This is a genomic window from Paenibacillus sp. EKM301P, assembly GCF_011800295.1.
In the GTDB taxonomy this organism is placed as follows: domain Bacteria; phylum Bacillota; class Bacilli; order Paenibacillales; family Paenibacillaceae; genus Paenibacillus; species Paenibacillus polymyxa.
The window spans coordinates 461,372-576,714 of the sequence record NZ_JAALFM010000003.1 but is presented as its reverse complement, the minus strand read 5'-3'; the positions used below and the strand labels follow the sequence as shown (position 1 = coordinate 576,714).

115 protein-coding genes and 2 riboswitches (1 of these 117 cut by a window edge) are annotated in these 115,343 nt (G+C 45.6%); of the genes, 61 read left to right on the top strand and 54 right to left on the bottom strand.

Features of this window, described 5'->3' with window-relative positions:
• The first annotated feature begins 145 nt into the window (after positions 1-145).
• The 3 genes from HFD99_RS10830 (at position 146) to HFD99_RS10820 (ending at position 2,213) form a co-directional block, all read left to right on the top strand.
• Positions 146-1,102 carry an endo-1,4-beta-xylanase gene (locus HFD99_RS10830; protein WP_013373834.1) on the top strand — a complete coding sequence of 319 codons (957 nt, stop codon included), beginning with the start codon at positions 146-148 and terminating at the stop codon, positions 1,100-1,102.
• Between the two features lie 188 nt (positions 1,103-1,290).
• The gene (locus tag HFD99_RS10825; RefSeq protein ID WP_123797840.1) at positions 1,291-1,842 is read left to right on the top strand and encodes a TetR/AcrR family transcriptional regulator; all 552 of its coding nucleotides are present in this window, start codon (positions 1,291-1,293) and stop codon (positions 1,840-1,842) included.
• Positions 1,842-2,213 carry a DMT family transporter gene (locus tag HFD99_RS10820; protein ID WP_016822518.1) on the top strand — a complete coding sequence of 124 codons (372 nt, stop codon included), beginning with the start codon at positions 1,842-1,844 and terminating at the stop codon, positions 2,211-2,213. The genes HFD99_RS10825 and HFD99_RS10820 overlap by 1 nt, the downstream gene beginning before the upstream one ends.
• 108 nt (positions 2,214-2,321) lie before the next feature.
• Here the strand turns inward: HFD99_RS10820 and HFD99_RS10815 are convergent, their stop codons facing one another.
• Genes HFD99_RS10815 through HFD99_RS10805 form a run of 3 tightly spaced genes read right to left on the bottom strand, consistent with a single transcriptional unit; the run spans position 2,322 to position 5,957 of the window.
• The gene (locus tag HFD99_RS10815; protein ID WP_025366221.1) at positions 2,322-3,668 is read right to left on the bottom strand and encodes a GntP family permease; all 1,347 of its coding nucleotides are present in this window, start codon (positions 3,666-3,668) and stop codon (positions 2,322-2,324) included.
• A gap of 26 nt (positions 3,669-3,694) precedes the next feature.
• The gene (gene gntK / locus HFD99_RS10810) at positions 3,695-5,233 is read right to left on the bottom strand and encodes a gluconokinase (protein WP_123797839.1); all 1,539 of its coding nucleotides are present in this window, start codon (positions 5,231-5,233) and stop codon (positions 3,695-3,697) included.
• The gene (locus HFD99_RS10805) at positions 5,226-5,957 is read right to left on the bottom strand and encodes a GntR family transcriptional regulator (protein ID WP_103042633.1); all 732 of its coding nucleotides are present in this window, start codon (positions 5,955-5,957) and stop codon (positions 5,226-5,228) included. The genes gntK and HFD99_RS10805 overlap by 8 nt, the downstream gene beginning before the upstream one ends.
• Positions 5,958-6,171: 214 nt before the next feature.
• On the opposite strand from HFD99_RS10805, the gene HFD99_RS10800 reads away from it, so the two are divergent.
• Entirely contained in the window at positions 6,172-7,467 is a 1,296-nt protein-coding gene (locus HFD99_RS10800; RefSeq protein ID WP_016822522.1) for a GntP family permease, read from the top strand.
• Between the two features lie 21 nt (positions 7,468-7,488).
• Positions 7,489-8,631: a glycerate kinase family protein gene (locus HFD99_RS10795; RefSeq protein WP_039276484.1), complete on the top strand. Its 1,143-nt coding sequence runs from the start codon at positions 7,489-7,491 to the stop codon at positions 8,629-8,631.
• A 175-nt stretch (positions 8,632-8,806) separates the two neighbouring features.
• Here the strand turns inward: HFD99_RS10795 and HFD99_RS10790 are convergent, their stop codons facing one another.
• Entirely contained in the window at positions 8,807-9,802 is a 996-nt protein-coding gene (locus HFD99_RS10790) for a CdaR family transcriptional regulator (RefSeq protein ID WP_016822524.1), read from the bottom strand.
• Between the two features lie 277 nt (positions 9,803-10,079).
• A complete protein-coding gene (locus HFD99_RS10785) occupies positions 10,080-11,198 on the bottom strand; it encodes an RDD family protein (RefSeq protein ID WP_123797838.1) in 1,119 nt (372 codons plus the stop codon).
• A 247-nt stretch (positions 11,199-11,445) separates the two neighbouring features.
• Here HFD99_RS10785 and HFD99_RS10780 point away from each other — a divergent pair, with 247 nt between their 5' ends.
• Positions 11,446-12,003, top strand: coding sequence for a GNAT family N-acetyltransferase (locus HFD99_RS10780; RefSeq protein ID WP_044786774.1), 558 nt, complete (start codon positions 11,446-11,448; stop codon positions 12,001-12,003).
• On the opposite strand, the gene HFD99_RS10775 is transcribed toward HFD99_RS10780, so the two are convergent.
• Positions 11,984-12,868: a GNAT family N-acetyltransferase gene (locus tag HFD99_RS10775; RefSeq protein ID WP_123797837.1), complete on the bottom strand. Its 885-nt coding sequence runs from the start codon at positions 12,866-12,868 to the stop codon at positions 11,984-11,986. The two genes, HFD99_RS10780 and HFD99_RS10775, sit on opposite strands and share 20 nt — an antisense overlap.
• A gap of 161 nt (positions 12,869-13,029) precedes the next feature.
• On the opposite strand from HFD99_RS10775, the gene HFD99_RS10770 reads away from it, so the two are divergent.
• The gene (locus tag HFD99_RS10770; RefSeq protein ID WP_045244766.1) at positions 13,030-14,982 is read left to right on the top strand and encodes a BglG family transcription antiterminator; all 1,953 of its coding nucleotides are present in this window, start codon (positions 13,030-13,032) and stop codon (positions 14,980-14,982) included.
• Between the two features lie 168 nt (positions 14,983-15,150).
• Entirely contained in the window at positions 15,151-17,148 is a 1,998-nt protein-coding gene (locus tag HFD99_RS10765) for a PTS fructose transporter subunit IIABC (RefSeq protein WP_123797836.1), read from the top strand.
• 139 nt (positions 17,149-17,287) lie between these two features.
• Here the strand turns inward: HFD99_RS10765 and HFD99_RS10760 are convergent, their stop codons facing one another.
• Entirely contained in the window at positions 17,288-17,629 is a 342-nt protein-coding gene (locus HFD99_RS10760) for a DUF3243 domain-containing protein (protein WP_013373818.1), read from the bottom strand.
• A gap of 115 nt (positions 17,630-17,744) precedes the next feature.
• A complete protein-coding gene (locus HFD99_RS10755) occupies positions 17,745-18,659 on the bottom strand; it encodes a phosphatidate cytidylyltransferase (protein WP_123797835.1) in 915 nt (304 codons plus the stop codon).
• Between the two features lie 97 nt (positions 18,660-18,756).
• On the opposite strand from HFD99_RS10755, the gene HFD99_RS10750 reads away from it, so the two are divergent.
• Positions 18,757-19,299 carry a hypothetical protein gene (locus HFD99_RS10750; protein WP_016822532.1) on the top strand — a complete coding sequence of 181 codons (543 nt, stop codon included), beginning with the start codon at positions 18,757-18,759 and terminating at the stop codon, positions 19,297-19,299.
• A gap of 14 nt (positions 19,300-19,313) precedes the next feature.
• On the opposite strand, the gene HFD99_RS10745 is transcribed toward HFD99_RS10750, so the two are convergent.
• Complete coding sequence (locus HFD99_RS10745; RefSeq protein ID WP_123797834.1) at positions 19,314-20,207, bottom strand: diacylglycerol/lipid kinase family protein; 894 nt, start codon at positions 20,205-20,207, stop codon at positions 19,314-19,316.
• A gap of 148 nt (positions 20,208-20,355) precedes the next feature.
• Between HFD99_RS10745 and HFD99_RS10740 the strand changes: the two genes are divergently transcribed.
• Together HFD99_RS10740 and HFD99_RS10735 are read left to right on the top strand one after the other, a co-directional pair.
• Positions 20,356-21,222: an SDR family oxidoreductase gene (locus tag HFD99_RS10740; RefSeq protein ID WP_090889139.1), complete on the top strand. Its 867-nt coding sequence runs from the start codon at positions 20,356-20,358 to the stop codon at positions 21,220-21,222.
• A gap of 155 nt (positions 21,223-21,377) precedes the next feature.
• The gene (locus HFD99_RS10735) at positions 21,378-21,719 is read left to right on the top strand and encodes a zinc ribbon domain-containing protein YjdM (protein WP_025366208.1); all 342 of its coding nucleotides are present in this window, start codon (positions 21,378-21,380) and stop codon (positions 21,717-21,719) included.
• 120 nt (positions 21,720-21,839) lie between these two features.
• On the opposite strand, the gene HFD99_RS10730 is transcribed toward HFD99_RS10735, so the two are convergent.
• The gene (locus tag HFD99_RS10730) at positions 21,840-22,595 is read right to left on the bottom strand and encodes an AIM24 family protein (RefSeq protein ID WP_016822536.1); all 756 of its coding nucleotides are present in this window, start codon (positions 22,593-22,595) and stop codon (positions 21,840-21,842) included.
• Between the two features lie 250 nt (positions 22,596-22,845).
• On the opposite strand from HFD99_RS10730, the gene HFD99_RS10725 reads away from it, so the two are divergent.
• Positions 22,846-23,898, top strand: a complete 1,053-nt coding sequence (locus HFD99_RS10725; protein ID WP_090889133.1) for an LLM class flavin-dependent oxidoreductase — start codon at positions 22,846-22,848, stop codon at positions 23,896-23,898.
• A gap of 108 nt (positions 23,899-24,006) precedes the next feature.
• Here HFD99_RS10725 and HFD99_RS10720 read toward each other — a convergent pair whose 3' ends face one another.
• From HFD99_RS10720 to HFD99_RS10710, 3 genes are all read right to left on the bottom strand, one after another.
• Entirely contained in the window at positions 24,007-24,516 is a 510-nt protein-coding gene (locus tag HFD99_RS10720; protein WP_016822538.1) for a DUF1036 domain-containing protein, read from the bottom strand.
• 81 nt (positions 24,517-24,597) lie between these two features.
• Positions 24,598-26,106 carry an aminotransferase class V-fold PLP-dependent enzyme gene (locus HFD99_RS10715; protein ID WP_123797833.1) on the bottom strand — a complete coding sequence of 503 codons (1,509 nt, stop codon included), beginning with the start codon at positions 26,104-26,106 and terminating at the stop codon, positions 24,598-24,600.
• A gap of 135 nt (positions 26,107-26,241) precedes the next feature.
• On the bottom strand, positions 26,242-26,718 hold the full coding sequence (locus HFD99_RS10710; RefSeq protein WP_016822540.1) for a DsrE/DsrF/DrsH-like family protein: 477 nt from the start codon (positions 26,716-26,718) through the stop codon (positions 26,242-26,244).
• 199 nt (positions 26,719-26,917) lie between these two features.
• Here HFD99_RS10710 and HFD99_RS10705 point away from each other — a divergent pair, with 199 nt between their 5' ends.
• The 3 genes from HFD99_RS10705 (at position 26,918) to HFD99_RS10695 (ending at position 29,855) form a co-directional block, all read left to right on the top strand.
• Entirely contained in the window at positions 26,918-27,655 is a 738-nt protein-coding gene (locus tag HFD99_RS10705) for a hypothetical protein (protein WP_123797832.1), read from the top strand.
• A 99-nt stretch (positions 27,656-27,754) separates the two neighbouring features.
• Positions 27,755-28,717 (top strand): radical SAM protein, encoded by a 963-nt coding sequence (locus HFD99_RS10700; RefSeq protein WP_123797831.1) that lies wholly within the window; start codon positions 27,755-27,757, stop codon positions 28,715-28,717.
• A gap of 163 nt (positions 28,718-28,880) precedes the next feature.
• Positions 28,881-29,855 carry an aldo/keto reductase family protein gene (locus tag HFD99_RS10695; RefSeq protein WP_123797830.1) on the top strand — a complete coding sequence of 325 codons (975 nt, stop codon included), beginning with the start codon at positions 28,881-28,883 and terminating at the stop codon, positions 29,853-29,855.
• An 84-nt stretch (positions 29,856-29,939) separates the two neighbouring features.
• On the opposite strand, the gene HFD99_RS10690 is transcribed toward HFD99_RS10695, so the two are convergent.
• The 5 genes from HFD99_RS10690 to HFD99_RS10670 all read right to left on the bottom strand — a co-directional run bounded on the left by HFD99_RS10690 (position 29,940) and on the right by HFD99_RS10670 (position 35,010).
• On the bottom strand, positions 29,940-30,323 hold the full coding sequence (locus tag HFD99_RS10690) for a hypothetical protein (protein ID WP_225164824.1): 384 nt from the start codon (positions 30,321-30,323) through the stop codon (positions 29,940-29,942).
• Between the two features lie 200 nt (positions 30,324-30,523).
• Positions 30,524-32,464, bottom strand: coding sequence for an ABC transporter permease (locus HFD99_RS10685; RefSeq protein WP_123797828.1), 1,941 nt, complete (start codon positions 32,462-32,464; stop codon positions 30,524-30,526).
• Positions 32,454-33,215 carry an ABC transporter ATP-binding protein gene (locus HFD99_RS10680; RefSeq protein WP_025366200.1) on the bottom strand — a complete coding sequence of 254 codons (762 nt, stop codon included), beginning with the start codon at positions 33,213-33,215 and terminating at the stop codon, positions 32,454-32,456. The genes HFD99_RS10685 and HFD99_RS10680 overlap by 11 nt, the downstream gene beginning before the upstream one ends.
• 102 nt (positions 33,216-33,317) lie before the next feature.
• Positions 33,318-34,322 carry a sensor histidine kinase gene (locus HFD99_RS10675; protein ID WP_123797827.1) on the bottom strand — a complete coding sequence of 335 codons (1,005 nt, stop codon included), beginning with the start codon at positions 34,320-34,322 and terminating at the stop codon, positions 33,318-33,320.
• The gene (locus tag HFD99_RS10670; protein ID WP_044786679.1) at positions 34,315-35,010 is read right to left on the bottom strand and encodes a response regulator transcription factor; all 696 of its coding nucleotides are present in this window, start codon (positions 35,008-35,010) and stop codon (positions 34,315-34,317) included. The genes HFD99_RS10675 and HFD99_RS10670 overlap by 8 nt, the downstream gene beginning before the upstream one ends.
• A 164-nt stretch (positions 35,011-35,174) precedes the next feature.
• Here HFD99_RS10670 and HFD99_RS10665 point away from each other — a divergent pair, with 164 nt between their 5' ends.
• A complete protein-coding gene (locus HFD99_RS10665; protein WP_019689016.1) occupies positions 35,175-35,804 on the top strand; it encodes a YfbR-like 5'-deoxynucleotidase in 630 nt (209 codons plus the stop codon).
• A gap of 153 nt (positions 35,805-35,957) precedes the next feature.
• Here HFD99_RS10665 and HFD99_RS10660 read toward each other — a convergent pair whose 3' ends face one another.
• On the bottom strand, positions 35,958-36,836 hold the full coding sequence (locus HFD99_RS10660) for an RCC1 domain-containing protein (protein WP_225164922.1): 879 nt from the start codon (positions 36,834-36,836) through the stop codon (positions 35,958-35,960).
• A 224-nt stretch (positions 36,837-37,060) separates the two neighbouring features.
• Here HFD99_RS10660 and HFD99_RS10655 point away from each other — a divergent pair, with 224 nt between their 5' ends.
• Together HFD99_RS10655 and HFD99_RS10650 are read left to right on the top strand one after the other, a co-directional pair.
• Positions 37,061-37,735 (top strand): hypothetical protein, encoded by a 675-nt coding sequence (locus HFD99_RS10655; protein ID WP_123797826.1) that lies wholly within the window; start codon positions 37,061-37,063, stop codon positions 37,733-37,735.
• Positions 37,736-37,935: 200 nt separating this feature from the next.
• Positions 37,936-38,445 carry a hypothetical protein gene (locus HFD99_RS10650; RefSeq protein ID WP_123797825.1) on the top strand — a complete coding sequence of 170 codons (510 nt, stop codon included), beginning with the start codon at positions 37,936-37,938 and terminating at the stop codon, positions 38,443-38,445.
• 803 nt (positions 38,446-39,248) lie between these two features.
• Here HFD99_RS10650 and HFD99_RS10645 read toward each other — a convergent pair.
• Positions 39,249-39,632 (bottom strand): phosphodiester glycosidase family protein, encoded by a 384-nt coding sequence (locus HFD99_RS10645; protein WP_025366195.1) that lies wholly within the window; start codon positions 39,630-39,632, stop codon positions 39,249-39,251.
• Positions 39,633-39,843: 211 nt separating this feature from the next.
• Between HFD99_RS10645 and HFD99_RS10640 the strand changes: the two genes are divergently transcribed.
• Positions 39,844-40,830 (top strand): aldo/keto reductase, encoded by a 987-nt coding sequence (locus HFD99_RS10640; RefSeq protein ID WP_123797824.1) that lies wholly within the window; start codon positions 39,844-39,846, stop codon positions 40,828-40,830.
• A gap of 115 nt (positions 40,831-40,945) precedes the next feature.
• On the opposite strand, the gene HFD99_RS10635 is transcribed toward HFD99_RS10640, so the two are convergent.
• The 6 genes from HFD99_RS10635 to HFD99_RS10610 form a co-directional block, all read right to left on the bottom strand.
• On the bottom strand, positions 40,946-41,245 hold the full coding sequence (locus HFD99_RS10635; protein WP_016822558.1) for a spore coat protein: 300 nt from the start codon (positions 41,243-41,245) through the stop codon (positions 40,946-40,948).
• Positions 41,242-41,454, bottom strand: a complete 213-nt coding sequence (locus HFD99_RS10630) for a hypothetical protein (protein ID WP_016822559.1) — start codon at positions 41,452-41,454, stop codon at positions 41,242-41,244. Before HFD99_RS10630 ends, HFD99_RS10635 begins: the two co-directional genes overlap by 4 nt.
• Before the next feature lie 29 nt (positions 41,455-41,483).
• Positions 41,484-42,620, bottom strand: coding sequence for a zinc-dependent alcohol dehydrogenase (locus HFD99_RS10625; protein WP_123797823.1), 1,137 nt, complete (start codon positions 42,618-42,620; stop codon positions 41,484-41,486).
• A complete protein-coding gene (locus tag HFD99_RS10620; protein ID WP_045244822.1) occupies positions 42,617-42,997 on the bottom strand; it encodes a spore coat protein in 381 nt (126 codons plus the stop codon). The genes HFD99_RS10625 and HFD99_RS10620 overlap by 4 nt, the downstream gene beginning before the upstream one ends.
• A 40-nt stretch (positions 42,998-43,037) precedes the next feature.
• Positions 43,038-43,289, bottom strand: a complete 252-nt coding sequence (locus HFD99_RS10615; protein WP_016822564.1) for a hypothetical protein — start codon at positions 43,287-43,289, stop codon at positions 43,038-43,040.
• Between the two features lie 73 nt (positions 43,290-43,362).
• A complete protein-coding gene (locus HFD99_RS10610; RefSeq protein WP_123797822.1) occupies positions 43,363-44,901 on the bottom strand; it encodes an FAD-dependent oxidoreductase in 1,539 nt (512 codons plus the stop codon).
• 157 nt (positions 44,902-45,058) lie between these two features.
• On the opposite strand from HFD99_RS10610, the gene HFD99_RS10605 reads away from it, so the two are divergent.
• A complete protein-coding gene (locus HFD99_RS10605; RefSeq protein WP_123797821.1) occupies positions 45,059-45,727 on the top strand; it encodes a hypothetical protein in 669 nt (222 codons plus the stop codon).
• 209 nt (positions 45,728-45,936) lie between these two features.
• Here HFD99_RS10605 and HFD99_RS10600 read toward each other — a convergent pair whose 3' ends face one another.
• The 3 genes from HFD99_RS10600 to HFD99_RS10590 all read right to left on the bottom strand — a co-directional run bounded on the left by HFD99_RS10600 (position 45,937) and on the right by HFD99_RS10590 (position 47,572).
• Entirely contained in the window at positions 45,937-46,230 is a 294-nt protein-coding gene (locus HFD99_RS10600; protein WP_016822569.1) for a DUF1330 domain-containing protein, read from the bottom strand.
• 145 nt (positions 46,231-46,375) lie between these two features.
• Entirely contained in the window at positions 46,376-46,750 is a 375-nt protein-coding gene (locus HFD99_RS10595) for a winged helix-turn-helix transcriptional regulator (protein WP_085980133.1), read from the bottom strand.
• A 198-nt stretch (positions 46,751-46,948) separates the two neighbouring features.
• Positions 46,949-47,572: an acetate uptake transporter gene (locus HFD99_RS10590; RefSeq protein ID WP_016822572.1), complete on the bottom strand. Its 624-nt coding sequence runs from the start codon at positions 47,570-47,572 to the stop codon at positions 46,949-46,951.
• Positions 47,573-47,788: 216 nt separating this feature from the next.
• Between HFD99_RS10590 and HFD99_RS10585 the strand changes: the two genes are divergently transcribed.
• The 3 genes from HFD99_RS10585 to HFD99_RS10575 all read left to right on the top strand — a co-directional run bounded on the left by HFD99_RS10585 (position 47,789) and on the right by HFD99_RS10575 (position 49,785).
• Positions 47,789-48,145: a nucleotide excision repair endonuclease gene (locus HFD99_RS10585; RefSeq protein ID WP_123797820.1), complete on the top strand. Its 357-nt coding sequence runs from the start codon at positions 47,789-47,791 to the stop codon at positions 48,143-48,145.
• A 109-nt stretch (positions 48,146-48,254) separates the two neighbouring features.
• Complete coding sequence (locus HFD99_RS10580; protein WP_123797819.1) at positions 48,255-49,199, top strand: helix-turn-helix transcriptional regulator; 945 nt, start codon at positions 48,255-48,257, stop codon at positions 49,197-49,199.
• A 64-nt stretch (positions 49,200-49,263) separates the two neighbouring features.
• Positions 49,264-49,785: a DinB family protein gene (locus HFD99_RS10575; RefSeq protein WP_123797818.1), complete on the top strand. Its 522-nt coding sequence runs from the start codon at positions 49,264-49,266 to the stop codon at positions 49,783-49,785.
• Here the strand turns inward: HFD99_RS10575 and HFD99_RS10570 are convergent.
• The 4 genes from HFD99_RS10570 to HFD99_RS10555 form a co-directional block, all read right to left on the bottom strand.
• Positions 49,718-50,254 carry a Crp/Fnr family transcriptional regulator gene (locus HFD99_RS10570; protein WP_017426072.1) on the bottom strand — a complete coding sequence of 179 codons (537 nt, stop codon included), beginning with the start codon at positions 50,252-50,254 and terminating at the stop codon, positions 49,718-49,720. The two genes, HFD99_RS10575 and HFD99_RS10570, sit on opposite strands and share 68 nt — an antisense overlap.
• A gap of 36 nt (positions 50,255-50,290) precedes the next feature.
• Positions 50,291-51,031: an SDR family oxidoreductase gene (locus HFD99_RS10565; protein ID WP_123797817.1), complete on the bottom strand. Its 741-nt coding sequence runs from the start codon at positions 51,029-51,031 to the stop codon at positions 50,291-50,293.
• 27 nt (positions 51,032-51,058) lie between these two features.
• Positions 51,059-51,637: a TetR/AcrR family transcriptional regulator gene (locus HFD99_RS10560; RefSeq protein WP_123797816.1), complete on the bottom strand. Its 579-nt coding sequence runs from the start codon at positions 51,635-51,637 to the stop codon at positions 51,059-51,061.
• Between the two features lie 133 nt (positions 51,638-51,770).
• Positions 51,771-52,316 carry a glutathione peroxidase gene (locus HFD99_RS10555; RefSeq protein ID WP_123797815.1) on the bottom strand — a complete coding sequence of 182 codons (546 nt, stop codon included), beginning with the start codon at positions 52,314-52,316 and terminating at the stop codon, positions 51,771-51,773.
• 285 nt (positions 52,317-52,601) lie between these two features.
• Between HFD99_RS10555 and HFD99_RS10550 the strand changes: the two genes are divergently transcribed.
• Positions 52,602-53,333 (top strand): YheC/YheD family protein, encoded by a 732-nt coding sequence (locus tag HFD99_RS10550; protein WP_025366187.1) that lies wholly within the window; start codon positions 52,602-52,604, stop codon positions 53,331-53,333.
• A 148-nt stretch (positions 53,334-53,481) separates the two neighbouring features.
• On the opposite strand, the gene HFD99_RS10545 is transcribed toward HFD99_RS10550, so the two are convergent.
• Positions 53,482-54,222 (bottom strand): SDR family NAD(P)-dependent oxidoreductase, encoded by a 741-nt coding sequence (locus HFD99_RS10545; protein WP_019689009.1) that lies wholly within the window; start codon positions 54,220-54,222, stop codon positions 53,482-53,484.
• A 157-nt stretch (positions 54,223-54,379) separates the two neighbouring features.
• On the opposite strand from HFD99_RS10545, the gene HFD99_RS10540 reads away from it, so the two are divergent.
• A complete protein-coding gene (locus HFD99_RS10540) occupies positions 54,380-55,267 on the top strand; it encodes a LysR family transcriptional regulator (RefSeq protein WP_123797814.1) in 888 nt (295 codons plus the stop codon).
• A gap of 45 nt (positions 55,268-55,312) precedes the next feature.
• Here HFD99_RS10540 and HFD99_RS10535 read toward each other — a convergent pair whose 3' ends face one another.
• Both HFD99_RS10535 and HFD99_RS25935 read right to left on the bottom strand, forming a co-directional pair.
• Positions 55,313-56,182 (bottom strand): AraC family transcriptional regulator, encoded by an 870-nt coding sequence (locus HFD99_RS10535; RefSeq protein ID WP_090889109.1) that lies wholly within the window; start codon positions 56,180-56,182, stop codon positions 55,313-55,315.
• Complete coding sequence (locus tag HFD99_RS25935) at positions 56,127-56,261, bottom strand: hypothetical protein (RefSeq protein WP_256620833.1); 135 nt, start codon at positions 56,259-56,261, stop codon at positions 56,127-56,129. The genes HFD99_RS10535 and HFD99_RS25935 overlap by 56 nt, the downstream gene beginning before the upstream one ends.
• Before the next feature lie 170 nt (positions 56,262-56,431).
• On the opposite strand from HFD99_RS25935, the gene rlmN reads away from it, so the two are divergent.
• The 3 genes from rlmN to HFD99_RS10520 all read left to right on the top strand — a co-directional run bounded on the left by rlmN (position 56,432) and on the right by HFD99_RS10520 (position 59,284).
• Positions 56,432-57,529: a 23S rRNA (adenine(2503)-C(2))-methyltransferase RlmN gene (rlmN, locus tag HFD99_RS10530; protein ID WP_016822584.1), complete on the top strand. Its 1,098-nt coding sequence runs from the start codon at positions 56,432-56,434 to the stop codon at positions 57,527-57,529.
• 140 nt (positions 57,530-57,669) lie between these two features.
• The gene (locus HFD99_RS10525; protein WP_016822585.1) at positions 57,670-58,371 is read left to right on the top strand and encodes a dihydroorotate dehydrogenase electron transfer subunit; all 702 of its coding nucleotides are present in this window, start codon (positions 57,670-57,672) and stop codon (positions 58,369-58,371) included.
• Complete coding sequence (locus HFD99_RS10520; protein ID WP_017426080.1) at positions 58,352-59,284, top strand: dihydroorotate dehydrogenase; 933 nt, start codon at positions 58,352-58,354, stop codon at positions 59,282-59,284. Before HFD99_RS10525 ends, HFD99_RS10520 begins: the two co-directional genes overlap by 20 nt.
• A gap of 101 nt (positions 59,285-59,385) precedes the next feature.
• Here HFD99_RS10520 and HFD99_RS10515 read toward each other — a convergent pair whose 3' ends face one another.
• Positions 59,386-59,568 carry a hypothetical protein gene (locus HFD99_RS10515; protein ID WP_019689006.1) on the bottom strand — a complete coding sequence of 61 codons (183 nt, stop codon included), beginning with the start codon at positions 59,566-59,568 and terminating at the stop codon, positions 59,386-59,388.
• A gap of 249 nt (positions 59,569-59,817) precedes the next feature.
• Between HFD99_RS10515 and HFD99_RS10510 the strand changes: the two genes are divergently transcribed.
• Positions 59,818-61,443 (top strand): ATP-binding protein, encoded by a 1,626-nt coding sequence (locus HFD99_RS10510; RefSeq protein WP_225164823.1) that lies wholly within the window; start codon positions 59,818-59,820, stop codon positions 61,441-61,443.
• On the top strand, positions 61,440-62,177 hold the full coding sequence (locus HFD99_RS10505) for a response regulator (RefSeq protein WP_123797813.1): 738 nt from the start codon (positions 61,440-61,442) through the stop codon (positions 62,175-62,177). Before HFD99_RS10510 ends, HFD99_RS10505 begins: the two co-directional genes overlap by 4 nt.
• Positions 62,178-62,228: 51 nt before the next feature.
• Here the strand turns inward: HFD99_RS10505 and HFD99_RS10500 are convergent, their stop codons facing one another.
• Positions 62,229-63,248, bottom strand: a complete 1,020-nt coding sequence (locus HFD99_RS10500; RefSeq protein WP_123797812.1) for a 2-hydroxyacid dehydrogenase — start codon at positions 63,246-63,248, stop codon at positions 62,229-62,231.
• A gap of 17 nt (positions 63,249-63,265) precedes the next feature.
• A complete protein-coding gene (locus HFD99_RS10495) occupies positions 63,266-64,321 on the bottom strand; it encodes an AEC family transporter (protein ID WP_123797811.1) in 1,056 nt (351 codons plus the stop codon).
• Positions 64,322-64,612: 291 nt separating this feature from the next.
• Between HFD99_RS10495 and mmuM the strand changes: the two genes are divergently transcribed.
• On the top strand, positions 64,613-65,560 hold the full coding sequence (gene mmuM / locus HFD99_RS10490) for a homocysteine S-methyltransferase (protein ID WP_123797810.1): 948 nt from the start codon (positions 64,613-64,615) through the stop codon (positions 65,558-65,560).
• Positions 65,561-65,759: 199 nt separating this feature from the next.
• On the opposite strand, the gene HFD99_RS10485 is transcribed toward mmuM, so the two are convergent.
• The 5 genes from HFD99_RS10485 to rhaB form a co-directional block, all read right to left on the bottom strand.
• Positions 65,760-68,042, bottom strand: a complete 2,283-nt coding sequence (locus HFD99_RS10485) for a GDYXXLXY domain-containing protein (RefSeq protein ID WP_185094050.1) — start codon at positions 68,040-68,042, stop codon at positions 65,760-65,762.
• 143 nt (positions 68,043-68,185) lie between these two features.
• Positions 68,186-69,082: an AraC family transcriptional regulator gene (locus HFD99_RS10480; RefSeq protein WP_123797808.1), complete on the bottom strand. Its 897-nt coding sequence runs from the start codon at positions 69,080-69,082 to the stop codon at positions 68,186-68,188.
• Positions 69,083-69,264: 182 nt separating this feature from the next.
• On the bottom strand, positions 69,265-70,110 hold the full coding sequence (rhaD, locus tag HFD99_RS10475; RefSeq protein ID WP_123797807.1) for a rhamnulose-1-phosphate aldolase: 846 nt from the start codon (positions 70,108-70,110) through the stop codon (positions 69,265-69,267).
• A gap of 51 nt (positions 70,111-70,161) precedes the next feature.
• A complete protein-coding gene (gene rhaA / locus HFD99_RS10470) occupies positions 70,162-71,418 on the bottom strand; it encodes an L-rhamnose isomerase (protein ID WP_123797806.1) in 1,257 nt (418 codons plus the stop codon).
• A gap of 12 nt (positions 71,419-71,430) precedes the next feature.
• Positions 71,431-72,912: a rhamnulokinase gene (gene rhaB / locus HFD99_RS10465; RefSeq protein WP_123797805.1), complete on the bottom strand. Its 1,482-nt coding sequence runs from the start codon at positions 72,910-72,912 to the stop codon at positions 71,431-71,433.
• Positions 72,913-73,240: 328 nt separating this feature from the next.
• Positions 73,241-73,344: riboswitch (purine riboswitch) on the top strand.
• A gap of 156 nt (positions 73,345-73,500) precedes the next feature.
• Here rhaB and HFD99_RS10460 point away from each other — a divergent pair.
• The 16 genes from HFD99_RS10460 to HFD99_RS10390 all read left to right on the top strand — a co-directional run bounded on the left by HFD99_RS10460 (position 73,501) and on the right by HFD99_RS10390 (position 89,583).
• Positions 73,501-74,118 carry a xanthine phosphoribosyltransferase gene (locus HFD99_RS10460; protein ID WP_016822598.1) on the top strand — a complete coding sequence of 206 codons (618 nt, stop codon included), beginning with the start codon at positions 73,501-73,503 and terminating at the stop codon, positions 74,116-74,118.
• Positions 74,112-75,419 carry a nucleobase:cation symporter-2 family protein gene (locus HFD99_RS10455; RefSeq protein WP_016822599.1) on the top strand — a complete coding sequence of 436 codons (1,308 nt, stop codon included), beginning with the start codon at positions 74,112-74,114 and terminating at the stop codon, positions 75,417-75,419. The genes HFD99_RS10460 and HFD99_RS10455 overlap by 7 nt, the downstream gene beginning before the upstream one ends.
• A 440-nt stretch (positions 75,420-75,859) precedes the next feature.
• Positions 75,860-75,991, top strand: a complete 132-nt coding sequence (locus tag HFD99_RS25930; protein ID WP_016822600.1) for a hypothetical protein — start codon at positions 75,860-75,862, stop codon at positions 75,989-75,991.
• Positions 75,992-76,373: 382 nt separating this feature from the next.
• A riboswitch (cobalamin riboswitch) is annotated at positions 76,374-76,578 on the top strand.
• 216 nt (positions 76,579-76,794) lie between these two features.
• Complete coding sequence (locus HFD99_RS10450) at positions 76,795-78,378, top strand: ABC transporter substrate-binding protein (RefSeq protein ID WP_123797804.1); 1,584 nt, start codon at positions 76,795-76,797, stop codon at positions 78,376-78,378.
• Between the two features lie 15 nt (positions 78,379-78,393).
• On the top strand, positions 78,394-79,323 hold the full coding sequence (nikB, locus tag HFD99_RS10445; protein ID WP_025366176.1) for a nickel ABC transporter permease: 930 nt from the start codon (positions 78,394-78,396) through the stop codon (positions 79,321-79,323).
• 14 nt (positions 79,324-79,337) lie between these two features.
• Positions 79,338-80,153 carry a nickel transporter permease gene (gene nikC, locus HFD99_RS10440; protein WP_031462489.1) on the top strand — a complete coding sequence of 272 codons (816 nt, stop codon included), beginning with the start codon at positions 79,338-79,340 and terminating at the stop codon, positions 80,151-80,153.
• Entirely contained in the window at positions 80,153-81,070 is a 918-nt protein-coding gene (locus HFD99_RS10435; protein ID WP_031462488.1) for an ATP-binding cassette domain-containing protein, read from the top strand. The genes nikC (HFD99_RS10440) and HFD99_RS10435 overlap by 1 nt, the downstream gene beginning before the upstream one ends.
• The gene (locus HFD99_RS10430) at positions 81,067-81,843 is read left to right on the top strand and encodes an ABC transporter ATP-binding protein (protein WP_123797803.1); all 777 of its coding nucleotides are present in this window, start codon (positions 81,067-81,069) and stop codon (positions 81,841-81,843) included. Before HFD99_RS10435 ends, HFD99_RS10430 begins: the two co-directional genes overlap by 4 nt.
• A 142-nt stretch (positions 81,844-81,985) precedes the next feature.
• Positions 81,986-83,611 carry a nickel ABC transporter substrate-binding protein gene (nikA, locus tag HFD99_RS10425; RefSeq protein ID WP_016822606.1) on the top strand — a complete coding sequence of 542 codons (1,626 nt, stop codon included), beginning with the start codon at positions 81,986-81,988 and terminating at the stop codon, positions 83,609-83,611.
• Between the two features lie 45 nt (positions 83,612-83,656).
• Entirely contained in the window at positions 83,657-84,601 is a 945-nt protein-coding gene (gene nikB, locus HFD99_RS10420) for a nickel ABC transporter permease subunit NikB (RefSeq protein ID WP_123797802.1), read from the top strand.
• Positions 84,601-85,431 carry a nickel ABC transporter permease subunit NikC gene (gene nikC / locus HFD99_RS10415; RefSeq protein ID WP_039269211.1) on the top strand — a complete coding sequence of 277 codons (831 nt, stop codon included), beginning with the start codon at positions 84,601-84,603 and terminating at the stop codon, positions 85,429-85,431. Before nikB (HFD99_RS10420) ends, nikC (HFD99_RS10415) begins: the two co-directional genes overlap by 1 nt.
• Before the next feature lie 19 nt (positions 85,432-85,450).
• Positions 85,451-86,272 carry an ABC transporter ATP-binding protein gene (locus HFD99_RS10410; RefSeq protein WP_016822609.1) on the top strand — a complete coding sequence of 274 codons (822 nt, stop codon included), beginning with the start codon at positions 85,451-85,453 and terminating at the stop codon, positions 86,270-86,272.
• A 41-nt stretch (positions 86,273-86,313) separates the two neighbouring features.
• The gene (nikE, locus tag HFD99_RS10405; RefSeq protein ID WP_016822610.1) at positions 86,314-87,123 is read left to right on the top strand and encodes a nickel import ATP-binding protein NikE; all 810 of its coding nucleotides are present in this window, start codon (positions 86,314-86,316) and stop codon (positions 87,121-87,123) included.
• A 140-nt stretch (positions 87,124-87,263) separates the two neighbouring features.
• Positions 87,264-88,073 (top strand): transporter substrate-binding domain-containing protein, encoded by an 810-nt coding sequence (locus tag HFD99_RS10400; protein WP_016822611.1) that lies wholly within the window; start codon positions 87,264-87,266, stop codon positions 88,071-88,073.
• A 30-nt stretch (positions 88,074-88,103) separates the two neighbouring features.
• On the top strand, positions 88,104-88,820 hold the full coding sequence (locus HFD99_RS10395) for an amino acid ABC transporter permease (protein WP_016822612.1): 717 nt from the start codon (positions 88,104-88,106) through the stop codon (positions 88,818-88,820).
• 4 nt (positions 88,821-88,824) lie between these two features.
• Positions 88,825-89,583: an amino acid ABC transporter ATP-binding protein gene (locus HFD99_RS10390; RefSeq protein WP_016822613.1), complete on the top strand. Its 759-nt coding sequence runs from the start codon at positions 88,825-88,827 to the stop codon at positions 89,581-89,583.
• Between the two features lie 195 nt (positions 89,584-89,778).
• On the opposite strand, the gene HFD99_RS10385 is transcribed toward HFD99_RS10390, so the two are convergent.
• The 4 genes from HFD99_RS10385 to HFD99_RS10370 form a co-directional block, all read right to left on the bottom strand.
• Complete coding sequence (locus HFD99_RS10385; protein ID WP_025366174.1) at positions 89,779-90,762, bottom strand: FecCD family ABC transporter permease; 984 nt, start codon at positions 90,760-90,762, stop codon at positions 89,779-89,781.
• Positions 90,759-91,781 carry a FecCD family ABC transporter permease gene (locus tag HFD99_RS10380; protein ID WP_039276462.1) on the bottom strand — a complete coding sequence of 341 codons (1,023 nt, stop codon included), beginning with the start codon at positions 91,779-91,781 and terminating at the stop codon, positions 90,759-90,761. The genes HFD99_RS10385 and HFD99_RS10380 overlap by 4 nt, the downstream gene beginning before the upstream one ends.
• A 1-nt stretch (position 91,782) precedes the next feature.
• Positions 91,783-92,760: an ABC transporter substrate-binding protein gene (locus tag HFD99_RS10375; protein ID WP_123797801.1), complete on the bottom strand. Its 978-nt coding sequence runs from the start codon at positions 92,758-92,760 to the stop codon at positions 91,783-91,785.
• A 99-nt stretch (positions 92,761-92,859) separates the two neighbouring features.
• A complete protein-coding gene (locus HFD99_RS10370) occupies positions 92,860-93,657 on the bottom strand; it encodes a helix-turn-helix domain-containing protein (protein WP_016822617.1) in 798 nt (265 codons plus the stop codon).
• A gap of 114 nt (positions 93,658-93,771) precedes the next feature.
• On the opposite strand from HFD99_RS10370, the gene HFD99_RS10365 reads away from it, so the two are divergent.
• Positions 93,772-94,785, top strand: coding sequence for an asparaginase (locus HFD99_RS10365; RefSeq protein WP_016822618.1), 1,014 nt, complete (start codon positions 93,772-93,774; stop codon positions 94,783-94,785).
• A gap of 38 nt (positions 94,786-94,823) precedes the next feature.
• Here HFD99_RS10365 and HFD99_RS10360 read toward each other — a convergent pair whose 3' ends face one another.
• The gene (locus HFD99_RS10360; protein ID WP_016822619.1) at positions 94,824-95,771 is read right to left on the bottom strand and encodes a Gfo/Idh/MocA family protein; all 948 of its coding nucleotides are present in this window, start codon (positions 95,769-95,771) and stop codon (positions 94,824-94,826) included.
• A gap of 111 nt (positions 95,772-95,882) precedes the next feature.
• On the opposite strand from HFD99_RS10360, the gene HFD99_RS10355 reads away from it, so the two are divergent.
• On the top strand, positions 95,883-96,842 hold the full coding sequence (locus HFD99_RS10355) for a helix-turn-helix transcriptional regulator (protein WP_029514460.1): 960 nt from the start codon (positions 95,883-95,885) through the stop codon (positions 96,840-96,842).
• Between the two features lie 42 nt (positions 96,843-96,884).
• Here the strand turns inward: HFD99_RS10355 and HFD99_RS10350 are convergent, their stop codons facing one another.
• Positions 96,885-97,130 (bottom strand): DUF6953 family protein, encoded by a 246-nt coding sequence (locus HFD99_RS10350; RefSeq protein ID WP_013373729.1) that lies wholly within the window; start codon positions 97,128-97,130, stop codon positions 96,885-96,887.
• Between the two features lie 211 nt (positions 97,131-97,341).
• Here HFD99_RS10350 and HFD99_RS10345 point away from each other — a divergent pair, with 211 nt between their 5' ends.
• A complete protein-coding gene (locus HFD99_RS10345) occupies positions 97,342-98,742 on the top strand; it encodes a helix-turn-helix domain-containing protein (RefSeq protein ID WP_016822621.1) in 1,401 nt (466 codons plus the stop codon).
• 210 nt (positions 98,743-98,952) lie between these two features.
• Here HFD99_RS10345 and HFD99_RS10340 read toward each other — a convergent pair whose 3' ends face one another.
• Positions 98,953-100,695 carry an ABC transporter substrate-binding protein gene (locus HFD99_RS10340; RefSeq protein ID WP_016822622.1) on the bottom strand — a complete coding sequence of 581 codons (1,743 nt, stop codon included), beginning with the start codon at positions 100,693-100,695 and terminating at the stop codon, positions 98,953-98,955.
• A gap of 147 nt (positions 100,696-100,842) precedes the next feature.
• Here HFD99_RS10340 and HFD99_RS10335 point away from each other — a divergent pair, with 147 nt between their 5' ends.
• The 4 genes from HFD99_RS10335 to HFD99_RS10320 all read left to right on the top strand — a co-directional run bounded on the left by HFD99_RS10335 (position 100,843) and on the right by HFD99_RS10320 (position 103,779).
• Positions 100,843-102,357 carry a DUF4153 domain-containing protein gene (locus HFD99_RS10335; protein ID WP_090889061.1) on the top strand — a complete coding sequence of 505 codons (1,515 nt, stop codon included), beginning with the start codon at positions 100,843-100,845 and terminating at the stop codon, positions 102,355-102,357.
• Between the two features lie 13 nt (positions 102,358-102,370).
• The gene (locus tag HFD99_RS10330) at positions 102,371-102,937 is read left to right on the top strand and encodes a hypothetical protein (RefSeq protein WP_019688980.1); all 567 of its coding nucleotides are present in this window, start codon (positions 102,371-102,373) and stop codon (positions 102,935-102,937) included.
• 9 nt (positions 102,938-102,946) lie between these two features.
• Positions 102,947-103,105 (top strand): hypothetical protein, encoded by a 159-nt coding sequence (locus HFD99_RS10325; RefSeq protein ID WP_164964380.1) that lies wholly within the window; start codon positions 102,947-102,949, stop codon positions 103,103-103,105.
• 236 nt (positions 103,106-103,341) lie between these two features.
• On the top strand, positions 103,342-103,779 hold the full coding sequence (locus HFD99_RS10320) for a hypothetical protein (protein WP_016822626.1): 438 nt from the start codon (positions 103,342-103,344) through the stop codon (positions 103,777-103,779).
• 73 nt (positions 103,780-103,852) lie between these two features.
• Here the strand turns inward: HFD99_RS10320 and HFD99_RS10315 are convergent, their stop codons facing one another.
• Positions 103,853-104,968, bottom strand: a complete 1,116-nt coding sequence (locus tag HFD99_RS10315) for a WG repeat-containing protein (protein ID WP_017426113.1) — start codon at positions 104,966-104,968, stop codon at positions 103,853-103,855.
• Between the two features lie 503 nt (positions 104,969-105,471).
• On the opposite strand from HFD99_RS10315, the gene HFD99_RS10310 reads away from it, so the two are divergent.
• From HFD99_RS10310 to HFD99_RS10290, 5 genes are all read left to right on the top strand, one after another.
• Positions 105,472-105,789 (top strand): PTS sugar transporter subunit IIB, encoded by a 318-nt coding sequence (locus tag HFD99_RS10310; protein ID WP_013312603.1) that lies wholly within the window; start codon positions 105,472-105,474, stop codon positions 105,787-105,789.
• Positions 105,782-106,114, top strand: a complete 333-nt coding sequence (locus tag HFD99_RS10305; RefSeq protein ID WP_016822628.1) for a PTS lactose/cellobiose transporter subunit IIA — start codon at positions 105,782-105,784, stop codon at positions 106,112-106,114. Before HFD99_RS10310 ends, HFD99_RS10305 begins: the two co-directional genes overlap by 8 nt.
• An 84-nt stretch (positions 106,115-106,198) precedes the next feature.
• Positions 106,199-107,527, top strand: a complete 1,329-nt coding sequence (gene celB / locus HFD99_RS10300) for a PTS cellobiose transporter subunit IIC (protein ID WP_016822629.1) — start codon at positions 106,199-106,201, stop codon at positions 107,525-107,527.
• 74 nt (positions 107,528-107,601) lie between these two features.
• Positions 107,602-109,011, top strand: coding sequence for a glycoside hydrolase family 1 protein (locus tag HFD99_RS10295; protein ID WP_031462474.1), 1,410 nt, complete (start codon positions 107,602-107,604; stop codon positions 109,009-109,011).
• Between the two features lie 212 nt (positions 109,012-109,223).
• The gene (locus HFD99_RS10290; protein ID WP_016822631.1) at positions 109,224-109,934 is read left to right on the top strand and encodes a GntR family transcriptional regulator; all 711 of its coding nucleotides are present in this window, start codon (positions 109,224-109,226) and stop codon (positions 109,932-109,934) included.
• Positions 109,935-110,032: 98 nt separating this feature from the next.
• Here HFD99_RS10290 and HFD99_RS10285 read toward each other — a convergent pair whose 3' ends face one another.
• Positions 110,033-111,574: a family 43 glycosylhydrolase gene (locus HFD99_RS10285; RefSeq protein WP_019688978.1), complete on the bottom strand. Its 1,542-nt coding sequence runs from the start codon at positions 111,572-111,574 to the stop codon at positions 110,033-110,035.
• Positions 111,575-111,980: 406 nt separating this feature from the next.
• Here HFD99_RS10285 and hmpA point away from each other — a divergent pair, with 406 nt between their 5' ends.
• Entirely contained in the window at positions 111,981-113,210 is a 1,230-nt protein-coding gene (gene hmpA, locus HFD99_RS10280) for an NO-inducible flavohemoprotein (RefSeq protein ID WP_123797800.1), read from the top strand.
• 108 nt (positions 113,211-113,318) lie between these two features.
• Here the strand turns inward: hmpA and serS are convergent, their stop codons facing one another.
• Complete coding sequence (gene serS / locus HFD99_RS10275; protein WP_019688976.1) at positions 113,319-114,608, bottom strand: serine--tRNA ligase; 1,290 nt, start codon at positions 114,606-114,608, stop codon at positions 113,319-113,321.
• Positions 114,609-115,325: 717 nt separating this feature from the next.
• On the opposite strand from serS, the gene HFD99_RS10270 reads away from it, so the two are divergent.
• Positions 115,326-115,343, top strand: the start of a protein-coding gene (locus HFD99_RS10270; RefSeq protein WP_123797799.1) for a DUF2339 domain-containing protein. The gene runs 2,535 nt beyond the window's last position; only the first 18 of its 2,553 coding nucleotides appear in the window; its start codon is at positions 115,326-115,328; its stop codon lies off the right edge, out of view.

The following is a 115,343-nucleotide window of genomic DNA, read 5'->3' as shown; positions in this document are numbered from 1 at the left end:
TCTGCAATGATGTAAGATTTTTCGGGTAAAATCTATACTTTCACATGTAGCAGAAAACGACTATTCATTCTTATAATTGGAAATGTAAGCGCTTAAATATTAAGGGATGAGTATTATCAAACTATATGTGTGAGGAGGAGATTTTATGTTAAGAACTAAAGTGGGCAAGCTGGTGAGCAGTTTGGCGTTGGCGGGTGTGTTGTTATCATCTGTTCTGGTCAACCAGGCTGATGCTGGCCTGGCAAATGGAAGCAAATTTCTGGGGAATATCATTGCGGGCAGTGTCCCTCCTAGTTACGGGACATACTGGAATCAAGTGACGCCGGAGAACTCGACTAAGTGGGAATCGGTTGAAGGCAGTCGTAACAACATGAACTGGTCGCAGGCGGATACCGCCTACAATTATGCCCGTAGCAATGGTTTCCCGTTCAAGTTCCATACGTTGGTATGGGGTGCCCAGGAGCCAGGATGGGTTAAAGGACTGTCGGCTGCTGATCAGAAAGCGGAAGTGACTCAGTGGATTAAAGCAGCAGGTCAGCGCTATCCGAATGCGGCGTTTGTAGATGTGGTGAATGAGCCGTTGCATCAGAAGCCGTCCTACCGCAATGCCATTGGTGGTGACGGGTCGACCGGATGGGATTGGGTCATATGGTCGTTTCAACAGGCTAGACAAGCTTTCCCGAATGCCAAACTGCATATAAATGATTATGGTATTATCAACGACCCTTCTTTAGCCGACCAATATGTCAATATTATTAATCAGCTCAAGAGTAGAGGCCTGATTGACGGTATTGGCATTCAATGCCACCATTTCAGTATGGACAACGTCTCAGTCAACACGATGAATACTGTACTAAATAAGCTGTCGGCGACCGGGTTGCCGATCTATGTGTCGGAACTAGATATAACTGGAGATGATAACACCCAACTTGCCAGATACAAAGAGAAGTTTCCAGTCCTTTGGCAAAACCCCTCAGTGAAGGGAGTTACGCTTTGGGGGTATATCCAAGGACAAACTTGGAAAGATGGTACACATCTGCTGAACTCTAACGGCACGGAACGCCCTGCGCTCCAATGGCTGAGACAGTATCTGAAGAGATAAGCTATAGGTGGCACTTAAAACCCAACAGATGCGGACTTTTGCCAAATGTCCGGGCTGGGTAGTTGTTTATTTAAAGAAGTCTTGGCTGAAATGTTACACGCCCAAGGCTTCTTTTTATTTAGCTTAAACGTATCTTTTACTTGAAATAAAACCGTCCGGACGGTATAGTTAAATGGGCGGTGATCAGAATGAACACAACTAAAAAAACATTAAAAAGAGAATTAATACTTAAAGCAGCTTCTATGATTGTCCAAGAAGCAGGAGTAGAAAAATTAACGTTAGAAGCGGTGGCTAAGAAGGCGGGAGTAAGTAAGGGAGGATTGCTTTACCATTTTCCGAATAAAGATGAATTGATTCTGGGAATGGTTGAGCAGCTATCGACTAGCTTTATCACTGAATTTAATGAAAGGGCAGAAAACGATACACATTCCCAAGGTAGATGGACTCGCGCTTATATGAATACGTCATTTTCCGGGGATCAGGATGCAAGTGACCTGTATACCGCTCTCTCGGCAGCACAATTTACGAACCCTCACATGCTCAAGCTGCTTCAGGATGAGTATGCGAATATCCAAAATAAAATCGAAAACGACGAATTGGACCCGGTCCGTTCTACGATCGTCCGATTAGCTATAGACGGTTTGTGGTTTGCCGAAATGTTCGGACTCGCTCTTCCCAATGAAGAATTGAAGCAAAAAATTATAGAAGAATTAAAGACATATATAAAGGAGAATGAATGATGGCTTATTTTTTCTTGGCAATCTCTATTGCTAGTGAGCTTATTGGTACTTCAATGCTAAAAGCTTCTGAAGGTTTTACGAGACTGTATCCGACTCTATTCACGATTGTCGCGTTTGTAATCTCTTTCTTCTTTATTTCACTAACCCTCAAGACACTTCCTCTTAATATGACCTATGCCATCTGGTCAGGGGTGGGGGCTGTTGCTACAACGGTGATTTCAGTATTGATCTGGAAGGAGAAAATCAACACAGGAAGTATCGTAGGGATTGCTTTAATTGTTATTGGCGTGGTGGTATTGAACCTATTTGGTGCAGGACATGGTGAGGCAAAAGGAACAACAGAAGCAACTAGTTCAATCGTTCAAAAGTGAAATAAGGTGATATCACTCCAGTTCGTAAATAGGCGGTAGTTCCTCACTTATCGACTTAGAAGATTCTAAGAATGATAAGTGGGGAATCTACCGCCCGGAAATCATGGTTTATACGAATAAACTTAGTATTAAGATGAATCCTAATCCGGCTACAGAAATGATGGTTTCAAGCAATGTCCATGTGGCAAAGGTTTCTCTCATGCTTAAACCAAAATACTCTTTAAACATCCAGAACCCGGCATCGTTAACATGGGAAGCTATTAAGCTACCCGCTCCCGTGGCAAGCACGACTAAAGCAAGATTAACGTCGGATTGTCCTAACATCGGAATCACTAAACCAGCGGTTGTTAAAGCTGCAACAGTTGCAGAACCCAGGGAAATACGTAAGATTGCAGCGATGATCCAGGCTAGCAGAATTGGTGATAATGTAGTTCCATTGAATAAATCGGCTACATAGTCACCTACGCCGCCATTAATCAGTACTTGTTTGAAGGCACCGCCTCCCCCAATGATCAAGAGCATCATTCCAATATGAGTAATAGCCGTTGTACAAGATGCCATTACATCTTTGATTGGAATTTTTCTTGCGATTCCCATGGTGTAGACGGCAACCAGTAAGGAAATCAACATGGAAGTGGATGCATCACCAATAAATCGGATCGCGGCCAGTAAACTATTATCTTCAAACCCCATTGTTTTTTGAAGCAAAGTAATAATCGTAGCAATCGACATTAAGATGACAGGAAGCATTGCCGTAAATACACTGATTCCGAATCCAGGAGTTTCCTCAGACTTAAATACTTTTTGTTCTCCTAAAGAGGCAATATTACCGGTTTTCGTAAATGAGGCAGGTACGAGTTTTTTGGCAAGCTTCGTAAATACAGGGCCAGCCAAAATAACAGTTGGAACAGCAATAATGAAGCCATAAAGCAAAACCTCACCCAGATTCGCGCCATATTCACCAGCAATCACGGTCGGTCCCGGATGTGGAGGTAAGAAACCGTGTGTTACGGATAAAGCAGCGACCATCGGAATACCGAGATATAAGATAGAAACCTTTAATTCTTTTGAAATGGCAAATACGATGGGGATTAATAATACTAACCCTACTTCAAAAAATAACGCAATCCCGATAATGAATGAAGCAGCTACGACCGCCCATTGAATATTTTTTTCACCAAATTTGTCAACGAGGGTCATGGCAATTCTTTGGGCACCACCAGAATCCGCGATCAACTTCCCTAACATCGCTCCGAGTCCAAAGATTAACGCTAAGTGACCCAATGTTCCGCCCAATCCAGCTTCAATGGTTTTAACAATTTCCTCTAATGGCATTCCAAGGGCTAAGGCTACACCGAACGATACAATGATTAAGGAAATGAAGGTGTTTAATTTGAAGCCCATGATTAAAACGAGTAATGCTAAAATTCCAATCCCTACAACGACTAATGGCATTGTAATTACCCCCTGTATTTATCCTTTTAGTGTTTAATTAAGCCTCTTTGGTAATGAGCAATCCGTGTATAATCTTCTTCCAATACTCTAGATAGGTTAATGAAAATCGGTAGCAACTTCCTATATTCCTTGGTTGCTTCTTCTTTGGGTGCATGTTTGTTGGTACTGCCAATCATTTCAGAAACCACTTCAAATGATTGGATTTTTCCAATGGCATACAAGCCTAAAATACAAGCTCCTAGACAAGAACTTTCGTAGCTTTCTGGAACGACGACTTCAGATGCGAATATATCAGACATCATTTGCCGCCAAACATCTGACCTTGCAAAGCCTCCTGTAGCTTGGATTCGGGTCACGGGACCATCCATGCATTCGGTTAAGGCCAAAAATACGGTGTATAAATTGTAAATGACTCCTTCTAAGGCTGCGCGAATCATATGTTCTTTCTTATGCGACATCGTTAAACCGAAGAATGAGCCACGTACGTCTGGATTCCATAAGGGAGCACGTTCACCAGCTAGGTAGGGATGGAATAACAATCCATCAGACCCTGGCCTTACGCGTTCAGCAATTTTGGTTAACACATCATATGGATCAATTCCTAGTCGTTTCGCTGTTTCTACTTCTGATGAGGCAAGCTCGTCACGAATCCAGCGAAGAACCATCCCGCCATTGTTTACCGGTCCGCCAATGACCCAGTGCTTTTCCGTTAAGGCATAACAAAATATTCTTCCCTTTTCATCTGTTTGCGGCTTGTCTATGATGGTTCGAATGGCACCGCTTGTCCCAATAGTGACGGCAACTTCGCCTTTTCGTATCGCATTGACACCTAGATTAGAGAGAACTCCATCGCTGGCCCCAATGACAAATGGTGTTTGTGGATCGATCCCCATCTTTTTTGCTAAATCTGAATTACAGTCGGTAAATATTTTGGTTGTGGGCACGAGCTCAGATAGTTGAGAAGGGGTTATACCCGCAATTTTTAATGCTTCTTCATCCCAATCCAGCTTTTCGAGATTCATCATGCCCATGGCTGAAGCCAGGGAATAATCAACAACATATAAATCAAAGAATTTTTTGAAAATGTATTCTTTAATTCCGATATATTTTTTAACTTTGATAGCGATTTCAGGAAGGTCATTCACAATCCAAGCTATTTTAGTTAAGGGTGACATGGGGTGAATGGGTGTTCCTGTTCGTCTGTAGACCTCTTGGCCGTTCAACTCATCCTTTATATGATGTGCCCACGCTTCACTGCGATTATCTGCCCAAGTGATACAAGGCGTAAGTGGACGGTCATCTTCACCCATTGCAATAACACTATGCATGGCACTGCTAAATGAAACAAACGATAGTTTTTTTTGTGAGTGATGTTTCATGATATTCGAAGTCGCTTGTAGGACTGCTTGAAAAATCTCCTCAGGATTTTGTTCAGCTGTCGCTATATCTGGTGTATAAAGCGGGTACCCGATATTTTCTTGTTGGATGACTTCACCTTTTTCACTAAATAAAACGGCTTTCGTACTGGTGGTTCCGATATCTATACCTAACATGTAGTTAGTCATTTTGTGGCACGACTCCTTTGGACAGCAGTTGTTGGGACATCCATAAGTCTTCTACTTTACCTTGAACATCATCAAAGTTTTCATGTAAAGACTTAATCATAAGGTCTCTATCTTTTGCCTGGATTGCTTCAATATAAAGTTCATGATTTGATACAATCCGTGTAAAGTCTTCATACTTTTCATTGAAACGCATACGCATCGACAACAGAATGAGGCTTTCCATCACGGGCTTTAGGTTATTCCAGATCATCAGAATGTATGAATGATTAACTGCACGAATAATCGTTTCATGGAACAAGACATCTTGATATGAAAACTCATCGGCATCACTATATTTGACTGCGACTTTCATCATTTCGAGTATTTTACTAAGTTCCTTTGCTAAATCATGAGTGTCCATCTTTATAAGACGTTCAAATACGAAGGATTCTATAAGTAGACGAACATCATAAATTTCTTCTATTTCTTTCTCTGATAGACCAATAACGACCGCACCCATTCTTTCGAGTCGGATGATATTTTCAGAAGCCAATATTTTTAACGCTTCACGAATGGGTGAGCGACTTACAGCAAAATCAGCAGCTAATTTATTTTCAGATAGTATGGTACCGCTTTCAATTGCGCCAGAAATGATGCGCATTCTAAGCTCGGATGTTACACGATCCCCAGCAGAGGCTTTGAGAAGCCATTTGGAGGGATATAGGAATTCACTGGACAGAACCATAAATTCACCTTCTCATTAATCAAGTATACTTGTATACAAGTATTATAATCTAAAATTTTAAATTTGCAAGCGTATTCATTAAATTGATTTTGTAAGCCTGTTCGGGCCTTTTTGTGCAAATGCACAATCAATTTCGTCTGTTCTTCAATATAATTCACACGTTGCAATCGATATAATGAAAGCGTAATCAAAAATTGCCCGGGGGGTTAGACAGATGGAAGGGTTAACGATCAGTTGGATAGGAGCTCTAGCAGGGCTGGCTATTGCAATTATTTTGATATTAAGAAAGCTGAATCCGGTTTACGCTTTATTTTTGGGAGCTATTGTAGGCGCTTTATTGGGCGGAGCCAATCTGGAGCAGACGATCAGCGTGCTAATTAGTGGTACGCAGAGCGTGATGGGGACGGTCATTCGTGTGCTCGCGGCAGGTGTATTGGCAGGCGTGATGATGGAGTCTGGGGCAGCGGAGACAATTGCACAGGCTATTGTAAAGAAGTTTGGCGGCAGTAAAGCGATCCTTGCACTAGCGTTAGCGACGATGATTATTACAGCTGTAGGCGTATTTATTCCCGTGGCAGTGCTCATTGTGGCACCTATTGCCTTGTCGGTTGGGAACAAAATGGGGATTTCCAAGCTGGCTCTTCTGCTGGCCTTGTCTGGTGGCGGAAAGGCGGGGAACATTATCTCTCCGAATCCCAATACGATTGCGGCGGCGCGCGGGTTTAATCTGGATTTAAGCCACGTTATGTTGGCGGGTGTGGTGCCCGCGATATGCGGATTAATTATGACTGTTTTGGTGGCGTCTATGTTGAAAAACAAGGGCGTGAAGGTATCCGAACAGGATATTATGGATAGTGATGTCGATACGTCGAAGTACCCAGCATTGGGACGGGCGATTGTAGCTCCGGTGGTAGCTGTTATTTTGCTGATGATTAACCCGATTGGTTCCATCTCTGGCATTGAAGCACTGTCGAACTTCAAGGTCGACGCGATGTACATTTTGCCGATCGCCGGGATTGTAGGTATGCTGGCCATGGGACAAGGGCGCAATATCCTGAAATATTCGGCTTCCGGTTTGAATAAAATGACGGCAACCGTGCTCATCTTGATCGGTGCAGGTGGGATTGCGGGTCTGATTTCTGCGTCTAATTTATCTGCTCAGGTAGTTGGCTTGATTGAAGCTTCGGGAGTTTCTGGCACATTTTTGGCACCGCTTGCAGGGATTCTGATGGCGGCCGCCACAGCATCGACTTCAACTGGCGTTATTTTGGCGACTGGCTCGTTTGGGGAAGCCATTCTGAACATGGGGACAGCCCCGTTAGCTGCTGCTGTGATGGTGCATACAGGAGCTACCGTCATTGATTCCTTGCCACAGGGCAACTATTTCCACGTTACGGCAGACAGCATGAAAATGAGCATTAAGCAACGGATGGGATTAATCCCTTATGAAGCTATTGTGGGCGGAACTATGGCGATTGTAGCAACCATATTGTATGGATTCATACTTTAATATTCACGATGGGGTGACAAAATGAGAGAGAAAACATTTGTACTGGCACCGGATTCTTTTAAAGAAAGCATGACGGCAAAGGAAGTGTGCATCGCAATGGAGAAAGGATTGCGCAAGGTCTATCCGACAGCCCATTATGTCCACGTTCCGATGGCAGACGGTGGTGAAGGAACAGTGCAGTCACTGGTGGATGCGACAGGCGGGCAGCTTCGTTACATGGAGGTGACAGGACCGCTTGGAGAACCTGTAAAAGCGGCATATGGCTTGCTGGGAGACGGCACCACTGCGGCAATCGAAATGGCATCTGCCAGCGGAATCCATCTGGTTAATAAGGACAATAAAAACCCGTTAAAGACAACAACCTATGGTACGGGTGAGTTAATACGTGAGTGTCTGAACCAGGGAATTCGAAAAATTATCATCGGCATTGGCGGAAGTGCGACGAATGATGGCGGTACAGGTATGGCGGAAGCGCTGGGGGCTAGATTTCTGGATGCGGCAGGCAATACTCTTCCACGCGGCGGCGGCAGTTTGGGCGAGCTGGACAGCATTGATATTTCATCACTGGATGACCGCTTGCAGCAGGTGCAATTGATTGTAGCCTGTGATGTGACAAATCCGTTATGTGGGGAGCATGGGGCATCTCGTGTATTCGGCCCACAAAAAGGAGCAACCCCGGAAATGGTGCAGCAACTGGATGCTAATCTTGCCCATTATGCGGATGTGGTGAAGCAGCAGCTGGGAAAGGATGTGCGCGATCTTCCAGGCGCGGGTGCAGCAGGCGGATTGGGTGCTGGTTTATTGATTTTTACTCAGGCGGCGCTGCAAAAGGGCATTGAAATCGTGATTGAATACACCGATTTAAAACAGAAGCTCGCCACGGCTGATATCGTATTGACGGGAGAAGGCGGCATTGATTTTCAGACCAAATTCGGTAAAACTCCGTATGGAGTAGCTCAGGCAGCCAAACAATCAGGCAAAAAGGTCATTGCGGTTGCAGGTTATATCGGGGAAGGGATCGACACGCTATACAAGGAAGGAATAGATGCGGTGTTTGGCATCGTGCCGGGAGCCTCGGAGCTGGGTAAGCTTCTGGCCGAAGGGCCGCAAAACGTAGAGCGCACATGCGAGAATATCGCAAGAGTGCTTCAAATCAGTGAGTAATGATCGGATTGATAGGCGAGGAACATAAAACGGCATAATATAATTACAATGGAATACGAGCGCTCGCCTGTAACCCCGGTTTTCTTTAGCCAACGGAGATTGGTGGAGAAATTCGGGAGTGACGGCGAGCGAAAATAGGATATAATCGCAGCATGATCTGGCGTGATACAGCAGTTCATTGATGCAGCGCCAATAAGCCGTGCGTAAGTTCAAAAAGCTGAAGGAGATTCCGGGGATCTTTGCCAGTTAAGGTATGGATGCGCTTCAAACGGTATTGCAGTGTATTTCGATGAATGTTTAATTCATCTGCGGTAAAGGAGACACTGCCATTATGATTAATAAAGCTTCGCAGCGTATCCAGCAAATCCACGGTATCTTCCAGCTTGCTGACCAGGTGGATTGTGTTAGTCAGGTTGGTTTGGCTTAATTTGACCAAGAATTCGACTTCTGCAAAAGAGACAATCTGCACAGGTGGACGCAGAGCTAGTACAACATTCATAGCGGACTTGGCTTGCATATAAACATCCGCAATGCTGTGCTCTTGTCTGCTGATGGCAATCAGCACATCAGGATGGCTGCGTACAAGTGGTTCCAGTAGCTTGGTCGTTGGTTCCTGATTTTGCATCAGGATGAGATAACTGTCTTCCTCCATACGAAAGGATGGATGCTGCATGAATATATTGGATAATTCGGCGAAATGAGCAGGATCGGAAGGAAGATGCTTTACATATACGGCCGAAGTTTTGAGAAGCAAATCAATGTGATATTGAGCAGCTTCTTTTTTTATTTTTTGGGTATAGGCTCCCTGATGATTTAACAGCATTTCCAGTACGGATTTTTTTCGGTTGGCCTCATGGGCCAAGTGCTCCAAGGAAATACGCTGTTCAATCAGGAGAGACACCGTAGTTTTAACAATGTTGCAAAAAGGACGAACTTCGTCAGGATTGCCTGAAATACCAATGACACCAACTAGCTCATGATGAATGACAATCGGTTCATTGGTTCCTTTTTTCTCGTAATGTCCGTCCTGCCACACTTCAATCATTTTCCCGGTTTCGAGCGCCTGAACAGCCCCTTGGTGAATGGTTCCGATTCGTTCACTCTCGCCGCTGCCAATGATGATGCCTCGTTCATTCATAATATTGATATTGTATGGAATATCCTTCATCATTTTGTCTACGATGTCTTGGGCTTGTCTTTCGGAGAGCGGAAACAGATCAGGATTCCTCCTTTATCTAGTGATGTAAGGTGTTTTACTGTATCACATTAATTGAAAGGGCTTTCAAATCGTTGTGCATCTGAACAATATAATAAAACAGGGCGCCGAACATGTCAGCCTATTTTATCATAGATATCAAGAATAGTTGTATGCGAAAAAACAGGGCTCCGAGGAGCACCTGTCTTTTGCGTCTTATTCTTTCATTATTCGTCCTGGTCCGTCACGCTGTCTAAGGTCGAACCTCACGAAAGCTATAGGTAATATCATGAATTTCTTTCTTTAAACGGCTATATTTTGATGCAGGCGTATACCCGATGATCTGGTAGAAATTATTATCAGTCTCAATAATGGCTACATGGGTGACATAATGGTTTATATCTTTCTGCCCTTTAATCGTGAACTGAGTGGCAGGATATCCTTGAATCGTGGTGTTGGATGAAGGTCCTACCGTAGAGAGATTAAACTCTTTGGTCATGTTGTTTTGAATTTTCTTTGTGTAGTACTGGCGCGTTACATTACCCAATTTCTCCTTCGAATTGGATCGTACGATAACAGACTTTTCAATGTAGGGATTGAATATCGCAATATCTGCTTTTCCTTCCCGGTCCGGGTCTGTTGACCAATCTAACGGAGCGGAGATCTGAACATGTCCATCTCTACTTACAAAACTCTGCTCCTGCTTGCTTACCGGAGCTTCACTGGACTTGTAACTGTTTGCCAGTACAAAAATAGCATTTACAAACGAGGCTCCCAAGATCACCATTGCGGTAAAAAATATGAAGAGCGACCGTCTCATTGTCTTTTTGCTAATAGGCTCCAAGTCCCGCACCTTTACCACATATGTACCTGCAGCTAAATCACCAATTCGTTGTCTAGAGGCAGTTACTAACACGCTGATACCAGCAGGTAGTGAACCCATTAGCAATGGATTGGTGTCTATTAACCTGAGCAGCGTACGAATGAGTGATTTAAGAAAACCAGGAGGTCTTCCTTCTCCGGTAACCACCTTAATACGAAAAACGAATTTGCCAAGCGTATAGCCTGTGTAACCCTCCAAGAGCAAATAGTAGCAGAAGAAAGCTATAATCAGAATGCAACGGGAGGCAATCGCTAAGGGCAACAACCATCTGTCTGTTATCTGAATGACTGAGATAAAGAAACAAATATACCCGATTATAAAAAATATAAAATCAAAAAGGGTTGCTCCCCAACGTCTAAACAAAATAGACGAACCGTAGGTTTTTGATATTTCGGCCATTCTGTTTGTTTCCCCATAGTTTTGCCCATGCCGAATGTACTTCTCTCTTGCTGCTACTTGTGAATTCTGTGGTATGTGCTGGTCTTCCAAATCGTACACCTCATTTTAATAATCCATAATTTAAAAACACACTCCTTATATAACGGTCTTTTTATCATCCATGATTAGGAAAACATTCTATAAACAAAGAAGTAATTATAAATATCCCTTTAGAGGTATTCTTTCATTTACATTATAATTGGAAGAAGAAAGTAATGATCATCGAATATTGAACTTAGCGGCATAGGTATGCAAGGAAAAGCTTGCGAAAGTGAACAACGGAGAAGGCGGTGAGAATATGAAACGTGAGTTTCCGGTTATAACAACCGAACGTCTTGTATTACGAAAAATGGTAGCGACGGACAGCAAGGATATGTTGGAATACTTTTCAGATGAGCAGGTGATGAAGTTTTACGGGCTGAGCCCATTTGAGTCTGAACAGGAGGCACTGGATGAGATCCGTTGGTATGATCGGATTTTGGAGACAGACCAGGGAATCCGCTGGGCTCTTCAAATGAAGGAAGGTAAAATCATCGGTTCTTGCGGATTTCATAACTGGGATCAACGTCATCACCGGGCAGAAATGGGCTATGAATTGTCCAGAGCCTATTGGGGTCAAGGGTTAATGTCCGAGGCACTTGCGGCTGTGATCAACTATGGGTTTCATATCCTACCGTTGAACCGCATTCAGGCACTAGTAGAGCCGGAGAATACACAATCCTTGCGTTTGCTTGAAAAAGCAGGCTTTCGGCAGGAAGGAATCCTGTCCCAGTATGAATTTACGTCCGAGAAATATGATGATCTTTGCATGTGCGCACTCGTTAAATCAGAATATATCAATCGTTCTCAGAAATGAGAGAAGTAGTTGGATCAAGGGGTATACACATTTCATATTGCTCAATAGGGTCCTTCGAGAAGCCTGTTTTTTGGATAAAGCCTTCAAGAGAGTGATTGTCGGACAGGCAGATATATACCTTCTCGACCTTTTGGGTTTCTGCCGCTTTATGAAGTAGGGTACGTCCAAGGCCTTGGTTTCGATGTTTGGGATCGACCCAAAGAAAGTTGATTTTACCTTGAGCACTCATAGCAATCATACCGACTCGGGTTTGATTCACCGCATAGATGCCGAGAAAAACTTCCTGTGTGCTGTTAGCGTAATAAGGTGTGTCACTTTGCCAATGGATGTGACAGTCGGTAAGAGTTGTACGAAAATCTGCGACATCATCAAATGTTAGTTTCTTAAACATGTACGGTGATGAGGGAGCGGGAGAGATTGATGGGACAGTACCGTTGTAGTATTTTAGCGTATAGCATACCTCATAGTCGTGCCTTTTATAGAACTGGACAGCCCGATCATTATCCGTAATGACTTCGAGCCATAGCTGCTGACAGTTCTCGGATATGGCCGTTTGTTTATGCAATTCGAGCAACCTGGTGCTAATACCCTGGCCACGGTAAGCTGGACCGATGCATAGCGTGCCGCAACGCATGGTCTTATACCCGTCAAACTGCCGTATACCGCCTAGAATCAAGCCAATTGGCTGATCTTCATCCATGGCAAGGAAAGAGTGGCTCCGTGAATTACCCTCTGGACCGAAAAAACGTGCCGCGAAATCGTCTTGTTCCATGGTCAGGCGAATGGAATAGTCTGAGAATCCGAGCGAAAATGCCTGGAAAATGTGCTCCATGCTGACTTCATTGCATCTCAAATAGGTGATCACTGTTCTTCCTCCTGAAAATCCAGTATATTGGGATTGTCTTATTATACACTCCGTATGTTGCTGTAGGGTTACAATGAGTATATCGATAAGCTAATATAAGGCTAACAAAATATAACCCGGTATGCCTGGACATTCTTTATTTTGGAAGATAGGAGATTGGAATGAACAAAAGGCAAGTAGAAATTTTTCGCAAGTTGTTAACTGAATCGAACCGACTGTGGTTAGTGCAGGATCTGGCCGATCAAACGGATTGCTCAGAAAAGACGATTCGAAACGATCTAAAAGTAATTGAAGAATATCTAGTCAAGCACTCCAATGCCAATCTGGTGAGAAGACCGGGACGTGGCATTTATTTGGAGATCAGTGAAGCGGAGCAGGCTGATTTATTTCACCGGCTGTATGCAGGCGATAGTACAGCCCAGCATGAATCGGATGAGGAGAGGGTGCTGCATCTCGCCTATCGGCTCTTGATGGATGCCAAGCCTGTAACGATACAAGATCTGGCCTCTCAGTATTATGTGAACAAGACGGTGATCCGTAGAGATATGGAAAAGATTGATGACTGGCTGCACAGCTTTGATCTTGCCTTGATTACCAAGCAGCGCGTAGGCTTGACCATTCAAGGCACTGAGAAAAACAAGCGGATCGCTTTGGCGCGGATGAATCAGCTGATTGATAGTCCTGAGTTGACGGGACAGATGATGCGCAAGCAGTTTGAGCCACACGAGATTGCCACCATCCATCATGAATTAAAAGTATTTCAAAAGCATCATGAACTCAGCTTTACGGATGAAGCCTTTGAGGGTCTCATGCTCCATATTCTCTTAATGGTCAAACGAACCAAGCTGGGACAGCCCATTTCTCTCTCCGAACAAGACATTGCCTTTTTGCAGGAGAAGGTTGAGTTTACATGGGCTACTGCGTTTTTACGGCAGCTGCAAAAGCTGTTTTCCGTACCTTTTTCCAAGGAAGAAACGGCCTATCTAACCCTGCATTTGTTGGGTGGAAAGTTTCGTTATCAGCAGGAGGATAGCAAGGGGAAACACAGCGATCTGGCAGACAGCCATCCGCTTTTGCCTAAACTGATTGAGCAGTTAGTCCGGCGGATGTCGGAGCTGAATATGATTGACTTTTCCAAGGATAAGATGTTGCTGAAAGGGTTGAAAGTCCATTTATATACGACCCTGAATCGGCTTCAATATGGGTTGACGGTGTCTAATCCTATGCTGACTGAGATCAAGAAGATGTACCCTTACATGTTCGACCGGGTTATTATTACGCTGGAAGAGGTAGGGAATTTGGTTCGGTTATCGTTCCCCGAGGAGGAAGCGGCGTATTTAACGCTACATTTTCAGGCTTCTGTGGAGCGACTTCACCAGAAAGAAAGTCATCCTCAGAGGGCCATTATCGTGTGTCACATGGGCATTGGTATGTCCCAGCTATTGCGCACAAAGGTGGAACGTAAGTTTCCGGCTGTACATGTGGAGACAACTCTTTCGAAGGCAGAAGTCCAGGACTATCTGGCAACCCGGGAGTTGGATCTGATCATTACAACCGTGGATCTTCCAGAGCTTAGTGTTCCGCATATTCTCGTCTCTCCATTGCTAGATGCCAAGGATGAGCGTCAACTGGAGCAAGTGATCAGACGAATGGATGAGCCGGAACCTAGAGTCGCAGATGAATCTGTATTTTTTAAGTACACAACACCTTTTTTAGTCTTTCCCCAGCAAGAAGTGCAGCGTCCCGAACAATTGATTTCCAAGCTGGCGCAAATACTGGAGGACAAAGGATATGTGGAAACAGGTTATGTGGACAGCGTATTGGCGCGAGAGAAAATGTCGGCTACGACGATCGGGGGAGGCATAGCCATCCCGCATGGCGGCTCAGAGTGGATAAGGCAGTCAGCCATTGTAGTCGCTACTTTAAAGAAGCCACTTACTTGGGGAACCGAGAAAGTGGAGCTTGTGTTCTTGCTTGCGGTAAAACAGGATGGGCGGGAAGAAATGCGGCAGTTATTTAAGGAGTTGTCCCTAATCAGTGAGCAGCCAGCTCTAGTTCATGCTTTATCCAAGGAGACCGATGCGATGAGACTATTAGGGAAGCTAAAGGGATAAACTAAATTAAAAGCCATGCTTTGGAGCAGGACTTATAGATAAGTCCTGTTTTTTGTCCGTATTATTCTATTTTTCCGAAAGTTCCGGTAAAAAGTTCGCCCGATAACAGCAAAAAAGGCGGTTATACTATCAATGTAAGCGGAAACACCAGAGAGAAGGGGAATGACTATGAAGATATTAGCGATTACCTCATGTCCTAATGGAATTGCACATACGTATATGGCAGCTGAGAATTTGCAAAAGGCAGCGGCCAAGCTGGGTATCGAGATGAAGGTCGAGACACAAGGCTCCATTGGGGTAGAAAATCAACTAACTGAGCAGGAGATCCGTGAAGCGGATGGCATTATTATTGCAGCGGATAAGACGGTGGTCAAAGACCGCTTCGTCGGCAAGAAACTGCTGGTCGTTGGAGTACAGGATGGGATTCGCCGTCCGGAAGAATTGATCCAGCGGGTGATGAAGGGGAATGTGCCTGTGTACCAGGCAGAGTCACGTACCTCCGAAGCTAGCTCACAGGAGAATAAACCGAAGCAAAATCCTATCTACCGCCACTTGATGAATGGTGTATCTTATATGGTACCCTTTATCGTCATTGGAGGATTGCTCATTGCCATTGCGTTGACGATTGGCGGTGAGAAGACACCAGGCGGTCTAGTTATACCGGACGGTTCATTTTGGAAGACGGTTCAGGATATCGGTTCGGCTTCATTTACCTTTATGATACCCATCCTCGCTGGGTTCATCGCGATGAGTATTGCGGATAGACCGGGGCTTGCACCGGGTATGGTTGGCGGATTCATTGCTGCGAACGGCAGTTTTTATGGAAGTGAGGCGGGAGCCGGATTTATCGGCGGAATTATCGCTGGTTTCCTGGCAGGTTATGTTGCACTGGGTATTCGGAAAATGAAGGTTGGGCGAGCGTTACAGCCGATCATGCCTATTATTATTATCCCTGTGTTGTCATCTTTAATTGTAGGATTAATCTTTGTCTTTATCATCGGTTCTCCAGTCGCACAATTGTTTGAAGCTTTAACGGGTTGGCTTGCAGGTATGCAAGGTACAAGTTCAATTTTATTGGCACTGATTTTAGGTGCGATGATCTCCTTTGATATGGGTGGTCCAGTCAATAAAGTCGCATTTTTATTTGGCTCGGCCATGATTGGTGAAGGGAATTACGAAATTATGGGACCGATCGCCGTTGCGATTTGTATTCCACCGATTGGAATGGGACTTGCAGCAATGATCAACAAGCGTAAATTTGCACCAGCAGAACGCGAGGCTGGAAAGGCGACATTCACGATGGGACTATTCGGTATTACTGAAGGAGCGATTCCCTTCGCTGCACAAGACCCATTGCGTGTTATTCCTAGTATCATGGCAGGGTCTATGGTCGGTTCAGTCATTGCGATGTTGGGAAATGTAGGAGATAAGGTAGCTCATGGTGGACCGATCGTAGCCGTCCTTGGTGCAGTGGACAATGTATTGGTGTTCTTCATTGCCGTTATTGTCGGCGCAGCTGTGTCGGTCATCCTGGTGAGTCTGCTGAAAAGAGATATTGTAACTGCAAATCCAGCTGTTGCTGGAGAAGAGACATCTGGAGATTCTGCCGCAGTAACGGAACAATCTATGATGACTACGACTGCCGCCGAGTCATCAGCTGTAGCAACTGCAAATAACGATCCAGCCGTATCTTCGCAAGCCATTCACATTGAGAAGTTGACAGATATTGTAACGATGGATCTGATTGATCTGGATCTGGAAGGAACGACACAGGATGCCGTGATTGATGAAATGATCGGAATACTTGAGAGGAATGGAGCCGTAAGTTCTGCCAGTGGTTTTAAACAGGCCATATTGGACCGAGAGAAGGAAAGCTCCACAGGCATTGGAATGAATATTGCCATCCCTCACGGTAAATCGGAAGCTGTACTGAAGCCAAGCGTGGTCTTTGGATTGAAGCGGAGCGGAGTGGACTGGAAAAGCTTGGACGGCAGTGAAGCGAAACTAATCTTCATGATTGCTGTTCCGCGTAATAGCAAGGACAATGCACATCTGAAGGTGCTGCAAATGCTGTCTCGTAAGCTGATGGACGATCATTTCAGAGAAGCACTTCTGGCGGTTACTACCAAGGAAGATGCATATGAATTGTTGTCCCAGGTACATTAATTCCATACGCTAAGCAGAACATATTGTAATCCCTAACGGAACGCGCTGCAACGATAGTAAACGCAAAAGCAGTCTATCCTCATTTAAGGATAGACTGCTCTTTTATAGTAAAATATTGTTTTTCATCAATTAAATATTTCTACGAGGATTGAGCCACGCGTACGAGCATATGAGCAAGCGCGTGCTGCTGCTCTTTGTCCCCTACCTTCCACAATTCCTGAAGAAGCTTCTCCTCGCTATTGCGTGGTTCTTCCTTGGCTGCCAGATAGCCTGCGATCTTCTCAGCTGCTTTCGCCATCACTTCTTCATTCAAGCCGATTTTTTGAGCCATTTCAATTTTGTCGCTCAAATAACTTTTGAATGAATCAAAGCTACCCAAAATGTCATCCTTTTTGCTGTCGTCTATCCGATTTAACGCGTCATCTACTTTGTTCAGTGCCACTTCGCCTTCCTTATTTACAACATGATTGTGCTCTGCCATTTCTAACGCCTCCTCAAGATTGTTTTCTAGGATAAGGACTGCTTGCGGTACAGTAGTACTTACCCCGGCTCACTAAAATGAAAACGGTGAGAAGCGGAGTGCAGGGAGACAATTGCTACATAAAGTCGAAAAAATAACGAATTACGTGAAAAAAGACGGGCGAGGTGTAGGTCAAGCTATCCACCCGGCTTAAGTAGCTTTTTTTCAAAGCATCGAACTTATCATCATCACCGATTAATAAATCTCGCTTCAGCACGGAAACCGTTAAGCTCCCGAAGAAACCGCTCAAGCTAATCAACATGCCGAGAATAATCCCAAATTTCAGATCAAACGGCGTCAGGTACGGATAGATTAGATAGGAAGCCGCTATGGTTACGGGAAAAGCGAATGCAAAGCCTTCCCAAGTTATATTGGGATTGGATGTCGGGACGATTTTCCGCTTGCCGAAATAGAGCGATGCCAGATAATGTGCGACATCATTGAGTTGTGTCAGTACCACTAGAAAAAGTACAAGTTTCGCTCCGTATTGCGGTGTAGCAAACTGAAAATATGCCAGGTGACTCAGTCCAAAAACCATCAGCATGAGTCCCCATTGAGTCGAGCTGACACTGCGCAAGAAACCAACGGTTCCTTTATTGATCAATCGAGGGAGCGGCAGCAGCAAGAACACATAGATAGGGATAAAGACAATAAACATTCCATACCACCCGATATAAATCCAATAAAACTGTACAGGAATCGCCAAGTATGCCCATAAAAATAACCTGCGGTCAGCTTTTCTAGATCTAATCATGGAGAAGTATTCTTTTAACGCAAAGAAAGTAAGCACCATCAAGGAAAGCAGTGAAACGATCGGATTGAAAAGTGTTGCCAGGCAAAAGATAAAGAACATGCCCCACCAGGTCTTGATGCGAAGCCCAATAGCTGCATAGTCTTTGTTTGGCTGTGTTTTGGCTACCACTATATAAATCAGATGGATGATTAATAAGGCTATACAAATGAGGGTTAACGTGAATAACGAACTGTCCATTGCGACTCACCAACTTATAGCAAAATAGGATTCCATGAAGGGGGTCCTATGTTATTATGAAGGAATAATTCAAACTTGATAAGGGGAAATTTCGTAAATGGTAGCTGATCAGTCCGTTTTTATCTTGCTTACGAATACGGGAACGTTTCTTACGAGAGTTATTAAAAGCTATACAAGAGCGCCATACAATCACGCCTCCATTTCCTTCGACCGAGAACTTTCGGAGTTATACAGCTTCGGGAGAAAGACCCCCAGTAACCCTCTGGATGGTGGTTTCGTGAAAGAGGATATTAAGACAGGTACATACAGCAGATTTCCGAATACAACATGTGTTATCTACGAGCTTCAAGTAACCAATCGCGAAGTCGAAAAAATGAAGAGAGTTCTACACGTTTTTATCCGAAGCCGACAAAAATATATGTATAACTTACTGGGCTTGATTGGCGTTGCACTCAAAGAACCCGTCGAGTTCAGTAATTCTTATTTTTGTTCGCAATTCGTCGCGGAAATTTTACAGCGATCCGGCATAAAAATATGGAACAAGTTGCCTGCCCTTATCACACCAGACGATTTTCGGCAAAGTGACCGATTCCATTTGATCTACGAAGGAAAATTGAGCGAGTATGAGCCTCAAGCCTGAGGATAAGCACCGTATTACTCAGACTCCTCAGGCACAATCACCTCGATATGACGCGGTAGAATACGAACCTCAATAGGCAAAGACGGTCCTTCCTCACCATCTACATTCGTACTGACCGATTCTGCGGAGCTGACACTTACATGCTTTGCGGTAAAGTAAACGACGTCTTTATGATCCTTCAAGTTGCCTAAAAATAAGGATATACTGGCTGTCACCGTATTCAATATATTGAGGTTTTTGAAAATAAAGCAGTGAAGCAGGCCATCATCAACAGCTGCCCCGGGCACCAGTTTCTCAAATCCGCCAACTGAGTTGGTTAAAGCAGCAAGAAAGAGTGGGGATTCGCCTTCCCAAGTCTTGTCATCATAGCGAACGATAAGCGGATGGGCAGGATGGTTGATCAGTTCTTTCATACCTTCTTTAATGTAGGCAAATGTGCCAAACATGGATTTATCGTCTGACGACACAGCGGATAGCGATTCGGCAAGCGAGCCAGTGGCAACAACATTTGCAAACATTCGACCGTTTAAGAGGCCCATATCTACGGCTTTCACGCGAGCAGAAGTGAGTGTACGGATCGCCAGTTCGGGATTTAGCGGAATTTGTAAGGCACGGGCAAAATCATTGACCGTCCCAAGAGGGATGACCCCCAGTTTTGGACGATGGTCTTGATCCATGAAACCATTAATGGTTTCGTGGAGCGTGCCATCTCCACCGAGGGAAACGACTAGATCATAAGTTTCCTGACAAGCAGTGACGCAAAAACGGGTGGCATCAAGTTCTCGTGCCGTCTCTTCGACTGTAACAGCGTATCCTTGCTCACGTAGAATTTCTTCTACGTTTCTGACATGTTGGAGGGACTCCTCTTTGCCGGAAGAGGGATTTACAATGACCATAGCTTTCTTCATATACATATTCCTCTCTTTGTGGAAGGTCTGGGTTACCAGGGTTACCAACCCTTACCCGTAAAGCATACCTTTAGACTCTAAATTAGACATGTATCATATTTTTAGTTACTATATAAAAGTAAATAAAAATATGAATGGAGGATTTCGTATGAAAATCGCATTAACAGGAGCAACGGGGCAGCTGGGGGCCATTGTGGTAGATACATTGCTTGCATCCGTTCCGGCACAAGATCTTATTGTTAGCGTAAGAAATCCGGAAAAAGCCGAGGGGTTACGTAATCGTGGCGTTGACGTTCGTCATGGCGATTTTGATAAGCCGGAAACGCTGGATCAGGCATTTGCTGGTGTAGACCGACTGTTGATTATATCCGCAGACGGAGATAATGATACTAGAATTCGTCAGCATAAAGCGGCTGTTGATGCTGCTGTGCGTGCGGGAGTGGGCTTCATCGCGTATACCAGTGCTGCCAATGCCGCTGACAGCACTCTATTCCTTGCACCTGTACATCGTATTACGGAGGAGTTCATACGTGAGTCGGGTATTCCTTATTCCTTCTTGCGTAATAATTGGTATCTTGAGAATGAAGCAGGCACGATCCAATCCGTACTCGCGGGAGCTCCATGGCTAACCTCGGCAGGGTCCGGTAAAGTAGGTTGGGCAACCCGTGCTGATTACGCGGAAGCGGCTGCAGCCGTGTTGTCTGGCGAAGGGCATGAGAATACCATATACGAGCTCTCCGGTAAGCCGATTACCCAAGAAGAGTTGGCAGCCATACTTGCCGAGGTCCTAGGTAAAGACGTTCCTGTACAGCAAGTGGACGATGCTGCGTATGCCGAGATTATGCTCGGTGCGGGAGTACCGGAAGGTGCCATCCCTATTGTGGTAGGCATTCAACAGGCGATTCGCGAAGGAGCCTTGGATGTCGCAAGCAACGATTTAGAGAAGCTGTTGAAGCGTCCCCTTACACCGCTTAACCAAGGGATTAGTGAACTAGTCAAGCAAATTCAAGCATAATAACCGTACTGTCAAAAACGGATGCTACCTAGGAAGGTTAGCATCTGTTTAGTTACATTCATAAGTGGAACCGCGACTGATTATCCAATATACTTGTAGGGAACTCCAAGGTAGGCTTGGAATAGAAATAATATATGAATGGAGTACATAATACCATGTCTAATTTGCCAAACTGTCCTGAGTGTAATTCAGAGTACACCTATGAGGACCGCAGTCTGTTCATTTGCCCGGAATGCGCTCATGAGTGGTCTGCCGAGTCAGAATCTGTAAGCAGTGAAGATGTAAAAGTCGTCAAAGATGCGAATGGTAACATTCTAAAGGATGGTGACTCTGTAACGGTCATTAAAGACCTTAAAGTGAAGGGAAGCTCTTCCGTCTTGAAAATCGGCACCAAAGTAAAAAATATCCGTTTGGTGGAAGGCGATCACAATATTGATTGCAAAATCGATGGTTTTGGAGCAATGAAGCTAAAATCGGAGTTTGTCAAAAAGAATTAAAGTGTACAGCAGAGAAACTATTCAGTTCCATGAGGATTAAAAAAAGGAGAAGCCGAGGCTTCTCCTTTTTTACTAGCATTTGGCATCATTGGGCTTCCAATGCTCATGCCCACATAGATGTCATAGTGGTGCTAGCCATACAGTTCCGGTTCCCCTGTATACATTAACCAGCCCTTCGCCGGAAGCGGCCGAGCCCATTTTGGTTTTTCCCGATTTTTCGACGGTGAACTGTAGGGTGTTGGACCACATAAGGGCAAAGTTGCCATCCACCTTGAGCACATCATTTTGCAATTCTATAACGACCGCTTCATCAGAAGGGATCGGCGCTTGAAGTGCCAGCACTCCTTTTCCACGGGCGCTTAAATTAAATAACCCTTCTCCGCCCAGTGCAGCAGAAGAAAGATTACTGCGTGCAACGACGGATATGTCCAGCGTGGTGTCGCAAGCTAAAAACAATCCGTCTTCGATGGCAATGTCATCATTATCCACATCAATGAGCCAAATATATTGGTAGGTAGGCTCCAGCATAATGGTCCCCGTGCCTTTATAATGCGGTTTAATAGCACCTGTCCCCGTTACAGCACCGGATACCAGGTTTCGCATTAAGCCTCCGACGCCTTTTACACCGGTAGTCATTTCCATGCTGCCTACAGTATATTGCATGGCACCTGCCCTCATCATAATCTCACTATTATTGATTTCGATCATGAGCTGCTTGCGGCGCATGTTACTTTTGCTCATATAGTAATTGTCTTTTGCAGCTGCAACCGAGGTGCAACTCAAATCTGTTATGTATTCCAGTACCGTAAATCCACCTAATTGGTCAGTGATGGCAACATTGCTGTTATCCTTTAAATTATTAATGACAAAAGCCATAATGTATGTGCCTCCTTGTTGTTTTCATGGTGTGGGGATGGAAATCTTATTTATTCCATACCATAAATTCGACAAAGAGACTGCTTTTCCTGCGTGGATCTCGGCACTTCTCTCGCCTGATTTTCAGACTTAGAAAAGGAGAGCTTGAAAAAGATGTGAAAAAGGTTCAATATAAAGATATCGGTTTTTAAAATGATTTACTTTGGAAGCAGCCGAATAAAAGTGAAACATACAATAGGGGGTAGCATAAGTGGAGATAGGTATAAGCACGTTTGTAGAAACAACACCGGATCCCCAAACCGGTGAGGTCATCAGTCACGCACAACGGATACGTGAAGTGGTCGAGGAAATTGTACTTGCTGATCAGGTAGGACTGGATGTGTACGGCGTGGGAGAGCATCATCGTAAAGATTATGCAGCATCTGCTCCGGCTGTTATACTGGCTGCTGCTGCGGCACAAACCCAACGAATTCGCCTAACTAGTGCGGTTACGGTGCTTTCATCGGATGATCCGGTGCGTGTGTTTCAGGACTTTGCTACGCTGGACGGTATTTCGAATGGACGAGCTGAGATTATGGCAGGCCGAGGTTCTTTTATAGAATCGTTCCCATTGTTTGGATATGACCTGGATAACTACGATGAGTTGTTTGATGAAAAGCTGGAGCTGTTATTGAAAATACGTGAATCCGAAAAAGTGACCTGGAAAGGCGGACATCGGTCCGCAATCAACAATTTGGGCGTGTACCCGCGTCCGGTGCAAAATCCTTTGCCTGTATGGATTGGGAGTGGAGGCAATCAGGAATCAGTGGTTCGTGCGGGCTTGCTTGGATTGCCGTTGGTGCTTGCCATTATTGGAGGCAGCCCTATGCAGTTTGCACCATTGGTGGAGTTGTACAAAAAGGCAGCTAAACATGCAGGTCATGATACATCGCTGCTTCCAGTTGCATCCCACTCGCATGGTTTTATCGCGGAGACTACCGAGCTTGCAGCGGATAAGTTTTTCCCTTCCACTCAGCAGAGCATGAATGTGCTTGGGCGTGAACGTGGTTGGGGTCCTTATACTCGTTCCAGCTTCGATGCCGCGCGCAGCTTTGAAGGAGCATTATATGTGGGCGATCCTGATACGGTAGCCAAGAAAATCATTCACCTCCGTAAACAGGTAGGCATTACACGGTTTCTATTGCATGTGCCCGTCGGCACGATGCCGCATGATGATGTCATGAGAGCTATTGAATTATTGGGAACAGAAGTAGCGCCACGGGTGCGTGAAGAGATATCCAAGTGGGAATCCGAGAACAAATAGGCGGATTGACCTCAGTATCGAGAAAGATAAAGGAGCAGACCATGTGAGGAGGTCGCTCCTTTTTTGGTTCTAAATAATCTGTACAGGTGGGGCCGATCAGATCATTGTTTATTTGGTCCGTTTTTTATGCGTGATGCGTCTTTGCAGGAGAGGCTTTCCTTGTTTTAGTCTCTTAGGTTTTGCAGGAACTCTGCGCAAGATAGGTTTCTCTTGAGTTGCTTTGGAAGGCAGCGTCATGCGGAGTGTGGTTGATGCAGGTTTTCTTTGACTGCTGCTTGTTATAAAGTCGATAGTATAGTTCAAGACGAACGGGCTAACCGCAATTCTCCGCAGTCCCACGTTTCTACAAGTGGTACAGCCTGTATCCCAGCACCAATCGAAGGCATTTTCAGGAACTTGAGTGAAGTATGAACCTCGCCATGTACGTCCAAAGTCGTCCTCGGCATAATAGAAAAACGTATTACCTCCGGCGAAGCCGCTCCATACTTGAATCGTTTGACCGGGGTTCACACGAAACCAGCCTGCTTTAGAGTAGTTAACAGGAGTACAGCTGAAGTCCGGATAGGCAAAAACTAGAAAGATAGCCGCATTGGTGCTGTTGCGAAAATTGACACCCATTGTCGCCCCTTCTTTCCTCATATAGTAATCTTACAGTGTAGCTTATGAGTATTTTGAAAGAAGGAAACGGACAAGAGTCTTTTAATTGCTAAAGTTGAACCATTTGCTGATGTCTATTTTGTGATGTTCATTCATAGATCGCCATTCGTTTGATTCCGGTTGATAGGTATAATCTTTTTGCCAGGTTATGATGTTTTCCATGATAGCCCGTATGGAAGAGACAATATAGGAGACTTCCTGATTGGTCATCATGGGATGAAGCGACAGACGCACCCAGCCCGGCTTTCGAGATAAGTCTCCCTCATGAATCAGGTCTGTCATTTGCTTAGATGCTTGCTGGTCGATGCCCAGCAAATAATGTCCATAGGGGCCTGCACATGAACAGCCGCCTCGGACCTGAATGCCAAATCGATCATTTAGTAGTTTTACAATCAGGTTATAGTGAATATGACCGACAACGAAAGAAACGATTCCCAGCCGATCTTGGCTGTTTCCTCCCAAAATATGCAGACCTGGTATGGTGCCCAAGCCTTTTAGCAATAATGAGGTCAGCTCCTTTTTACGCTCCAACATGCGGCTGTATCCCATTTGTTCCTTCAGCTGAATACAGAGCGCGGTTCGAACAGCCTGTAGAAAAGGAGGGGTCCCTCCATCCTCGCGTGCTTCAATACTATCTTTATACTCGTATCCACCCCAAGGATTGGTCCAACTCACCGTACCGCCCCCGGGTTGATCGGGAGCACAATGGAGGCACAGCCGCGAATCCATAATGAGAACGCCGCTTGTACCGGGGCCACCAAGGAATTTGTGAGGGGAAAATACAATTCCGTCCAGTTTCTCAAGGGGATCTGTAGGGTGCATGTCGATCTCCGCATAAGGTGCGCTTGCCGAAAAATCAACGAAACATACGCCGCCATGTTCATGCATTTTGCGGGATAGCTGGTGAATCGGCACTTCAAACCCTGTAACATTGGAGCAGGCGGTAAAAGCGCCAATCTTGATCGGGCGATGCTGAAATTGAAGCAGCAGTCGTTCGAGATGAGCTGGATCGACCATTCCTCCAGGACCTGGAGGAAGACACACAACGTCTCCAATGGTTTCTGCCCAGGAAATATGATTGGAATGATGCTCCATGTGTGTAACAAAAATAACGGGACGGTCTTTTTTAGCGATGGGGTAGAGGGGCTTTAATTTTTCATGTATTTTCAATCCTAATAGTCGCTGAAGCTTATTCACCGCACCTGTCATCCCGGACCCGGCGAATAGAATGATATCATGTTCATTGGCATGAATGTGGTTCTTAATGATTTGTTTTGCTTTTTCATAGGCTTGGGTCATTAGAGTACCTGTCAAATTAGACTCCGTATGCGTGTTCGCCACAAATGGACCTAATTCATGAACTATTTTCGACTCGATGGGGCCATACAGACGACCGCTGGCTGCCCAATCCGCATAAATCAGCTTTTTAAGCCCATATGGAGATTCAAAGGTCTGGTGATAACCGATTGTATTTTCGCGATACTTTTGGAAATAAGCCTCGTTAGAAGGCTGATACCTACAGTTACTACTTCCGATTCGAGCCATGAGCATACGGCGCCTCCCAAGTCGTTCTATCTTCTTAGGGTACGTAGGGAGGCTGGAATAGGTTAAAAAAAATAGGCGAATGTCATCATTTAGTCAAAATAAAAAGCCTCATCCAATAGCAGGATAAGGCATGAGGATATATTAGATAAAAAGCTGCATATCCGACTCAAGCGCATCTTTTAGATACGTTTTTGCCTCGATAATTTCCAGTTCAGGGATGAATTCTTCCGGTTTAAAACCCATAATATCCACCGATAGCTTGCAGGCATAAAATTTGACGTTTTTCTTCCGGGCTCCTTTCAGGAAATGGATCAGCTTCGGTGCCTCATTGTCTTCCAGCATTTCCGTCAGCATCAGCTTGCCCAGACCGCTAAAATTCATATGGGATAGCGGTAAAGCTTCAGGCCCCTTGGGAGTCACCAGATCCATAAGTTTCTCGTAAATGGTCTTGTCCTCAAGCGTCATTTTATCGGGATCACGAACCAATGATAATCCCCAGAATGCAAAAAACATCGTAACCTCGACATCCAGCTCCCGAGCTGTATTGGCCAAAATCAGTCCAGCCATAGCTTTATCATAATCGCCGCTGAACATAAGCAGATTCATCCTTTTGTCCACGATCTTCCGCCTCCATTACCAACAGATATATTCAGTATGGATTTGGAAAGGAGAACTATGCCCAGTTCACATATTGATCACAATTGTAGGAGATGTGTCGGATTCAAGAGCACTATTCAATATATGTTATTATTATCTATGGAAATTACATAGCACCATTGTTTATGGAATATAAGAACAAATGAGGAAGGAACGGGTTTTGAAATTTATGAGAAAAACATCGTCTATAATGTTTTTGTTTTTATTGCTGATTGTGACAGCATGTGGAACCCATCAAGAGAAGAATACGGATTCATTTTCAAAAGCCTCAATCTCCAAAAATATGTCCTCCGAGCAACCGATAAATTCTGAAGAGAAGAAGGAAGATGCAACTGATGCAGGCCAATCTATGAAAGTGGTCGTATCTAAAGAAAAAGCTATAATACGTTCAGAAGAGGGAAATTCGTTAGTTCATGCAGATTGGACGTCAGGCCAACCTGATGTGGAGTTACCCCTTCAAATGGGGGCAACTAAGGCTGAACTCGTATTAGGGATGGATCATCCTAACGGAGTGAAAACATTGGTGGTATTCCCTTCCGAGTCTACAGGTTGGCCACTCGACTTGTCTTCAACTGGAGAATCGGAAGCCTTTGACGAGTTTGGTGAATTGAAAGCAGGCTATAGGTTTCAAGCGAGCGTTTACGATTTTGATCATGATGGAACCAACGAATTAGTCATTGCAGCGGGTGACTTAGCTACGAATGCTGAGATATGGGTTTTTTCATTTACAAATGTAGAAAACATTAAAAAGATAGATCCCTTTCATCAGGAGTTAGCTGTAACAGGGCAATCCTATATTACTTTAAATGGACATGAATTAGATGTGCCTTATGGCTCTCAAGGTTTATTTGAGACTTATAAGTATATAGATAAAGAATTTCTTACTCCGGTAAAGTAAGCTCACCGTTACCAATGTCATATCTACAAACCGCTCCCATTCTGTATAATCTCAAGGGAATTCAAGACACAAGCCTGAGATCGGGAGGACAATAAGAAAGTGAGTATAGAGAATAAATATAAAGCACTTGAGCTGGAGAAGCCGGGCATTTATGAGCTAGAGGGACTGGAAGTCGGGGTCACCTCTAATTGCAACTTCAAGTGTGATTACTGCTGCGCATATCAGCGGAACGACGGACAATGCATTAGCAGTAAAGAGGTCAAAAGTATCATTGATGATATTCCAACGTTAAAACGTGTGCGACTGTCCGGGGGAGAAGTGACCTTGAAGTATGAGGACTGTCTGGATATTGTGGCTCACTGTTCGAGCAAAGGAATCGCTACCCAGCTCAATACCAATGCCAGCTTGCTCAGCCCTGAACGAATTGAGAAGCTGCGTGACGCGGGGCTTTCCAACATTCATATCTCCTTCAACTTTACGGATGCCGATAAATATGCACAGTATTATCATGTTCACCCTCGCATGTATGAGAAAATCGTTCAAAATATTCGGTTGTGTACCGAAGCCAAGTTGGAAACGGTGCTGGAAACTTTGCTATTTGCAGAGACACAGAACAATATGCCAGCAATCAGTGAAAAAGTATACGAACTCGGTGTGCGCATCCACGAAATCCAAAACAGCATTGTGATGGATCATACGAATTGGAACGCGATCTCCACCAAGGAAGCACTTGTCCGTTCCGTTCATGACCTGATCGCTCATAAAAAAGACGATACCGTGCTGTATTTCACCTGTATGGACCGTTTTGCTCAGGAGCTGGGCTTCAAGGAAGAGCCAGGTGTATATTTTTCCAACTGTGTTGATGGTAAGAAGCAGCTTCATCTTCACGGGAACGGGGATATTCTAATCTGTGAACTTTGTCATCCTGTGGTCATCGGTAATATTTATAACGGAACGTCCCTAAAGGATATTTACAAAAATAAACCGAAGCAGCTTCAGGAGTTTCTCGACAAACTGCCTTGTCCTGCATATGATGCGCTTTTTCCTGTAGGAAGCAAGTAGACATGATTTGAGATTATGAGACTACGGTATCTACCACCCTAGCAGTCAGGGTGGTAGATGTCCTTCATGTAACTCCATGAGTCCTTTATTATTTGTTTTAATGAAAGGGTTTACATGCTAAAATATATAAAAATGCGAGCTTCTTAGGAAAGAAGGAGTAGATATGAGATATAGAAATGTAGGTAATAGCGGTCTTAAAATTAGCGAAATTGGACTGGGAAGCTGGTTAACGTACGGTACAGCCGCCGAACAGGAAGCAGCTCATACCTGTATTGCCAAAGCCTTTGAACTTGGAATCAATTTCTTTGATACCGCGAACGCGTATAACCATGGAGAAGGCGAGAAGGCTATGGGAGCCGCTTTGAAGCCTTATCGAAGAGAGAGCTATGTGCTTTCGACCAAGGTATTCTTTCCTATGGATTCTGGTCCCAATGACAGAGGACTGTCACGCAAGCACATTATGGAGCAATGTGAGGCGAGTTTGAAGCGCCTCGGCACAGATTATATCGACATGTACTTCTGCCATCGTTATGATCCAGACACTCCGTTGGAAGAGACACTGCGGGCGCTTGATGATCTTCAAGCTCAAGGCAAGATCCTGTATGCTGCGGTTAGTGAATGGAGTGCTGCCCAGCTCACGGATGCCTATGGTATTGGAAAACGGCTGAATCTGCGCCCGCTGATTGCCAATCAGCCGATCTATAATATGTTCGAGCGTTATATCGAGCATGAGGTACTTCCCGTATCCGGTCAGGTAGGCATCGGCCAAATTGTATTTTCACCTCTGGCCCAAGGCGTCCTCACAGGTAAATACAAGCCGGGACAGCCTATACCGACGGGTAGCCGCGGGGCTGATGCCTCTGTCAATAATGTCATCAGCAGTTATATGAACGATACTGTTCTCAACTGCGTTCAGGAGCTGGATCAGCTGGCGAAGGACTTGGGTATCACCTTGTCACAACTCGCGCTTGCCTGGATTCTGAGAGAACCGGGGATCAGCGCTGCACTGATTGGGGCTACTAAACCGGCACAGATCGAGGAAAATGTGAAGGCAGTCGAGGTGACTTTGCAACCGGAGACCTGCGCGGAAATTGAGCAGATTCTGAAGCAAGCAGAGGGTTTTGAGCCTTTGCGCTAAGCATTCACACGAGCCTCTATTGAGGGAAGCCATCAATAACAAAGTCTCGCTCTTCCTGTCCGTAACAGAGAAGGGCGAGACTTTTTAACTGGCATCAAGCATGGCATAGATGCCTGAAACCACACTAAATGCAATTCCGCTCACTAAAACAAGGATTTGCTTCTTGCTGAGATCCAGGGGATCAAAAAAGATGGGCAACAGCCATTTTAGGGTGATAGCAGCCCATAAGCCCTCCAGTAACCCTAGTATCAACACCTTTTGCCCCCACTGAAGCTTCATTTGCGGTGTTAGCGGACCTTCAAGAAACAGGTCACCTGAAGTATGAATATTCCAAGAAACAATAACTACGAATATAAGAAGAGTTAATAGTGTTGACATAATATAGGCGACATCTTTTTTGGCCTTTTTCGTAAGTTTTGGCGATTTTTTAAACTCAGGCAAGCCAATCAGGAAAAAAACGATTCCCATAAAAATAGCCACGCCTATAAAGGAACCCAGTATAATATTCGCTATGATGCCGATGCCATTGATGATTAATAATAAAATAAGCTCCCCCCCTTGGGGTTACGATGATAGTTATTTTATTGTACACGCAGGAACAAAAATGCTCAAATATTTGGAAAAGCCCCCGGCACTTGTGCTGAGGGCATTTTTTGATTTTTTGCCAGTTATAATGCTGATTTAATGACCTTTTTATAATACAGAATGGATAGCACTCCAAAGATGGAATATAAGGCGGTGTATAGTACCATCACGATGATCATAGGCATCCAAACTTCGGTCCCAAACAAGAACCAGCCGGATTGGACGGCGAAATAGCTGTGTGATAGGCCGATCACTAACGGAATGCCGAAGTTAAAGAGTTGTTTTATTTTAATGCCTTGCAGCAGGTCACTTTGGGTGAAGCCTAACTTTCTCAATACAGTATAATTGGCCTTTTCGTCTTCGCTCTCATCCATTTGCTTAAAATAAAGGATGCAGCCTGATGTAATGAGAAAGGTGAGTCCCAAAAAGCCAACGACAAACATGATCACTCCCATATTTCTCTTCTGATTACTGCTCATTTCAAGCTGTGATGTTTGTTGATCATTAAAATTCGCAGCTGCAAAGAGGCGATCGGCTTCTTCAATCTGCGCTGAGTTTAGCATATCAATTCCAATATATAAGGATGACTTCTTTTGGATCTCTGGATTTACATCTTTCTTTAACCGCTCAAAAATGGTTTCGTCTACAATGACAGTGGGTACTCCCCCAGCTGCAAAATAGTAGGGAATCACATAATCCTTTTTTAGACCCACATATTGTTGAGGTATGACTTCTGTTTTCCCCCTCAAATCCAAGGGTCCAAAGTCTTTCAAGGACATGAATTTCTGTAACATATCATTATAGCCCGTTAAAACCGTTTGGCCTGGAGATACATCCGTATCTTCCACAGATTGGTCGCTTACGACAGGCAGTGTCATGAAATCCGCACCCTCATTTAATTGTTCCATAGGAGTCTCCATAATTTGCGCTGTCTTCACACTGACTTGAATCACTTCAATTTTCTTTTCTCGATACTGTATATCATGCTCATGAAGTAACGCTTTGAATTTCTCCGCATCCGGCACATTCGTCATGGCAAAATGGGAAGGTACATTATCCTCAGCTGCTTGATCCGCAGAATAATAGGCGATATAGCTTAAGGATAGTAAACCGATAGCAAGTGCCGATACTGTCGTAATAATGGTTAACAACAAAGCATTGGATTTCATGCGGAACATAATGGATGAGAGGGACAGCACCTCATGAATGTTTAAGTAGCCGCCTTTACTTTTTCTGATGATATTGGAAATAAAGCGGATGGACCCTTTATAAAAGAGAAATGTTCCGATGATGACAGAGCCCAAAATAAACACCATTGCCATAAATAGCTCATTTAGGGATGTAAAGTCTCCACCAAATAATCTGGAGGAAACATAGTAACCTAACGCGATGAGTGAGACGCCAATGATCCCGATAATCATCTCAAAGATCGTTATTTTCTTGATTTTCCCTTCGGTGGTTGAGGTCACTCGGAACAAAGACAAAATACTTTGTCTTTTGATAAAAGAGTAATTCATGACCATAATCAGCAAGTAGATGACAACAAAAACGATGAGTGTTTGAGTCAGTGCTTGGTTCGAGAAATATAGAGTGGCAATAGCCTCGACGCCCGTCGTCTTAAATAAAATCATGATCACTAATTTGGAAAAAGAAAATCCAACCCCAATTCCAACGAAAAGAGAACCGAAGTATAAAATTAAGTTTTCAGCACTTAGAATGCGAAAAATTTTACTTTTTGTCATTCCGATCAGTTGAAATAGGCCAATTTCTTTACTGCGTCTTTTTATAAAAATATTATTAGCATACAAAAGGAAAATGCATACAATAGCGACCAGTAAGACGGATGCTGCCCGTATAGAAGCTGCGCCTTTAACAGAGCCCTTCACTTCGTCCATGGAGGGATCGTATTGTAATGTGACAAAGGCGAAATAGAGCGCAACACTGAAAATGAGAGCAAAAACATAAAGGTAATAATTTTTCAGGTTTTTTTTCAAATTCTTTAGAATGAGCAGATTAATGTTCATATTGGACCCCGCCTAAGACTGCTTGGGTTTTCATGATATCCTGGAAGAAGCTTTGCCTTTCCTGCACGCCTTTATGAAGCTGCGTATACATTTGCCCATCCTTCATAAAAATGACTCGGCTGCAATGGCTGGCTGCAACAGGATCATGCGTGACCATAATAATAGTTGCTTTGCGCTTTTGGTTCAGCTGACCCAGCTTGTTTAATAGATCAGAAGCCGACTTCGAATCAAGCGCACCCGTAGGTTCATCGGCAAAAATAATCGTAGGCTCATGAATAAACGCTCTAGCCGCAGATGTACGCTGTTTCTGTCCACCCGAAATTTCATTGGGATACTTGTCCTTGAGCTCATAAATCCCCAGCTCTGTAGCCACCTCCTGAAATCTTCGGTTGGCCTCTTTTTTAGGCGTTTTGGTGATAGATAGGGGCAAAAGGATATTCTCCTTCACGGTGAGCGTATCCAGCAGATTATACTCTTGAAAAATAAAGCCTAAATGCTGTTTGCGGAATTCAGCCAGTTGCTTTTCTTTCATTTTCGTCATTTCGATATCATTGATCTTAATGGAACCGTGGCTTACTTTATCAATGGAGGAAAGGACATTTAGCAGAGTGGTTTTACCTGAACCGGAGGCTCCCATAATACTGACAAATTCACCTTCCTCAATAACGATATCTATTCCCTTCAAAACCTCCTGCATATTTAGCTTATTACCATAGCTTTTGTGAATCTTATGGGCTTCTAAAATATTCACTTCGATGCACTCCTTATTGTTCTTGTAGCCTTATTATAAAAATCGTGCCGATGCTTTTCCCTTGATTGGGCGAACAATACATAAAAGCATGTGACATCTCTGTCACATGCTCATCATACTTACGAAATCATTTCGTTTGGGGAAAATTAAAGTGAAGGTAGTACCCGTGTTCGGTTTGGAGTGCACATCTATATGTATGAGCAAGGACTGCGCTGCCTTTTTCGTTAAATATAACCCCATGCCTGTTGAAGTATGATCGGAATGCTGGGTCGTGGATGTAAAACCTTTCTCGAAAATACGAGGTATATCCTTCGGATCAATCCCACGCCCAAAGTCTTGAACCTCAAGCTGTATTCGATCCTTATGTTCATAGCTGTGAATGATAATATCACTGGCATCGCTATATTTGATGGCATTGGTTAAGAGCTGTCTGATGATAAAAGCTAGCCATTTGGCATCACTTAGCACTTCCATTTGCTCAAGTCGGATGTCAAAACCGATCCCTTTTTGGATGCACCATGACTGTAATGCTTTGATCTCTTTAAAAACCAGAGATTTTAAATCTACTTGCTCGACGTACAAATCGTTTTCAATAAAAGATATGCGCTTCTGATGCAACTGTTGGTCCAGCAGTAAATGAATTCGCAGCCATTCATAAGTTAGCTGAGCCTTAAGAGATTTGTCATCCAGTCGCTCAATCATCAAATGCATAGCGGTTAAAGGTGTTTTCACCTCATGAATCCATGATAACAGCTCATCCTTTTCGTGTTCCAGAGTCAATTGATTTTGCGAGATCATCTGTTGTAGTCGTTCGGTCTGATGGACAATTTTGTGTTCAATGATTCGCTCAAATGGACTTTCAGGTTCGCCCATTCCGGTTAATTGGAGAGGCCCCTCCCATTCTTCCAAGGCCCTATAGAACTTGGTTTCCTTGGGATAGCGAACGATTAAAAAAACCAGGAAAACCAACATAGATAAGAAAACGACATACAGGATCGGTATCAACGGGATGGCCGTATCCACATAAGCAATGAGAAGGATCAGCATTTGTTGGCATACAAAAAGTAGAATCCAGCTCCGCCTCTCTGTAAGGTATTTTTTAATCATAGGCAGGTGCCTCTTCTGTAGCCATGTAGCCTTGCCCCACTTTTGTTTCAATGAAACAGCCCAAATCCAGCTCGTCCAATTTTTTACGCAGGCGGTTCAAGTTGACGGTCAGGGTATTGTCGCTGACAAAACGTTCATCATCCCAGAGGCTTTTAATTAATTCCTCTCGTGCGACAATTTTATTTTTTTGTTCAATCAGCAGCTTCAAAATAAAAATCTCGTTCTTGGTTAATTCGATGGAGCCAGCCTCATTGGCTACTACATTTTTTTCATAATCGACCGTCGCTCCACGCCATGTTTTCAGGGAAACAGGTTCTGTATTGTAATTATATACACGGCGAAGTGTCGCTTGTAATTTTGCAATCAGTACATCAAAATGGAAGGGTTTTTGGATAAAATCATCCGCTCCAAGCTGCATTGACATTACTATATCCGTAGGGTGATCCCGCGATGATAAGAAGATAATCGGGACGTTAGAGTGGGATCGAATCATTCGACACCAATGAAAACCATCAAATTTCGGCAATTGAATATCAATCACGACTAGATCGGGCTTTATCGTTGTGAATTCTTGAATGACTTTACTAAAATCCCGGATGCCGTACACATCATAGGCCCATTGAGTTAACCTGTCCTTTATTTCATGGAACAAAGTTTCATCATCTTCAATCAGCAAGATTTTAAACAACGATTTCACCACTTTTACTTTTTTATATAAAGTGTATAGCAAAATTTGTTTATGTGCTATATGTGAAAGAGTCAACTTGATATTGCGATAATCTGCTGTTAATAGTTGAGGTTTATAGTTGGTTTATATATACTATTTCATACCGTTAAAGGATGGATGTATTGATGGGAATTCACACCTATTTTCGATCGCTAAATGAGTTGGAAAGAATTATTCGTTGTCCAGGCAAGTTTAAATTCGAGGAACATAGTGTATCGGCTCATTCCTGGAAAGTAGTACAATATGCCAAAACCCTGGCTGATATCGAAGAGAGAAACGGCCTCAATATTGATTGGAAAAAGCTATACGAGATTACCAGCAGTCACGATTACGGCGAGATTTTTATTGGAGACATTAAAACGCCTGTTAAGCATTCCTCCAAGGAACTACGGTTATTAATCCAGCAAGTTGAAGAGGGTATGATTGAGTATTTTATAGAAGAGAATATTCCCGAGGATTTTAAAGCAATTTTCCGCAAGCAGCTAAGAGAAGGTAAAGATGATTCTGTTGAAGGCTTAATTTTAGAAGTAGCGGATAAAATGGATCAGGTGTATGAAGCGTTTGCCGAGCTTCAGCGGGGGAATACCGAAAAGGAATTTATCGTGATGTATCGCAATGCGCTTGTAAAAATCAAAAATATTAATTTGAAATGCGTTGAGTATTTTTTGGAAAATATCCTGCCGGATATGGTTAAGGAAGAAACGCCTTCATCCATTGATATAAAAAAGATCACGGAAGAGGCCTTAGCTCTGTAAATGAATTTTCTCGCCGTCTTTCAGAAGCCGCGAAGCGCTTCTGTTCATACATAACAATAGTTTTTTTATAATAAAGCAGGTTCTATATGAAAATAAAAAAGCAATCAGGACAGTTGATTGAACCTGCCCTGATTCAATTGGAGAGAACGGAGCTTATTTAGAAAATGGATTCGGGAAATTCGTTTTCGTAGCAGCATATTGGGTCTTGACGTTGCCGATACCAAGCTCACCATTTCCATTAGATCCCCAGGACCAGACCGTTCCATCGGCCGTCAGCGCATGGGAATGGGTTCCTGCTGCACTGAATGCTACTACATCAGTTAGTGGCGTGTTGGTGTCATCTACAACTTGGGATGGGACTTTAACAGAAAATACATCGGTTCCATCACCTACCTGCCCGACATTATTCGTTCCCCAACCCCAAAGAGTTCCATCATTTTTAAGTGCAAAAGTTTGACTTTTACCTGCTTTCAGTCTACTTACATTGGAAACATTGATCAATACGGGTGATCTTCTAAAAGTAGAAGTTCCATCCCCAAGCTTTCCAGAAGAGTTGTTGCCGGAAGCATATACTTCTCCGCTATTGGTCAATACATATATGCGGTCAGGTCCTGCTGTAAAGGTTTTGATATCACCAATTCGATATTGAACAGGGGTAGGCTGGTCTTCTTTATCATCCTGCCCCATTGCACCATCATAACCGCGTCCCCATACCCATAGCTGATTATCTTTGTCTAAGGCTGCACCGAAGCTATCCCCAGCGTTAATGGCTACAATATCCTCCAAACCCTGTACCTGCACAGGCTTAACGGAAGAGGCAGAAGCTCCTTTGGTGCCATTGCCGAGTTGGCCAAAGTTATTTTCCCCGTAGGCCCACACGGTACCGTCATTTTTGAGCGCAAGAGTAAACTGACCACCTGCCCTCACTTCCTTCACATCATTAATATACTTGTTTATAACAGGCTCCTTTGCAGAATCCCTTACCTTTCCTGTCCCTAGCTCCCCGTGACCTGCAAAGCCCCAAGACCAGATGGTTCTGTCTTTTTGAGCAAGGTCGAATGCAGAGCACCGGCTTGTGGTAAAGTTTAATCATTTATATTTTTTATAAAATTGGTTGTAAAAAATGCGTATTCCACTCCTTTATATATGAGAAGGCAATACGGCATCACAGTAAGCGCTAGGGAATGGAGCGCTGAAGATGGATTCCCCCTCATTGTTCTTCCACTAAAAAATAATTAATAGGAGTGGTAAGAATTATGGCATACACATATTCACAAGTTACAGCATCTAACGGAGTCGTCCTGCACACAATCAAAACATCCCCAAACAGCGTTTATATGAAGGCTCTTCCTGGAGGTTCCACGATTGCGAACCAGAGTACAGATGGTATCAATGGTAGCTTCTTCGATTTCTCTTCAGGTGCATTGCTCACGATTGCAGTAAACAATGACGTTCCAGTCGGTGGTAGCAAAGGGTCATACGGCTCTGGTTATGAGAACGCAAAGTATGCTCGCGGCACACTGGTATGGGATTCTCGTGAAGGAGAGTTCTCTGTGCAAGTGGTAAGCTCGGCAGCAAGTCTTGCTGTAGTAAATCGCCATCAGTACTGGGCTCAAGGTGGGATCAGTATGGGATTGAATAACGAATCCGGATGGGCCGCACAAGCGGATAAAGAAAATATGCCAAACCGCACAGGTAATGCAGAGCGTGCAGGTTTGGTATACAACACTGGCAAAAATATATGGCTCGTGGTTACAAACACGAAATGCTCAGCTGCACAGTTCCGTTCTGCCATTAAAGAAAAGGTCAGTTCCGGTACGCTGGTGAATGGTATTTTCCTTGATGGTTCTGGTTCTGCACAGATGAGAGCGGGAACCCCTAAGGCAACAGGCGATAGTCGTAAAGTCTTCTCTATGGTTGCCTTGCGGTAATCTCATAATCAAGTAGAGGGCCTTACTAGCCCTCTACTCACCCTAAAAAAGGGTATATAATAGAATATAAACGAAGGTATCATTCGATTGATGCCTTCGTTTTTTACATAATTTAAAAAATAGAGTAAATTATTATAAGATTATTGTAACTTTCTTCATTTGTATTCGTCAAAGAACGAGAAAGGATGTGTACATTTAACATGAATAAACCTGCTCGAATTATTTCTATTCTTATCCTTGCTGCAAGTGTAGGTGTGTTTGCTGGTTGTGGAAAACAGGAAGCAACAAGTCCATCCACCAATGAAACGGTACTGCCAGCAACCTCAGAATCGGCAGTAAAAGAAGAACCCGGTCAATCAGCTGTCCAGCATAGCTTGGACGAGATCAAATGGAATGAAGTTAAAGATCCTCTGATTGAGGATGGCATGATAACCAAACTCAAAGCGGCTATAGCCGCCTTTGTATCAAACGATTTGAATCAATTTCATGCTGCGCTTGCTCCAGACATTGGAACAGGTCACGATTATCTCTTAGAGCATCCAGTGAAGTTTACAGGGATTGCCGAAGCTATAAAAGAAAAGGATCGGGTATTGGTACCCGTAGTAGGCAAACGGCTTACTAAAGAAAAAGGTTCTTCACCTGATGTACAGTATACCTTTTATTTTGAAAAAGATAAGGGTGGATCATGGCAAATTGTTTCGATAGACTGATTCATATCTCATTCCAACCCAAGAGAAGACGTTCTGATAAAATCAGAACGTCTTCTTTTCTTTCTCTACATATTATTTGAGCAATACTGACCAGTTAGGATCTTTGTATCGTTTATCCACCACTTCCCTTACCAGGATAAGCTCCTCTGGAATCTGATCTAGCTTTGTAATCCAGAATCATAAGTCTGCTTTGCCCTACGATCGCTCTATAGCAAGTACGTTATACTGCTTACCTACTGCATCATATGCTCTCCACTCCTCATGCATTATTTCATTATCCATCTTCCCGTAGAATGAGATGACAGTTTCATATGCCCCTTTGTCGGCTTGCGATTCCTTAAGTGAAGCCCTAACCAACTCCAGGCTATCATCCATCATTTTAAAAGATTTGGGCTCAGTCAGCTCAGATGGTCTAAAAGGAAATCTTGCTTCCGTCCATTTCTGTATACTTTCATCTTTAGCGAGTATATTAACCCTTAGCAGCCCCTGCCACGAACTATTTGATCCGATTTGAACAGTCTGTTCAATTTGCCAAAGAAATACCTGAAAATGTTGATCCTACGGAAAAACCTATCCAATCGGTCTATATATCTATCCCAGATACACATATTTATAAGCAGATGGATGGACAGCGGAGGCAATTAATCAATCCAGAAGAATTACAGGTGGGCAACCCATTGAGGTTTCTTATGTGTACCCTGCAACCTCTGTTTTCCTGGCATTGGAAATGGTCGTGCTGGATGAATTGTAGAGGAGGCCGGTAAGGCACCTTACTCCTATAAAAGCACGTCATATCATAAGGTTTAGGTGATATTAATGAGTTTTACCATGTTGTAGATATAACGTGTTTGCGCATTCTTAACCATTGTACCTGCAGAGTTTTTGAGTTGAATACCGGACGAGCCCCCACCATCAAGAAGAACGGCTTCAAAGCAATCCTGTTTGATAAAATAATTGCGAAGTTGTTTTAGCGTCTCATTTTTATGAACAACCAGATAGACCTGCCAAATATTATTCACGACTTTGAATCCCAGGCCTGTCCGTCCCGTGGCTTCCGTGTACTGCAAGGTTCCATTCAAATCGAAGTTTTCAATCTCTTTCAGCTCCTTGAGCCATACTTCTTCCTTATTCTTCAGTGACAGACTACCGCCGCTAATAATGGATTTGTACTTAATTGCCGTTCCCATTTGTTTTTTGAGATCCGTTACACTTAAAGTACGGGTAATGGCAATTTACAGCTGCCCCTTACAACCTAATCATCAAATTTTATTAAAAAAAATGAAATACTGCGTACGAGACAATGCTTGACTTAAAGTTAACTTTAAGTAGTAACATACTGGGTGTAACGTATGGATTAGGACAGGCGATGGCTATTCTGACAAATTGGGAGTGATAAAATTGAAAAAGAAACAACTGGGTAACAGCGACCTTCAAGTATCTGCACTGGGTCTGGGCTGCATGGGAATGTCCGAGTATTATGGTGAGTTGGATGATCAGGAATCGATCAAAACGCTTCATCGTGCGTTGGAGCTGGGGATCAACTTCTGGGATACAGCAGATGTCTACGGTGTGGGGAAAAATGAAAAACTGATCAGCCAAATCCTGCGGAGCCACCGGGATGAGGTGGTGTTGGCTACCAAATTCTCCATTATGCGCGGAGAGGATGGGGGATTCCTGGGTGTTAGTGGCCGTCCTGAATATGTAAAACAGGCATGTGATCGCAGCTTGCAAAGATTGGGTGTAGATGTGATTGATTTGTACTACCAGCACCGGGTCGATCCGAATGTGCCTATTGAAGAGACAGTAGGGGCGATGAGTGATCTGGTCCAAGCGGGAAAAGTCCGCTATCTGGGGCTATCTGAAGCGTCTCCTGCACTGATCAGACGTGCTCATAAGGTACACCCGATTACAGCGTTGCAGACAGAATACTCCTTATGGAGCCGGGAAGCAGAAGATGAAGTGATACCGACATGTAAGGAGCTGGGCATCGAATTTGTGGCCTACAGTCCACTGGGACGCGGATTTTTGAGCGGGCAAATTCAGAAGTTTGATGATTTCGCAGAAGATGATTTCCGTCGCACGGTGCCGCGTTTTCAGCCTGAGAATTTCCAAAAGAATCTGGATCTCGTGCAGCATGTTAAGGATCTTGCGGCTCAAAAAGGAGTCAAGCCTTCTCAGCTTGCTTTGGCCTGGCTACTTGCACAAGAGGGAATTGTACCAATCCCCGGCACCAAACGGGTCACGTATTTAGAGGAAAATGCAGGAGCAGTTGATGTGGGCTTGTCCGCAGAAGAAATGGAGACGATTAACGCCATCATCCCTAAAGGAATGGCAGCCGGCCTTCGTTACCCGGCAGAGCGGATGCCAAATTGGCAAGCGGAATAATAAGAATCACGAGATAACCCCTTAAGCCGTCTTTAACACGAATCGGCGTGAAAGACGGCTTAAGGACTTTATATATAAGCAGGAACGTGCTTCGTATAATGCCGAAGGCATCCTTTTACAAAACAGGAGCTTGCAATGCAGTATTGATATTTTGCAGATCCACCGACAGCTGCTCTTTTACGTTCCAGGGGTGATACCAGCCACGTTCGATCATGTACGTTGAAATTTGCTCATGCATATCGATAGCTTCATCCAGTTGTTTTGTAAGCATAGCTTTAATTTCTGGAGTTCCCGCTTCCGTTACGGCCATAGCGTAATTTCTCACACCGCTTTTGGCGGTGTTTAAAAAATCAGCAGCAATCACTTGGTCGGTTAACGTATTGAGTCCGGTCAAATACTCCAAGAGTATATTCATTGTTCCACCTCCTGTGATGACGAGGCTTGATTTAAAACATTACTCAGCTCTTGCAATTGTCGTGTTGTTAGGTCAACGTCCTTTTGCAAAATAGCTTTGAGAACCGGATCAGAGATCAATGCTTGCATTGTTTTAGACTTGGTAAGACACACTGTTTTGAATGCTGACAATTCATGGACTTCAAGTGTTTCGTGCAGGCCATACACCATATAACATTTGCCTCCAGTCCAATATATAGTTAAGGTTTAAGTACAACTTTGATGCAATTGTCTTGTCTGGTATCGAAAATTTCATATCCGCGCTTGGCATCGCTTAGTGGAATGACGTGTGTGACAACGTCACCAGGGTCAACCTTCCCCGTATCTATCAATTCATACATGTAAGGCATATAGTGAATAACAGGAGCCTGTCCCGTACGCAAATTAACATTTCGCTGAAAAATATCTCCCATCGGAAAACCGTTATATCGACCGCCGTATACCCCGGTAACTTGAATGGTGCCCCCTTTGCGGACAGCCTGTGTAGCTATGACTAAGCCTCCCAAAGCTCCACCGTGAAGTTTAAGACCTGAAGCCAAGGATTCCAGCGGAGACATTTTGCCGCTCATGCCGGAGCAGTCAATAACTACGTCCGCGCCTCCTTTGGTCATCTCCTTCAGATAGTTGCCGACGTTTTCTTGCGATTCCACATTCACGATCTCCACATGATTGGTGCGCTTTGCGTGTTGCAGACGATAATCCAGATAGTCTGCCGCAATGACTCGTTTTGCCCCTTTGAACCAGGCGAATTTTTGCGCTAATAGACCTACTGGCCCACAGCCAATAACAATGACGGTATCTCCATCCTTTACTCCGGCGTTATCGACGCTCCAAAATGCAGTAGTCATGGCATCAGCAATCAGGCAAAGCTTCTCATCAGAATGTTCGCAACTCTCCGGAATTTTGAAATGAGTGAAGTTGGCAAAAGGCACACGTAAATATTCAGCTTGTCCACCTGGATATCCACCGGTTGTTCCGGAATAGCCAAAAAAACCGCCCATCTCTCCATTTTCATTCGAATGATCACATTGGCTTTCCAATTGGTTTTTACAGTAAAAGCATTCACCACACGCGATGTTGAACGGAATGATCACGCGATCTCCCTTTTTCAAGTTAGTCACGCCGCTGCCGACTTCTTCTACAACCCCCATTGGCTCATGCCCGATAACAAAATCTTCTTGTAAGTTTGGAATCATTCCGTGAAGGAGATGCAAATCTGAACCACAAATAGCGGTTGTCGTCAGTCTGACAATCGCATCATCGGCTTTTTGAATACGTGGGTCAGGAACGTCTTTAACGACAACGTTTTTGATACCTTGATAGGTCACTGCCTTCATGCCTGATTCCCTCCAATATGTTCGTCCGGCGTGCGATCAAACATACCTTTGCGTGTGGTATCGTCTGGGAACAGTTTCATCTTGCTAATGTCCACCGTCTTATTAGCTGACAGTTGATCCAATTGATATTGCTTTTGCAGCTCATAGGGATGAAACCATTTTTTCCGTACCATCAGTTCAGTAATTTCCTGATGAAGCGCGATACCTTGATGCAGTTGATGGCGCAATAGGGTTCTGGCATCGGTAGAGACGGTTTCTGTTAAAGCTACTGCTGTGTTCCGAACCCCTTCCTTGACGCGAACCAGAAAATCCATTGCAAGTGTCGTGTCTGCCATTTCGGGCATATTTAATGAGTTTTTTGGGTCCACATAATCCATTTTGGCGGACTGGGTCTGGCTAGGTGTCACATCATTCACCTCAATTTAAAATTGGTGTTGGACGGGAGTCAGGAACAGGTGCTTGAAACGGCGCTTTAGCGTAGATTGCTTGCAAATCAGCAATAGCCTGAATAGATTGCTGAACATCTTTTTCCATTAAATCCTTTAGCTCTTGATCGAATACTAAGCCCTGCATTAATTTGGACTTGGCTAAACATAACGTTTTGAAGTTAAGCACTTCATGGATCTCTAGGGACTCATGCGCCGCTAATGTAGGCTGTTGGCTTATCATAGGATCACCTTTCTTTTATGATTCTCGAAGGTATGTTGTCCAGCATAACTAGGTTTATTCCGAAAGGATCGTTCTATTCGGCTTCAACCTTGCCAAGTGCTTTTTTAGCGGGTCCCTCAATTACTTCGCCTTGATATGAAAAGCGAGAGCCATGACATGGGCAATCCCATGTTCTTTCCGCCTCGTTCCAGTCAACTTCGCAGCCCATATGGGTGCACGTTGTGTCCACTAGGTGCAGTGTCCCCTGTAAATCTCGGTAAGCGCCTGCCCTTTTGCCATTCAGCCGAATGACTGCCCCTTCGTCTTGCTGGAGTTCTTCGGCTTTTTTGTGGCTGATTCCCAGCTTCCCGGCAATCAAGTGTTTAGCTACATTCGCATTTTGTGTCACAAATGTTTTAATGTCGGGGTCCGCATGAAATCTTGAAGGGGAGAAAAGATCCTGATACGGGCTTTCCTTTCTGGTAATCAGATTCGTATTTAATAAAGCCGCTGCGACACTTGTGGTCATCCCCCATTTTCTATAACCCGTAGCCAAGAGGATGTTAGGAACATCGGCTAATTCCTGCCCGATATAAGGGAGCTTGTCTAACGAATACAGGTCCTGGGCCGACCAGCGATAGACGATTTCCTTTAATCCAAATGTTTGCTCTGCGAACTTTTCTAAGGCTTCATAGTATTGAAATGTGCAGATTCCTTGACCCGTTTTGTGGCCTTCGCCACCGACGATGACCATCGGTTCACCGTTTATTAGTACAGAGCGAAGCGAACGTTTGGGGGTTTCTGCACTTAGGTACATACCACCCGGATAGGTTTTGTCCGTCTTGACCGCTAGTACATAAGAACGTTCGGCATGCAATCGCGCAAAATAAAGACTGTTTGGATCATTAAACGGAAAATGAGAGGAGGATACGACATGGTTGCAGGTAATTTTATGCCCGTCGCTTGTTTTAATGATGGCAGGGTTTCCTTTATCCACACCCACAACGGTAGTCTGTTCATAGATTTTCCCGCCTTGCCGAATGACTTGATTTGCCAAATACCTTAAGAAAGGAACCGGATTAAACTGAGCCTGGTTTTCCATCATAATAGCTGCTTTAGTTGAGAAAGGCAGAGGTGTTTGTTCGACATAACTTCCCGGGATGCCAAGTTCCTTATAAGCTTTATACTCGTCGGCGATTTTTTCCACATGCGTATCTGCACTTGTATAAACATAGGCATCTTCTTCTGTAAATTGACAATCAATATGATTCTCTTCTACCGTTTGTCTGATGAATTCAAGAGCATCACGGTTGGCTTCGTAATAGAGCCGAGTTTTCTCCTTGCCAAAATGTGAAAGAAACTCGCTGTAGATCAAATCATGCTGTGCGGTAATTTTGGCGGTCGTATGGCCTGTTGTTCCATGAAGTATCCGCCCTGCGTCGACGACTGCGACATTTAGCCCTTTTTTGGACAGTAAATAAGCAGTGGTAATACCCGTGATCCCCGCACCTACAATAGCAACATCCACCTGAATATCTTCACTGAGCTTGGGAAAACTGGGGATGTCAGTTGAAGCTAACCAATACGATTCTGGAAATTGCGGAAAGGCGACATGATTTTCATCTTGTTTCATTTTCACAAGCACCCCTTTGACTACAATTATTGTATACATTGTTATCATTGTATGATTTTATATACCCTAAAAAGGGATACTTTCAGCCAGCCTTCATCTTGTTTTCAGCCTGACTGGGTACAATCAAGGCAATTTTCCCGGGGAGGATGCATAACTAATGAAAACAAAGACGAAAAAGACGGTTTGGATTCCGGCAATCATTGCAGTTACGGTAGCGGCTCTACTCGTAATCTACTATTACTACATGTCCTCGGTTTCCGGTGGCAAGCCTGGCATGCGACCTCCGGGAGGCGGCAAAGTACCAGGGCACATGGGCGGAAGTCCCGGAGGAAAAGGTGGTGGGGGAAACGGAGAAATATTTAACACCTTGGGAACGATCTCCGTTTTTCTTGGGGCGGCCTCTTTCTGTTGGTTCTGGTTTAAGAAGAAACTGAGATCACCGTCAATGTTGGTTCAAAAGGCCGGAAAGTTGTTTCACTCCTTGCATAAACTGCTGGGTTGGGCGACCTTGATTCTTATTGCCGTTCATGGTGTCTATTTCCTGATTACCAAATTTCAAGATCACAAAACCTACTCCGGCCTAGCAGCCTTTGCTATTATACTGGCTATCTCCGGGTACGGTTTCTATATTAATAAAGTACGTAACAAGTGGATGCGAACCATCCATCGTATACTTGGACTGCTGTGGGTTCCCGTGCTGCTACTGCATGTCGGCGGAACAGCAATTATGGCGGTCATCGCCACTCTTGCCGTGGGGGGACTAGTCTGGACAATCGACAGAATGGCGGAGAAAACGATGAAGCCTGTCGCAGGGGACACTCTATAATTTTATGGAATGGTGTTACCTTCATTCCGGGGGAGAACAAGATGCTGGCGGAGGTGTACGGTTACATTTTTTACGTTGTACTAGAAAAACTGCTGCGTCCTTAATAGGACGTAGCAGTTTGTTTTATTTAATGACTATGAAATTAAATAAGCTAGTTACCTAATTTGAATGCGATTGTCCTAATATATGCAAAGTAGCAGAACAGGAGTTTATGCTCTTCCGTTAACCAGAATAACATTAGCTTGAGTTCCTGATTGGCGCAGCTTAATTAAGGGCGCGTAGTCATCGGAATAATAGAACTGCTTGGCAGCCTCGTAAGTCGGGAATTCGTGAACTACGACTATTGACGGCTTCCATGTGCCTTCCAGTGTCTCGGGCTGTGGATCTAGCGTAAGGTTGCGGAATCCCGGAACTTTCTGCAGCAGCGCATCTGCTAGCTCTGCGTATTGTTTGAAAACAGCTTCTTCCTCTACTTTTATATCTACGATAACATATGCGCTCATATTCATTCTCCTCTGTATGTCGGACGGTGATCATACGTCCTAGGATTTCGCCGGCGAGCATCTTTAGCTTAATCCGACACGCGGAGATTTGTAAATTAGGCACTTTTTTTATCCTCAGTTTCATTTATTACACCGGTTCGTTATTTCAGGTTTGAAAGTCGGAGAGATGATGTTCGGCTTGAAATCGTTCTCCCCAAGCCTTCATTTGGGTGAGTATTGACTCAAGCGAAGCCCCGAGCGGGGTTAGCGAGTATTCCACTTTTGGCGGAACAAGGTGATGAACTTCGCGGTGAATGAGACCGTCTGCTTCTAACTCTCGCAGTTGGAGGGTCAGCATTTTTTGGGTGGCCGTGGGAAGTGCTCGCCGCAGTTCTTGAAACCGCTTAGTTCCACCCAGCAATTCGTACAGAATGATTCCTTTCCACTTTCCGCCGATAATGCTTAAGGTTACTTCCACCGGACAGCCTTTAGTCGGCGTGCAATTAACTCCATTGTTCAGCCGTTTTCTCAACGATATCATCTCCTTTCACTTTGTTATTATACCAATACTGCACTTGCAGTTTAGTTCAGATACAGCGATACAAGGCAACACTTGATTTCAAGTTAACTTTAATAAGCAGCATCTAGTAGCAAGCCGAGTAATTCCAGCCTTATATCCCCAAAGCCATCCTTAACGCGGATCGGCGCGAAAGGCGGCTTTGGAGATATACGTATGCAACTAAGGACGTGGTTTGAAAATGCCGAAAGGTCGTCCTACGGGCAGGAATGTACGGCCAAAATGTGCATTCAGGACAGCAGCTCCTGTACCGTACAGCGAGAGTAGACCGATGCCCATTTCAGCATAAGCAGCGATGGTATGGAACACCTCTGGGGCGATGCCAAATGCATCGAAGCTAAGGCCGAGGAACAGAAAATCAATCAACACAAAAATAAAAAATAGAACCTTATGCGTCTCCATGGCTCCAATGGTCATGAAGAGCGTAAAGATGAGATAGCCGGCAAAGGCAAAGCCGAGCTGTCTGCCATCCACCGCTGATGCCAGCTCTGAGCCGAATACGCCCATTTTAATCATCCAGCTACTAGCTACGGCTAACCAGAAGAAGGCGTAAGCACCAAATGCCGTCATGCCAAAGGTGTTGTTATGCTTTGCATCCTGAATGCAGGCAAACAGCTGTGCAAAGGCACCAAGGAAAATAGCCCAAGGAATAATAAAGCTCAAGCCATCAGTGAGACCAAGCTTTTGGGATGAAGCTACAAGCGTTACAATGGCCAAGCCAAACAGGCCGATCGCGCTCGGATCGGCCGTTATGATTTTTACGTTAGAATGAGATTCATTTTGCATGAAAAAATAGAAGCCTCCAATAATATTCAAGTACGCGTCAATCTGCCGATGCCAGAATCACACTGACATATTGTAACGGAAACCAACCTACTCGCATAGTAGGTAATTCATAAAATTCCTACCGATCTGTTTAGTGACGGGCAAGGATTTATTAAATGGTGTTAGCGCAGGATTTATGATAGTATTTACACCTATATAGAATGAGGAAGTGACATAGTGATTAATATAACGATTCCAACTCCAGATATCACGATTACCAAACAGGTTAACCCTGAGCTCAGCCATATTTACGGATTTACAGATTTCCACCTGATCCCTAGAGATAAGGCTGGTATCTTTATGTTCTACAACGCACAGGAGGAATTGCTGTTCGTTGGGAAAGCAAGAAAGCTAAGACCAAGAATCAAAAAGCATTTTGAAGATAACGTATCGCCGATCAAGGCCAATCGGAACGAAGTGGCGATTATTGAGGTCTGTATTGTGGAAGATGCGGTGGAACGAGAAATTTATGAGACCTATATCATCAATTCGCAAAAGGCTAAATATAACGTTGAAAAAGTGTTTTTTAAGTAAAGAAGCAACTGCTTTATGATAAAAGAGCAATAAGCCGCAGTCGTGCACTGCCCTTATTGCTCTTTTAAATTCGTGCATTTAGATCCTTTCAAGGACGGGGCGATGTAGTATGAACAAAACCGACCGGTTGCTGGCCATTTTGCTAGAGTTACAACGTAACGATATTTTACGGGCCGAGGATTTAGCGGCGATTTTCGAAACAAGTGTGAGAACGATTTATCGGGATATTCAGGCTTTAAGCGAATCGGGCGTGCCGATTGTAGGGGCACCGGGCATTGGATACTCCTTGATGGAGGGATACTTCCTGCCCCCTGTAAGCTTTACTGTAGAAGAGGCTGTGGCACTGCTAATCGGAGCAGATTTTGTCGAACAAAAATTTGATACAGACTATGGCATGAAGGCACAAGCTTCACGCAGAAAAATTGAAGCTATTTTACCAGAGAGCGTTCGCAGGGAAGTTTCTCAGGTGCGGACGACCATTAGACTGCTGGCGGTGGGTAAAGGGGCAGACCAGAGAGAGAAAACGTATTTGGAAACGCTGCGCATCGCTGTATTGAACAAACGGAAGGTTCGGTTTAGCTACTCCAAAAAATTGCCAGAGGCTGACGGGAATCGCCAAAGTGTGCGTGTGGTCGCTCCTTATGGTCTTGTACTGCTGCATGGTTCGTGGGTTATGATTGGACAATGCGAATTGCGGCAGCAGTTGCGACATTTCCGTTTGTCGCGTATGGACGAGCTGATCATGCTGGAGGATAGCTATCAGTTGCCTAGTGATTTTAATTTGCAGGATTATAAACAACCCGATGACCGCCATGTAAATGTCCGCATACAAGCCAATTCGAATATTGTAGATAAAGTGAAGGAAGCGAACCATTTTTACATGGAGTCCATGGAGGAGCATGCAGATGGACTGCATGTACTCTATCGCGTCAGACAGCCAGAGGAGTTACTATCATGGATACTTGGATGGGGTGCAGACGTGGTGGTGCTGGAGCCTGAATCGCTTCGCGAGCGCGTCCGTACGGAAGTGGAAAAAATGTTGAAATGCTACTGACATAATGCTGTCAGTAGCATTCTTGTATAGTAAAGCTACTTTGATAGAGAGGGGCATTTACTATATGAATACAAGCGAAACATTACAGCGTTTTGAAGAAACGGTACAACACTATCTTCTTGAATTGGACAGCTTCAGCTTGGAGCAATTGCAGTACACACCGCAGGAGGGACAATGGTCGCTTGGGCAAATGTATCTTCATTTGGTGAACTCTGCTCTTTATATGCATCTTAGGAACATAGATCTTTGTCTACATTCTAATGGGGAGAAGGGGGATAAAACGGAGGCGGGCACAGCCGCATTTAACTTGGGAAGCTTTCCACCCATACGTATCCAAGTTCCACCATCTCCGCAGTATACTCCCCCCCAACCGACTAGCAAAGAAGAGATTGTAGAAGGATTAAACGTGGTGATCCGTAAAATGAGAGAGATTGAGCCGACCGTTGACAAATCAACAGGGTCGTCTACCGTCTCTCATCCCGGATTTGGCGCGATGAATGCGGGAGAGTGGTTTAGACTCATCGAGATGCATTATCGTCATCATCTTTTGCAGATGGAGCGCTTGAAGCACGCAATAGCCGGTTAATCGTCTCCCGGCGCAGCCCGATGAACTGCCCAATTTCCTCCTGCGTCAGCACGTCTGTTAACGTAGCGGGTGCGATGTAGGAGTGGAACCAGCGTTGAAGCTTCCGAAGCTTCTCGGCAGGCGATACCTCCGTGAGCTGGTCAATTCGTTGCTGCATCATGCGCAGCTTATCCTGTAGCTGCAAAGCAATGGCTCGACATTGAGCCGGGTCTTGCTCTAGCTTCAGGTACCATTCTTTTTGCGACAGAACCTCAACCTCAGAGGTGACCAGCGCCATCGCGGTACCATAATAGGGATTGGGACTGATGAGGGAGTGGTGCGGGATAATTTCATCGGGCACAATTACATTAACTAAAATTTGCGAGCCGTCTTCATGGACTCGGACAATTTTTAACAAGCCGCTCTTTAAGTGATATAAAGGGCCTGATTCCCCTTGTCGAAATAAGGTCTCGCCTTTGTGTAATATCATGAACGTGTATAGCCTCCATTTCATGTATTCCAGCTTTTAGATGAATCCGCCATTCACGCGGATGGTCTGTCCGGTAACCCACTGCGATTTAGCGCTGACCAGAAACTCAATCACATCAGCGATATCTTCCGGTTCACCGAGACGACCCATAGCATTCATTTTCTTCATGCCTTCGATCTGTTGCTCTGTTTTTCCTGCCTGAAAAAGCTCTGTGTTGACAGGACCGGGAGCCACGGCATTGATCGTAATTTGCCTGCTTCCGAACTCCTTGGCCAGCTGACGGGTAAATTGCTCCACTGCGCCTTTCGTACCCGCGTATACGCTATAAGCCGGAAACATTTGTCCGATCACGGACGTGGACAGATTCACGATTCTTCCGTAGTTCTCCATGTATTTCATCGCTTGCTGACAGGCAAAGAAGGTACCTTTTACATTCAGTGCGAATTGTTGGTCAAAATCAGCTTCGGTCACCTCAGCCAGAGGTTTGGTAATCATCAGCCCGGCGTTGTTAACCAGAATATCCACTTTGCCGAATTCAGCAATCGTATTTGTAAATAAGGTTTCAATATCGCCCATCTTGCTCAGATCAGCGTGGAGAGCGATGGCCTTTCCGCCTTTTTGAAGAATGCCTGCTACCACTTCTTTAGCTCTGTCCGGACTGCTGGCATAATTGACGACTACACCAGCACCTAGATTAGCCAGCTGCTCGGCAATGGCACGTCCAATTCCCCTGGAGGAGCCAGTGATAATCGCTATTTTCCCTTCCAAATGCTTCATATGTGTTTGGCCTTCTTTCTATATATTTTAAGATATCCCTTTTTCTAAAAGTATCCACACTTCTGCAAACTCCTGATCAATCGTCGGATTCTTCCATTCATAAGCATGTGCGGGATGATGAAAACGGGCTGTGGCATAGAAAAGCGTACGCGCCAGTTGGGGCGGCTGATCCGCTGTGATACCCCCGCGCACAATAATATCAGCGAGCTGATCCACAATGTGGGCGATATGTTGGTCGATTAAATCCGCGGCTTGCTCGGTGACCCGGGTATACATCTCGAACATTTCCTCGTCATCGCGGGCATAATACTGCTTAAGTTCGACCAAGGTCTGTATATATCGTTTTAAGTGCGATATTCCTAGCACAGATGAATCCTGGCATATCTCCGTTAACGGATCAATAATCTTTTCATTTAGCCATTTTTCGGTCACGCCTTCAAGAAGCTCGGCTTTACTTTTAAAGTGTCGGTAAATAGTGCCGTGACTTACTCCTAACACTTTGGCAACATCCGTCACGGAGCTTTTGGTTACACCAAAACGTCTAAGGGTGTCTTCTGTAGCGATAAGAATCTGTTCCTTGGTCAGTATATCTGAGGATTTTTCCATAGAGACACGGTTGACTTACCGTGTGAGTCACCTCCTTGAAGTCAGGATAACACAAAGAGTATCAAATGACAAATATACATTTTTGTCATTTGATACTCTCTTTTTAAAGAATCTAAAGAAGTGACCAGGAAAACTACAAGAGCGATTCGATGACAGGGTCAATAGCACAGGTTGCCGTTGTTACTTCAAATCTGGCCTTTACATAGCCGCCGCGATCAATCAGGAATTTGGAAAAATTCCACTTGATACCATCGCCAACGTATATTTCTGGATATTTATCCTGCAAGAAATCGTCCATCCATTGGCCGTCTTTGGCCTGGGTATCGAAGCCTTGAAACGGTGCCTGTTGGGTCAGATATTGAAATAAAGGATGAAGGGAAGATCCTCTTACCTCCGTCTTCTCAAATAATGGGAAGGTTACTCCATGCTTAATTTGACAAATTCCCTGAACCTCCGAATTGCTACCCGGCTCTTTTCCATTGAATTGGTTACAAGGAAAAGCAAGGATTTCAAAACCTTGTTCTCTCCATCTTTCATAGAGCTTTTGCAGATCAGCGAATTGGCTGGAGAAGCTACACATGCTGGCAGTGTTTACAATAAGGAGAACCTTACCTCTATAGTCTGACAATTCAATCGGTTTCCCGTTAATTGAGGTTGCTTGAAAATCATAAACAGACATGTTATCGTTCCTCCTCGCGTTATTTTTTAATACATCATATATCTAGAGTTGTTATTGGTCCAATATATTATTGGGATTAACTTTATAGGTATTTACAATAATTGCGTCATGTAAAGACCCATAGTACCCCTCTCTCTCTCTTTGAAATCAAAGAAGACTTGGCTTAGAGAGAGTAGGAGATTTGCCTCTTACATAGCAAACTGTGGCATTCGCCGTTACCAAGATAGAATATAGATGCATATTCATGTAGTGTGTGCAAAAACCCAACAGAATCGAGGGATATTCGTGCCCATTGGAAAGATGATTCAATACAAGGAAATGCAACAACATCCCATTTTACGCTCGCACTTGCCCGAAACCCGCTGGATTACGAATGCAAGGACTTTACGGATGCTGGATACCTACCGCACTGTCTTTATCAAGCCTAATTATGGCAGTGGAGGAACCGGCATCATACGCGCGAAAAAGGTAGGGAGGAGATATGAGGTTCGTTGCGGCTCCAGTCGCAGAGTCGTTAGATCCCACGCTGTAAGAAGAGCAATTAGAAGCTATCGGAGACCTCATCGTCGTTATTTGGTACAGCAAGGACTTAAGTTAGCCAAGTACAAAGGTTCGATTTTTGATGCCAGAGTGTATATGCAGAAGCCGGAATCGGAATGGGTCATTTCAGGGATAACCGGCCGTGTCGCTGCACCTCGAAAGGTCGTTACCAACTATCGGAAGGGAGGACATGCGGCGCCGTTGTCCAAAGTGCTTTTAAGGGTTTTTAAAAATGACAGAGCGAAAATGAAAGAGATTTTGGACCAGGTCATTGAGCTTTCTAGAATCATTGCCGACACGATTGACCAAAATCATCCGGTTCGCGAGCTGGGCATCGATCTTGCTATTGAAAAGAGCGGTCAAATCTGGATTATTGAGGCCAATCCGCATCCAGGACATATGTTATTCAGGCAGCTCCCTAATCATAAGATGATTCGCAACATTTTGAGAAATAAACGTCGTATTCATCATCATTAGAATAAAGTGTTTTAAATCATTTATGAATAAGATAAGGAGGAGAACGCCCCGGCAAACTTGCGGGAGCATTCTCCTTTTTAGGTTCTAGCTTAACAGCCACCTTCTGTCTAAGAAGGCGGCTTGTTTTTTACCTAGAAGCCCAGTAACTTTATAGCGTTTGTCCGCTGTCTATCGTAATGATCTGGCCTGTCATGGCTTCCTGTTCCAAAGCAGAGCAGACCATGCTGGCAATATCCTCAGGTGTGGAAATGCGCTGTAGCAGCAAGTGGGGAGCCAATTGTTTCATTTGTTCTTCCCTACCTGCCCACCATCTTGTGGCCACCGCGCCTGGTACGATGCAATTGACTCGAATATCAGGTGCTAGAGATCGTGCTAACGACTTGGTCAGCCCGTGGACGGCTGCTTTGGATACTGCATAGGGTAGCGAGGAACCTAGCCCTGTTTGTCCAGCTATACTTCCCAGATTGACGATAGCTCCTTGTTGACGATGCTTCATATAAGGAGCCACGGCTCTGGCACAGTGAAACATGCCTTTCACATTGACATCCAAGAGATCATTCCACACCGCTTCCGTAACGGCCTCTAGATCATCCATCGGAATATGATGTGTAATGCTGGCGTTATTCACCAGTACATCAACCGTGCCGTATTGCTGAACAATCTGCTCGACCATCGCTCGAACTTCCCGATCTTGAGAAACATCTGCCTGTAATGCAATTGCACTTCCTCCCTGTTCAAGTATCCTACGTACGGTTTCCTCTGCATCGTCTTTAGAACGGGAATAGTTTACGACTACCGTAGCCTTACGATCCGCCAGCTCCATACATATGGCTCTCCCAATTCCTGTACCGCCTCCTGTAACCAGTGCTACTTTTTGATGTAAATCCATGTATGTCCGCCCCTTATCCAACTCGTTAGTTTTGTGTGAAAAATAATATGATCTAATATGGATCATTGTAGAGGATGTATTACATTATGTATAATTGAATTAAATGAACTTGAAATTCAATAAAATTGAGTTAAACGAGCGACTTAGGAGTAGGAGAATGGATATTAAAGCACTTAAAACATTTCAGATGATTGTGAATTGCGGAAGTTTTATACGTGCAGCGGAAGCGTTGAATTATGCACAATCCACCGTGACGATGCAAATACAGAGGCTGGAATCCGATCTAGGAGTTCAGCTTATTGAACGGGGCAAGAAAATAAAGTTAACTGAAGCGGGCAGGATGTTTTACGAGCAAAGTCTGCATATTGTAAAAGATATGGAGCAATTGCAGGAAAATATGGAGAACCTGCAAAAGGGAACCGCAGGCGACATTCGCATAGGGGTGACTGAACCGACCGCCAGTTACCGACTACCTGTAATTTTAAAGCGATTCTTAAACCATTATCCTTACATTCGGATTTCTGTTGAGTTTGGGAATACCCCTACATTAAGCGAGCGTATTCTCAAAGGGGATGTGGACATCGCATTATGCTCTGCTCCGGATTTGGGTACAGAACTATATTTTGAACCTTTATTTAAGGAGAATTTTGTAGTTTTGATGCCTGAACATCACCCTCTTGCACAAAAGGAGTGCATTGGACCTGCAGACTTGCAAGGGCATCGCCTACTTATTACGTCGTCCATCTGTCCCTATCGGCGCAAACTTGAAATGGTCATGAAGGAACATGGAATAACCACGTTAGACACGATGGAAATTGGTAGCATGACGGCTCTGAAATCTTATGTGGAATGTGAATTGGGGATTGCCCTTGTGCCCCAAATTCTAGTCCATCCTGTCCCGGCAGGAACAGCGGTGAGGCAATTAAGCGGCAGCCTGATCGATATGTCCTTTGGTCTTCTTTGTAAAGCAACCGAGGCACCGCTAAAGCTAGCAAGCGCAAGGCTATATTCTGTGTTAAAGAAAGAACTGGGGCAATTGTCCTGAGCATACGATAACAAACCGACTGCAATAGGCAGCCGGTTCGTTTGTTTATTTTTTCGTAATCGGAATCCATACTTCACTTCGGTAGTCCTCAGCATGAGCATCCCCCATGGTATACACTTCCAGCTCGGGACCGCCCGAATGCTCATAATTGCTGGCAGGGAACCATTCTTGGTAAATTCTTTGCCATACCTTCTGGATCGAGTGAGGCATAGGGCCGGTGGATGTAAACACGGCCCAGGTGGCAGCCGGGATGGTTCTGGCTTCTAATCCGTTCGAGGCTGCTACGTCTTCGTTACCCTCTGCGGCGATAAGGTAGCTAAACGTCTCCTCACCATGCTTCATGTCCAGACATATACCGAGTATATCGTCGCCTGTCCCCAAGGCATGAATGCGATCTGATGTTCCATCTCCGTTAAGCTGATCCCAGAATTTTGGGATTTCCCGAAGATTTTCACCGTTCTTAGTAGTAACTTGAATGGACTTCCCAATGACCGTAAAGGCCGCCTTCTCTACAATTTTATAATCCATCTCCTGATCTCCCTTCAGCGATAGGTGGAAGGTGATGCGCGGAAAGGCTTTCAGGTTCACTCCCGGGTTTCTGGCCTCGGAGGGAGAAATACCGTGTACCTTTCGGAACGCTTTAGAAAAAGATTCGGGGGAATCATATCCGTATTTGAACGCAACATCCAGTACTTTGGTGGTAGAAAGACTCAACTCTTGAGCAGCCAGGGTCAATCGACGTTTGCGCACATATTCTGCTACCGTAACGCCAGTCAGCATATAAAACATCCGTTGAAAATGAAAGGGAGACGAGTAGGCCGCCTTTGCAATTTCATCGATATTGAGGGGCTGCTGCATTCTATCTTCCATTAGATCGAGTGCGTTCTTGATCCGAACCAACCATTCCAACCACATCACCTTCCTTGGTTGTAATCATATCATTCACGGTGTCCGTCATCCTGTCTTTGCGTGCTGTTGTTGAACAGGGTTTCATCAGCCTGCCCCCTTGTGTTCATAATTAAAATTTGGGACAATAAAAGAACTGTTTGAATAGCGCAGAGCGCTCAAACATGCTATGATGCAATGATAGTTGAGACGAGTCGTGATGGCTAGGGTTTATATATAGAAATACGAATTTTAACGTTTGTGAAAAGAGGATCGAACATGAAAAAGGAATCCATTTATGGATTAACGTTAGACCAATTGACAGCATGGCTCATGGAGCATGGACATAAAAAATCTCGGGCATTACAGGTATGGGACGCATTGTACCGGAAACGGATTACTGATTTTGCGGCGATGACAGAGGTTCACGAGAGTTGTACTCGCTTGTTGGCAGAGCACTTCTCTATTGAAATCCTGGAAGAACACGTGAAGCAACAATCAGCAGACGGGACGGTCAAGTTTTTGTTCCGCTTGCAGGATGGGAATTTGATTGAGACGGTATTAATGCGGCATAAGTTTGGACTATCCGTATGTGTGACGACCCAGGTGGGATGTAACATTGGATGCAGCTTCTGTGCGAGCGGATTGTTGAAGAAGAGCCGTGACCTTTCCAGTGGTGAAATTGTAGGACAAATCATGAAGGTGCAGCTGTATCTGGACCAGGAACGTCCGGGCGACCGGGTCAGTCACGTTGTGGTAATGGGGATTGGCGAACCGTTTGATAACTTTGTGAACCTGTCCGATTTCATTCGGGTCATTAAGGATCACAAAGGGCTGGCGATTGGGCCGCGGCATATTACTGTGTCCACAAGTGGCCTTGCCGATAAAATTATTGAATTTGCAGATTCCGATCTGCACGTCAACCTTGCGATCTCCCTCCACGCTCCGAATAATGAGATTCGTACCCGCATTATGAAGATCAATCGGGCGATCCCGATTGAGAAGCTCATGCAGGCGATTGATTATTATTTGGATAAAACCAATCGTCGGATTACGCTAGAGTACATCCTCCTGAAGGATGTTAATGACGGTAAGGAGCATGCGCTCGAACTGGCTGAGCTGGTGGGCCATCGTCGCAATCTGGCGAATGTGAACCTGATTCCTTACAATCCGGTGGATGAGCATAGTCAATACCAGCGGAGTGAGTCGGAGTCGATTACTGGCTTCTATGATGTACTGAAAAAGCAAGGCATTAGCTGTAGTGTTCGGCTGGAGCACGGAGTCGACATTGATGCGGCCTGTGGACAGCTACGCAGCAAGCAAATTCGCAAGGATGCGAGCGGCAGCCGCAATGCGGAGCGCGAAGCGATTAGTTAAAATGTACGAGCGTACTCTCTAACAGGAGTACGCTTTTTTTATACATGAGCCATGGAACAAAACGCCAACTGTAAATGTGAAAATAGTCACGTAATAGTTGCTGCTTTTACGTTATAGTGAGTGGTTAGTGGAGGGGTTATATGGCTAACGTAATTTCAAATGTGGCGCTCGTTCCGGGCATTTATGTAATGAAGATAGAGGGCAAATTTAAAGGGAAAATGGGTCAGTTCTACATGCTGCGCAGCGGGAATGGTTACCCACTGCTGCCCAGACCCATCAGCATTTATGATATCGGGGAAGAGAGCATTTCCTTTTTATACCGGGTTGTTGGAGAGGGGACCAATCTATTTTCCCAATTACAGCCTGGTCAGGAGATTCAGTTGGAAGGACCTTTCGGAAACGGGTTTCCGCAGGTCGAGGGCAGTCTAGCTTTAATCGGCGGTGGCATGGGTACAGCACCTTTGTTGTTGGCTGCAAAATATTACCCACATGCAGACGTTTATCTGGGTTTTGCACAGCAAGCCTTTGGGGTTGAAGCGTTCGAGGCTGCGGCAGCATCTGTACAGGTCAAAGTAGGGGGAAGCATCGTCGAACAGGTCGATCCGGCTCGTTATGCGAATATGTTTTCCTGCGGGCCCACTCCGATGTTGCAAGCACTCGCGCTGAAAACGGCGGGTACAGCGTCCCGTTTATATATTTCAACAGAAAGACACATGGCCTGTGGTATTGGCGCATGTTTGGGCTGCACCATGCGTACCCGTGAAGGCAATCGGAGGGTATGTAAGGAAGGGCCTGTATTCCCGGTGGAGGAGGTGGAGTTCGATGATCTCCATGGCATGTAATATAGCAGGTGTACCGTTCAAAAATCCAATTATCATGGCATCGGGTACGTTTGGGTTCGGGCGTGAGTATGCAGAATTCTATTCTCCTGAGCTACTCGGCGGCATCGTCGGCAAGGGACTAACCCTTCATCCGAAGGCGGGGAATACGGGGCAACGAATACATGAGACAGCATCCGGTATGCTGAATAGTGTAGGATTGGAAAATCCGGGTGTGGCGGCTTTTTTGAAGGATGAACTGGATGACATGACTCGCTGGAATACGGCTGTTATTGCCAATGTGGGCGGCTCCAATCTGGAGGAATACGTTCAGGCCGTAGCCATGATTACGGAAAACGCGCAAAAACGCCGTACAATGAACCGCAGAGGCGTTGACATGCTGGAATTGAACATTTCATGTCCCAATGTGAAGCAGGGTGGAATGCAATTTGGTATCCAGACAGAGGTAGCGCGGGAGGTTGTGCGTCAGGTGCGCAATGTGACGGCGCTTCCGCTGATCGTCAAGCTATCTCCGAATGCAGAGAACATCACGCAGATGGCAGTGATGTGCGAGGAAGAAGGCGCGGACGGGGTTTCGCTGATCAATACATTTTCTGCAATGAAAATAGATATACGTCGGCGTCGCAGTGTCTTTGCCAACACGTATGCAGGCCTTTCCGGCCCGGCAATCAAGCCGATTGCCTTGCGCATGGTTCACCAGGTGGCGCAGGCGGTATCGATTCCTGTGATCGGGATGGGCGGGATCAGCTCGGTGGAGGACATTATTGAATTCACCATGGCAGGGGCCGCCGCCATTCAGGTGGGAACGTATAATTTTGTCCATTTACATGCAGGGGCTGAGCTGGTATATGGACTAGAACAATGGATGCAGCAGGAAAAGGTGCAGTCGTTGGATGAGATACGAGGAATTTTGTGAATTTTGGACTCGTTTGTGCATAAACTTAAGCATACAAAACCGGCTTGTCTTTTTAGGCAAGCCGGTTTTGTATTTTATTCTACCGAACCAGCCAGACTCGACTAATGGTTAATATCGCATTTGTTCAAGATGAACGAAATTTGATTTTCCAGCCGATGAATGGCTTCCTTGGATGCCTGGTCGTTGGCATCTTGTGCCTGAAGCGTAGCGAGCTCCTGCTTGAGCTGGTGAAGGTCTTGTCCTGCATGGGAGCAGTCGTAATTGCTTTCGAGATTGTCAATCATCCGTTATCCTCCCTTTCGTTAGGTATACGTCCTTATTATGGAGGATTGATCTTTCCTTATTCAGCATATTGTTCTATTTCAGATACAGACTACGTTAATTCCCGATGAGACGCGTAAAGCTTGCAGAATAAGAAGGGAATTTGTCAAACAATGTCGAATAAAAAGGGATTATAGGGGCAAGATAGGCTCTTCTTCTCATGGAGAGCTTGATAAAGAAGCTGGGTGATAGGGTTGCGGTTAAAAGGCAAGTTGAAACCGAGAAGACAATTCAAAGTTTCGCTACAATTCATGATTATTATTTTGGTTGTTTTAGTTATTATTATTTCCTTGATTATATCCTTGCTTCTCATTCGTAATTTCGTGATTAACAAGCATTTTGATAATACGAAGGAAAAACTTTCGGGTATTGCCAAGGTGGTTGCCAGTGACAACGATGTGATTCGTAATGTTGAGCGGGGAGTTCCTGTGAGACAGATCCAGGATTACTCGCTTGGAGTCATGCATAACGTTAATGTAGATTTTGTAGTCATACTGAACCACGATTTAATTCGGCTATCACATCCGAATGAAACCATGATTGGCAAGCCGTTCTCTGATCTGAATGATGCTAGAAAGGCGCTATCCGGTCAGGGACATTTCTCTGAGAATATCGGTGTTTTGGGTCAAGGCTACCGTTATTTTACGCCGATATTCAATCAACAGAATGAGGTCATTGGCATTGTATGTGTAGGACTGACCATGAGAACGCTAAATCATGATTTGATGCAGGCGCAGTATACCATTTTTGGAGGACTGATGCTGGGGCTCTTTAGTGGAGTTCTGGGGGCGATCATTCTGGCGCAAAAAATCAAAACGATTTTATTTGGGCTGGAGCCACAAGAGATAGCAACACGATTACGTGAAAAAGTAATTATTGAAAATGAAGTCTCTGAAGGCATTATAGCCATTTCCGCTGATAAGAAAATTATGCTTATGAACAAGGAAGCTAAGGCCAAGTACCAATTGGCGAATCAAGACAAGAAAGCTCCGATTGGCGAGCAGATCGATACCAGCTTTTATAACGCGCTCTTCAAGAAAGTGTTTGATGATAAGAAGAAGATCAAGGACCGCTCATTTTATGTGAATGGTATAGAGGTCATTGCGACAGTAACCCCTATACATGTAGAAAATGAGTTTTTTGGGGCAGTGGCAACGCTGCGCGATCAATCCGAAATGATTCATCTTAGCAATCAGTTAAGTGGCACCAAATATTATATTAACTCTCTTCGCGGACAGACGCATGAGTTTATGAACAAAATGCACGTGATCTCCGGACTGATTGAGATGAGGAAATATGAAGAGGTCAGTCAGTATATTCAGCAGCTAAATCACCGGTATCAAAATGAAGTAGGCTTTCTAACAGAGAGAATTAAAGTTCCGGCGTTAGCAGGTTTTATTATGGGGAAAATCAACGAAGCACGCGAGCAAAATATTTCGGTGTTACTGGAAGAGAGCTCGAATGTCTCTAATGTGGAGATGCAGGACATTGTTCATGATGTTATACACATATTGGGCAATTTTTTTGACAACGCGATAGACTCCATTTTACAAAAAAAACAACCCGGCAAAATTGAATTGAAATTGAATTATGAGTGCGAGGGAAATGTGTTCATTTTGAAAGTGAAGGATAATGGTATGGGGATTGATTCCGAAATGCAACAAAGAATATTCGAGCATGGCTTCTCAACCAAAGGAGAGGACAGGGGTTACGGCTTGAATCTGGTTAAAACCATGGTGGATAATCACCAGGGCATCATTGAAATTGACAGCCAACCTGGCCTGGGAACAAGTATCTATGTAGAGTTGCCCTGTACATTGGAGGTGACGAGTGAATGAAGGTACTCATTGTGGAGGATGATCCCATGGTTGCTGAGCTCAACCAACAGTTTATTGAGCGTATGGACAACTTGGATGTGGTAGGTAAAGCAGATACCGTCCAGAAAGCGCAGGATTATCTTCAGAAACACACACCGGATTTGGTATTACTGGACGTGTATTTACCCGGAAAAAGCGGATTAACCTTGCTATCCCATATGCAGGAGCATCAGTACCATGCTTCGGTTATTTTAATTACGGCTGCAAAGGATATCCAAACGGTGAAGGAAGCTGTTTTTTATGGAGTGGCGGACTATCTAATCAAGCCTTTTACATTCGAACGTTTTAAGCTGGCTGTGGAGAAAATCCAGCGTCTGGCCACGGTAATGGAGGAAGGGAACGGAATTAATCAGGCTGTCATTGATCAATATTTTAATAAAGAAGAGCCTATGGGTGTGGAAAAGAAAAAAACTACTGAACATCTATCCCCAAATCTATCAAAAAATCTGTCTAAAAACTTGTCCAAACTGACCATGACTACCATACTGAAGAGTATCCAAGAGCTGGACGGACCCTTTTCGGTTGAAACCTTAGCCAGAGAAGTGGACTTGTCCCGTATTACAGTCAAAAAATATATTCAGTTCCTGGTAGACGATGTCTTCCTAATTGAATCGATAGAATACCACAAGGTTGGAAGACCACTAATGCTCTATCAGATCAATCCTGATATAAAAGAACCGCCATTTCCAGTATGATCTGGAGATAGCGGTTCTTTATTGTCCAATGAGTGTGCCAGACTTCCTACATTATTTCATAGCGAGAACAGGAAGTGGAACCAGATTATCCGAAGAATGAGTTGTAATGATATCATAGAAGTTTTCGTAGCTGGTTTCAATCATGTTGGATAACGCAGTAACCGTATTCGAGCCCGCATGAGGGGTTACCAAAACTCTTGGATACAGCTCCACAAGCTTCTGGATTGTTGGGTCCGGGAGCATTTGCCATGGGTCAAATGCTTTGAAAAATAGTTCTTCCTCTTTAGGAAAGACATCTGTTCCGAACCCTTCCAAATGATTGCTGAGCAATGCATCCAGAATGGCTTGGTTATCTTGTAATTCCCCACGTGAGGTGTTGATGAGAATAGCTCCCTTTTTCATTTTTGCTAAAAAGCTGGCATTAATCATTTGGTCGTTCTGTCCCGGCAGGTAAGGAACATGCACACTGACGATGTCACTCTCTGCCAGTAACTCATCCAAGGTTGTGAATGGAACGACGGCCTTGGCCGCGTCCGATTGGTACACATCATAGCCGATAACAGAAGCACCTAATCCTTTAAACAATCTGGCTTCCGTCAGACCAATGCGACCGACCCCGATAATCCCGACTTTACAATTGTGAATCTCTTTGCTGAACGTATGCTCGTCCACAATAAAATTTTTGAAAGAGCTTTTGGTAGTCATATAAGCGGTGTGACGGAGCAGCATCATAGCCAGCGTTAGGGATAACTCTGCAATAGCATTCGGAGAGTAGGATGGGACGCGTGCGACCTTCATTCCAAATTCGCTGCAAGCATCCAAATCAATGTGGTTGATTCCGACCGTTCTGGTGAAAACATATTGAATGCCGTACTTATGGAATTTTGTAAGATTTTCTCGATTGGCAGCACAGTTTCCTCTTAACAAAACAGCATCGTGATGCTGCGCCAGTTCTGCATTGCTGGAGGTCAGTAGCTCTTCTACCAGCGTCAGTTGAAAGTTATATTTATTAAGCTCATGGAAATAGGGCTTCTCATATGAACGGGCACCATAGCAGATGATTTTTAACATGTTGTTTTCCCCCTGGTTTAGAAAATTCCAATTTTATCGATGACATTGAGCGTAATGATCCACACTGGAATCATGACGACGGAAGTAATAGTTGATAGAAGCGAAGCGTTAGAAGTCAGTACAGCTTCCTTATCAAAACTGATAGCATAGGCTGCGGCTACGGTAGCTGTAGGAGTAGCCATCATAATGACAATAGTAGATAAAGCGACAGTATCGACCGACAGAATATGAGATACAGTCAACAAAGCCAGCAAAACGATGTTCACAATAGGTACTAGCCAAACTTTAACAAGGCTGTAATACCATGATGTCTTGTCTGTAGCTGCCGATTTGAAGCTGATCTCACCCAAAGTCGAGCCAATCGATAGCCAGGCCAATGGAGAAGCTAGTCCGGCAAGGTAAGTCATGGGCTTGAACAGCCAGACAGCGGTTTGGTCAATTCTTAGAAAAGCAAACTGCTGAATGGTTCCATCCTCTGTAGCCACACTCATTTGTGGTAAATAACCCTGGAACAACCAAACAAACAAGCCTATAAAAGTCGCGATAACGATCGGATTCAAAAACATAGTTTTGAGATTTTTAAGCTCCATTTTTAAGCCGCTCATTTTGATATAGCCATAAGAATATAAGAAAATGCGGTAGCCTATATTAAAAATGGAACTGTACATGACTCCGGTAGGACCGTAAATGGCACCGACAATGGGAATTCCAAAAAAAGTAGTAGAACCGAAAATAGTGAGTACCCGCAGCACATCCTGCTTATCCTTGTTGTAGCTCAGGAAGAACGGCTTGGAAATAAAGATGAGAATGATATAAATGAGAATCCCCCAGATTAAGACATTCATGCCTTGTTTTAATATGGTAGGATTGATATCCTGCATGAAAGAATTAAAGGCTAGTGCCGGTAGAGCTACGGTGAGAACAACCTTAGATAGCATCTTTCCTACGGCTGCGGTAAAAATCCCCTTCTTGCGGCAAAAGAAGCCGAGCAGGATAATAAAAACAGTAGAAGCGATAGAACTGACAATACTGTTATCTGTTAAGGTCGCTTTAATCATTTCTAGTAAAGACATAGATAAAACCCTCTCTTGTACCTTTTTTCACATAATTGACGATGCAAAATGTGACTATGCAATTCCCTGATCTTTTGGCCAAAGTGTTTGGTTTGCACCTTTATAGTAAAAAAACTTTGTGAAAAAAAGAACAATATCTAATTAATTTAACTTATGAAACTAATTTAAAAAATTTATACGTTACATCAGGATGTAAATGTGAGGTGCTCATCGGCATACATGCTATAATATAAAAAATTAATTCCAACCTGGTTAGTGGGTTAAATGGATAAGACAAGCAGGAGGGTCCGCATGAATCCGATACAACGTATACTGAACAAATTTCAGCTGATCGTGCTGGACGGCGCAATGGCGACTGAACTAGAACGTCACGGGCATGATCTAAACGATAGCTTATGGTCAGCCAAAATCCTCTATGAACATCCAGATTCGATCAAGCGTGTACATCGAGATTATTTTGAGGCTGGGGCAGACTGTGCGATTACGGCGAGCTATCAGGCCACTGTGGAGGGCTATGTTCAACGCGGGCTGAGCGAAAATGAGGCATTAAAGCTTATTCAGTCATCGGTGCAGATTGCTGTACAGGCACGAGATGAGTTTTGGGCCGATGTGACGGCTACTGCGAGTCAGCAGACTCGTCCCAAGCCGCTGGTTGCGGCCTCTGTCGGACCCTATGGGGCGTTTCTCGCTGATGGATCAGAGTATCGCGGTGATTACAAGCTGAGCGAGGAGCAGCTTATGGAGTTTCACAGGCCGCGCATGAAAGCTTTGATTGAGGCGGGAGCAGACATTTTAGCTTGTGAAACGATACCCTGCATGGTTGAAGCCAGGGCCATCGCCTGGCTGCTGAAGGAATTCCCCGGCACGTATGCCTGGATCAGCTTTAGTGCAAAGGATGAGCAGCATATCAGTAACGGTGAGTCTATCGCCGCATGTGCAAAGTGGCTGAATGAGCACGAGCAGGTGGCTGCAGTAGGGATCAATTGCACGTTGCCCAAATTCATTCCATCCCTTATTCACGAAATACACAGCCATACGGATAAGCCGGTGGTGGTATATCCCAATCTGGGGGAGGAATATGACCCGGTCACCAAAACATGGCAAGGCCATACTTGTACAGAGACGTTCGGACAGAGTGCCCGTCAGTGGTATGAAGCAGGAGCGCGTATGATTGGTGGCTGTTGTCGGACTCAGCCACAGGATATTAGAGAAATCGTGGCATGGTCGAGAGAGGTATAAACGAGAATAAACTTTCAGGGAAGGTTATCATGGAGTTTTCCTCCATTGCCGCAAAAGAACAAGCAGGCTGAACCGAGTTATACTCCAGTAATGGAGCAACCTGGTTCAGCCTGCTTTTTGTAAAGAATGAATTTCTAAAGCCTCGCTTCGTTCGCTATTTCTCTACCTCTCTACCTCTCTATCTCTTTGCCAATCCAGATCAGCTTTCCACCAAACGTTCCAGCAACGCATCTCCATTGCGGCTGACCCGAATATAGGCGTAACGAGCGTTCTGTTCAACAGTACGCCCGGTTCCTTCAGGGATGAAATAATTCTCAACACCGTACAGAATACGAGAACCATTCCATTGTCCGTTAAGAATGATTTCATGATTGGCAAGCACTTCACCATCTTGATATAGACGATCAGAGATGTATACTCCTTGGCTATCTGGTGTGAGAACGACTTTAACTTTGCCTCGGTTCCAATCCTTCTCCTGAAGAGGGTCCTTGGAAGGAGGGGTAGAAATATCGTAATTCAGTGCCACATAGTCGCCCTGCAACAGGGAACGCGGATCTATAGGAGCCAGCTTGAGCTTAACGGAGGCACCTGTGGCGAGCAGGGTTTCACTTCTCGCCGTCTGATAGCCGATAATCCCCAGCTGTAGTACGATGACGATGGCAATGAGTAACGGGCTTAAGCGCATAAAGCTGCGGTGGTCGGCATCGAATGCTGCTTTGCCGCTATGAGCCATTCGTCGATCGAACCACCAGGTAATTCCGAGTGTAACGATCCCCAGCAGCGCCAGTGTAAAAGATTTATACAGCAGCGTCCACAATAAATCATAGTATTTGAAGCCGATAAAAATAAACCAGAATACGACGCTCGTAATGGCCTGCGATTTGTGTTTGTGACGAATAAAGGCAAAGACCATCCATGTAACGATAACAAAATAAAAAATATTAATGAACATATAAGAGTGTGGAATGACATCCTCAAAAAACGTCGCCCAAAACAGGAACAATAAGCTGAAGAATAATGAGCTATCCCGAAGATGTTCTTTTAACTCTGTCTTGAGCACAAAGTAGCTTACCCCATATAACACGGCATTGAGCACGAATAGGGCGAAGATGATGAATTCATAGGTCCAGTTCCAACCATACCATTCTTGATACTGCTTTAATAAAACAGTCGCCATATTCAGGTTTACAAAAGTATAGGCAAAAAATTGCTGCCTTTTCCCCTTGGAGCGAAACCATCCGGCGATGGAAACGATCAGAAATAATACTGAAAGTAACGTCTGGTCTGACCATAGAATGGCCGCCAGACCGGTAATATAGCTGATGGTCAGCAGTGTATAACGGACTACAGAATCCAGCTTGGACTCCGGTATGACAATCATCGTAATCATCAGCAGCAAAGACACACTCAGCAGTACATATTCGGTGTGATTTACGTTCGTGCTAATCATAATCAGTCCAATGAGGGATATACTGCCAATCAATACTCCAACCACTTTGATTACACGGGATACGGTTTTGCTGATCCATTCACTACTGCGGTCTTCGGAAACAGTTGTCTGCGCATCGGATTTTGCGATATCTTCTTTGTTCTCATTGGGTATTTCTCCAGCCTCCGGAGACGGTTTTCCCAAACGATTTAAATAACGAAAAAACCATACGTTACCCGTCAGTAGCAGTGCCACAAAAATCAAACCGAAAACAAAGAATAGAGATGAAGAGTACGCCTCTGCTAGCTCTATAAATTTAAAGACAGCAAAAGCCGAGAGCGCCAATGCATTCAAGGTCAGTAACGTTTTATTCAGCCGAACCTTGATAAATATATAAAATCCTAAAGCAATCACAGCGATATGCGGTATATTCATGATCAGGCCATACCCATCGAATGCAAAGGAGTTGGTCATCGCCAACATAGCTATATGGAGAACAGTAAAGCTGATATATTGTAGTGGAGCAGAATGTATACGCTGAAGAAACGTCAATAGAAATAGCACCAGATTGAATATTGCGAACACTCCAGCAATGGACAACGATTCCAGTTGGCTATAAGCCGCGCTTTGCATCGTTGGATAAAAATAAAGCCATACCCCCAAATGAATCAATACATAAGACAGCATATAAAAAGGATTATAGCGGGTGATCCAGCTAAGCAGTAAAGCCGGCACTGACCAAATGAGAAACAATCCATAGCTGTCTGCATGGGAGTTGTAAATTTGACCGAGTAACGCCACGGAAACGCCGAAGGCTACACAGCCAGCCAGCAGAAATATATTGGACAGAAAAGCTTGTTGCCCGGGAACAGCACGAACACGTGCAAATACAAAAGACAAGCCATAGAACAAAACAATAAGCGCAATAGCTAGCACAATTTTGGCTGTCCGATCCAGTCCGCCCCAATTGGAGGCGAAAAAATAAATAATCGCAGCCAGTATCAGTGAGATGCCCAGCAGATAACCTGTACGTATAGCATTAAATCGCAGCATGGAATTCACGTACCTTTCCTGTTGGTTTGATGCCTATTATAGCGTTGATAGCGCTCAGAACCAAGTACAAATTAGGATCAGGTCATAAAAAAGGGAGAGCCGCCGTATGATGGTGGTTCTCCTGTATCGTTGCTGGATTCCGACTAAGCGTTGGCAGTGCGGATCTCTTGCCGGGACTGATGCCGGAAGCGATATTCTCGGGGTGGGATTCCTGCTGTTTTCTTAAATGCCTTGGAAAAGGTGGACATGTCGGTATAACCGATAGATTGGGCGATGATCGACAGATTGTAAGTGGTCTGTTCCAGCAATCTTTTCGCTTCGTTAATCTTGAGGGTTTGCAAATATTTGGCGGGGGAGATAAGGAAGGTAGAATGGAATTTACGTGAAAAATGCGCACGATCCACACCTACATGCTCAGCAATTTGCTCAATTGTAACACGGTCACAATAATGCATTTCGATGTAATCCTTCCCCTGCTGGAGCCAATAATCAGAGCATACAGAGTTGCGCAGAGCACCAGATGTGTTGCGGGACAACTCCTCGAAGATCTGATGTAGTGTAATTAAGCGGGCCAGATCGCTGCCCTGTCTGTTGTGGTCGTTGGCGATGGAAAATAGGTTGGAGATCAGTTCGAGGATTTCCTCGCTCACTGCGTTAGCTATAAATGGCTTAGAGGGGTTGATCCCGATCCGCTCCAGCAACGCCAGAGATTTCGGTCCCTCAAAGGCAATCCATACCTTTTGTAACGGGTGCTCTTGGTCGGTGTAAAATTCATGGGCAAGATGCGGAAAAAAACAGAATACATCAGACTTTTGCACACGATACTTCTCTTCCTTATAAATGAACTCAGCTTGACCTTCAAGTACAAAAATAAAATAAAAATAAGGGACAGCCTTGGGGCCGACATGACAGCTTGTCTTCGAAATATCCATACCCAGTCTGACTGGCCAAATGGCACTGGATTTTTCCAGTTCGGTTGTTGTGAAATAATGGTCTTCCACGATGTCGAAGTGATCTTCATTTTTTGTTCTTATCATCATTGTCACCTCTCCTTTGGTGGAGATAAGGGAATTTTGATTTTATTGTATATAAAGGAAAGTACAATTACAAGTTAATTCATTGGAATTTAGGGTTATAAAATTAAAACGGTAAAGGCTCCATGGCTGGTTTGAGACGAGCCGTGGAGCCTTATAGAGTTCTGCGTTATACGATTAGCCTGTGTTTATACGTTCAGGATTCCTTCTTTTGGAGTAACATTAAAGGCTTTAGCCAGATCTGATAGCTCCTGATCTGTAATCCGTTGCTGGATATCATGCTTAGCAATCAGCATATAAATTTGCGCTGCCTTTTCAATCGTTTCAATCAGGCCAAACGCTTCATCAATGGAGCTACCTGTTCCGAAAATGCCGTGATGAGGCCATAATACAGCGTGATGATCCTTCATTTTTTTCGCTGTTTCACGGCCGATTTCGCTGGAGCCTGGCACCATCCAAGGGATTACACCGATACCGTCTGGAAAGACTACGATACATTCGGTACACATTTCCCACAGCGTTTTGGTGAATTGGTTTTCGTCCAGACTATGAATGAAGGTCATGGCAATGACATGGGTGGCATGATTATGGATTACAACCCGATGGTTAGGATCGACCTTCAAGCGCTCAATATGGCTCATAAAATGAGACGGCAATTCGCTGGTAGGAACCGCGTCATGCTCGAGGCCCCACAAAATTTCTAGCTGCTCACCATCTTGGGATACACGCAGGACTCCTAAATTGGCTTCCGGATCGGCAATAACATTTTTGAAGTACTTGCCTGATCCAGTGACGATAAAATATTTGCCTGCCAGTTCATTCACGGGGAAAGCAGGTTTAATCGTTCGAATGACTTTATGAATATCAATATATTTGGCAACCTCGGCTTCATCCAGAATATAGCTTACATTTCCTCCGTTGCGTTCATCCCAGCCGAATTTCCACATGTTTTGCGTAATTTCCGCCATCTCGCGAACAAATGGGATATCCAGTCCTGATTTTCGTTCTTTTTGATTCTCCAGCACAGTAGTCATGGATGATCTCTCCCTTTGGATGATATGAATATAAAATGATCAGTGCAGTAGTTACCGTTTCAGCAGGACTCGTTGTTCATAGTTTTTAGCCTCGGTTAGCCATTCCTCACGAACGGGAACGCCGTTTTGAGCGCAATAGTAATCCCATACAGCCCCAAACGGATAGGATTTAAACTCTTCGACCAGGGCAAGTCGCGTAGTGAAGTCTCTTTCCTCTTCGGCTTTTTTCAGTTCCTCAATCGGCTCCAGCATGGCGCGAAGCAACGCTTTGATGGTGTTGCGTGTTCCGATGACCCATGCAGCCACGTGGTTGATACTGCCATCAAAGAAATCAAGGCCGATATGAGTGCGGGAAAGCAGCTCACCGCGAACGAGCTCACGGGCAATGTCCAGCAATTCGTCGTCCATCGTCACGACATGATCGCTATCCCAACGAACAGGTCTGCTGACGTGTAGCAATAATTGATCGGTGAACATCAGCACAGAGGACAGTTTGTTCGAAATGACTTCTGTCGGGTGGAAGTGACCAGAATCGAGACAGATAGATTTCCCCCGTGTCAGGGCGTAACCCATATAGAACTCATGAGAGCCGACGACATAGCTTTCCGAACCGATGCCGAACAGTTTACTTTCAACTGCATCGATGTTGTAATCTTCACTAATTTCCTCGCTGAAAATCTCGTCCAGAGCATCCCGCAGACGTTCTCTTGGAGCCAAGCGATCCACCGGGGTATCCTTGTAACCATCCGGCATCCAGTGATTTGTGACACAAGGCTGACCGAGTTCCTTTCCAAAATATTCTGCAATTCTGCGTGATTTCTTACAGTGTGTGATCCAGAAATCGCGAATTTCCGGGTCCTTGTGGCTTAGGGTGAAGCCGTCCTCCGCTTTGGGGTGGGAGAACAGGGTCGGATTAAAATCAAGTCCAAGCCCTTGCTGTTTGGCCCAGTCTACCCAGTTCTGAAAATGGCGTGGCTCCAGTTGATCCAAATCTACTTGTTCTGTAGTATCTGCATAGATCGCATGCAGATTAACCTTGTGTTTACCAGGGATGAGCGATAGGGCTTTTTCCAAGTCCTGACGTAGTTCATCTGGCGTACCTGCTCTGCCCGGGTAGCTACCTGTTACGGCAATTCCCCCGCTAAGCTGTTTATCTTTGAACAGGAATCCTTGCACATCGTCTCCCTGCCAGCAGTGCAGTGATATTTTGATTTGTGAGAGCTTCCGTAAAACGTCATCCACCTGAATACCGTGGCGGGCATACAGCTTTTTCGCTTCGTTATAACTCGCTTCAATGGCTTCGTTCATGGCTTTACTCCTTTATTGAGATATGTGAATAGGGGGTGTTGCTTGTATCTTGAGGCGTTCCCAGCGATCCAGAAGCTCTCCCATGCCTTCCACCGATTGCGGCTCATATAGCCGAGTCGGGAAGGAATTGGCTATGGTTCGGCCAGCAGCTTTCAGATCTCCAAGAGCACCAGAGCTGATTAATTGCACGACAATATTGCCGATGGCCGTCGATTCGGAAGGTCCTGCCTGAACCTCAATTTCTAAAAGGTCGGCTGTTAGCTGACATAGTAATTCGTTGTTAGCGCCTCCGCCGACAATGTGCAATCTGGTAATCGTTTCGTCTGTTAAATGTTGTAGCTCATGTAAAGCATCCCGGTAGCTTAAGGCCAGACTGTCAAAAATACAGCGGGCGAGCGAGCCAGGTGTGCGTGGGACAGGCTGCCCGGTTTTTTCACAGAACCTCTGAATCTCAAGGGTCATACTATCCGGATTTAAGAAAGAGGACTGGTTACAGAGGACGAGACTGACAAACGGTGTCTCTGCTGAAGCCAATTGGGCCAATTCGGCAAAGCTATGTGCAGAACCACCTTCTCTTCTAACCTCCTGAATCATCCATAAGCCCATGATATTTTTCAAAAAACGGTACGTGCCGTAAGCGCCCCATTCATTGGTGTAGTTCGCCTGCATAGCTGTCTCGGTATTCAAGGGTTGGGATCGTTCCATACCCAATAGCGACCATGTTCCGCTGCTGATATAAGCCCAAGACTCCTCTCGCGATGATGGAACACCTGCAACCGCTGAGGCGGTATCGTGTGTAGGCACAAGGATGAGCTGACAGTCGGGAAGATCGTATTTCCGAACAAGCTCCGGCAAGATGGAGCCCAGAACACGACCAGGCTCAGCCAGCTCCGAAAATTGATTGCGCCGAAGCTGGAGCAGGGAGAGCAGGTCCTCATCAAACTCTCGGGTGTTCACGTTGAGAAGCTGCATCGTGGATGCATTGGTCATTTCATTGACCATAATGCCTGTCAGGCGATAGTACAGATAATCGGGTACCATCAATATTTTATCTGCTTGGGCGAGTTGTTCCCGATCATGGGCGAACAGTTGATATAGGGTATTAAAGTTTAGTTCCTGGATGCCCGTTTTCTCATATACCTCTTCTCGGCTGATGAGCTGGTGCAGCTTATCGGGGGCATGTAGAGTGCGTGCATCGCGGTATGCGTACACCTCATGGATGCGATGACCTTCCTTATTAAGTAACACGTAATCTACAGCCCATGTGTCAATGCCGAGCGTACAGGAGTCAATCCCGTTTTGTTTGGCTTTTTGTAGTCCCTGGATGATCTCATCAAATAAATTGTCTATATTCCAGTAATCGTGCCCGTTCCTCTCAGTAAAGGAGTTGTTGAAACGATGAAGTTCTTGCAAGTGAATTTGTTCACCTTGTAGAGTTGCACTCACGAGTCTTCCGCTTGAAGCTCCAATATCAACAGCAAGATAGTTGTTCATATCTAATCTCCTTGCATGGATGAAATCCCGGCAGCCTGAAAGACTGCCTTTTGTTTCTTAACTAATTCCATACTACTTCCGTTTGTCTGTGCAGTCAACATAAACGGAAGTATAATTTTTGGTTTTTCTTTTGAATTTAAAAATGAAATTAATTTTAAATGTTGTTTTGTATTGTTTTTCGTTTTTTAATATCTGCTTTCTACTATATATATACCTCAAACAGGGATCGGTGTGTTGTTGCGATATTCAAATTGTGGAAGGTTCTCCAAATGCCGCTGTTTGTATGAAAAATAGTCTTGAAACCGCCCGCCAGAGGGTGTAGTATACAAGATATCAATTTCATATGACTCGTATAATATTGGGGATATGGCCCAAAAGTTTCTACCGGATGACCACTGTAATCGTCCGACTATGAGTGATAGCGCATCAGCTTCGGATGAATGCGGGCATTTTATTTGTGCGCCAATCCGTCAGGGATTACGACCCCAAGGACAGGCTTCACTTGAGAAACGACTCAAGGGAGCTTGTCCTTTTTTGGTTTTTGCAGGTTTTATTCTATTTTAAGTACAGAGGAGCGATATTCGCATAATGAAAGCTTTGGAAGAACGTATTCGTCAAGAGGGACAAATTTTATCCGATACGGTGTTAAAGGTAGATTCATTTTTGAACCATCAGGTGGATACAGCATTAGCATTGGAGATTGGTAAGGAGTTCGCACGTCTGTTCGGCAGTGCTCCAATTACCAAGGTGCTTACTATTGAAGCTAGTGGTATTCAATTTGCTATGGCCACTGCTATTGCTTTGGGAGTACCGTTCATTTATGCGAAGAAAAAGAAGGCGATCACGCTGAATGAACAGGTATACTTCGCAGAGGTTCATTCGTTCACTCGGCAGGAAACCTATCAGGTGAGCATTTCCCAAAAATATCTCGATGCCAGCGACCATGTGCTGATCGTGGATGATTTTTTGGCAACTGGTGCAGCTTTGGTCGGACTTACCGATATTGTGAAGGAAGCAGGAGCAGAGCTGGCCGGAGTTGGCTGCGTAATTGAAAAGAGCTTTCAGGAAGGCCGTGGACTGTTGGAGCAAAGAGGTATTGCCGTACGTTCTCTAGCGCGTATCGCTTCCATGGCACCGGGCGAAGTCCATTTTATAGAGGAAGCTGGCACGGTAATTCCTCCCGTTAAGGAGAATGTGGGATGTTAAGTAAACAAAAATTATTTGCGCTGGGTTTCCAGCATGTCATGGCGATGTACGCCGGAGCCATTGCTGTCCCTCTAATTGTAGGGGGAGCACTGCACCTGACGCCAGCTCAGATGGCCTATCTAGTGGCTGCTGATTTATTCACTTGCGGGATTGCTACGTTATTACAAATTATGGGCACACGCTTTTTCGGTAGTAGACTGCCTGTCATTTTGGGCTGTACGTTTACGGCAGTAGGACCCATTATCGCAATTGCTTCGACATCAAATCTGGCGACAGCGTACGGTGCCATCATTTTGTCCGGTATATTTGTGGTGCTTGCGGCACCGTTGTATGGCAAACTGTTACGCTTTTTCCCAACAGTGGTTACCGGCTCGGTCGTTACGATTATCGGTCTATCCCTTATTCCGGTGGCGATGAACAATGTAGCGGGTGGTCAGGGCAGCGCGGATTTTGGACAGCCGCGTAATTTGCTGCTGGCGCTGGTTACACTACTGGTTATTCTGCTTGTCAATCGAGTAGCCAAGGGCTTTTTACGCTCGATTTCCGTTCTTATTGGTCTGTTCGCAGGTACTGTAGTCGCCTATGCGATGGGAATGGTGCATTTTGCTCCCGTAGCGGATGCTTCGTGGGTGAGTATTGCGCAGCCGTTTTATTTTGGTAAGCCGGAGTTTAGCATTATGGCAGTATGTACGATGATTATCGTCAATATTGTGAGCATGGTCGAGTCTACAGGGGTTTATCTGGCAGTAGGTAAAGCGATTGATCAGAAAGTGGAGCAAAAGCAAATCGTCAATGGACTTCGTTCGGAAGGACTTGCAATTATGTTGGGCGGTATTTTTAATGCGTTCCCTTACACGGCCTTCTCCCAAAATGTGGGTCTAATCTCGCTGACTCGCGTCAAATCCCGTAACGTTATTTTTGCTGCTGGCGGCATTATGGTCGTCCTCGGTTTGCTGCCTAAGCTGGCTGCCTTGACGACAGTGATTCCTAACGCTGTGCTGGGCGGGGCGATGATCGTCATGTTTGGCTCGGTTGCTGCATCAGGCATGTCTATTTTGTCAGAAGTGGATCTGCGGAAAGAAAGCAATCTGCTGATTGCAGCATGCAGTATTGCCGTGGGCCTAGGCTCAGCTGTTCTGCCGCAAATGTTCGACCAACTGCCGAGCTTTGCCAAAATGCTGCTGCAAAACGGCATCGTATCTGGCTCGATTACGGCAATTGTCTTGAACATTGTTTTGGCAAGAAAACAGGGTGAATCGGTCAAAGGCGTTAATGTCTCAGAAGTTCCACAGAAGGTTTGATGAATAGGAAATAAACAAAAACAGCCGGAGAGAGGGCGTAGCCTCTTTTCCGGCTGTTTGGCATGGGGTTATCCAGAACTAGTTATTTATTAAGCAGCATGAAATTATTGATAAAACCCTCTTTCTGTATGAAGATCGGGGTTTGGATTTTCGAAGTGAAGTCATAATAGTACACGCCGCGCCCTTCCTCCTGATTTTTCAGGGAGGTGCTGCCTAAATAATATACCCCCTTGCCGTCCGGGGACATATAGATAAAGCTGCGGGATGAAATGGGGAGCTTAGTTTGGTGCGTTTTCCAGTTGCACTTTTAGGTTGGTTTATCTACTAGAGGAATTTGCTAGAGTGGTAGGAAGAGGCATGGTATAATCTACCTTAAGGACTTTGGATAGTGGTGGATGTTTTCGGATCACGGCGCAGCTTCCCGAAAGGGGGTGAAGCCGATGGTCAACCTTGTGTCGTGCTATGATGTGCTGCGTTGGATGGTTACGTTACTAAGCCTGGTGTTTAGTATTCGTAAGCTTTATCGCTGGCTGCGTCGGAAATTTCGGAACAAGCGAAAACCCACCGCGTAATTAGGTTGGCCCCTAACGGTGGGTTTCGTTCGCATTAACATTCAGTTATGCAGCGCGCCGTGGTGGTGATCCACAGCCTTTCAAGTCCTAAGAGTCTTTGCCGTTGGAGCGGCGAAGGCTCTTTTTAGTATACGGATACGGTGGTTATCTCTATACCTAATTTTAACACGTGAATTGTGTGCACGCAACGTTAAGACATACCTTCAATTGCGCGCAAGCAATGAATAGCCTTGGCCTTGATTCACACTATATCATTCAAATTTAAATTATTACGCAACATTTGTTGACAAGCCAGTAGCAACAAAATAAGATAATCCTAAATCGTAATAAAAAGGAATAAAGGAAGAAAACAGGTGTGAGCCGGACAACTCTATATACGAAGTTTCGTAGAGACGATGTAGATAGTTGTTGAGCGTGTTCACTTAAAAGGGAAGTTCGGTAGATTCCGACACGGACCCGCCACTGTATACAGGCATCAGCAGGGTACTGCTGGAGCTTTCAGAACAAGCCACTGGAACTGTGAGGAACCGGGAAGGCCTGAAAGATACGCTTGGAGTCAGGAGACCTGCCTGTTTTGACATCACTGTCAGACCCACGGGATGCTGGGGAGGTGGTTAGGCGTGCTGCATACGGAATGTCTGAAACCGATCTGATCCCTTCTATGTTTTTGGAGCTGGCTTTGAGGTGAGTTTTGACATTTTATAATGAAAGCATTTCTGACTGCTGATCAGGTGGTCGGGAATGCTTTTTCGCGTTTTGTGTTAGGTTTATACGATTTTACAAGATAGAGGGGGAAATGTGGGATGATAGGCAATCGTAATAGGCGTTCATGGTTCATATGTACAGGATTGCTGCTGCTGATGGCAGTTATGACTCTTTCGGGATGTGGCGCAGCCACGAAGACGGAGGATAACTCGGGCAAGGGTGAGAACACGTCTGCACAACAGACTCAAGCAGATAAAAAGCTGGTGATGGCGTATACGTGGAAACCGTCCGGCGTCGATCCGCATGGAGATAATAGCTGGGACGTGATGCGTTCCGGTGCCGGTGAGACACTCATTCGTTTGAATGAAAAACTGGAACCTGTAGCTTGGCTAGCCAAGGAATGGAAACATGACAGCCCTAACGTGTGGTCGTTCAGCTTGCAGGATAAGGTCACGTTTCATAATGGAAAGAGCATGGATGCAGTAAGTGTAAAAGCATCTTTGCTGCGCTCAATCGAGAAAAGCCATCTGGCGAAGGATTTACTGGATGTGAAGTCCATTGATGTAACTGGTCCGCTGACGCTGAAAATTACGACAAACCAGCCGAATGCAGCGCTGGTATCCAATTTGGCTGATCCGTCAACGATTGTACTGGATGTGGCATCCATGAAAGATGAGCAAAGCTACCCTGCAATGACAGGTGCTTTTAAAATCAAAGCCTTCAACAAGGATCAATCCTTGGTCGTCGAGCGTTATGACGGATACTGGGGCGAAAAGGCGCGATTGGCCGAAGCGACGATGAAATTCATTACGGACGGTAATTCGCGCCTGATGGCGTTGCAATCTGGTGAGGTGGATGTAGCGACGGATATTCCGGTAGATAACGCAGAGGTATTAAAAAAGAACGACAAGCTACAAGTGCTGTCGGCTCCATCCTTGCGCACCCATATGATTGTGTACAACATGGAATCACCTGTGTTCAAGGATGCAACCAACCGTAAGGTGGTGGACAGTCTGATTCCGCGCGCGTCCATTGTGAGCGCCGTCATGAGAGGCTTCGGTACGGAAGCAAGCAGCCCGTTTCCGAGCATTCTTCCCTTCGGTAAGACTGAGCGTAAAGCATTGGACGGAACGGCGGAGCAGTTGTTGACGAAGGATGGCTGGCAGAAGGATGCCCAAGGTACGTGGACCAAGCAGGGCAAGCCATTCGAGGTTACGCTGCTGACCTTCCCACAGCGTCCGGAGCTATCCGTCATGGCTGAGGTGATTCAGAGCCAATTGCTGAATGAGGGGATCCAGGTCAAGATTCGCAAGGTGGAAAATATCGACGAGGCATTGACCAAAAATGATTGGGATTTTGCTATGTACAGCATGCTCACGGCCCATACAGGGGAGCCGCAGTATTTTATGGACATGTTCTACTCCTCTACAAGTGAAGCGAATGTAAGCCGTTATGCTTCCAAACCGCTGGAGAATATTCTTCACAGCCTGAAGTTGGCGAAGGATACCGCACAGCGTAATGCGGTAACACTGCAAGCGCTGGATATCATCAATACAGATTTACCGCAGTCGTTCATTGTGCACCCTGACAATGTGTTTGGTGTGAAAAAAGGAGTAAAGGGCTTTACACCGCATCCGATCGAGTATTACTACATTACAGCGCAATCTGATATTGCGGAATAACGAGCAACGTATCCTATGATTCGTTTTATATTGGAACGTGTGGCGCAGCTGCCCATCATTGTATTCGTTGTATCTACGCTGACTTTTGTACTGATGAGGCTGGCCCCTGGTGACCCTGCTCTCATTTTGCTCACCGCGCATAATGTTCCTGCTTCTGGGGAGGCGCTAACCGCGCTGCGAAACGAACTGGGCTTGAATGAGCCGCTTCATATTCAATATGTGAACTGGCTGAGGGATGTGTTCACAGGACATTGGGGAACCTCGTATGTGTCCAAGGAGTCAGTGCTAAACGAACTATGGAGCAGACTGCCCGCTACGGTGGAGCTAGCTTTGGCGGGCTTTGCCGTCATGGCGGTGCTTACGCTTGGGATGGGACTGGCTGCCTCGCTAAAAGTCAGCGGTCCACTAGATCGTCTGGGCAGGCTGTTCGCTTTGCTGGGATCGTCAATTCCTTCTTTTTGGCTTGGGTTTCTGCTGATCTATCTATTTTCCGTTCGCTTGGGCTGGCTCCCATCCATGGGAAGGGAGGACTGGACACATTTAGTGCTCCCAGCGCTGACGCTTGGTGCAGGATTGGGAACGGTGCAAGCCCGTGTATTGCGTGCTCAGATGCTGGAGCTGAGTGACCGGAATTTTGTGAAGGCAGCGAGAGCTCGCGGTTTTTCACGTATGCATATTCTCTTTTTTGAGATATTTAAACATGCCGTTCTGCCTATGATCACGCTATTAGGTACGAATCTATCATTTATGCTGGCAGGTAACGTCATCGTAGAAACCATTTTTTCATGGCCAGGGTTAGGAAAGTATTTTATAGATGCAATTACGCAGCGGGATTACCCGGTGATTCAGGGATATGTTATGTTTGCCGCGTTTTTAATTGTAGGTGTTCAGTGTTTGGTGGATGTGGTCCAGACGGTGATAGATCCAAGGCTGCGTTTGCGTTAAGGGGGAAGCTGAAAATGAAAAAGATACGGCTTTCCTTTAGAGGAAGCTTGCTGGCAGGGGGCGCACTGTTTGGCCTGATCGTGCTGCTTGGGTTGCTGGCTCCCTGGGCCGCTCCGCATGATCCTCTGCATGTGGACCTTCTGAACCGTTTGGCACCACCCAGCCGTAAATATCCTTTCGGTACGGATCATCTGGGTCGGGATGTGCTGTCACGGCTCATTTATGGAATTCGGACAAGCGTGTTAATCGCTTGTGCGATTACGGTAGCAACGCTGTGTATTAGTCTGCCCACAGGCATGCTCATTGGTTATGTGCGAGGACGCGTGGATCAGCTGATTATGCGGGGAATCGATGGCGTACTGGCTTTTCCCGATATTATTTTAACGGTGGCGATTGTGGGTATTTTGGGGCCGGGTTTCGTCAACATGACCTTAGCGATTATTGCGGTACGGTGGGCGGGCTATGTCCGCTATATCCGTAGTTTGGTTCAAAAAGCCTGCCAGGAGGACTATGTACGGTATGCCCGTTTGTCCGGCAATTCACACGTGCGCATACTAAGACGTTATGTATTGCCACAAGTATGGCCGCAATTATTGGTATATGCGGTATGGGATATTGGACACGTGGTGTTGATGATCGCTGGACTCTCCTTTCTTGGATTGGGTGTACAGCCGCCCAAGCCAGAGTGGGGCGTGATGCTGCATGATGCAACCTCGTATTTTCAGGTGGCTCCGCATGTTATGATCTTTCCGGGTTTGGCGATTATGCTGTTTGTGCTTGCCTGCCAGCTTCTGGGTGATCATTTTTCAGAAAAGGGGGCGGCGAAATAGTGGGAAAACGACCAGTCATAGGGTGGAAGGATACGATAGAGCGAGCTTACGTACAAAAACCGTTGTTACACGTGGAACATTTGGAGATTAGTCGTACAGGTGCAGGAGCAAGCGGAAGCGAGAGCAATCCGCTACTGCGAGATGTGAACTTTTCCGTCTACCCAGGGGAAATTGTGGCTCTGACTGGACCAAGTGGATGTGGCAAGAGCCTGACCGCACACGCAATCGCGGGTATGCTGGACCCAAGTGTTGGTGTTACGCAAGGGTGCATCTACTATAACGGGGAAGACATTATCCCATTCCATGAACAGCGCTGGCAAAGACTGCGCCGTGAGGATATTGCCCTGCTCATTCAACAATCGCTGAGCGGGCTGAATCCGATCCGTACCGTCCGCGCCCAGCTGACGGATACGCTTAGACTGCACAGGCGGCGCCAAATGCACGCCCAGAAGGAGCAGGGACAGGCTGATCTTGCCCCGTCCCACACTGCATCACAGCAGACCCATCGACGACAGGGCGTAATGTCACGGATGCGACAGATGCTGAACCGTGTCACGGAGCTGGCTGGAGGCCGCACTACTCCAGGGCAGGAAGCTTATTTGTGTTCTCTGCTCCGCAAGGTCGGTTTTGCCGATCCTGAGTATATTCTGTCATCATATCCTTTTGAACTAAGCGGAGGTATGTGCCAAAGGGTGCTGCTGGCTGCAATGTTAAGCTCCGGCCCGCGCCTCTTTATTGCCGACGAGCCCACTACAGCGCTGGATGTGATCAACCGCGACAAGGTTCTGTCATTGCTTTTACAGTTGAGAGAGGATTTCGAGCTCACTATTTTGTTAATTTCACATGATCGTCAGGGTATGAGTCGCGTAGCAGATCGAGTATTGGAGATGACCCCGGAAGGGAGGATGCAACCGTGATATTGGAATTGAAGAACGTCACCAAAGCTTATCCTGTCCGCAGACGGAGAAAAGGCTGGTTCAATACGAAACACAGTGAGCAGGCTATAAAGAAAGTGAGCTTGGAATTACGACAGGGAGAATGCCTTGGACTGGTTGGAGAAAGCGGAAGTGGCAAAAGTACGCTGGCACAGTGTATCCTGGGGCTAGAGTCGTTGACCTCGGGGGAAATCTGGCTGAATCAGCAGCCCATACATACCGGAAGGATGAAAGATATTCATCTGTACAAACGAATCCAGTTAGTCGCGCAGGACTCGGCCTCCTCACTGCATCCCCGTATGACCATTCGAGATATTCTGATGGAGCCGATCCGGAACTATTTTCCTGAGCGAAAAGTAAGGGCACTGGATATCTGCCTTTCCTTACTGGAATCGGTAGGGTTAGAGGCTGACAGTCTGAAAAAATACCCTGCGCAGCTAAGCGGTGGACAAAAACAGCGGGTGTGCATTGCTCGGGCGTTGGCCGTTGAACCAGAAATCATCCTGTTCGATGAATCCGTCGCCAATCTGGATACGACAACCCAGTCCTCCGTGCTGAACATGCTCAAAAGAATGCAGCTCGAACGTCAGTTGTCCTATCTTTTCATCACCCATGATCTTCAATCCACCCGTACGTTCTGTGATCGTGTTGCCGTCATGGTTCAGGGAGAGATCGTGGAAATATTTGAGGATTGGGATGAAGAGCTAGTGAAGCATGAATACACGCGTACTCTATTTCAAACGTTGGCGGATTAATCCATAAATTTAATATTATACAAATTCAAAATAAATAAGAGCTTTGCTTGTCGAATATTGTTGACAAAATATAATGTGGTACCTATTCTAAATATGATTATGATAATCATTATCACATATATAGAAAAGGGGAAATACATTGATGTCCGTTCGACACCGCAAGACTGCCACCTTTATGTTGGTGACGCTCCTCTTATTATCCGTTATTCTGGGCTGCGCGAAGCAGGAGAACACACCTGCATCCACCTCTACTAACGGAGCTGCCAATGAAAAGTCGATCACGCTATCGTGGCCACGGGACATTGGTACAATGAATCCTCACGTATACAACCCTTCCCAGCTATTTGCACAATCCATGATTTATGAGCCGTTAGTCAGCTACAAGCAAGGAGGCAAGCTAGAGCCTGCTTTGGCTGAATCTTGGACCATATCCAAGGACGGCAAGACATATACGTTTAAGCTGCGTAAAGGTGTGAAATTTTCCGATGGAACGCTATTTAATGCGGCGATTGTGAAAAAGAACTTTGACGCTATTATGAAAAATGAGAAAACGCATAGCTGGCTTGGTATAGTAGGCGTTCTCGATAAAACTGAAGCTGTAGATGACAGTACGTTCCGAATGACGCTCAAAGAGCCATACTACCCAGTTATTCAGGATCTGTCTGTCGTTCGCCCGTTCCGTTTTTTGGGTGAAGCCGGGTTCCCGGATGATGGAGATACGTCCAAAGGAATTAAGAAACCTGTAGGTACAGGACCTTGGATGCTGGATGAATACAAGCAGGATGAGTATGCAACCTTTAAGCGTAACCCGAATTATTGGGGTACTGCACCGAAGGTGGACAAAATTACGGTCAAAATTATTCCCGATGGTGAAACACGTGTAATGGCCTTTGAAAAAGGCGACCTGGATCTGATTTATGGAGAAGGTGTTATTAGCCTGGATGCTTTCAAACAGCTTCGCGACACGAATCAGTATGTTACCACGCTGTCCGAGCCTGTCGGCACAAGAAGCCTGTTGCTCAACTCGTCCAATCCCAAGCTGGCAGACCTTCGGGTACGTCTAGCACTCCAGCATGGATTTAACAAGCAGGCGATGGTGGAAGGCGTAACCTCGGGGCTCGAGGAAACAGCGGATACGGTTTTATCCAAAAACTACCCGTATACGAATGTCGACTTACAGCCAATAGGCTATGATGTGGAAAAATCCAAAGCATTGTTGGATGAGGCTGGCTGGAAGCTGCCCGCAGGCGGCACAGTACGGGAGAAAGACGGACAACAGCTGGATTTTGAGCTGATTTTCGATAAGACCGATCCGATCCAAAAGGCGATGGCTGAAACCATTCAGGCTGAATGGGGAGAGCTGGGTGTCAAAGTGAATCTGACCGGACTGGAGCTGACGGTTCAAATCAAGCGGCTTAGATCCAACCAGTTTGATCTGTATTTCTGGTACAACTATGGTGCGCCTTATGATCCGCATTCCTTTATTAATGTTATTGCCAAGAAGAGCTTCGGAATTTCTGAGGTGCTGAGCGCCCTTCCGATGAAGAAGGATCTGGATCAGCAAGTACACGAAGCACTTTCATCGACAGACGAAACCAAGCGTCAGGAGCTGTACGCCTCAATCCTGAAGACACTTCAGGAGCAATCTGCAATTGTACCTATTTCGTATATTAAGAAGACGGCAGTGTATCAGAAAAAGATTACTAATTTTGTATTCCCAGCTAATCGGGATGAAAATCCATTTGAGGGAATTGAAATTGGAAAGTAACTGAAACGGGAAGGTAACGTTAATTTACAGGATAGGAGGACAACTATGATTAGCTATATCGGGAAGCGAATGGTAGCGGTCATTCCTATTGTTCTCTTTGCCACCCTTGTTACCTTTGCACTCATTCACATTTCACCGGTTGATCCGGCTGAAGCTTATTTGACGGCTGCTCATATTTATCCTACCCCGGAAATTCTGGAGCAGAAAAGGCATGAGTTCGGGCTGGATCAGCCATTGCTGACACAGTATATGCATACACTTCAAAGAATCAGTCGGTTGGACTTTGGTAGTTCGTATCTGACCAACAAGCCAGTGTGGGATGAGGTGAAGGCTCGATTGCCTGCCACTGTTGAGCTGGCCTTAAGCAGCATGGCATTATCCATCGTGGTGAGCATTCCGCTGGGTGTGTTGGCGGCGATGCGTAAAAATGGCTGGATCGACATACTGAGTCGAGGGATTTCGTATTTCGGGGCATCTATTCCCCAGTTCTGGCTGGGATATTTGTTAATCTTCTTTTTCTCTGTACGATTGGACTGGCTACCTGTAGAGGGTCGGGGAACGTGGCAGCATCTGGTGTTGCCGACGTTGACTCTGTCGCTGGTTCTGATTGCTTTATATACGCGTCTGTTGCGCTCCAGTGTGCTGGAACAGCTTCAGGAAACGTATGTGCAGTATGCCAGAACCAGAGGAATACGCGAGCGGGTGATTATGCTCAGGCACATATTCAAAATGGCCATTACTCCGCTAATAACAAGTATGGGCATGAACCTGGGCAAGTTGCTGACTGGAACGATTATTGTGGAGCAGGTGTTTTCATGGCCTGGGTTTGGCCGTTATTTCGTGGAAGCCATTTTTAACCGGGATATTCCCGTCATACAATGCTATGTGTTTTTGGCGGCATGCCTGTTCATCGTATGCAATTTGCTCGTTGATCTGGTGCATTTGTATATGGACCCCCGAATTTCTTCGAAGGGACGAGCAGAGCAGTGATGATAAGGTTGCGTAAAATGTTCAAAGGTCAAAAGGTAATCGTGGTTTGCTCTATCGTGCTGGTAGCCCTTTTTATCATAATGGCGCTGGCTCCATGGCTGGCTCCTCATGATCCGGTTAAAGTCAATTTACTGCATAAGCTGGAAGGCCCCTCAAAAGAGTATTGGCTGGGGACGGACCATCTGGGTCGGTGTAATCTATCCCGGCTGCTGTATGGAGCGCGAATTTCGCTCGGCTTTGCGACATTAATTTTCTTGTCCTCGCTTAGTATCGGTGTTGTGATCGGATCAGTTGCAGGTTATTTGGGCGGTTGGGTCGATAGTGTACTGATGCGGTTTTGCGAAGGCATTATGGCGTTTCCCAACTTGGTGCTTGTGCTCGGCATTGTTGGTATTTTTGGGCCAGGTCTCATGCAGGTGTTGTTTGCCTTGATGCTGGTGCAGTGGGTGTACTATGCCCGAATGTGCCGCAATATGGTCGTCAGTCTGAAAGAGCAGAATTTTATAGCGGCCGCAAGGATTAGCGGCTCCTCCTCAGGGGCCATTATCCGGCGGCACATCATTCCGAATGTGCTGCGGCCGATTGTGGTCATTGGTACGCTAGAGATGGGCTGGGCGATCATGGATATCTCCGCGTTGTCATTCCTGGGTCTAGGCATCCAGCCGCCGACTCCTGAATGGGGAGCCATGATCCATGAGGGAACGGGATACATCCGCAGTCATCCGGAATTAATGATTTATCCGGGTTTCATGATTCTGGTGGTGGTAATGGCCTTCAATATATTGGGAGAGGCGTTGTCCGACCGATATGGAATTGCCAAACGTCAGTAAAACAGGAGTGGGGACAACGATGGAGGACACAGCCAAGACGCAGGTGCTGGAGGTCAGTGGCTTGCAGGTAAAACTCAAAACTGATGCAGGGGCGGTATCTCTGCTGGAACCTATCCATTTTGAACTGAAAAAGGGGCGGGTTCTGGGTCTTGTCGGCGAGAGTGGTAGCGGTAAAACAGTAACCTGTAACGCGCTGCTCCAGCTACTGGATCGCCAGACGATGGATGTGGAAGGCAGTGTCTGTCTGAACGGACGTGAGTTGAATGGAATGCCAGCCGAGGAGATGCGCCGCATTCGGGGCAAGGAAATTGCTTTTATTATGCAAAATCCGATGAGAGCTTTTACGCCAGTATATACGATTGGGGCTCAATTTATGGAAACGATCCGCACGCATACCGGATTAACCATACAACAGGCCCGTGATCTTGCTATAACGGCTTTGGAAAATATGAATCTGCCCAATCCAGCCAAGCTAATGAAGCGTTATTCGTTTCAGTTGAGTGGCGGGATGCTGCAACGGGTCATGATCGCCATTTCCATGTGCCTGCGGCCAGCAGTGGTTATTGCGGATGAACCGACGACGGCACTCGATGTGGTTAATCAGCTACAGGTGCTGAGAGAACTGGATCGCTTACGTACGGAATATGACACGTCTATTTTGCTGATCTCGCATGATCTGGGTGTCATCTCCCAAATGGCGGATGAAGTGGCAGTGATGCAGCGGGGGCGTATTGTTGAGCAGGCAGAGGTGTTTCAGTTGTTCGACCATCCACAGCATGAATATACGAAAATGCTGTTGCAGGCCAGACCTAAGTTGTCCCTTCAGGGCATAAATCAGTAGGGCGATGAGTTGCCTGTTGGATACTTTCAAAAGGGGAGCGAATGCATGTGCTGCAAGTGAAGGAAGTAACTCATAGCTATAGAAAGCGCAAATGGCTGGGCCGCTCCGAATCACGTCTCCCTGTGCTCACTGATGTGTCGCTTACCATAGAGAGCGGATTTTGCCTAGGACTGCTTGGAACCAGTGGAGCGGGGAAGAGCACGCTGGGCAAGGTTATTCTGGGGCTGGAGAAGCCGCAGGAGGGTCAGGTGCTGTTTCAGGGGCAGGACATCTATAATGGAAGTCCTCAAGTACGCAGGGGATTGCGACGGGATATGCAGGTTGTATTCCAGGACTGCTATTCTGCTGTAAACCCTCGCATGACCGCCGGACAGATTATCGGAGAGCCCTTGGACAATTACGAGCGGTTATCAGTGCAGGAACAAAAAAGAACGGTAGAAAATCTGCTGGAGCGGGTGGGTCTTAAGCCGGAGGATCGGAATAAATATCCGCATCAATTCAGCGGCGGACAATTACAGCGGATTAACATTGCACGGGCGATTGCGCTCAGACCCAAGCTGATCGTGCTGGATGAGTCCGTCAGCAGTCTGGATATGGTTCATCAGATGCGCATTTTATCCCTGTTGGAAGAGCTGAAAACTTCATTTGGATTGTCATATCTGTTTATCACACATGATATTCGAGCGGCTTACGCCGTCTGTGATGGCATTGCTGTGATGGAACAAGGGAAATTAGTCGAGCACTGTGCTGAGAAAGATCAGATTTTTGAATCTGCTCACCCGGCTGTGCAACGTTTAATTTCGTCCATTTTGCCGGAGCATCCAGCAGACCGTCTTCCACTTCATAGATAACAACTGACCCGCAAGGGTCTTTTTTTGTGCAGCATCTGGTTAGATAATCAAAATGAAATTTGCTAGTTGTATTATTTGAATAACTCGTTATAATATAAAATCATAGTAAATTACTTGGATTTTAAAAGGGGATGTCATTTATGAAGAAATCTGCTTGGGTAGCAGCGATTGGGCTATCTCTTGTGTTAATAACGGGTGCCTTGAGTGGTTGTTCCTCGAAGGAGGCGGCATCAGGGGATAAGGTACTCTATGTGGGGACACAAAATGACTACCCGCCGTTTGCCTTTACGAATGATAAAAATGAGCTGACCGGATACGATGTGGAAGTAGTCAAGGAGATCGATAAGAAGCTGGACGGCTATAAGATTGAATTTGTACCTTCGGGCTGGGATGCGATATTCCTTGCGCTAGATGCGAATAAAGTGCAGATCATCGCAGATGAAGTTGCCAAAAATCCTGAGCGTGAGAAGAAGTATTTGTTTTCGGATGAGTCCTATTTCTCGGCTCAGTCGGTTATTATTGTGAAAAAGGGTAGAACGGATATCCATTCTCTCAAGGATTTGGAGGGCAAGAAGGTAGCCGCCTCGGTAGGCGATTCCTATACGCAGTTGCTGGAGCAGTATAATGCGAAGAACGGTAACAAAATTATTTTAAAATATAATGATACAGGCACTTCGTCCGACAACCTTCAAGATGTGCAAAATGGCCGAGTGGACGCTTATGTGAATGATCCAGTGATGGCGGCAGCAACGATCAAGAAGGAAGGCTTACAGGTGGAAGCTGTGGGCGAGCCTGTGCAAAGCGATAACATCAATCTAGTGTTCAAGAAGGATAAGCAGGGTGAAGAACTGAAAGCTAAAATCGACCCGATTATTAAAGAGCTTAAAGCGGACGGAACACTGAAAAAATTGTCTGAACAGTGGACAGGTGGAGAATTTATTCCTCAGTAATCACAATGTAAAGAATAGAGTGGGGTTCCTATGGAAAAGCTGTTTGATTTAGATTATATGCTGAAAAGCCTTCCCCAGATCGTGGAGTATCTCCCCGTTACATTATGGATTGCGTTTGTCTCCATGCTGCTGGGTGCGATCATCGGGTTAGCTACGGCCTTAATCCGGATATACAAGGTGCCTGTCTTGGCACCCTTGTCTACATTGTATGTCTCGTACATCCGGGGAACACCGCTCATTGTGCAGCTGTTTCTCGTATATTACGGAATACCCAAGTTTTTGTATTATTTTCAGAGCGAATATGGCTTCTTGCAGCAATTCAATGTCTACGTCATTCCACCCGAGCTGTTTGCGTTGCTCTCATTTTCATTGAACCTGGGGGGATATTTGTCGGAGACGTTCCGGGCAGCGATTCATTCGGTCGATCGGGGACAGTTTGAGGCGGCCAATTCCATCGGAATGAGCCAAACACAGATTATGCTTAAAATTGTATTGCCGCAGGCGCTAACGGTGGCTTTGCCCAACCTGGGAAATACGCTGATCAGTACAGTGAAGGATACGTCTTTTATCTTTATGATAGGTGTCGTCGATATGATGGGGCAGGCCAAAATTATGGGCGCGCGGGCGTTGGCTTTTTTTGAGGTCTATGTTGCGGTGTCTTTGATCTACTGGCTGGTGTGCATCATTATTGAGCGCGGGCTTGTTGTGCTGGAGAAACGTATTCGAATTTACGAAAGAAGTGAGTAAGGGCATGATTCAACTTCATCAAATTCATAAGCATTTTGGGCAGCATCATGTGTTAAAGGGCATAGACCTGACAGTAGGTAAGGGAGAAGTGGTGGTCATTCTGGGCCCAAGCGGATCGGGGAAGTCCACACTGCTGCGCAGCATTAATTTTTTGGAACAGCCGACCAGCGGTAGCATTGAAATTGATGGTCTGAAGGTAGATGCGGCCAAGGCCGGAAAAAAGGACATTCTCGGACTGCGGATGGCAACGGCAATGGTATTTCAGCAATATCAGCTGTTTAAAAATTTGAATGCACTCCACAACGTGATGATTGGTCTGACCAGTGTGAAAAAGATGGATCGCAAGCAGGCAAGGGAGATCAGTGAAGGCATTTTGGAAAAGGTCGGGTTAAAGGATCGTATGACCTATTATCCTGCCCAGCTTTCGGGTGGACAGCAGCAGCGTGTTGCGATTGCCCGCGCTTTGGCGCTGAATCCGCAGGTGTTGTTGTTCGATGAGCCGACATCCTCACTTGATCCTGAACTGGTGGATGAAGTGCTGTCCGTGATTCAAAAGGTGGCGAGTGAAGGCAATACGATGATTATTGTCACGCATGAGCTTGGTTTTGCGAGGGATGTAGCGGATCGGGTCGTGCTGATGGAGCATGGTGCGATCGTAGAACAGGGACCGGTGGAGCAGTTTTTCAATCATCCGAAGGAAGAACGGACACGGCAATTTTTGGGCAAAGCTTTGGGGCAAAGAACGTTACAGGAGCAACCGTAAAATTCCGTACAATGACGTGGAAAGGGGTAGAACTTAGAGTAAAAAGCACGTTAGACTTATCGCAGGAGAAGGGAAACCTGCGTATGTCTGACGTGCTTTTTGGCGTGCTATATATAGATGCATCAGGCTACTGGTGGATGTACCCGGAGAATCCTCAGGTAGGATGAAAGGTCTTTTCCTGTGGGTATCGGGGAATCAGAATGATCTTCTGCTGCGTTCCTTCCGCAGTAAATACACAAAATAAGGAGCGCCCACAAGTGCTGTCATGATCCCGATGGGTATTTCACGTGGAACAATGAGCATTCTGCCCAAAATGTCGCCCAGCAGCATCAGATTCGCTCCCAGCAGGGCAGCCAGCGGAATCAGCCACTGATTGTGGCTGCCAACAAATCTTCGAGCCATATGGGGTGCCATCAGTCCGATGAAGCCGATGGCGCCGACCGCCGAGACTGAAATTCCTGCCAGTGTAACGGCAAGCAATAGGAGCAGCAGGCGCTGGCGAGTCATATGTACCCCGAGGGAAGTAATGGTCTCATCGCCAAGCTGGTAAACATTCAGTTTTTGGTAGCTGCCCCAGGCCAAGGGTAGCAAGACAATGATCCAGGGCAGCAGTGAGATGACCTCCCGCCAGCTCCGGCCCCATAGGCTGCCTGACATCCAGAGCAAAGCCGTGTTCACATTGGTCGGGTGGGTTATGATGAGATACTGCGTGGCTGCCATGAGGACGGCCCCCATAGCGACCCCGACCAGAGCTAGAGCTGCTGGAGCCAGCGTAAGTCTACGGCTGAGCAGCAGCAGAATCAGGAATGTTCCCACGGCTCCGCCAAACGCCGCCAAGGGCAGGATATAGGCTGGAGACTGGGGGAACAGGAAAATCACAGCCGCCGCTGCAAATCCGGCTCCTTTGGAAATGCCGATCACGTCAGGACTGGCTAGCGGATTGCGAAACAGACTTTGCAGAATAGCTCCTGCCACGGCTAGTCCCATGCCTGCCAGCAGTCCAACCAACGTCCGGGGCAAGCGAACCTCGTATACGATAAAATGAAAACGGCTGTGCGTATCCAGCAGAGCCGAGCTGACATCACGCAAGGGAATAGGAAGTGCTCCCACACTGACCGAAACGATGCCGAGCAGGAGCAGCAAAAGCAAGGCGGCCACAAGATAGAAAGTTCTGGTCATCGTGTCCCCCTCCTTTTTTTACGGGCCAGATAGATAAAAAACGGCCCTCCGATAGCAGAGGTTACAATTCCCACGGGCGATTCGAACGGAAAAGAAATGATGCGGCTGAGCAGATCCGCATACACCAGCAGCAGTCCTCCGCCAAGCGCTGTCATCGGAACGAGCAACGAGAGACGTGTTCCAACCAGCGCCCGGGCGATGTGGGGTACGATCAGACAGACAAAGCCGATCGGTCCGCATACCGCCACGGCTGAGCCTGCCATTACGATAACCAGCAGCAGAGCCAGCGCTCGAACAAGAGGGACCCGTTGCCCCAGTCCGGCTGCGATCTCGTCCTCCAACAACAGCAGTCGCAGGGCTGGCAACAGCATAACGAGTAGCACAAGGCTCGCAATGAAAAAAGGAAGAATCATTCGTACCTCTGTCCAGCCCGCCTGGCTTACAGAGCCAGCCAGCCAGAAAATCATGGACTCCGTAGAGTACTGATTTAATATAATGAAGCCCTCTGTTAGTGACGACAGCATGAAATGAATGGTGATGCCCGCCAGCGCCAAGCGAACAGGCTGCTTGTCTGCGAATCCAGCCAGCGACCAGACCAGCCATGCACCTGCCGCTGCCCCAGCAAAGGCCATCAGCATCGTGGATGTTGCCGATAGCTGTGCCGATAAGACGAGTCCCAGCACCACGGCGAGAGAAGCCCCAGCGTTAATGCCAAATACATGTGGTGAAGCCAGCGGATTTCGTGTGGTGAGCTGGGTCAATAGCCCCGCCAGCGCCAGCAGGGTACCGACCATGCAGGCGGTCAGGGTGCGCGGCAGGCGCAGCGTCTGAATATACAGATGTATCTTGTCGCTGCGCTGATAGGTCAATGCCTGATACAGTTCAGCCCACGATATAGAGGCGGGGCCCCATTTGAGGCTGAATAACAAGCCCAGGATTAATAAAATCAAAGACACTAAAAACAGGAAGAGCAGAAACCGCGAACGGCTCTGCTTCTTGGTGGATATAGAATGGATCATTTTACTTCTCTCCCAGGCTGTTTACGATGTCCTCGGCTATTTTTTCACTTCCCAGCATCCCGCGGGACAAGGACCAATTACGTCGTTCTACCGTAAATACACGGTTGTTTTTAACTGCGTCTATATTTTGCCACAAGGGATTGCTTTCCCACTGGTTCACGATCGTTGCAGGGTCTGTCGGCATCAGGAACAGTACCTGTGGGTTGGCTTCAACCAACTGCTCCAGTGTCAGCTCGGGATATGCCTTGTCGCTGTGCACCGGATCGGTAAAGCCTAACAGCTTTACAATGGAGCCAGTATATGCATGGTCCGAATGGGCGAAGAAGCCTTTAGGATTGACGACAGCAGGCAGTACGGTCAGAGAGGTGTTCTTCAGCTTCTTTTTGGCTGCATCCATTTTGACCTGATGTTCTTTTAGGCGTTTTTGAGCCTCTTCACTTTTACCTACGGCCGTAGCGAGGATCGTGTAGTTTTTTAGCATATGCTCATAGTCTGCCTGAAAATCGTCCAGTGCCAGCACTGGGGCAATGCCTTTCAATTGAGTTAGGGCGTTTTTGTGCTTATTAATATCCACAATAATCAGATCAGGCTGCAATGAGCTGATCAGTTCAATGTTGGGTTCATAACGGGAGCCTACGGAAGTGTAGTCCTTCAGCTTGCTTTTCACGGAATCCATGAACAGCTCAGGCGTACCGTCATCAGCAATTCCGATAGGCTGCACACCCAGAGTCACCAGCATGTCCGTAAAGCTGAAATCCATTGAAATAATACGTGCAGGCTTGCCTGGTAAAGTGACAGTTCCGAGTGCATCCTGAACGGTGATACGGTCTCCGTCAGATGAGCTGTTCGCTGGTTGGGAACCCGTCGAATTGTCGTTTGCCGCAGTCTGATTCGTGGAGGATGAACTACAAGCTGCCAAGCTAATAGCGAGCAGTAAGGTGAAGGTGAGGCTCAATATACGTGTAAACCAATGATGCATCCTGTTTCCTCCTGATAATAATAATTATTCTCATTTGAATTTTAGCGGCAACCTCTCTTTTATACCATGTCTGATTTGTAGACGTTACATGTTATATTATTAGATTCTTTGAAACTGGGTGGGGGAGCAGCCGACTTCTTTTTTAAAAATACGACTAAAATGAAAATAATCCGTAAATCCGACCCGTTGGGCGACTTCCTTGGCTGGAAGTCGGGTCTGCTGGAACATTTGCTTCGCTTTTTGGATACGGAGATGACGTAAATACTGGGTCATGGTCATGCCAGTGGCTTTTTTGAACAACACCGTGTAATGTCCTTCGCTCATGCCCGCCCGATCAGCCAGAAGCGGCAAGGTCAGCTTGAGCATATAATGCTCATGGATATAAGACAGGGATTGTTCAATAGATACCGATGAGTTGTGGTTGTCCTGCACCATATGCGTCTCATAGATATAAATGAATAGCAAGCGCTCCAGAAGCAGTCTTTTTCGAAATTGCCGGGCCGCCTTTTCCACGCCAGCTTCATCCTGAATGCTTGGGGCTGTTGTTCGTAGCAGCTCGTCCAGCATATATTTGATTTTGTATTCACTCAAGGTACGCAACGGACCATGCAGCGTCCAATCCGTGGATTCGCCTTGCAGCACACGATACGTAAGCACGATATATTCGGCTTCCCGGGTTTTGGGGACCTGAATGCTGCAAGCGCCATATTGATTATGAAAGGCAAAGCCCTGCGTGAAAATAACCGGCTCTTGGTCTTTAGCTGAGAGAGTGACATGTCCGTGCAGCGCAACAATCAGGAGATGGCTGTCGGAGCCAGGATGCAGGGTCTGAGAGGTGTTGCCGTATTCGATATGCTCCAGCAACGGGATGACGGTTGCTAGCTGCTCCAGATTCATGAATGCACCATCCTTCATTATTTCTTTTCTTTAGCAAAGTAGCTAATCACCCTTATTCATGATAAATTCTAAGAACAATAAAGTGAAGTTGTAATCGGGAAGGAACATTGGCAAATGAAAAAGGTTCTGTTCATTAATACCGGAGGAACAATTGCTTCCTCCTATCAGGAAAACGGCCTGACTCCAACTCAATCGGCTGAAAATATTTTGGCTGAAATTCCAGAGCTCCAGGAAATTTGCGAGATTGATGCCTACAATCTGATGAGCATTGATAGCACCAATACACAACCAGAGGATTGGGCTTCCATCGCCCGGATGGTACATCGTTCGCTCGATCAATACGACGGTATTGTTATTGCCCATGGCACGGATACGATGGCTTATACGGCTTCAGCCCTGAGCTTTATGTTGGGGACTGTGGACAAACCCGTCGTTGTGACAGGGTCGCAAGTATCTATATTGGCGGAGCACAGCGATTCCAAAAAAAATGTAATTGACTCATTCCTGACCGCATGTGGCGAGGTAGCAGGGGTTTTTGTCGTGTTTAATGGCAAGATTATCAACGGCAGCCGCAGCTCGAAGATCAGAACACGCAGCTATAATGCTTTTGAGAGTATTAACTATCCGTACATAGGTCTCGTGGAGAACGGCAAGGTGGTCTATACGGAGGGCGTATTTGCAAATCGTGATACCGTTCGTCACCCATACAATGACAGGTATGCTTCTGAAGTATTTCTGCTCAGGCTGATTCCGGGTACAAACCCGGCGATTTTTGATGCTATTCAGAGCTTGGGCTATAAAGGTATCGTCATTGAGGGCTTTGGCATGGGCGGCGTGCCTTTTAAAGAAAGGAGCCTCATCAGTAAAATTGAGGATCTGATGAAGGACGGTATGAGTATTGTTGTTACCACTCAATGTCCTTATGAGGGCGGGGACCTGACGATTTATGAGGTAGGGCAGAAGGTGCTGGAAAAGGGCGTTATTCCGGGGTATGACATGACAACAGAAGCGCTGGTAACGAAAATGATGTGGGCGTTGGGCCAGACGACTGACCCGGCTGAGGTAGCCAAGATTATGGCAACGAACTACGCGGACGAAGTGTCCCTGCCTGCGGATACAGCTTCCTGATAGGAAGCTGATTTCCGAAGGTACGGGCTAACTACCGGCTAACGCCGAGCTTGCTCCAGTCTGTTTTTAATCTCAATGGCCATTTCCAGTGCTTGTACGGCCGACTCCAATGGAATCAGACATTCCGCATGTCCGCCAAAGCAATCAAGTGCATGATCCCAACTTTTTTCGTATGGATTGGCGGATTCGAGGTTGATTTTTTGCTGTCCTGATGCGGTATACTCAAATAATGCGGTGGGTATGGGATCGTTTTCGTCACTCTCATGAAATACCAGCTTGGCTTTTTCAAAATAAGCTTCATAGGCCACCGTGAAAGGATAGCTTTTCGGCATATGGGAAGAAGCGATGACTTCTGTGAATGTATCCCGATGCTGAAAATAAGCCCGAACTTGTGCCTGTTCGGGATGGACTACCTCTGTACCCCACACTGTATATGGATCACATGGACCCCATAGCCAGGTGAATAAATCCAGTTCATGAATCATGAACTGCGTAGGGAGGGAACTTAGTCCAAGGTCTCCCCACAGGGGAGGGGTTTCTCTTTTCAAGGACAAGGAAATGAGTTTTCCGTATTTTTGTTGGTGATAAGCCTCGTACAGATAGGTATAGGCAGGATCAAACTTAATGAACTGGTTGACCAGAATTTTTTTGCCATATTGCTTCTCAGCTTGTTGCATAAGAAGAGCGTCTTCGAGATGAAAGCAAACCGGTGTTTCACAAAATACATGCTTCCCGTGCTTTAGCGCATCAATGGCATGTGACCTATGCAGGTGGGAGGGCAGGCATAGATCGACGATATCCACGTCCGGATCCAGCAGAATATCCTCTATATTTTGTGTGACTTCTACGTTTAGCTCCTCTTTCAATTTTTGCAGCTTGGTTTCGTTCCTTCCAAATACAATGAGTCTGTTTACCTTGGGATGGTTGTTTAACAGCGAGGCATGATACGCGCCGAATCCCGTCCCCAAAATTCCAATATTCATCATCCATTACACCCCTTTACTTCTATGATACACACCTATTGCTGCCAACAGGGTGTCAACAATCTTTGCATCATCTTTTCATTTCGGGTTAACCATCTATGTGGAGGTATGATTGTGAGACTGCATCGTTTAATCGCGATTTTATTATGTATCGAATCTAGAGGGAGAATGAAGGCCAGGGAATTGGCGTTGGCACTGGAAACCTCTGTACGCTCCATTTACAGGGATATCGACCTTCTGGCTGAAGCCGGAGTTCCGATTGTTACCGCATCCGGTCCGAAGGGCGGAATTTATTTAATGGAGGGTTATACGGCAAACCTGAAGCAGTTGAATGGCGGGGATGTCATTCAGTTGTATTTAACGGGGATGGGCATTTATACGGGCGGGTCCACGGAATCGGGTTTGAAGTTAAAGAATACTTTGCTCAAACTGGAACAGACGATGCCGGCCCCCTATCAATCCGATATTCAAAAAGCCAAAGCTCGGTTTTATTTTGATGATACACCGTGGTGGACGGAACGTATAGCGATTCCTTGCCTGGAAGCCGTGAGAGCGGCAGTATGGGGGTCCTATAAAGTAATGATCCAATATGAGAAAGCTGACGGCTCTTGCACTTCTCGCCATGTACATCCCTATGGACTTGTGGTGAAAAAAGGAGATTGGTATCTGATTGCCTTTTGTGAAGTCGGGCAGGAGATTCGGACTTTTAAGTGTGAGCGAATTATGGAGGTTCAGCCGTCTGTTGAAGTCTTTAAGGTTCCTGAGGATTTTTCACTGGAATATTATTGGACAAGTAAAGAAAGCGCTTTTAAGCAGCTTTGTAGAGAGAAAGAATACTATCCTGTTCTGGTCCGAGCGACTAAGAAGCAAGCTGGAATACTAGCGAAAAGGATGGAAATCATCCAGTCTGTACAGGAAGGCAATCACTTCATTCTAACCGTCAACATGTATAGCTATGAAGCGGCCTGCCGCGATGCGATGGATTGGATCGGCCGTGTTGAAATCGTGGAGCCTGCAATACTCCGACAGTTTGTGAAGGAGGAAATTAGCCGACTCCAGAGGATATACGGTTAAATCATCAAAAAAACATCTGCCTATAGCAGATGCTTTTGCTTGTTAAGTCCAGGCCCAGAGGAATGCATCACGATCCCAGGCGATTCGGCCACCATGTAGCTTGCGAAATGCCTTTTTGATTTCTTTTTCCAAAGATACATGACCATGCTCGCTTATAAACACATACTGCTCTCCGTATTCAGAGCGTACATATGCAATGGCATCTTCTTGTTTCAGAGTGCCCACTTCACGGATTTGCGCGACCATCCATTGTGCAATTTGTTGTTCTATAGTTGGGGTGTTGTCCATTTGTCGTATCCTTTCCTGCGACCGATTGGTTGTAGCTGTTCAGCTCGCCTCCTGTAGTATACGGCAATTCGGAGAATTATTGAATTTTTTGATATAAATGTACTTATGCAGTTGGCTAAGTGGGCTTTCTTTTGTATAATTAAGGGAATATTCACGGGAATTTTCTTTTTTTGTATTGAAATCATGCAAGTTATCCCTGGGGGTGCCTGATTTGAAGGAAACAACCACTATTCGCGCAGAGCTGGAGCAGTACATCAGACGAGAAGGAATTACGATTAGTAAGTTTGGGGAGAACACAGGTATTAATGCAGGAACAATCAGTGCCATTATCAACGGTAACCGGCCAATTGCGATGCTGCTGCTGGATCGGATTGCTGCAGGTATGGGGCTTGAAGAAGGAAGCCTCTATGAGCTATACATTGATGAATTTATACGGAATACGGCACCGAATTGGCGACGGGTTCGGCCCTTTTTGCATCGCTGTGCAGAGCTGAACAAACTCGATTGTATTAAGCAAGTCGTGGAGTTTATCATGGACTATCTCATATACGCCCCGGCTTTGTTTGAGACAGCGGAAGAATTATTCAGCGAAGGTAGGTTGGAGGCTGCGGCCATTATTTATAAAAATGTCGCGGAAAGTGAGAAGTATCAACATTCGGAGCGGCTGGCGCTCTGCCAATACCGTTTATTTACGATTACCGTTGGCGATGATCAGGATGAAAATTTATGGGCAGCCACACATTTTGAAAGCTTTGTAGAGCGATTGGGTGAGGCAGACCAACTGGATGCCTTAAGAGATTTGGCTAATACGTATGCCTCCTTGCGGCGTTGGGATAAAGTAGAATGGTTTGCTGAAAAAATGGCTCAAAAAGCCAAAGTACAATACGAGCAAAAATACGGAAATACCAGAAAATCAGAGCGTGGCAAGGAACCTAAGGGCCCTTTGTTTATGTATATTGTATACTCTTACGTACTCCGTGCCGGGGTGTGGGATGAGCGCGGGGATTATCAGAAGGCACTGGAATATGTATCCCTATACTCTGATTTGAGCTGGGTGCAAGAGGATACGGAGGAAGCTCGGCATTTGAAGGCCCTTTGTAGCAACTGGGCTGAGGCCAACAGGTATTTGTATCAGTTGATGTCCGGTAGCCTGGATGTGATTCCACAGTATGTAAATTATTTGGAAAAAAATGAGGGCGAAATTCTGGTGGGGTTACATAAGATAATGGTAGCGGCCAACCGTTATGATTTTAATGTAGATCATGTACTGCAGCACTTTGAAAAACAAATTGAGGCATTTGCAGATCAGCATGCCAAGGTAGGCACCTATACCGAGCAAATGTCAGCAGATCTCTATGCACGATTTTTGGCAGAGATGGCTTGTTACGATCTCAACAAACATCGTTATTCCAAAGGTATGAAATTCCTGCTTGAGAGCCTTTCCTATTCTGTCGTGCTGAATGGTAATCCTGTCACCATCAAGTGTGTAGGACTATTTGAAAAGTATCGGCATACTGCCACTTCTGAGGACAAAGAGGAATATAAAAACTTACTTGGAGAGGTAGAGTACATCTATGATAAAAAAGATCGTTTTTTCTCTGCTCGCATTTAATGTTTTTATCCTATTGAATTTTCCACCCGTCACCCCTCCTATAGAAGACCCTAGCGATGTCCACAGTCATGGGCTGGGGGGATGGGCATTGTCATCTCCTGAACCATCGGCTTAGAGGGTCTAGATAACATTAAAAAAGGTATTCTCTTATGAAGAGGATACCTTTTTTATTTGCAAGTGCATTTGAAGGTTGAAGGAGCGTCCTTGCCGTCAAGTGTGAGGAGTTGGAGGTTGGGCAGGCGGAAACCAGACATGACGAAGATCCACCCAACCTTGGCTGTTAAAGGATACGCCGCGAACAGTAGGAAGATAGGCCGTCTGAACGGGCTTTTCATATAAAATATGCAGCTGGTGCTCATCCATGAGCCGAGTTTCGATATGTTCAAATTGCTGTGCTCTAACGGTATGATCGGCTTCCCGTGCAATTTCGCGCAGCAGTCTTTCGATATCCACACGGCTATGCGGCTCCACATGCCCAGATACATTGAGATACAGATCAAACAGACGCAATTGCTCATCACGGTCACGAAACAGAGAAAAGATGATTAAGTCTGACTCCATACGAATAGATGAACTTTTGAATTCATTCATGGATGCGGCCACAATGTTACACGTATATCCACAGAATTCGAGCTGAGCTGCGACCCGTTCTGCATCCGCTCTATACTCGGGAATGGTGGCAATTTGTAACGCCGCCAGTGGTTCGCATGAATCATTAGCGTTAGATGAATCCACTGCTGAAGGAAGGGGGCGATGATCCAGACATGCTACAATCCGAGCACGTATTTCCGGGTTGCGCAGCGGTCCATCCTTGTGTGTGTTACATGTGATAAATTTGCGTACCGAAGCCGCCGAGTGAATCTGGCTCCATGCGGTATCCGTGTCTCTTGCCAGTATAGGATTATGGATAATGTGAAAAGAAGAAGCGGTATCTTCCATATCCGGCGATTCCAGCTTAGTCGCCCACGGGAGTTGAACGATTTCCACCCGATCTAGATGAGCACGACCCTGAAAATAAGGCGCAAAAGCCTCAAGTAAGCACAAGCTTTCGTTCATTTCCGTGACCTTGAAAGCCCCCGTACCGATAGGACGAATGCCAAAGGCGGCTTCACCCACCTGATTAAGCTCACGCGGTACAATGGCAGCCCGGCTGGTACACAGGAAGGATAAAAATAGCTCGTTCGGCTCCTTTAGTACAAAGCGTACCATCGTCGGACTCAACGCTTGAACGTGCTGAATTTGCCGGACGATAAAATGGTAAAGTCTCCTTCCCGGCGCCCGACTCAGTCGCTCAAAGGTATAGACGACGTCTTCCGCGGTCAGTATTTTGCCGTTATGAAACAGCACTTCTTTACGCAGGAAAAAGGTCCACTGCGTACGAGTAGTGTCCACCTCCCAAGCGTGCGCCAGTCCCGGCAAAATCTCACCGCTCTCGTTCGCCCGGCGGGCCAGCCCGTCAAAGACATGGCTGGATACGAAGGACTCGGCGAGCCAGTTCAAGTACAACGGGTCCAGCGTATAGAGCTGCTGGCGAATGGGCAGACGCAGCGTGTCGATCTGCTGCTGATCACTGCGCACCTCCGCGTGATGCCCGAAATAATTCAGCAGCCAGCCCTGCAAATGCTCCTGCATGGTGGAGGAGCGTGAATGAACTCGGATTTCATCCAGTGCGCGTTTGATATCATGGCGGTCTATGGCTTGCATCATGGATTGCACAGCAATGTCTTCCGGCTGAATAAGGAAGCGCAGACTGGAGCGGCGGCCTCTGCCTCGGCGAGGAGTCCATTGTATCCAATCGTGCTGTTCCATTTTCTGAATGATCATCAAGGCATTGCGGTGGGTGCAGTCAAAAATAGCCGCCAGCTCATCCAGCGTAGTCTCTATGGTATGGTTCTCGTCCCTGTCGTCAGCTGCGTGGGAGTGAAGCCGTAAAAATTGGGCGTGAAGTTTCATTCAGGAATGCTCCGTTTCCCCTATGCTTGAGTAAAAGCGCAACTGCTTTTATAAAATAGGAAATTTTATTTTGATTAATTTCTCTTTATCTTCTTATTTTATCATCTACAATAAGGGTTATAAAGCATAGTTGTGGAGGTATTTACCATGCATGACAAGGTGAATGGATCGTCTTTGCCGAAAGCGTCGTTGTTGTCTGCCTTTGCCGGCGCCATTGTGTTGGCGCTGGTCCATCAATATCTGTTCTTCGAACATGGGCTGGGCGTGTCTATGCCTATTTTCGTTATTGTATTTTACGTGTATATGTATTCCTTTAATCGAGATCGTTGCCAGCCCATTACATGGATAGGACGTCTGCTGTTTGTGGTCATTATGATGCTGGCACTGACATATGTGCTGTTCGATAACCCGATCTTTTATGTGTTAAATGCCCTGGCTATATCTGCTCTGATTAGCGTACATATGGTGTTGCTGTTCGGGGAAAAAAGGCATAGCTGGTCAGAAATCGGTATTATCGGTCAGGCGCTAAGCCATTGGTTTTATCAAAATTTCCGCCATATCGTGACTCCGTTTCGAATGTTTAAGACGGCAGCCTTTCGGAATGTAAAGGATGAGCGTAAGCGTGTATTGGGTAAAGTGATAATCGGTCTACTTATTGCCTTGCCGTTGCTACTCATTATTATATCTCTGCTGGCTTCCGCAGATGGGGTGTTCGAAGAGTTGTTATCTGGCATACCCGCATGGATTGGCACATTGACCTTTGGGAGTGGTTTGCCGCGGCTGATCTGGGCCTGCTTTTTTACCTTCTGTTTTTTCTGTTACTTGTGGGGATTCGTACAGCCTGCTCCGCGGAATACGGAAAGAGAGGCTCAGTCAGCAGCAGCAGTACCTTACCACGAGCCGGTCGCAATCAAGTTTGATCCTGTCATTACCGCTACAGTGCTGATTGTCATGAACCTGGTGTATGTTGTGTTCGTCGTGCTGCAGTTCGGATATCTGTTTGGTGCATGGGAAGGTGCTTTGCCAGAAGGAACCTCGTATGCTGAATATGCGAGAAGAGGATTCGGGGAGCTGGTTATGGTAACAGGTATCAATTTTGTGCTGATGATCAGTGTATTGAAATGGACTGAATTCGGCTCAGGTATAGTGCAAACATTGAACAGCGGCCTGCTGTACATACTCGTCGGTTGTTCGGGTGTGATGCTGTACTCGGGATATACCCGGCTGGTTATGTACGAAGAAGCATACGGATATACGTATATCCGTTATCTGGTACACGCATTTATGATTTTTCTGGGCTTGCTGCTGCTCGTTGCGGCCGTGCGTATTCATGTCCGCCAGCTTCCGCTGGCGAAATATTATATTGTACTCGCTCTAATCGCCTATGTCGTCGTGAATTATGTGGGTATTGATGTACGGATAGCTGAAAATAATCTCGAACGGTATCGTACAACATCGGTGATAGACAAGGAATATTTGAGTGAGCTATCAGCGGACGCGATTCCACTACTGATTGATTTTAGCCGTAAGGAACACGGAGCGCTGGATGAGTTTTTACAAGCCCGCTTGATGAGCATGACGAGAGAAGAATCGAGTTGGCCCGAATTCAATTGGGCTAAGTATCGAGCGCAACAGGAATTGCACGCCTATATTTTGGAATGAGAGGTGTTTGGGAATGATCGGAACAGATACGTTACAAGGTATGGTACTAGAGCTACGGGATGAAATGTCACACTACCAGCATCAGTTTGGTGTAAGACGGAACGATTTCCTCGTGGAGGCTATGTCCTATGGAATGAGTAAGGAGGAAGCCCGTGCTTATGCTATCCAGCGTATTGGCCCGGTCGTTCCCGTCACCTGTATGCCTACGTTGGCTCTAGGGAAAGTGAGACCGCTCAGTCCAATGTTGGCAATGCGGTACCAATATGCAGGGGATTGGAAAGACATCCATGAGCATCTGCTCCTTCCTGATGAAGTGCTCCGGATCGCAGGTACACAGCATTTTCGCAGCTGGATCAGCGATATGCGAAATTACTGGGTGGAATCGGCCCCTTACCGATTCGGGGATGATCGTCTTTCGCTGCTGTCGGTCGCAAGCGAGAAAGAAGGTCACTTTTCCATGCTCGTCTGGAAGGAACCTGGTGAAGAGCCGGAGGTATGGACGTATGCTTCCCAGCATGAATACCGATTCAGTCATTTGCTCCACTGGTTCAAGTGGTTGAACGGGCGCAGTGAAGAATGAGAGGTACAGATGATGAAAAAGAATCGTAATTGGATCGTGCTATTTATTGGCATTGCTATAATGGTGGGGGTTGCAGACTATTTTACACCAGCTAAGCCTGCGACTACTCCTGAGCTTATCGTTCCAACTGTAATCAGTGAAGAAAGCCTTCAGCTAAGTGATGACTAAACCATAAGGGTCACATTATGGCTGCTGTTAAGTTGATTTTGAGCAAAGTCTCTGGTTTCGATTGAAATTAAAAAAATATAGTTCGTTTTCTGTGGTATTGCGTTGTTAAAGTAAGCCGGAAATCACCCTAATAGTTGAGAGGGAATTGAAGCTAATATCAATCGAATGTGGAGCCATTCAGATGTTCAAGCGACTCCGTCATTTCCTCTACAACTTATATTCAGGGGGAATTTTCAATGGCTAGAAGTGCAAGCACATACGCATCTGTAATCGACGGTTTTAAGGTAGAAACGAACAAAAAGTATTCGCCAGTAGGTGGAACAAAATGTAATATTTTTGCACAAGACGTGATGGCTGCGATGTCGGCTTCCTTGCCAAGTGGCTTAGCCAATCAAATGGCTGATGCTTTACTGGGTAACAACACGCCGGGCTGGTACTCCGTAACTTTTCAGGATGCTCAAAAAAGAGCAAACCTCGGGTACCCAACCATCGGGATCAAAAAAGCGGACGGACATGGTCATGTCGTCGTCGTCAGACCAAAGGGTTCATCGATCACGATCTTGAAGGAAGTACAGATCGCTCAGGCGGGAACCAAAAATTACAACAGTAATACTATTAATTACTCTTGGGTGGCAGCTGATCTGCCTGGCGTAAAATTCTATACACACGACTAAGTGGTTTTGAGATATTAGCAGTCAAAATAACCCTGGAAGCAGATCCATTCGATCTGCCTCCAGGGTTATTTTTTTATTTTGAAGCAGAATGTTTAGATACAATGAAGGCTTTGCCTGGCTTGACAAAAGCAACAGCATAACCATTAGAGAAGGAAGAAGATTCCGATCTGTATTCAAGCTTGGTCAGCAGTTGCCCTTGGCGATTGATGTAACCGAATTTTCCGTTCGAGACAGATGAGTTTGCTTGTTTACCAACTAAAGCAATGCCTTCCTTGAATGGAGATGTAACGTCATATTTTTGTTGATATTTAATAACCAATGTTCCGGTTTTATCAATAAACCCAACCTCATTTTTCGCATTTTTCACACTGGCCAAGCCCTCGCTAAAATCCTGTGCATCCGTAAATTTAAAGGGAATCACGACTTTTCCCTGTTTATTGATGAATCCCCATTTACCCTTGGCATTTTGTACTGGAGCCAATCCTTCCGAGAAGTCTCCGCCAGATTTGTATTGAGGTGGAATGACTTCTTTTCCTGCCGTATTGATATAACCGTATAGTCCCTTGCTATTTTGAACAATAGCCAAGCCATCCGAGAAACTACGGCTGTATTTGTATTGATAAGGAATCGCTAGCTTACCGGAAGCATTCACAAAACCAATCTTCCCAGTGTTAGGGGCATAGGCAAGGGCCAGCCCTTCTGTAAATACATATTCTGAATCCACATGTTCTTTAAAATGAGAAAGGGTTTTTCCCGTTCGATCTATAATTGCATTTTCTTTGGTGTCTGCTATGGTGACCTTGGCCTTGCCTTCGGAAAAGACATTGGCTTCGGTGTATTGGCAAGGAATGACCAGTGTCCCTTTCGTATTAATGTACCCAAAGAGATTGGTTTTTGTATTTTTGACTACAGCCCGCTGCTCTTGAAAATCACCAACAGGTTTAAGCTCGGCGGGAAGAGAGAAAGCCTTTTGTCCCTTGGTATTGTAATACACAAGGTTTCCGGCAGATGTTTCAGCAGCCAATAAGCCATCATGAAAAGCACCATCGCTTGAAGGACGAGCAATGTTGTAATCTACAGCAGTTTTAGAGACTTCAATGGTTGTTGTGCTGGGTGCGGCCCAGCCTGTTCCAATAACAGAGATGCCAGTAATCAAAATTAATGCAGCTAATCCTAATTTTTTCAACATGCATAAGCTCCTTTGTGAGTTGATTTTTAACTTCGGGCTTCAAAGAATCCTGCCCTCATACGTAGGGCCTTCCATAATATAGACGATAAAAATGTAGGAATGTTTCTTGATATTCAAAATTTTTCTAATTTTCAGTGCGTGAAAGCTCTACTTTCATGTAGGATGCTTGTTCATCTCGTCTCTACTCATCTCTTCTGACCTCAGCTATTCTTTGGCTACGGAGGGGCTATCAAGCCTATTCCGTAGCTCATGTTAACATTTTACAGAATCGAATAACATATCATTGGCAGAATCTCTTATAGTGAAAATCGATTATTATTGAGAGATTAAAGATGAGGGATCAGTTCACTTTCAAAAAAAAAAGAAGAAAATGTGTCATTTTAAAAAAAGTCTATACATATATGTTAAATGTATAGACAAATTCAAAAAGCGGATTTATAATTACGCTGTAAACGTTTTCTAGTAGTTATCATCCAATCAGACCTTGAAGGGAAGGAACAATCATGAAGAAAATTTTACTGGCGTGCAGCTCAGGTATGTCTACAAGTTTGCTGGTTACTAAGATGCAGGATTATGCTAAGTCCATTGGAGACGAGGCTGAAATTTGGGCAGTAGGTCAAGATCAAGCCGCAGAGGACATGGCTAAGGCTGATGCTGTATTGATCGGCCCGCAAATGAGTTTTCTTAAAGGACAGCTGGAAAAGGAAGCAGCCCAATATGGTATTCATGTAGAAGTGATTGACATGATGGCCTACGGAATGGTTGACGGTAAGAAAGCCTACGAACAGGCTGTGAAACTGGTGGAACGTAAAAATGGATAAAGTTAATATAGCTGATCTGACGGAAGAACAAATTAGTTTCCAACTTATTTTGCATAGTGGAAGCGCTCGCAGCAAAGTGATTCAGGCGCTGACTGAATACAGAAATGAAAATGTAGAAGGTGCGGACGATTTGCTCAAACAAGCCAAGCAGGATTTACGTGCCGCGCATGATATCCATTTTCAAATGGTTAAGAAGGAAGCGGGAGGAACCCAAACTCCCTTCTCGCTCCTTCTAATGCATGCCGAGGATCATTTGATGTCCACGGCTACCATGAAGGATTTGGTTCAAGAGCTGCTGGAGCTGTTCAAATCCAGAAGTTTATAGCTGGACCTGTAAATTTGTGAATTTTGGGACATGAAATGCTTGCAACCCTATTGATGCAAGTCACTTCGCGGGGAGGAATAGGCTTTGTTTGAAAAATTAAGCCGGATACTGATACCTATTGCCGGTAAACTGAACAACAACCGCTATCTTACTGTACTGCGTGATGCATTCATGCTGTCATTTCCATTAACAGTTTTTGGCTCCATTATTGTAGTTATTATTAATCTGCCGTTTCTAAAAGGGTGGATGGGCGACGGCAATTATGCGACTTTTAGCAGTCTGCTGAACATTGCGCCTAATGCCACACTGAATATTATGACCTTATTTGTCATCGTCGGGATTGGTTATTATCTATCTCGAAGTTATAAGGTCGAGCCCATATTCGGCGGTATGATCGCGTTGGCCAGTTTCTTAATGCTCACCCCTTTTGTACTGACACAAGAAAGCGGTGCCACGATTGCTGGTGTCATTCCGGTGGACCGGATCGGTGCCAAAGGCATGTTCCTTGGTATGATCGTCGCCTTTATCGCGGCTGAGATATACCGGAGGGTGACACAGCGAAATTTTGTCATTAAAATGCCTCCAGGTGTTCCGCCAGCCGTTGCCAAATCGTTTGCCGCTTTGCTTCCGGCATGTATCACATTGGGTATATTTTTGATCATTAATGTTGTAGTTACACTGACCCTTCACAATAACCTGCATGATCTGATTTATCATGCCGTACAGGCACCGCTGGTGCATTTGGGCAGTGGTATTATACCTACATTAATTGCTATTTTCTTTGTACAGCTTTTATGGTTCTTTGGGCTTCATGGTCAGATTATTATCAACTCGGTTATGGACCCAATCTGGAATACACTGGCACTTGAAAACTATGAAGCGTACTCCAAAGGAGCGGAACTGCCGCATATTATCACCAAGCAGTTTGTGGATATTTATACAGTAGGTATCGGTGGTACAGGTATGACATTGGCTGTCGTGCTTTCGATTCTGATCTTCCTGAAGAGTAAGCAATTGAAGCAGGTCAGTAAGCTGGCCCTTGGACCAGGTCTGTTTAATGTCAACGAACCCGTCATATTCGGTCTGCCGATTGTGATGAATCCGCTTATTTTTGTTCCGTGGGTCATTTCTCCAATGATCGTTACGCTGATTACTTACTTTGCCATGACTACGGGGATTGTACCGCCGCCCAACGGGATACAGGTTCCTTGGACGATGCCGTTGTTCTTTAGTGGAATGATGGCTACGGGTTCTCTAATGGGAGGCATACTGCAGTTGTTTAATATGGCTGTCGTCTTTGTCATCTGGTTCCCGTTCCTGAAAATTATTGATCGGATGAACGTTCGTAAGGAGCAGGAAGAGGAGCTTAAACAAGCAGCCGTTGCAGGTAAGGATCAAACTGTTGGAATGTAACATGAATGAGCTGCTAGTGTAGTGGACTTGTTCTTTGCAAAAGAGAGAGGAGTAGAGCTGTGAATCATACCGAAATGAAAGATATAGAGCAGCAAGCCATTCAATACCGTTTTCCGACTGACTTCTGGTGGGGTTCCTCAGCTTCGGCTACCCAGACAGAAGGAACTGTGGAGGGAGACGGCAAAGGACCGAACATTTGGGATTATTGGTTTGAGCAGGAGCCGAACCGTTTCTATGACGGGGTCGGTCCTGCTGATACATCCCGTTTCTATACCCGTTATAAAGAGGATATTGCACTCATGAAAGAGCTTGGCCACAACTCTTTCCGGTTCTCTATCTCCTGGTCACGCCTGTTTCCGGCAGGGAAAGGTGAAATAAACCAGCAGGCGGTTCAATTTTATAATTCCGTCATTGAAGAGTTGCACCAGGTGGGCATTGAGCCGTTTGTGAATCTGTATCATTTTGATTTGCCGATGGCTTTACAGGAAAAAGGAGGCTGGGTAAACCGCGAGACGGTCGAAGCTTACGTGGATTACGCGAACACTTGCTTTGAGTTGTTCGGGGATCGTGTAGCCAAATGGTTTACGCATAACGAGCCAATTGTCCCGGTGGAAGGCGGCTATCTATACGATTTCCACTATCCCAATGAAGTGGATTTCGGTAAAGCTGTACAGGTGGGATATCATACCCTGTTATCGAGCGCCAGTGCCATTAAGGCTTACAGAGAAGGCGGCTATAAGGGCAAAATCGGTATTATTTTGAACCTGACGCCGAGCTATCCGCGTAGTCAGCATCCGGCAGACGTGCAGGCTGCTGAAATATGCGACGCGTTCTTTAACCGTTCCTTTTTAGACCCATCTGTGACGGGAGAATTTAACCCTTTGCTTGTGGAGCTGTTACGCCAAGAGGGATTTGTACCGAGCATGGAAGACGGAGATCGGGAGATTATACGCCAGGGTACTGTAGACCTGCTGGGGATTAACTATTATCAGCCGCGCAGAGTCAAGGCTCGCGAAAGTCTCCCAAATCCAGACGCACCTTTTGTGCCGGAACGATTCTTCGATTATTATGCCATGCCTGGTCGTAAGATGAATGAGATGCGAGGCTGGGAGATTTATGAGAAGGGCATTTACGACATTCTGACCAATGTCAGAGAAAATTACGGCAACATTGAATGCTTCATTTCAGAAAACGGAATGGGCGTTCAAGGTGAAGAAAAATTCAGAGATGAGCAGGGTATGATCCGCGATGATTATCGTATTGATTTTATCCGTGAGCATCTCAAATGGGTCCAACGAGCTATCTCAGAAGGGTCCAATGTGAAAGGCTATCACTTATGGACGTTTATGGACAACTGGTCCTGGACGAACGCATATAAGAATCGCTACGGCTTTGTATCCGTGGATCTTCAGAACGAGGGTAAAAGATCCGTTAAGCAGAGTGGGTACTGGTTCAAACAAGTGATCGAAAATAACGGATTCTAAGGTAAGGTGGGGGGTGGTCCTTTGGACCGCCTTTTTTTCTTCATTGCTGAAAGGAAGCTGTGCTGTATACCGCTGGTGAGAAAGTATAATGTTCGGTATACTTACTATACCGTCATACCTTAACGTCCCGCCTGCAGAACAGAAAAACCAGCGCTACCGATATTTTGGTAAAATGCTGACATAAAACAATTTTTAGTACAGGTGGTAGACAGATGAACAAATACGAGCGGATTGCACAAGAGGTCAAAGAGCGTATTATGAATAAGACCTACTGCAGTGATGATCCCATCCCTGATGAGATCTCATTGGCAAAAGAGTTTCGTGTAAGTCGAATGACGATTAAGAGGGCATTGGACACATTGGTGATGGACGGACTGCTGAATCGTAAAAGAGGACACGGAACCTTTATCGTTAAATCGGTCTACAATGGCCCGGTTAATGTCGTTGTAAATGAAATGCTGGGGCTGACCAACGTACTGCGCGGGAAAGAAATCAAAAGTAAAATCATAGCCTTTGACGTTCAATTTCCATCCGAGGAAGTAGCGACTCATCTGTTTATTGACGTCAATTCTCCTGTATATCATGTGATCCGTCTGCGTGTTGTGGAGGGCGAACCCTATGTTATCGAGCGCACGTACATGCCAACGAAGCTGATTAGCGGTATTACCGAGGAAGTGTTGTATGGCTCGGTGTACAAACATATTAAGGAGGAGTTGGGCCTTAATATTGTCGGTTCACATCGTACCATCCGGGCATCCAAGTCGACGGAACTGGATCGGGAGCATCTGGATTGTGCAGCAGATGACCCAATCTTGGAAATTGAGCAAGTGGGTTATCTGGATACGGGGATACCATTTGAATACTCATTCTCGCGCCATCGGTATGATAAATTTGTGTTCACCACAGTGAATCGGATGCGTTGAGCCAGTGAGTAAGAAACGGATGGTAAAGCACAAGCATGGCAGAAGAAGGCCTAACTGATGTGGGCACTCTCCTGCCATGTTCTTTTTAATGAAGCAAATTAATTGCCAAGCAATCTCACTTCATGCACCGTCGGAGTATACCAGTTGTTCGGATTATTGAATAGCACTGCATTTACAAGATTGATTCGCACGTAACGGGCTTGAAAATTAACTTTGTCACTGGTAAAGCCGTATGCAGTATTGCTCGTACGGTCAATGGTGGAATAATGAACGCCATCCGTACTATATTCGATCTTATACTTGTAATATGCCTCAGATCCTTTGTACATAAACCATGAAATATCCACTTCGTTAATCGTCTTGGTACTGCCCAAATCCACCTGCCACCAAGCAGGCCAGGATGCAGATGTAGCCTTCCATGAGGTTTGGGGATTGCCATCGTTCGCCAGTGAGGCCGGGGAAGCAGATGCGGCTGAACTGGCAGTAGCTGTTTTGCCTTGCGCGTGATTCACAAGGGATGGTAGGATGACTGTGCCTGTGGCAGCATCCATATCCCAGCTACTGTACCAGTTCAGGGTAGCCGTTTTATTGGAGTCATTCAGGGTCAGTGGCAACCAGATGAATTTGTGATCGCTCAGATTGAGCGGGTTCCAACGATCGCCCATATAGATGTAACTGGTTCCTGCGCTGCCTGTAATTGTGGCGATGGAGTGGATTTGCGAGCCGTAAGCCGCCGGATCACCGAAAGGCGACAAAGCAGACCAGCTTCCAGTCATGGAGCTGGCGGTTGCATAAGCACCCTGATTCGGATACCAGCCGGATGCCTGCGAGGTGAACAGGTAGTAGGTGTTGTTCTTTTTCACAACAGCAGGCGCTTCACGATAACCATTTTCAAAAATCCAGCCAACGAATGACTGCACGCCTGTATAATCGGCTGTCAGCTTGAAGATCGCCATCGTATCGTTGGCGCCGCCATTTTTACGTGAAGCTGTAATGAGGTAACCGCTACCGTCGGTATCCGTAAACACCGTCATATCACGGGACTCATAATTCAGCGGGCGGAAGCTGCCTTGATAGGTGAAATTCCCGTCAGGCGTATCGCTGGTAGCAACAGCTACGCGACCGAGTGAGTAGTCTGTGCCATTTTCATAGTGTGCCCATAGTACATATTTTCCGGTAGATTTGTTGTAAATGACTTTAGGCCGCTCAATTTTGCTTGAATTCAACTCAGGGGCGGAATCTTTGGTGAGAATACTACTGCGGAAAGACCAATTTTTCAGATCGGTTGAGGTATATACGTTCACTTTTTCAAATTTCCAGTTCTCAGCGTGCTCGCCGTACCAATAATAAGTGGAACCTACTTTTAGGATATTGCCGCTGTTCGCCTGAATCGGGTTTCCTGCGGTGTCCTTCCAATCCGTTCCATTCGTAATGGCTGTGCTTGCTGTTGCACTCAAGGACAGTTCTGCATTAGCGGCGTCCAAACCATTCAGCGATGGGTTCATCTCGCTCCCATAGGTTGCTTGCGTAACGCCTGTTGTATTGGCATGTACTGCATCAGGTTGAAGGCCTGCACCGACCACTGCGATTATAATACAAATCCATGGGGCTAACCATTTGCTGTTGTTGATCCACTTCACGATATCATCTGCCTCCTTTAACACGGATAGGATGGGCCAGAAGGGCTTGTCCGGCACCTCACCTTTGATTTTATCTTAATTGGAAGCGTTTACAAGTGGAATAAATTGAAGTCTTTAGAATCATAAATTGGAATCGGTACTGAATGAAAATGGGAATGTTGGTCGGCTGAGTTAAAAGAAGCGTCTCTTTGCCTACTTGTGGATGTGCTATTATCTACACCAGGAATGTATATAATTGTGCGTTTTGTCATTGACACGTTCACATTATTTCAAATTTAAAGTGACTGGAATCACATAAACGGTTACTTTATGTGGGTATACTTGCTTTAATTGAAGGTTAACAAAAGGGAGCTATGTTGTAACGCCTTTTGTTCATCATTATTTTGGAGAAAAGAGGGATACAACAATGCTAAGTGAGCAAACCATTGCAACGATCAAATCGACTGTACCTGTTTTGGAGGTACACGGAACTACAATCACCAAGCGTTTTTATCAGATGATGTTTGAGGCCCATCCCGAGCTTCTCAATATATTTAATCATGCGAATCAGAAGCAAGGACGTCAACAGGGGGCGCTGGCCAATGCTGTATATGCGGCCGCACAGCACATTGACCGTCTGGAGGAAATTCTTCCGGTGGTACGCCAGATTGCACATAAGCATCGTAGTTTGGGGATTAAGCCAGAGCATTATCCGATCGTCGGAAAATATCTGCTAGCTGCGATCAAAGACGTGCTGGGGGATGCAGCAACGGATGAGATCATTAATGCATGGGCCGAAGCCTATGGTGTGATTGCGAATGTATTTATAGATGTGGAAGCTGAAATGTACAAGGAGGCTGAACAGCAGCAGGGAGGTTGGTCAGACTTTAAGAACTTTGTTGTACAGAAAAAGGTTAAGGAAAGCGAGCGAATTACGTCCTTTTACCTGGTGCCGCAGGATGGACAGGTGCTGCCTGCATTCGAGCCTGGGCAATATATCAGCTTGAAGATGGAGATTCCGGGTGAACATAATACTCATATCCGTCAATATAGCCTTTCTAGTGCACCAGGAAAACCTTACTACCGGATATCCGTAAAACGAGAGGATGCTGTAGGGTCTCGTCCAGCGGGCAAGGTATCTGTGTATCTGCATGAGCACGTGCAGGAGGGCGATGTACTATTGGTATCTGCACCGGCGGGTGACTTTACCCTGGATCGGACAGATCGCAGACCTGTTGTATTAATCAGTGGTGGAGTCGGGCTCACCCCGATGGTCAGCATGCTGGCTTCCCTGGTGGAAACTGCTCCGAATCGGCCCGTCACTTTTGTCCACGCAGCAGTCAGCGGAGATAACCATGCTCTGCGTAATGAGGTGGAAGAACTAGTCGCCACACATGCACAGGCGGCTGTTCGGTGGTGCTACAGCAGACCAACCGAGCAGGATCGTCTAGCTCAGGCCTTTCATAAGGAAGGACATCTGGATCTGGCCTGGCTGCAATCCGTGATACCGGAACGTAACGCTCAGTATTATTTTTGTGGCCCTGTGGGATTCATGCAATCGGTATACGGCCTGTTGAAAGAGTGGAATATCCCTGCATCGGATATCCACTATGAATTTTTTGGCCCTGCTAGTGCATGGGAAGCAGAAGCGCAGTGAGACATTAAAAAAAGGCGAAGGATGGTTGTCCTTCGTCTTTTTTGTGTTTATGACTATGAGGAAATCCTACTCATTGGCTCTACGCTTCTTCAAAGTGTGCCCATATTTTCATGACATGGGAGGACGCAAAAATTCTATATGCTGCGGCATATACTGGCGTAAAGCTTCTGGAATGCGGATCGAACCGTCCTCCTGTTGGTGATGCTCTAGCAACGGGATCAAGATCCGAGGCGAAGCGACCGCTGTATTGTTAAGTGTGTAACAATATTGTAGCTTGCCGTCCGCATTACGGTACCGGATGTTGGAACGACGCGCCTGAAAATCAAGCAACTGGGACGACGAGTGTGTTTCGCCGTAAGCCTGTCTGCTAGGCATCCATGTCTCAATGTCCACCTGCTTGTAGGTTTTTTGCGACATGTCGCCTGTACAGACAGCCATCTTACGGTAGGGGAGCTCCAGCAGTTGAAGCAGATCTTCCGCATTGCGCGTAATCTCCTGAAACATCTGCTCTGAAGCTTCCAGACTCGCTTCGCAGATGATGACCTGCTCCACCTTGGCAAACTGGTGCACACGATACAGTCCGTGCACGTCCCTTCCGGCCGAGCCAACCTCGTTGCGGAAGCATACGGATACCGCCGCCAGCCGAATCGGGTCTGTAACGTCCATAATCTCACCGCTGTAATACGAGACCAGCGGAACTTCCGAGGTGCCTACAAGCCATTGATCTTCTCCAGCGATACGGTACGTCTGATCCAGTCCAAGCGGGAAAAAGCCAGTGCTGCGCATTGCCTCAGAGCGTACCATTAATGGTACGTCCAGCAGCTGAAATCCTCGTTCGCTCAGCAGATCAACAGCAAGCTGCTGTACAGCCCGGTGCAACGCGACCCCAGCTCCCGTCAGATAATAGTTACGGGTACCGGCTGTTTTGACACCGCGAGGCACATCGATCAGGTTGTGAAGCTGGCCGAGCATCATATGATCCTTGGGTTCAAATCCAAAGTCAGGTATCGTTCCGACCCGTTCCAGTTCTATATTATCTTGATCCGACTGGCCTCGCGGCGTATCCGGGGATACGATATTAGGCATTAGAAGCAAGAGCTGTTGAAACTGTTGCTCTAGTTCCTGTTGCGGGGCTTCCAGAAGATCTAGCCGTCCGTTAATTTCTTTGACCTGCCGCTTAGCCTCATCCGCCTGTTCATTTTTCCCGGCCTGAATTAGCGCCCCAATATCCTGACTACACTGATTACGCATCTGGCGAAGCTGCTCCACTTCCCGAAGCAGCTGCTTTCTCCGATCATCCAGGGTTAACAGCTCTGCGACCGATACTTGTATTCTTTTGTCGTCTGCCGCTCTCTGAACCTGCTCTTGATGCTCTCTAATCCACTTGATATCTAACATGACACCGCACTCCTTTTCGGATAAAAATACAAAAAGCGCCCTCATCCACATGGGACGAGGAGCGCTTTGATCTCGCGGTGCCACCCAAATTGACCGGACAGCATGACAGAAGTCATACTCTCCAATCCACTTTGCTCCGCTTTAACGGGCGGGTCCGGTCTACTTAGGAACATATCGCCATATCGTACACTAACGTATAATCCTTGGCGTAAACGCCTCCGAGTTGGATGCTCTTCACAGGCACAATGTCGTTTGCTTTTTTGTAAGTATACGAATTTTTGGCAGGTTAATCAAGGGCATGAGTCAGTACACTGGATTACTTCCTTTTTTCAACATGATCTTTCCAATAAAAATAAATACACAATGCGATTAAGATAAGTGGAAACAAGTGAAAAGCATCATTGTAACCTACAGAATGGCTGACTCTTAGAACGTATAAAATCCAAAACATGGACATGCTTGCGATCAAAGCTATAGTACCACTTACTGAATACATGTATATTTCTCCTTTCAATTTCGATTTCATGTTTGCGAAGGGGAAAGGTAGGCTTTATTTCTTATGTATTTCCATTCTACTTCATCTGTGATAATGAAACTGGAAGAATATTTAAGTAATAGCCTTAATTCAGCGTTCAAAATGGGCTATAGTCTCTATAATGCTATTTTAATTTCATGTAAAATGTAATGATTACCAAAACGACAGCGATGGAGGGGAACATGGAGGATTTTAAAGAT

Bases quoted from the DNA above. Each gene is read 5' to 3' on its own strand.
- nikC (WP_031462489.1), top strand. From the start codon at position 79,338: ATGAAAAAGATACGGCTTTCCTTTAGAGGAAGCTTGCTGGCAGGGGGC.
- HFD99_RS10795 (WP_039276484.1), top strand. From the start codon at position 7,489: ATGAGAGAGAAAACATTTGTACTGGCACCGGATTCTTTTAAAGAAAGC.
- HFD99_RS10295 (WP_031462474.1), top strand. From the start codon at position 107,602: ATGAAAGATATAGAGCAGCAAGCCATTCAATACCGTTTTCCGACTGAC.
- HFD99_RS10400 (WP_016822611.1), top strand. From the start codon at position 87,264: ATGAAGAAATCTGCTTGGGTAGCAGCGATTGGGCTATCTCTTGTGTTA.
- HFD99_RS10610 (WP_123797822.1), bottom strand. From the start codon at position 44,901: ATGAAACAAGATGAAAATCATGTCGCCTTTCCGCAATTTCCAGAATCG.
- serS (WP_019688976.1), bottom strand. From the start codon at position 114,608: ATGTTAGATATCAAGTGGATTAGAGAGCATCAAGAGCAGGTTCAGAGA.
- HFD99_RS10825 (WP_123797840.1), top strand. From the start codon at position 1,291: ATGAACACAACTAAAAAAACATTAAAAAGAGAATTAATACTTAAAGCA.
- HFD99_RS10575 (WP_123797818.1), top strand. From the start codon at position 49,264: ATGAATACAAGCGAAACATTACAGCGTTTTGAAGAAACGGTACAACAC.
- rlmN (WP_016822584.1), top strand. From the start codon at position 56,432: ATGAAAAAGGAATCCATTTATGGATTAACGTTAGACCAATTGACAGCA.
- HFD99_RS10375 (WP_123797801.1), bottom strand. From the start codon at position 92,760: ATGCATCATTGGTTTACACGTATATTGAGCCTCACCTTCACCTTACTG.
- HFD99_RS10540 (WP_123797814.1), top strand. From the start codon at position 54,380: ATGGATATTAAAGCACTTAAAACATTTCAGATGATTGTGAATTGCGGA.
- HFD99_RS10480 (WP_123797808.1), bottom strand. From the start codon at position 69,082: ATGATGATAAGAACAAAAAATGAAGATCACTTCGACATCGTGGAAGAC.
- HFD99_RS10595 (WP_085980133.1), bottom strand. From the start codon at position 46,750: ATGATATCGTTGAGAAAACGGCTGAACAATGGAGTTAATTGCACGCCG.
- rhaD (WP_123797807.1), bottom strand. From the start codon at position 70,110: ATGACTACTGTGCTGGAGAATCAAAAAGAACGAAAATCAGGACTGGAT.
- HFD99_RS10790 (WP_016822524.1), bottom strand. From the start codon at position 9,802: ATGATGAAGGATATTCCATACAATATCAATATTATGAATGAACGAGGC.
- HFD99_RS10590 (WP_016822572.1), bottom strand. From the start codon at position 47,572: ATGCAAAATGAATCTCATTCTAACGTAAAAATCATAACGGCCGATCCG.
- HFD99_RS10645 (WP_025366195.1), bottom strand. From the start codon at position 39,632: ATGGGAACGGCAATTAAGTACAAATCCATTATTAGCGGCGGTAGTCTG.
- rhaB (WP_123797805.1), bottom strand. From the start codon at position 72,912: ATGAACAACTATCTTGCTGTTGATATTGGAGCTTCAAGCGGAAGACTC.
- HFD99_RS10580 (WP_123797819.1), top strand. From the start codon at position 48,255: ATGAACAAAACCGACCGGTTGCTGGCCATTTTGCTAGAGTTACAACGT.
- nikE (WP_016822610.1), top strand. From the start codon at position 86,314: ATGCATGTGCTGCAAGTGAAGGAAGTAACTCATAGCTATAGAAAGCGC.
- HFD99_RS10720 (WP_016822538.1), bottom strand. From the start codon at position 24,516: ATGGGTGTCAATTTTCGCAACAGCACCAATGCGGCTATCTTTCTAGTT.
- HFD99_RS10380 (WP_039276462.1), bottom strand. From the start codon at position 91,781: ATGATCCATTCTATATCCACCAAGAAGCAGAGCCGTTCGCGGTTTCTG.
- HFD99_RS10330 (WP_019688980.1), top strand. From the start codon at position 102,371: ATGATCGGAACAGATACGTTACAAGGTATGGTACTAGAGCTACGGGAT.
- HFD99_RS10565 (WP_123797817.1), bottom strand. From the start codon at position 51,031: ATGAAGCATTTGGAAGGGAAAATAGCGATTATCACTGGCTCCTCCAGG.
- HFD99_RS10360 (WP_016822619.1), bottom strand. From the start codon at position 95,771: ATGATGAATATTGGAATTTTGGGGACGGGATTCGGCGCGTATCATGCC.
- HFD99_RS10315 (WP_017426113.1), bottom strand. From the start codon at position 104,968: ATGTTGAAAAAATTAGGATTAGCTGCATTAATTTTGATTACTGGCATC.
- HFD99_RS10320 (WP_016822626.1), top strand. From the start codon at position 103,342: ATGGCTAGAAGTGCAAGCACATACGCATCTGTAATCGACGGTTTTAAG.
- HFD99_RS10395 (WP_016822612.1), top strand. From the start codon at position 88,104: ATGGAAAAGCTGTTTGATTTAGATTATATGCTGAAAAGCCTTCCCCAG.
- HFD99_RS10630 (WP_016822559.1), bottom strand. From the start codon at position 41,454: ATGGTGTATGGCCTGCACGAAACACTTGAAGTCCATGAATTGTCAGCA.
- HFD99_RS10755 (WP_123797835.1), bottom strand. From the start codon at position 18,659: ATGGACAGTTCGTTATTCACGTTAACCCTCATTTGTATAGCCTTATTA.
- HFD99_RS10695 (WP_123797830.1), top strand. From the start codon at position 28,881: ATGAGATATAGAAATGTAGGTAATAGCGGTCTTAAAATTAGCGAAATT.
- HFD99_RS10600 (WP_016822569.1), bottom strand. From the start codon at position 46,230: ATGAGCGCATATGTTATCGTAGATATAAAAGTAGAGGAAGAAGCTGTT.
- hmpA (WP_123797800.1), top strand. From the start codon at position 111,981: ATGCTAAGTGAGCAAACCATTGCAACGATCAAATCGACTGTACCTGTT.
- HFD99_RS10735 (WP_025366208.1), top strand. From the start codon at position 21,378: ATGTCTAATTTGCCAAACTGTCCTGAGTGTAATTCAGAGTACACCTAT.
- nikC (WP_039269211.1), top strand. From the start codon at position 84,601: ATGATAAGGTTGCGTAAAATGTTCAAAGGTCAAAAGGTAATCGTGGTT.
- gntK (WP_123797839.1), bottom strand. From the start codon at position 5,233: ATGACTAACTACATGTTAGGTATAGATATCGGAACCACCAGTACGAAA.
- HFD99_RS10290 (WP_016822631.1), top strand. From the start codon at position 109,224: ATGAACAAATACGAGCGGATTGCACAAGAGGTCAAAGAGCGTATTATG.
- HFD99_RS10335 (WP_090889061.1), top strand. From the start codon at position 100,843: ATGCATGACAAGGTGAATGGATCGTCTTTGCCGAAAGCGTCGTTGTTG.
- HFD99_RS10750 (WP_016822532.1), top strand. From the start codon at position 18,757: ATGGTAGCTGATCAGTCCGTTTTTATCTTGCTTACGAATACGGGAACG.
- HFD99_RS10665 (WP_019689016.1), top strand. From the start codon at position 35,175: ATGGGAATTCACACCTATTTTCGATCGCTAAATGAGTTGGAAAGAATT.
- HFD99_RS10525 (WP_016822585.1), top strand. From the start codon at position 57,670: ATGGCTAACGTAATTTCAAATGTGGCGCTCGTTCCGGGCATTTATGTA.
- HFD99_RS10745 (WP_123797834.1), bottom strand. From the start codon at position 20,207: ATGAAGAAAGCTATGGTCATTGTAAATCCCTCTTCCGGCAAAGAGGAG.
- HFD99_RS10615 (WP_016822564.1), bottom strand. From the start codon at position 43,289: ATGATAAGCCAACAGCCTACATTAGCGGCGCATGAGTCCCTAGAGATC.
- HFD99_RS10455 (WP_016822599.1), top strand. From the start codon at position 74,112: ATGTTAAGTAAACAAAAATTATTTGCGCTGGGTTTCCAGCATGTCATG.
- HFD99_RS10760 (WP_013373818.1), bottom strand. From the start codon at position 17,629: ATGGCAGAGCACAATCATGTTGTAAATAAGGAAGGCGAAGTGGCACTG.
- HFD99_RS10385 (WP_025366174.1), bottom strand. From the start codon at position 90,762: ATGACCAGAACTTTCTATCTTGTGGCCGCCTTGCTTTTGCTGCTCCTG.
- HFD99_RS10410 (WP_016822609.1), top strand. From the start codon at position 85,451: ATGGAGGACACAGCCAAGACGCAGGTGCTGGAGGTCAGTGGCTTGCAG.
- HFD99_RS10570 (WP_017426072.1), bottom strand. From the start codon at position 50,254: ATGATATTACACAAAGGCGAGACCTTATTTCGACAAGGGGAATCAGGC.
- HFD99_RS10515 (WP_019689006.1), bottom strand. From the start codon at position 59,568: ATGATTGACAATCTCGAAAGCAATTACGACTGCTCCCATGCAGGACAA.
- HFD99_RS10305 (WP_016822628.1), top strand. From the start codon at position 105,782: ATGGATAAAGTTAATATAGCTGATCTGACGGAAGAACAAATTAGTTTC.
- rhaA (WP_123797806.1), bottom strand. From the start codon at position 71,418: ATGAACGAAGCCATTGAAGCGAGTTATAACGAAGCGAAAAAGCTGTAT.
- HFD99_RS10390 (WP_016822613.1), top strand. From the start codon at position 88,825: ATGATTCAACTTCATCAAATTCATAAGCATTTTGGGCAGCATCATGTG.
- HFD99_RS10830 (WP_013373834.1), top strand. From the start codon at position 146: ATGTTAAGAACTAAAGTGGGCAAGCTGGTGAGCAGTTTGGCGTTGGCG.
- nikA (WP_016822606.1), top strand. From the start codon at position 81,986: ATGTCCGTTCGACACCGCAAGACTGCCACCTTTATGTTGGTGACGCTC.
- HFD99_RS10635 (WP_016822558.1), bottom strand. From the start codon at position 41,245: ATGAATATACTCTTGGAGTATTTGACCGGACTCAATACGTTAACCGAC.
- HFD99_RS10655 (WP_123797826.1), top strand. From the start codon at position 37,061: ATGGCATACACATATTCACAAGTTACAGCATCTAACGGAGTCGTCCTG.
- HFD99_RS10815 (WP_025366221.1), bottom strand. From the start codon at position 3,668: ATGCCATTAGTCGTTGTAGGGATTGGAATTTTAGCATTACTCGTTTTA.
- nikB (WP_025366176.1), top strand. From the start codon at position 78,394: ATGATTCGTTTTATATTGGAACGTGTGGCGCAGCTGCCCATCATTGTA.
- HFD99_RS10730 (WP_016822536.1), bottom strand. From the start codon at position 22,595: ATGGCTTTTGTCATTAATAATTTAAAGGATAACAGCAATGTTGCCATC.
- HFD99_RS10555 (WP_123797815.1), bottom strand. From the start codon at position 52,316: ATGTCTGTTTATGATTTTCAAGCAACCTCAATTAACGGGAAACCGATT.
- HFD99_RS10370 (WP_016822617.1), bottom strand. From the start codon at position 93,657: ATGAATCTGGAGCAGCTAGCAACCGTCATCCCGTTGCTGGAGCATATC.
- HFD99_RS10495 (WP_123797811.1), bottom strand. From the start codon at position 64,321: ATGTCTTTACTAGAAATGATTAAAGCGACCTTAACAGATAACAGTATT.
- HFD99_RS10520 (WP_017426080.1), top strand. From the start codon at position 58,352: ATGATCTCCATGGCATGTAATATAGCAGGTGTACCGTTCAAAAATCCA.
- nikB (WP_123797802.1), top strand. From the start codon at position 83,657: ATGATTAGCTATATCGGGAAGCGAATGGTAGCGGTCATTCCTATTGTT.
- HFD99_RS10500 (WP_123797812.1), bottom strand. From the start codon at position 63,248: ATGTTAAAAATCATCTGCTATGGTGCCCGTTCATATGAGAAGCCCTAT.
- HFD99_RS10625 (WP_123797823.1), bottom strand. From the start codon at position 42,620: ATGAAGGCAGTGACCTATCAAGGTATCAAAAACGTTGTCGTTAAAGAC.
- HFD99_RS10620 (WP_045244822.1), bottom strand. From the start codon at position 42,997: ATGGATTATGTGGACCCAAAAAACTCATTAAATATGCCCGAAATGGCA.
- HFD99_RS10800 (WP_016822522.1), top strand. From the start codon at position 6,172: ATGGAAGGGTTAACGATCAGTTGGATAGGAGCTCTAGCAGGGCTGGCT.
- HFD99_RS10605 (WP_123797821.1), top strand. From the start codon at position 45,059: ATGAAAACAAAGACGAAAAAGACGGTTTGGATTCCGGCAATCATTGCA.
- HFD99_RS25935 (WP_256620833.1), bottom strand. From the start codon at position 56,261: ATGAAACCCTGTTCAACAACAGCACGCAAAGACAGGATGACGGACACC.
- HFD99_RS10715 (WP_123797833.1), bottom strand. From the start codon at position 26,106: ATGCTCATGGCTCGAATCGGAAGTAGTAACTGTAGGTATCAGCCTTCT.
- HFD99_RS10340 (WP_016822622.1), bottom strand. From the start codon at position 100,695: ATGAAACTTCACGCCCAATTTTTACGGCTTCACTCCCACGCAGCTGAC.
- HFD99_RS10460 (WP_016822598.1), top strand. From the start codon at position 73,501: ATGAAAGCTTTGGAAGAACGTATTCGTCAAGAGGGACAAATTTTATCC.
- HFD99_RS10650 (WP_123797825.1), top strand. From the start codon at position 37,936: ATGAATAAACCTGCTCGAATTATTTCTATTCTTATCCTTGCTGCAAGT.
- mmuM (WP_123797810.1), top strand. From the start codon at position 64,613: ATGAATCCGATACAACGTATACTGAACAAATTTCAGCTGATCGTGCTG.
- HFD99_RS10485 (WP_185094050.1), bottom strand. From the start codon at position 68,042: ATGCTGCGATTTAATGCTATACGTACAGGTTATCTGCTGGGCATCTCA.
- HFD99_RS10350 (WP_013373729.1), bottom strand. From the start codon at position 97,130: ATGGACAACACCCCAACTATAGAACAACAAATTGCACAATGGATGGTC.
- HFD99_RS10780 (WP_044786774.1), top strand. From the start codon at position 11,446: ATGAAACGTGAGTTTCCGGTTATAACAACCGAACGTCTTGTATTACGA.
- HFD99_RS10675 (WP_123797827.1), bottom strand. From the start codon at position 34,322: ATGATTAAAAAATACCTTACAGAGAGGCGGAGCTGGATTCTACTTTTT.
- HFD99_RS10740 (WP_090889139.1), top strand. From the start codon at position 20,356: ATGAAAATCGCATTAACAGGAGCAACGGGGCAGCTGGGGGCCATTGTG.
- HFD99_RS10325 (WP_164964380.1), top strand. From the start codon at position 102,947: ATGATGAAAAAGAATCGTAATTGGATCGTGCTATTTATTGGCATTGCT.
- HFD99_RS10770 (WP_045244766.1), top strand. From the start codon at position 13,030: ATGAACAAAAGGCAAGTAGAAATTTTTCGCAAGTTGTTAACTGAATCG.
- HFD99_RS10505 (WP_123797813.1), top strand. From the start codon at position 61,440: ATGAAGGTACTCATTGTGGAGGATGATCCCATGGTTGCTGAGCTCAAC.
- HFD99_RS10805 (WP_103042633.1), bottom strand. From the start codon at position 5,957: ATGGTTCTGTCCAGTGAATTCCTATATCCCTCCAAATGGCTTCTCAAA.
- HFD99_RS10365 (WP_016822618.1), top strand. From the start codon at position 93,772: ATGAAAAAGGTTCTGTTCATTAATACCGGAGGAACAATTGCTTCCTCC.
- HFD99_RS10535 (WP_090889109.1), bottom strand. From the start codon at position 56,182: ATGTGGTTGGAATGGTTGGTTCGGATCAAGAACGCACTCGATCTAATG.
- HFD99_RS10690 (WP_225164824.1), bottom strand. From the start codon at position 30,323: ATGGGAATCGTTTTTTTCCTGATTGGCTTGCCTGAGTTTAAAAAATCG.
- HFD99_RS10450 (WP_123797804.1), top strand. From the start codon at position 76,795: ATGATAGGCAATCGTAATAGGCGTTCATGGTTCATATGTACAGGATTG.
- HFD99_RS10820 (WP_016822518.1), top strand. From the start codon at position 1,842: ATGGCTTATTTTTTCTTGGCAATCTCTATTGCTAGTGAGCTTATTGGT.
- HFD99_RS10685 (WP_123797828.1), bottom strand. From the start codon at position 32,464: ATGAACATTAATCTGCTCATTCTAAAGAATTTGAAAAAAAACCTGAAA.
- HFD99_RS10560 (WP_123797816.1), bottom strand. From the start codon at position 51,637: ATGGAAAAATCCTCAGATATACTGACCAAGGAACAGATTCTTATCGCT.
- HFD99_RS10310 (WP_013312603.1), top strand. From the start codon at position 105,472: ATGAAGAAAATTTTACTGGCGTGCAGCTCAGGTATGTCTACAAGTTTG.
- HFD99_RS10545 (WP_019689009.1), bottom strand. From the start codon at position 54,222: ATGGATTTACATCAAAAAGTAGCACTGGTTACAGGAGGCGGTACAGGA.
- HFD99_RS10765 (WP_123797836.1), top strand. From the start codon at position 15,151: ATGAAGATATTAGCGATTACCTCATGTCCTAATGGAATTGCACATACG.
- HFD99_RS25930 (WP_016822600.1), top strand. From the start codon at position 75,860: ATGGTCAACCTTGTGTCGTGCTATGATGTGCTGCGTTGGATGGTTACG.